This is a genomic window from Amycolatopsis keratiniphila subsp. keratiniphila, from assembly GCF_001620365.2.
GTDB classification, from domain to species: Bacteria; Actinomycetota; Actinomycetes; order Mycobacteriales; family Pseudonocardiaceae; genus Amycolatopsis; species Amycolatopsis keratiniphila.
On the sequence record NZ_LQMT02000042.1, the window covers coordinates 1 to 111,638 of the forward strand.

Annotated in this window: 111 protein-coding genes, 2 tRNA genes and 2 pseudogenes (1 of these 115 running past the window's edge); 49 read left to right on the plus strand and 66 right to left on the minus strand. The window is 68.1% G+C overall.

Annotated elements, in window-relative coordinates; all coding sequences use genetic code 11:
* Positions 1–17: 17 nt before the first annotated feature.
* Positions 18–923: pseudogene (locus AVR91_RS38050) on the minus strand (DUF222 domain-containing protein); the annotation flags it as partial.
* Positions 924–1,137: 214 nt separating this feature from the next.
* Complete coding sequence (locus AVR91_RS38055; RefSeq protein ID WP_063273230.1) at positions 1,138–1,986, minus strand: DUF4394 domain-containing protein; 849 nt, start codon at positions 1,984–1,986, stop codon at positions 1,138–1,140.
* 128 nt (positions 1,987–2,114) lie between these two features.
* Between AVR91_RS38055 and AVR91_RS38060 the strand changes: the two genes are divergently transcribed.
* Complete coding sequence (locus AVR91_RS38060; RefSeq protein ID WP_063273229.1) at positions 2,115–2,528, plus strand: hypothetical protein; 414 nt, start codon at positions 2,115–2,117, stop codon at positions 2,526–2,528.
* Here the strand turns inward: AVR91_RS38060 and AVR91_RS38065 are convergent.
* From AVR91_RS38065 to AVR91_RS38090, 6 genes are all read right to left on the minus strand, one after another.
* On the minus strand, positions 2,525–5,518 hold the full coding sequence (locus tag AVR91_RS38065) for an AfsR/SARP family transcriptional regulator (protein WP_228709452.1): 2,994 nt from the start codon (positions 5,516–5,518) through the stop codon (positions 2,525–2,527). The two genes, AVR91_RS38060 and AVR91_RS38065, sit on opposite strands and share 4 nt — an antisense overlap.
* Before the next feature lie 87 nt (positions 5,519–5,605).
* Positions 5,606–9,589 carry a TIGR02680 family protein gene (locus tag AVR91_RS38070; RefSeq protein WP_063273228.1) on the minus strand — a complete coding sequence of 1,328 codons (3,984 nt, stop codon included), beginning with the start codon at positions 9,587–9,589 and terminating at the stop codon, positions 5,606–5,608.
* A complete protein-coding gene (locus tag AVR91_RS38075; protein ID WP_063273227.1) occupies positions 9,586–10,806 on the minus strand; it encodes a TIGR02678 family protein in 1,221 nt (406 codons plus the stop codon). Before AVR91_RS38075 ends, AVR91_RS38070 begins: the two co-directional genes overlap by 4 nt.
* Positions 10,803–12,296, minus strand: coding sequence for a TIGR02677 family protein (locus tag AVR91_RS38080; protein WP_063273226.1), 1,494 nt, complete (start codon positions 12,294–12,296; stop codon positions 10,803–10,805). The genes AVR91_RS38075 and AVR91_RS38080 overlap by 4 nt, the downstream gene beginning before the upstream one ends.
* Positions 12,297–12,383: 87 nt before the next feature.
* A complete protein-coding gene (locus AVR91_RS38085) occupies positions 12,384–12,710 on the minus strand; it encodes a hypothetical protein (protein ID WP_063273225.1) in 327 nt (108 codons plus the stop codon).
* A complete protein-coding gene (locus AVR91_RS38090; RefSeq protein WP_158077421.1) occupies positions 12,711–13,193 on the minus strand; it encodes a hypothetical protein in 483 nt (160 codons plus the stop codon).
* 275 nt (positions 13,194–13,468) lie between these two features.
* Between AVR91_RS38090 and AVR91_RS38095 the strand changes: the two genes are divergently transcribed.
* The 3 genes from AVR91_RS38095 (at position 13,469) to AVR91_RS38105 (ending at position 15,888) form a co-directional block, all read left to right on the plus strand.
* Entirely contained in the window at positions 13,469–14,863 is a 1,395-nt protein-coding gene (locus AVR91_RS38095) for a helix-turn-helix domain-containing protein (RefSeq protein WP_076857531.1), read from the plus strand.
* Between the two features lie 81 nt (positions 14,864–14,944).
* Positions 14,945–15,439, plus strand: coding sequence for a peptide-methionine (S)-S-oxide reductase MsrA (gene msrA, locus AVR91_RS38100; protein WP_063273222.1), 495 nt, complete (start codon positions 14,945–14,947; stop codon positions 15,437–15,439).
* Positions 15,418–15,888, plus strand: coding sequence for a hypothetical protein (locus AVR91_RS38105; RefSeq protein ID WP_063273221.1), 471 nt, complete (start codon positions 15,418–15,420; stop codon positions 15,886–15,888). The genes msrA and AVR91_RS38105 overlap by 22 nt, the downstream gene beginning before the upstream one ends.
* A 10-nt stretch (positions 15,889–15,898) precedes the next feature.
* On the opposite strand, the gene AVR91_RS44565 is transcribed toward AVR91_RS38105, so the two are convergent.
* Genes AVR91_RS44565 through AVR91_RS38120 form a run of 3 tightly spaced genes read right to left on the minus strand, consistent with a single transcriptional unit; the run spans position 15,899 to position 18,119 of the window.
* The gene (locus tag AVR91_RS44565) at positions 15,899–16,300 is read right to left on the minus strand and encodes a UPF0158 family protein (protein WP_228709461.1); all 402 of its coding nucleotides are present in this window, start codon (positions 16,298–16,300) and stop codon (positions 15,899–15,901) included.
* On the minus strand, positions 16,275–17,516 hold the full coding sequence (locus tag AVR91_RS43585; RefSeq protein WP_143254236.1) for a plasmid pRiA4b ORF-3 family protein: 1,242 nt from the start codon (positions 17,514–17,516) through the stop codon (positions 16,275–16,277). The genes AVR91_RS44565 and AVR91_RS43585 overlap by 26 nt, the downstream gene beginning before the upstream one ends.
* 27 nt (positions 17,517–17,543) lie before the next feature.
* Positions 17,544–18,119 carry a TetR/AcrR family transcriptional regulator gene (locus AVR91_RS38120; RefSeq protein WP_063273220.1) on the minus strand — a complete coding sequence of 192 codons (576 nt, stop codon included), beginning with the start codon at positions 18,117–18,119 and terminating at the stop codon, positions 17,544–17,546.
* 78 nt (positions 18,120–18,197) lie between these two features.
* On the opposite strand from AVR91_RS38120, the gene AVR91_RS38125 reads away from it, so the two are divergent.
* On the plus strand, positions 18,198–18,584 hold the full coding sequence (locus AVR91_RS38125; protein ID WP_063273219.1) for a cupin domain-containing protein: 387 nt from the start codon (positions 18,198–18,200) through the stop codon (positions 18,582–18,584).
* Here AVR91_RS38125 and AVR91_RS38130 read toward each other — a convergent pair.
* From AVR91_RS38130 to AVR91_RS38235, 22 genes are all read right to left on the minus strand, one after another.
* A complete protein-coding gene (locus AVR91_RS38130) occupies positions 18,581–19,798 on the minus strand; it encodes a TIGR02679 family protein (RefSeq protein WP_063273218.1) in 1,218 nt (405 codons plus the stop codon). The two genes, AVR91_RS38125 and AVR91_RS38130, sit on opposite strands and share 4 nt — an antisense overlap.
* A complete protein-coding gene (locus AVR91_RS38135) occupies positions 19,798–23,835 on the minus strand; it encodes a TIGR02680 family protein (protein ID WP_063273217.1) in 4,038 nt (1,345 codons plus the stop codon). The genes AVR91_RS38130 and AVR91_RS38135 overlap by 1 nt, the downstream gene beginning before the upstream one ends.
* The gene (locus AVR91_RS38140; RefSeq protein ID WP_083737912.1) at positions 23,832–25,025 is read right to left on the minus strand and encodes a TIGR02678 family protein; all 1,194 of its coding nucleotides are present in this window, start codon (positions 25,023–25,025) and stop codon (positions 23,832–23,834) included. Before AVR91_RS38140 ends, AVR91_RS38135 begins: the two co-directional genes overlap by 4 nt.
* A complete protein-coding gene (locus AVR91_RS38145; RefSeq protein WP_063273216.1) occupies positions 25,022–26,566 on the minus strand; it encodes a TIGR02677 family protein in 1,545 nt (514 codons plus the stop codon). The genes AVR91_RS38140 and AVR91_RS38145 overlap by 4 nt, the downstream gene beginning before the upstream one ends.
* A 56-nt stretch (positions 26,567–26,622) precedes the next feature.
* Complete coding sequence (locus tag AVR91_RS43020; protein ID WP_063273215.1) at positions 26,623–26,826, minus strand: hypothetical protein; 204 nt, start codon at positions 26,824–26,826, stop codon at positions 26,623–26,625.
* A gap of 405 nt (positions 26,827–27,231) precedes the next feature.
* Complete coding sequence (locus AVR91_RS43025; RefSeq protein WP_158077422.1) at positions 27,232–27,837, minus strand: hypothetical protein; 606 nt, start codon at positions 27,835–27,837, stop codon at positions 27,232–27,234.
* A 1,131-nt stretch (positions 27,838–28,968) separates the two neighbouring features.
* Positions 28,969–30,549, minus strand: coding sequence for a serine/threonine-protein kinase (locus AVR91_RS38160; protein WP_063273212.1), 1,581 nt, complete (start codon positions 30,547–30,549; stop codon positions 28,969–28,971).
* Positions 30,550–30,551: 2 nt separating this feature from the next.
* Complete coding sequence (locus AVR91_RS38165; protein WP_143254238.1) at positions 30,552–31,160, minus strand: hypothetical protein; 609 nt, start codon at positions 31,158–31,160, stop codon at positions 30,552–30,554.
* Positions 31,157–32,854, minus strand: coding sequence for an ATP-binding protein (locus AVR91_RS38170; RefSeq protein ID WP_063273210.1), 1,698 nt, complete (start codon positions 32,852–32,854; stop codon positions 31,157–31,159). The genes AVR91_RS38165 and AVR91_RS38170 overlap by 4 nt, the downstream gene beginning before the upstream one ends.
* A 2-nt stretch (positions 32,855–32,856) precedes the next feature.
* Positions 32,857–33,996, minus strand: a complete 1,140-nt coding sequence (locus AVR91_RS38175) for a hypothetical protein (RefSeq protein WP_063273209.1) — start codon at positions 33,994–33,996, stop codon at positions 32,857–32,859.
* Complete coding sequence (locus tag AVR91_RS38180) at positions 33,993–34,901, minus strand: hypothetical protein (protein ID WP_063273208.1); 909 nt, start codon at positions 34,899–34,901, stop codon at positions 33,993–33,995. Before AVR91_RS38180 ends, AVR91_RS38175 begins: the two co-directional genes overlap by 4 nt.
* Entirely contained in the window at positions 34,898–38,977 is a 4,080-nt protein-coding gene (locus tag AVR91_RS38185) for a hypothetical protein (RefSeq protein WP_063273207.1), read from the minus strand. The genes AVR91_RS38180 and AVR91_RS38185 overlap by 4 nt, the downstream gene beginning before the upstream one ends.
* Positions 38,974–40,149, minus strand: coding sequence for a hypothetical protein (locus AVR91_RS38190; protein ID WP_063273206.1), 1,176 nt, complete (start codon positions 40,147–40,149; stop codon positions 38,974–38,976). Before AVR91_RS38190 ends, AVR91_RS38185 begins: the two co-directional genes overlap by 4 nt.
* Positions 40,146–42,209, minus strand: coding sequence for an EVE domain-containing protein (locus AVR91_RS38195; protein ID WP_063273205.1), 2,064 nt, complete (start codon positions 42,207–42,209; stop codon positions 40,146–40,148). Before AVR91_RS38195 ends, AVR91_RS38190 begins: the two co-directional genes overlap by 4 nt.
* Positions 42,210–42,408: 199 nt before the next feature.
* Positions 42,409–43,635, minus strand: coding sequence for a hypothetical protein (locus AVR91_RS38200; RefSeq protein WP_063273204.1), 1,227 nt, complete (start codon positions 43,633–43,635; stop codon positions 42,409–42,411).
* Positions 43,632–45,224, minus strand: coding sequence for a serine/threonine-protein kinase (locus AVR91_RS38205; RefSeq protein WP_063273203.1), 1,593 nt, complete (start codon positions 45,222–45,224; stop codon positions 43,632–43,634). Before AVR91_RS38205 ends, AVR91_RS38200 begins: the two co-directional genes overlap by 4 nt.
* On the minus strand, positions 45,221–46,681 hold the full coding sequence (locus AVR91_RS38210; protein ID WP_063273202.1) for a restriction endonuclease subunit S domain-containing protein: 1,461 nt from the start codon (positions 46,679–46,681) through the stop codon (positions 45,221–45,223). The genes AVR91_RS38205 and AVR91_RS38210 overlap by 4 nt, the downstream gene beginning before the upstream one ends.
* Complete coding sequence (locus AVR91_RS38215) at positions 46,678–48,669, minus strand: HsdM family class I SAM-dependent methyltransferase (RefSeq protein ID WP_063273201.1); 1,992 nt, start codon at positions 48,667–48,669, stop codon at positions 46,678–46,680. The genes AVR91_RS38210 and AVR91_RS38215 overlap by 4 nt, the downstream gene beginning before the upstream one ends.
* A gap of 11 nt (positions 48,670–48,680) precedes the next feature.
* A complete protein-coding gene (locus AVR91_RS38220) occupies positions 48,681–49,058 on the minus strand; it encodes a hypothetical protein (RefSeq protein ID WP_063273200.1) in 378 nt (125 codons plus the stop codon).
* Positions 49,055–49,672, minus strand: coding sequence for a hypothetical protein (locus tag AVR91_RS38225; RefSeq protein ID WP_143254240.1), 618 nt, complete (start codon positions 49,670–49,672; stop codon positions 49,055–49,057). Before AVR91_RS38225 ends, AVR91_RS38220 begins: the two co-directional genes overlap by 4 nt.
* Positions 49,673–49,788: 116 nt before the next feature.
* On the minus strand, positions 49,789–51,138 hold the full coding sequence (locus tag AVR91_RS38230) for a restriction endonuclease subunit S (RefSeq protein WP_063273198.1): 1,350 nt from the start codon (positions 51,136–51,138) through the stop codon (positions 49,789–49,791).
* The gene (locus AVR91_RS38235) at positions 51,129–52,409 is read right to left on the minus strand and encodes an N-6 DNA methylase (RefSeq protein ID WP_063273197.1); all 1,281 of its coding nucleotides are present in this window, start codon (positions 52,407–52,409) and stop codon (positions 51,129–51,131) included. Before AVR91_RS38235 ends, AVR91_RS38230 begins: the two co-directional genes overlap by 10 nt.
* A gap of 593 nt (positions 52,410–53,002) precedes the next feature.
* On the opposite strand from AVR91_RS38235, the gene AVR91_RS43030 reads away from it, so the two are divergent.
* Positions 53,003–53,308: a hypothetical protein gene (locus AVR91_RS43030; protein ID WP_143254241.1), complete on the plus strand. Its 306-nt coding sequence runs from the start codon at positions 53,003–53,005 to the stop codon at positions 53,306–53,308.
* A gap of 760 nt (positions 53,309–54,068) precedes the next feature.
* Here the strand turns inward: AVR91_RS43030 and AVR91_RS38240 are convergent.
* A tRNA-Arg gene (locus tag AVR91_RS38240) sits at positions 54,069–54,144 on the minus strand.
* A 360-nt stretch (positions 54,145–54,504) separates the two neighbouring features.
* On the opposite strand from AVR91_RS38240, the gene AVR91_RS38245 reads away from it, so the two are divergent.
* The 5 genes from AVR91_RS38245 (at position 54,505) to lspA (ending at position 58,500) form a co-directional block, all read left to right on the plus strand.
* On the plus strand, positions 54,505–55,158 hold the full coding sequence (locus tag AVR91_RS38245) for a response regulator (RefSeq protein ID WP_005155565.1): 654 nt from the start codon (positions 54,505–54,507) through the stop codon (positions 55,156–55,158).
* Complete coding sequence (locus AVR91_RS38250; RefSeq protein ID WP_063273196.1) at positions 55,158–55,772, plus strand: trimeric intracellular cation channel family protein; 615 nt, start codon at positions 55,158–55,160, stop codon at positions 55,770–55,772. Before AVR91_RS38245 ends, AVR91_RS38250 begins: the two co-directional genes overlap by 1 nt.
* A gap of 85 nt (positions 55,773–55,857) precedes the next feature.
* Positions 55,858–56,550 (plus strand): response regulator transcription factor, encoded by a 693-nt coding sequence (locus AVR91_RS38255; protein ID WP_016337389.1) that lies wholly within the window; start codon positions 55,858–55,860, stop codon positions 56,548–56,550.
* Positions 56,547–57,971, plus strand: coding sequence for a HAMP domain-containing sensor histidine kinase (locus AVR91_RS38260; RefSeq protein ID WP_063273195.1), 1,425 nt, complete (start codon positions 56,547–56,549; stop codon positions 57,969–57,971). Before AVR91_RS38255 ends, AVR91_RS38260 begins: the two co-directional genes overlap by 4 nt.
* Positions 57,972–57,993: 22 nt before the next feature.
* Positions 57,994–58,500 (plus strand): signal peptidase II, encoded by a 507-nt coding sequence (gene lspA / locus AVR91_RS38265; protein ID WP_063273194.1) that lies wholly within the window; start codon positions 57,994–57,996, stop codon positions 58,498–58,500.
* Here the strand turns inward: lspA and AVR91_RS38270 are convergent.
* Entirely contained in the window at positions 58,490–58,861 is a 372-nt protein-coding gene (locus tag AVR91_RS38270; RefSeq protein ID WP_063273193.1) for a VOC family protein, read from the minus strand. The two genes, lspA and AVR91_RS38270, sit on opposite strands and share 11 nt — an antisense overlap.
* Positions 58,862–58,943: 82 nt before the next feature.
* Here AVR91_RS38270 and AVR91_RS38275 point away from each other — a divergent pair, with 82 nt between their 5' ends.
* Positions 58,944–59,744: a DeoR/GlpR family DNA-binding transcription regulator gene (locus AVR91_RS38275; protein ID WP_063273192.1), complete on the plus strand. Its 801-nt coding sequence runs from the start codon at positions 58,944–58,946 to the stop codon at positions 59,742–59,744.
* Positions 59,745–59,839: 95 nt separating this feature from the next.
* On the plus strand, positions 59,840–61,273 hold the full coding sequence (locus AVR91_RS38280; protein WP_063273191.1) for a S1C family serine protease: 1,434 nt from the start codon (positions 59,840–59,842) through the stop codon (positions 61,271–61,273).
* A 114-nt stretch (positions 61,274–61,387) separates the two neighbouring features.
* Here AVR91_RS38280 and AVR91_RS38285 read toward each other — a convergent pair whose 3' ends face one another.
* Genes AVR91_RS38285 through AVR91_RS38305 form a run of 5 tightly spaced genes read right to left on the minus strand, consistent with a single transcriptional unit; the run spans position 61,388 to position 64,761 of the window.
* Positions 61,388–61,798: a hypothetical protein gene (locus tag AVR91_RS38285; RefSeq protein ID WP_063273190.1), complete on the minus strand. Its 411-nt coding sequence runs from the start codon at positions 61,796–61,798 to the stop codon at positions 61,388–61,390.
* A complete protein-coding gene (locus tag AVR91_RS38290) occupies positions 61,795–62,862 on the minus strand; it encodes a molybdopterin-dependent oxidoreductase (protein ID WP_063273189.1) in 1,068 nt (355 codons plus the stop codon). The genes AVR91_RS38285 and AVR91_RS38290 overlap by 4 nt, the downstream gene beginning before the upstream one ends.
* Complete coding sequence (locus tag AVR91_RS38295; protein WP_063273188.1) at positions 62,859–63,467, minus strand: methyltransferase domain-containing protein; 609 nt, start codon at positions 63,465–63,467, stop codon at positions 62,859–62,861. The genes AVR91_RS38290 and AVR91_RS38295 overlap by 4 nt, the downstream gene beginning before the upstream one ends.
* Complete coding sequence (locus tag AVR91_RS38300) at positions 63,464–64,108, minus strand: TIGR04282 family arsenosugar biosynthesis glycosyltransferase (RefSeq protein ID WP_063273187.1); 645 nt, start codon at positions 64,106–64,108, stop codon at positions 63,464–63,466. The genes AVR91_RS38295 and AVR91_RS38300 overlap by 4 nt, the downstream gene beginning before the upstream one ends.
* The gene (locus AVR91_RS38305; RefSeq protein WP_063273186.1) at positions 64,105–64,761 is read right to left on the minus strand and encodes a glycosyltransferase family 2 protein; all 657 of its coding nucleotides are present in this window, start codon (positions 64,759–64,761) and stop codon (positions 64,105–64,107) included. The genes AVR91_RS38300 and AVR91_RS38305 overlap by 4 nt, the downstream gene beginning before the upstream one ends.
* A gap of 143 nt (positions 64,762–64,904) precedes the next feature.
* Between AVR91_RS38305 and AVR91_RS38310 the strand changes: the two genes are divergently transcribed.
* From AVR91_RS38310 to AVR91_RS38325, 4 genes are read left to right on the plus strand one after another with little or no spacing between them, the layout of a single operon-like run.
* Positions 64,905–66,245, plus strand: coding sequence for a hypothetical protein (locus AVR91_RS38310; RefSeq protein ID WP_211282818.1), 1,341 nt, complete (start codon positions 64,905–64,907; stop codon positions 66,243–66,245).
* A 10-nt stretch (positions 66,246–66,255) separates the two neighbouring features.
* Entirely contained in the window at positions 66,256–66,954 is a 699-nt protein-coding gene (locus AVR91_RS38315; protein WP_016337376.1) for a response regulator transcription factor, read from the plus strand.
* Positions 66,951–68,000, plus strand: coding sequence for a sensor histidine kinase (locus AVR91_RS38320; RefSeq protein WP_063273184.1), 1,050 nt, complete (start codon positions 66,951–66,953; stop codon positions 67,998–68,000). The genes AVR91_RS38315 and AVR91_RS38320 overlap by 4 nt, the downstream gene beginning before the upstream one ends.
* A gap of 42 nt (positions 68,001–68,042) precedes the next feature.
* Positions 68,043–69,209: a serine hydrolase domain-containing protein gene (locus AVR91_RS38325; RefSeq protein ID WP_063273183.1), complete on the plus strand. Its 1,167-nt coding sequence runs from the start codon at positions 68,043–68,045 to the stop codon at positions 69,207–69,209.
* A gap of 1 nt (position 69,210) precedes the next feature.
* Here AVR91_RS38325 and AVR91_RS38330 read toward each other — a convergent pair whose 3' ends face one another.
* Complete coding sequence (locus AVR91_RS38330; protein WP_063273182.1) at positions 69,211–70,014, minus strand: MBL fold metallo-hydrolase; 804 nt, start codon at positions 70,012–70,014, stop codon at positions 69,211–69,213.
* Between the two features lie 71 nt (positions 70,015–70,085).
* On the minus strand, positions 70,086–71,147 hold the full coding sequence (locus tag AVR91_RS38335; protein WP_063273234.1) for an NAD-dependent epimerase/dehydratase family protein: 1,062 nt from the start codon (positions 71,145–71,147) through the stop codon (positions 70,086–70,088).
* A gap of 122 nt (positions 71,148–71,269) precedes the next feature.
* Here AVR91_RS38335 and AVR91_RS38340 point away from each other — a divergent pair, with 122 nt between their 5' ends.
* Complete coding sequence (locus AVR91_RS38340; protein ID WP_005155592.1) at positions 71,270–71,770, plus strand: MogA/MoaB family molybdenum cofactor biosynthesis protein; 501 nt, start codon at positions 71,270–71,272, stop codon at positions 71,768–71,770.
* Here AVR91_RS38340 and AVR91_RS38345 read toward each other — a convergent pair.
* Positions 71,767–72,045 carry an Rv0909 family putative TA system antitoxin gene (locus AVR91_RS38345; RefSeq protein WP_063273181.1) on the minus strand — a complete coding sequence of 93 codons (279 nt, stop codon included), beginning with the start codon at positions 72,043–72,045 and terminating at the stop codon, positions 71,767–71,769. The genes AVR91_RS38340 and AVR91_RS38345 overlap by 4 nt on opposite strands.
* Before the next feature lie 55 nt (positions 72,046–72,100).
* Here AVR91_RS38345 and AVR91_RS42550 point away from each other — a divergent pair, with 55 nt between their 5' ends.
* The gene (locus AVR91_RS42550; protein ID WP_172843561.1) at positions 72,101–72,274 is read left to right on the plus strand and encodes a hypothetical protein; all 174 of its coding nucleotides are present in this window, start codon (positions 72,101–72,103) and stop codon (positions 72,272–72,274) included.
* A 6-nt stretch (positions 72,275–72,280) separates the two neighbouring features.
* Here the strand turns inward: AVR91_RS42550 and mscL are convergent, their stop codons facing one another.
* The 3 genes from mscL to AVR91_RS38360 all read right to left on the minus strand — a co-directional run bounded on the left by mscL (position 72,281) and on the right by AVR91_RS38360 (position 73,845).
* Positions 72,281–72,685: a large-conductance mechanosensitive channel protein MscL gene (gene mscL, locus AVR91_RS38350; protein ID WP_016337369.1), complete on the minus strand. Its 405-nt coding sequence runs from the start codon at positions 72,683–72,685 to the stop codon at positions 72,281–72,283.
* Positions 72,686–72,776: 91 nt separating this feature from the next.
* A complete protein-coding gene (locus AVR91_RS38355; RefSeq protein WP_063273180.1) occupies positions 72,777–73,418 on the minus strand; it encodes an SAF domain-containing protein in 642 nt (213 codons plus the stop codon).
* A gap of 115 nt (positions 73,419–73,533) precedes the next feature.
* A complete protein-coding gene (locus tag AVR91_RS38360; RefSeq protein WP_016337367.1) occupies positions 73,534–73,845 on the minus strand; it encodes an FmdB family zinc ribbon protein in 312 nt (103 codons plus the stop codon).
* A gap of 177 nt (positions 73,846–74,022) precedes the next feature.
* Between AVR91_RS38360 and AVR91_RS38365 the strand changes: the two genes are divergently transcribed.
* From AVR91_RS38365 to AVR91_RS38375, 3 genes are all read left to right on the plus strand, one after another.
* Positions 74,023–74,328, plus strand: a complete 306-nt coding sequence (locus tag AVR91_RS38365; protein ID WP_228709453.1) for a class I SAM-dependent methyltransferase — start codon at positions 74,023–74,025, stop codon at positions 74,326–74,328.
* 135 nt (positions 74,329–74,463) lie between these two features.
* Positions 74,464–75,861 (plus strand): pyridoxal phosphate-dependent decarboxylase family protein, encoded by a 1,398-nt coding sequence (locus AVR91_RS38370; RefSeq protein ID WP_063273178.1) that lies wholly within the window; start codon positions 74,464–74,466, stop codon positions 75,859–75,861.
* 5 nt (positions 75,862–75,866) lie between these two features.
* Positions 75,867–76,274, plus strand: a complete 408-nt coding sequence (locus AVR91_RS38375) for a VOC family protein (protein WP_063273233.1) — start codon at positions 75,867–75,869, stop codon at positions 76,272–76,274.
* A 2-nt stretch (positions 76,275–76,276) separates the two neighbouring features.
* Here the strand turns inward: AVR91_RS38375 and AVR91_RS38380 are convergent, their stop codons facing one another.
* Positions 76,277–76,834, minus strand: a complete 558-nt coding sequence (locus AVR91_RS38380; RefSeq protein ID WP_016337364.1) for a helix-turn-helix domain-containing protein — start codon at positions 76,832–76,834, stop codon at positions 76,277–76,279.
* 77 nt (positions 76,835–76,911) lie between these two features.
* Between AVR91_RS38380 and AVR91_RS38385 the strand changes: the two genes are divergently transcribed.
* The 4 genes from AVR91_RS38385 to AVR91_RS38400 are packed head-to-tail and all read left to right on the plus strand — an operon-like array spanning position 76,912 to position 79,813.
* Complete coding sequence (locus AVR91_RS38385) at positions 76,912–78,048, plus strand: MFS transporter (protein ID WP_063273177.1); 1,137 nt, start codon at positions 76,912–76,914, stop codon at positions 78,046–78,048.
* A 9-nt stretch (positions 78,049–78,057) separates the two neighbouring features.
* Positions 78,058–78,219 (plus strand): hypothetical protein, encoded by a 162-nt coding sequence (locus AVR91_RS38390; RefSeq protein WP_016337362.1) that lies wholly within the window; start codon positions 78,058–78,060, stop codon positions 78,217–78,219.
* A complete protein-coding gene (locus AVR91_RS38395; protein ID WP_063273176.1) occupies positions 78,216–78,563 on the plus strand; it encodes a VOC family protein in 348 nt (115 codons plus the stop codon). Before AVR91_RS38390 ends, AVR91_RS38395 begins: the two co-directional genes overlap by 4 nt.
* Positions 78,560–79,813 (plus strand): MFS transporter, encoded by a 1,254-nt coding sequence (locus tag AVR91_RS38400; RefSeq protein ID WP_063273175.1) that lies wholly within the window; start codon positions 78,560–78,562, stop codon positions 79,811–79,813. Before AVR91_RS38395 ends, AVR91_RS38400 begins: the two co-directional genes overlap by 4 nt.
* Here the strand turns inward: AVR91_RS38400 and AVR91_RS38405 are convergent.
* From AVR91_RS38405 to glp, 5 genes are all read right to left on the minus strand, one after another.
* On the minus strand, positions 79,789–80,784 hold the full coding sequence (locus AVR91_RS38405) for a phage baseplate protein (protein ID WP_063273174.1): 996 nt from the start codon (positions 80,782–80,784) through the stop codon (positions 79,789–79,791). The two genes, AVR91_RS38400 and AVR91_RS38405, sit on opposite strands and share 25 nt — an antisense overlap.
* A gap of 131 nt (positions 80,785–80,915) precedes the next feature.
* Positions 80,916–80,988, minus strand: a tRNA-Ala gene (locus AVR91_RS38410).
* 72 nt (positions 80,989–81,060) lie between these two features.
* Complete coding sequence (sepX, locus tag AVR91_RS38415; RefSeq protein ID WP_016337358.1) at positions 81,061–81,876, minus strand: divisome protein SepX/GlpR; 816 nt, start codon at positions 81,874–81,876, stop codon at positions 81,061–81,063.
* Between the two features lie 161 nt (positions 81,877–82,037).
* Positions 82,038–82,709: a GNAT family N-acetyltransferase gene (locus AVR91_RS38420; protein ID WP_063273173.1), complete on the minus strand. Its 672-nt coding sequence runs from the start codon at positions 82,707–82,709 to the stop codon at positions 82,038–82,040.
* Positions 82,709–83,980: a molybdotransferase-like divisome protein Glp gene (gene glp, locus AVR91_RS38425; RefSeq protein WP_063273172.1), complete on the minus strand. Its 1,272-nt coding sequence runs from the start codon at positions 83,978–83,980 to the stop codon at positions 82,709–82,711. Before glp ends, AVR91_RS38420 begins: the two co-directional genes overlap by 1 nt.
* Before the next feature lie 218 nt (positions 83,981–84,198).
* On the opposite strand from glp, the gene AVR91_RS38430 reads away from it, so the two are divergent.
* Together AVR91_RS38430 and AVR91_RS38435 are read left to right on the plus strand one after the other, a co-directional pair.
* A complete protein-coding gene (locus AVR91_RS38430) occupies positions 84,199–84,807 on the plus strand; it encodes a 5-formyltetrahydrofolate cyclo-ligase (RefSeq protein ID WP_063273232.1) in 609 nt (202 codons plus the stop codon).
* Entirely contained in the window at positions 84,804–86,177 is a 1,374-nt protein-coding gene (locus AVR91_RS38435) for a UTP--glucose-1-phosphate uridylyltransferase (protein ID WP_063273171.1), read from the plus strand. Before AVR91_RS38430 ends, AVR91_RS38435 begins: the two co-directional genes overlap by 4 nt.
* On the opposite strand, the gene AVR91_RS38440 is transcribed toward AVR91_RS38435, so the two are convergent.
* From AVR91_RS38440 to AVR91_RS38465, 6 genes are all read right to left on the minus strand, one after another.
* Complete coding sequence (locus AVR91_RS38440) at positions 86,174–86,896, minus strand: class I SAM-dependent methyltransferase (protein ID WP_063273170.1); 723 nt, start codon at positions 86,894–86,896, stop codon at positions 86,174–86,176. The genes AVR91_RS38435 and AVR91_RS38440 overlap by 4 nt on opposite strands.
* The gene (locus AVR91_RS38445; RefSeq protein ID WP_063273169.1) at positions 86,889–89,069 is read right to left on the minus strand and encodes an MMPL family transporter; all 2,181 of its coding nucleotides are present in this window, start codon (positions 89,067–89,069) and stop codon (positions 86,889–86,891) included. Before AVR91_RS38445 ends, AVR91_RS38440 begins: the two co-directional genes overlap by 8 nt.
* Positions 89,070–89,179: 110 nt before the next feature.
* Positions 89,180–89,449 (minus strand): hypothetical protein, encoded by a 270-nt coding sequence (locus tag AVR91_RS38450; protein ID WP_016337351.1) that lies wholly within the window; start codon positions 89,447–89,449, stop codon positions 89,180–89,182.
* Positions 89,446–89,787: an ArsR/SmtB family transcription factor gene (locus tag AVR91_RS38455; RefSeq protein ID WP_043849182.1), complete on the minus strand. Its 342-nt coding sequence runs from the start codon at positions 89,785–89,787 to the stop codon at positions 89,446–89,448. Before AVR91_RS38455 ends, AVR91_RS38450 begins: the two co-directional genes overlap by 4 nt.
* Before the next feature lie 28 nt (positions 89,788–89,815).
* Positions 89,816–90,571 carry a GNAT family N-acetyltransferase gene (locus AVR91_RS38460; RefSeq protein ID WP_083737916.1) on the minus strand — a complete coding sequence of 252 codons (756 nt, stop codon included), beginning with the start codon at positions 90,569–90,571 and terminating at the stop codon, positions 89,816–89,818.
* 341 nt (positions 90,572–90,912) lie between these two features.
* Positions 90,913–91,647, minus strand: coding sequence for a DUF2786 domain-containing protein (locus AVR91_RS38465; protein ID WP_063273168.1), 735 nt, complete (start codon positions 91,645–91,647; stop codon positions 90,913–90,915).
* 94 nt (positions 91,648–91,741) lie between these two features.
* Here AVR91_RS38465 and AVR91_RS38470 point away from each other — a divergent pair, with 94 nt between their 5' ends.
* On the plus strand, positions 91,742–93,181 hold the full coding sequence (locus AVR91_RS38470; RefSeq protein WP_063273167.1) for a phytoene desaturase family protein: 1,440 nt from the start codon (positions 91,742–91,744) through the stop codon (positions 93,179–93,181).
* Here the strand turns inward: AVR91_RS38470 and AVR91_RS38475 are convergent.
* The 3 genes from AVR91_RS38475 to AVR91_RS38485 all read right to left on the minus strand — a co-directional run bounded on the left by AVR91_RS38475 (position 93,169) and on the right by AVR91_RS38485 (position 96,055).
* A complete protein-coding gene (locus AVR91_RS38475; RefSeq protein ID WP_016337345.1) occupies positions 93,169–93,726 on the minus strand; it encodes a TetR/AcrR family transcriptional regulator in 558 nt (185 codons plus the stop codon). The genes AVR91_RS38470 and AVR91_RS38475 overlap by 13 nt on opposite strands.
* Entirely contained in the window at positions 93,705–94,505 is an 801-nt protein-coding gene (locus AVR91_RS38480) for an SGNH/GDSL hydrolase family protein (RefSeq protein ID WP_063273166.1), read from the minus strand. Before AVR91_RS38480 ends, AVR91_RS38475 begins: the two co-directional genes overlap by 22 nt.
* Before the next feature lie 68 nt (positions 94,506–94,573).
* Complete coding sequence (locus AVR91_RS38485) at positions 94,574–96,055, minus strand: helix-turn-helix domain-containing protein (RefSeq protein ID WP_063273165.1); 1,482 nt, start codon at positions 96,053–96,055, stop codon at positions 94,574–94,576.
* 105 nt (positions 96,056–96,160) lie between these two features.
* On the opposite strand from AVR91_RS38485, the gene exaC reads away from it, so the two are divergent.
* Together exaC and AVR91_RS38495 are read left to right on the plus strand one after the other, a co-directional pair.
* Positions 96,161–97,684: an acetaldehyde dehydrogenase ExaC gene (gene exaC, locus AVR91_RS38490; protein ID WP_037340578.1), complete on the plus strand. Its 1,524-nt coding sequence runs from the start codon at positions 96,161–96,163 to the stop codon at positions 97,682–97,684.
* Positions 97,684–98,067, plus strand: a complete 384-nt coding sequence (locus AVR91_RS38495; RefSeq protein WP_063273164.1) for a DUF779 domain-containing protein — start codon at positions 97,684–97,686, stop codon at positions 98,065–98,067. Before exaC ends, AVR91_RS38495 begins: the two co-directional genes overlap by 1 nt.
* On the opposite strand, the gene AVR91_RS38500 is transcribed toward AVR91_RS38495, so the two are convergent.
* Positions 98,021–98,593, minus strand: a complete 573-nt coding sequence (locus tag AVR91_RS38500) for a TIGR03086 family metal-binding protein (protein WP_063273163.1) — start codon at positions 98,591–98,593, stop codon at positions 98,021–98,023. The genes AVR91_RS38495 and AVR91_RS38500 overlap by 47 nt on opposite strands.
* A gap of 39 nt (positions 98,594–98,632) precedes the next feature.
* Between AVR91_RS38500 and AVR91_RS38505 the strand changes: the two genes are divergently transcribed.
* Together AVR91_RS38505 and AVR91_RS38510 are read left to right on the plus strand one after the other, a co-directional pair.
* A complete protein-coding gene (locus AVR91_RS38505) occupies positions 98,633–99,328 on the plus strand; it encodes an MOSC domain-containing protein (protein WP_063273162.1) in 696 nt (231 codons plus the stop codon).
* Complete coding sequence (locus tag AVR91_RS38510; RefSeq protein ID WP_063273161.1) at positions 99,318–99,929, plus strand: TetR/AcrR family transcriptional regulator; 612 nt, start codon at positions 99,318–99,320, stop codon at positions 99,927–99,929. Before AVR91_RS38505 ends, AVR91_RS38510 begins: the two co-directional genes overlap by 11 nt.
* A gap of 49 nt (positions 99,930–99,978) precedes the next feature.
* On the opposite strand, the gene AVR91_RS38515 is transcribed toward AVR91_RS38510, so the two are convergent.
* Together AVR91_RS38515 and AVR91_RS38520 are read right to left on the minus strand one after the other, a co-directional pair.
* Positions 99,979–101,559 (minus strand): family 20 glycosylhydrolase, encoded by a 1,581-nt coding sequence (locus AVR91_RS38515; protein WP_063273160.1) that lies wholly within the window; start codon positions 101,557–101,559, stop codon positions 99,979–99,981.
* A 109-nt stretch (positions 101,560–101,668) separates the two neighbouring features.
* A pseudogene (locus AVR91_RS38520) lies at positions 101,669–102,631 on the minus strand (AMP-binding enzyme); the annotation flags it as partial.
* Positions 102,632–102,663: 32 nt separating this feature from the next.
* Between AVR91_RS38520 and AVR91_RS38525 the strand changes: the two are divergent.
* Positions 102,664–104,229, plus strand: a complete 1,566-nt coding sequence (locus AVR91_RS38525) for a recombinase family protein (RefSeq protein WP_063273159.1) — start codon at positions 102,664–102,666, stop codon at positions 104,227–104,229.
* 48 nt (positions 104,230–104,277) lie between these two features.
* Here AVR91_RS38525 and AVR91_RS38530 read toward each other — a convergent pair whose 3' ends face one another.
* The gene (locus tag AVR91_RS38530) at positions 104,278–104,580 is read right to left on the minus strand and encodes a hypothetical protein (protein ID WP_143254242.1); all 303 of its coding nucleotides are present in this window, start codon (positions 104,578–104,580) and stop codon (positions 104,278–104,280) included.
* Positions 104,581–104,763: 183 nt separating this feature from the next.
* Positions 104,764–105,255, minus strand: coding sequence for a hypothetical protein (locus AVR91_RS38535; RefSeq protein ID WP_063275895.1), 492 nt, complete (start codon positions 105,253–105,255; stop codon positions 104,764–104,766).
* Positions 105,256–105,382: 127 nt separating this feature from the next.
* Here AVR91_RS38535 and AVR91_RS38540 point away from each other — a divergent pair, with 127 nt between their 5' ends.
* The 15 genes from AVR91_RS38540 to AVR91_RS43590 all read left to right on the plus strand — a co-directional run.
* Positions 105,383–105,652 carry a helix-turn-helix transcriptional regulator gene (locus tag AVR91_RS38540; protein ID WP_063275894.1) on the plus strand — a complete coding sequence of 90 codons (270 nt, stop codon included), beginning with the start codon at positions 105,383–105,385 and terminating at the stop codon, positions 105,650–105,652.
* A complete protein-coding gene (locus tag AVR91_RS43230; protein WP_158077423.1) occupies positions 105,649–105,804 on the plus strand; it encodes a hypothetical protein in 156 nt (51 codons plus the stop codon). The genes AVR91_RS38540 and AVR91_RS43230 overlap by 4 nt, the downstream gene beginning before the upstream one ends.
* Before the next feature lie 93 nt (positions 105,805–105,897).
* Positions 105,898–106,329, plus strand: a complete 432-nt coding sequence (locus AVR91_RS38545) for a hypothetical protein (RefSeq protein ID WP_063275893.1) — start codon at positions 105,898–105,900, stop codon at positions 106,327–106,329.
* On the plus strand, positions 106,326–106,628 hold the full coding sequence (locus tag AVR91_RS38550; protein WP_063275892.1) for a hypothetical protein: 303 nt from the start codon (positions 106,326–106,328) through the stop codon (positions 106,626–106,628). Before AVR91_RS38545 ends, AVR91_RS38550 begins: the two co-directional genes overlap by 4 nt.
* Complete coding sequence (locus tag AVR91_RS38555) at positions 106,625–106,879, plus strand: hypothetical protein (protein WP_063275891.1); 255 nt, start codon at positions 106,625–106,627, stop codon at positions 106,877–106,879. Before AVR91_RS38550 ends, AVR91_RS38555 begins: the two co-directional genes overlap by 4 nt.
* On the plus strand, positions 106,876–107,322 hold the full coding sequence (locus tag AVR91_RS38560) for an SsgA family sporulation/cell division regulator (RefSeq protein ID WP_063275890.1): 447 nt from the start codon (positions 106,876–106,878) through the stop codon (positions 107,320–107,322). Before AVR91_RS38555 ends, AVR91_RS38560 begins: the two co-directional genes overlap by 4 nt.
* Positions 107,319–107,795 carry a hypothetical protein gene (locus AVR91_RS43235; protein ID WP_063275889.1) on the plus strand — a complete coding sequence of 159 codons (477 nt, stop codon included), beginning with the start codon at positions 107,319–107,321 and terminating at the stop codon, positions 107,793–107,795. The genes AVR91_RS38560 and AVR91_RS43235 overlap by 4 nt, the downstream gene beginning before the upstream one ends.
* Positions 107,792–108,454 (plus strand): DNA translocase FtsK, encoded by a 663-nt coding sequence (locus AVR91_RS38570; RefSeq protein ID WP_083737918.1) that lies wholly within the window; start codon positions 107,792–107,794, stop codon positions 108,452–108,454. The genes AVR91_RS43235 and AVR91_RS38570 overlap by 4 nt, the downstream gene beginning before the upstream one ends.
* A complete protein-coding gene (locus tag AVR91_RS38575; protein ID WP_063275887.1) occupies positions 108,451–108,783 on the plus strand; it encodes a hypothetical protein in 333 nt (110 codons plus the stop codon). The genes AVR91_RS38570 and AVR91_RS38575 overlap by 4 nt, the downstream gene beginning before the upstream one ends.
* Before the next feature lie 261 nt (positions 108,784–109,044).
* Positions 109,045–109,392: a hypothetical protein gene (locus AVR91_RS38585; RefSeq protein WP_063275885.1), complete on the plus strand. Its 348-nt coding sequence runs from the start codon at positions 109,045–109,047 to the stop codon at positions 109,390–109,392.
* On the plus strand, positions 109,392–109,781 hold the full coding sequence (locus AVR91_RS38590; RefSeq protein WP_063275884.1) for a hypothetical protein: 390 nt from the start codon (positions 109,392–109,394) through the stop codon (positions 109,779–109,781). Before AVR91_RS38585 ends, AVR91_RS38590 begins: the two co-directional genes overlap by 1 nt.
* Positions 109,781–110,014 carry a hypothetical protein gene (locus tag AVR91_RS38595; protein WP_063275883.1) on the plus strand — a complete coding sequence of 78 codons (234 nt, stop codon included), beginning with the start codon at positions 109,781–109,783 and terminating at the stop codon, positions 110,012–110,014. Before AVR91_RS38590 ends, AVR91_RS38595 begins: the two co-directional genes overlap by 1 nt.
* Complete coding sequence (locus AVR91_RS38600) at positions 110,011–110,445, plus strand: hypothetical protein (protein WP_063275882.1); 435 nt, start codon at positions 110,011–110,013, stop codon at positions 110,443–110,445. Before AVR91_RS38595 ends, AVR91_RS38600 begins: the two co-directional genes overlap by 4 nt.
* On the plus strand, positions 110,442–110,564 hold the full coding sequence (locus tag AVR91_RS44375) for a hypothetical protein (protein ID WP_267284150.1): 123 nt from the start codon (positions 110,442–110,444) through the stop codon (positions 110,562–110,564). The genes AVR91_RS38600 and AVR91_RS44375 overlap by 4 nt, the downstream gene beginning before the upstream one ends.
* 143 nt (positions 110,565–110,707) lie before the next feature.
* On the plus strand, positions 110,708–111,638 hold the 5' portion of the coding sequence (locus AVR91_RS43590) for an HNH endonuclease (protein WP_063275881.1). It continues 77 nt past the right edge of the window; 931 of the gene's 1,008 nt are visible here — the first part of the coding sequence; its start codon is at positions 110,708–110,710; the stop codon falls past the right edge of the window.

The following is a 111,638-nucleotide window of genomic DNA, read 5'->3' on the forward strand; positions in this document are numbered from 1 at the left end:
GGTTGTCATGACACGGCCCACGGCACCGCATGATCGAGGTCGCATGCTTGAGCCGGGCGATGACAGCCGGGTCTTCGGCATTCACGATCCCGCACCCGCACGAACTCCGCCAAACCCGCCGTCGGCCGATACCGGCCCCGGCCGAGATCGAGCACCTGCCCGGACGATGGATCGGTGACGATCCGCCGCAACAGAGTGTTCTCACCCGTGGCGATGTGCCGGGCCAACGCGGCGGGGATCGTGCCATGTCCGGCCAGCTCCGCGGGGTCGTCGTTCAAGCCGAGGTAGGTGAACAAGTCCATGTAGAGGAACACTTCGCTGCACTCACTCACCCCGCCCTGCCCGCCGAGCAGCAGATCGAGCGCGACGTCGGCTCTCAGCTGCTCCAGAGTGCGGGTCTCACCATCGCCCCTGAGAGCCCGTGCTTCACGGTCGATCCGTTGATACGCGGCAGCGACCTTCTCGACTGGGCCGTCCTCGACCTCGATGGAGGCGACCCCGGTCTCACCATGCCGCAAGGTGAGACGGCGGCCTTTGCGATTCTGCTCGGCTCGTTTACCGGCCCCGTCGGGGTCGATGGTGTTCGCCGCATGATTGGCGGCTTTCCGTACCTGGTCCGGATTCTTCTCCGCGATCCGATCCTCCAACAACGCGTCCACCGCACGAGGGTCCTCATCCGAGAGCCACGTGGTGGCCGTGGCGACTTTCGCCGCACCGAACCCGCTCAATTTCCCGTTGTCCATCAAGGCCAGGGTGCGAGGCAAACGGCTGGTCACCGCGTCCGCGGCGGCTACCAGCGCACCCGCGTGATCGTCCGTGACAGACAACGCCAACGCGACGGAATCCTTGTCTTCCACCATGTTCGCGGCACCGTTCACCGCGGCCAGCACCTCAGGATCGGTGAGGCTTTCCACGAGCGCCACAGGCGCGGAATGAGTATCCACCCCACGAACCTACGACCCACCACCGACAATTCCCGGCCCCACGAACGACCGAAGCATTACCGAGTTCCGGCAACGACCGATGATTGCCGTGCCAGGTCGCCGATTTCCGGCAACCCGACGCAACCCCAAACCCCACACACCACCATCCGGTGCCCGGCCCGAAGACCGGACACCGGACAGCACCGTTCCCCGCTCAGTTCGTATCGAGCGCCACCGCGACATCCGCGATCGGCAACGGAAAATCGCCGACCTTCGCAGCAGCACCAGTAAGCAGATTGACGCTGTAGAAACTCGAAGGCCCGGAGGCCGGGTTGAGCACGGCGAAAGCACTCACCGAAGTCGTCTTGCCGTTGGTCAGGTCGCTGTAGATGTCGAATCCCGCCGCCGGGCCGGTGTCGACGCCGAGTGCGCCGGTCGGGCTGAGGAAGCCGTTGTTGGCGGGCGCTTGGACGAGTACCTGGTCGGTGAGCGTGCCGATGTCGAACAACGTGGTCGCGGTGTCGGGGTTGAGATCGTTGTTCGTGTAGGCGGCGGCCGTGACGCCCCTGGTCGGCCCGCCCGCCGGCGGGGTGGTCAGGATGGTGTCTTCGATCGTGACGTGGTCGGCGAGATTGTGCCGCAGGTTCTGGCCGTAGTCGCTGATCACCCGCAGCCGGTCGGCGGCCGGGTTGAAGTCGACGCCGAAGTCCTTGCCGTACAACGGAACGCTCAGTTGCGAGACCTTCGTGACGACGACATCGGGTGCCGCGGGCGGGAATTTGATCGTGTAGATACAACCTTTCTCGCCCACGCCGTACAGCAAACCGTTCTGGACGCGGAAATCGATCCCGATCAGCCGCGTCTCCCCGCAGGTGAGCCCCTGCACGAGCCGGACCCAGTCGAGGACCTGGGGTGTGTCGATGTAGAAGGTGGCCATCAGCTTGCCGTCCGACGAGATCGCGAACGCCCGCGGACCGGCGGCCTGCGCAGGGTTCGCGGTCCCGACGACGAGCGTCGACGCGAGCGCCACCGCGGTCAAGACCTTCGTGAGTCGTGCCCTCATCCGTACTCCCCTCAGCGGAAACTGTGCGAGCACAAGCTATTCGGCGGCACTGGACGGCCATTGGACGTCGATTGGACCCGGCATCCGGCGGCTTGCGGCCGGGCGAATCCGGCGGAACAGTGGGAGAGATGAACATCCTTGCCTGCTCGATGGTCCTCGGCGCCGGCCTCGCCTTCGCCACACCCGGTGAGGCGGAAGCGGCCCGGGAATGTGGTTCCGGCGTCAAGGTCATCAAGCCGGTCGTGCTCGAAGATCCGGGGAGGTGGACCTACACATTCGACCTCGCGTGGTGCGCGGACGGCGGCAGCATCGTTTGGGCGGAGCCCTCGGTGACGGCGCGGGTGCACAGCCCGGCCTGCCGCTGGGTCGGCCGTGTCGAGGAGTCGATCAGGCAACTCCCGGACAAGGCGTGGAGCGTGTTCGACATGAGCGAGTTCTCCTGCCAGGACACCTCGGGCAAGGAACACGGCGTCAATCCGTGGGTGGTCGTGACCTTCCACCCGGCGGGCGCGTACGACACCAGCGGTGACATCGCGGCTTAAGCCCGGAGGATCGACTCCACCGCGGCCGCCGCCCGTCTTCGCAGCGCGCGATACCCCGCTCGCTCGGCGAGCGCGAGCGCCTGACGGGCCTGCCCGAGGTCGCCGGTGACGGTGGCGAGCCCGATGAGCGCGTCGACCTCGGGGTACCGGTCGCCGGTCTCCCGCAACAGGATCAGCGCTTGCCGGTACCGGCGGACGGCCTCCTGCCGGTGTCCCGCGCGCTGGTGCACACTCGCGAGCGCGACGAGCGCTTCGCCTTCACCGCGCGGTTCGCCGGTCTCCCGCGCGAGCCGTAGTCCTTCGCGCGCGTGGTCGAGCGCGTCGGCGCGACGGCCGAGATCGCAGTACACCGACGCGAGCCTGCCGAGCGTTTCCGCTTCCCCGGCGCGATTCCCGGCCTCGCGATGCAGCGCGAGCGCCTTGGCGAGCAGCCCGGCGGCCTCGGCGACCCGGCCGCGGGCGTGCTGCGTCTGCCCGAGGTTGGCCAGGTTGATCGCCTCCCCGTACCGCGAGCCGATGCCGCGATACCGGCGCAGCGCCTCGACGTAGTTTCCGGCGGCTCCGGGCAGATCGCCCATCTCCCACCGCACCAGCCCCAGATTGCCCAGCGCGACGGCCTCCCCGGCGGGTGTTCCGGCGCGTCTGCTCAGCTCCAGTCCCCGCGAGAACCGTGCCGCGGCCGCCGGGAGCCGTCCGGATTGCCAGTACACGCAACCGAGATTGCCCAGCACCGCGGCCTGCGCCTCCACCCACCCCGCCCGCCGGGCGAGCACGAGCGCGCCGGTGTAGCCCCGGACGGCCTCCCGATACCGCCCCTGCCGGAAACCCAGGTCCGCCAGGCTGAACCGGGCGGACGCGCGGGCGCGGAGATCGCCGTCCTCCTCGGCGGCGGACAGCGCGGCCCCGGCGGTCTCCCGCCATTCCACCTGGCGCGACGACATCCAGAAGTAGCCGCGCAGGGCGTCGGACAGCAGCCAGGCGACCGGAAGCGGTCCGGTCCGTGCCGCTTCCTCGGCGACGGCGGCGAGACTTCCCAGTTCGGTTTCCAGCCACTCCGCCGCCGCAGCGGGAACCGGGCCGTCGGGCACGGACAGCGGGAGACGGAACATGTGCGGATACAACAGTTTCGCCGCGACGTCGACACCACGCAGGTACCACTCGTGCAGGCGGCGGCGGGCGGACGCGCGTTCCGCCGGGGATTCCCGCGCTTCCAGGCGATCGGTCGCATAACGGCGAAGCAGGTCATGGAAGTGATAGCGGCCCGGCGCGTGCTGCTCGACGAGATGCGCGCCCGCGAGCGTGTCCAGCATCCTGCCCGCCCGGTCCGAACCGGTGAGGATCTCGACCGCCTCGACGCCGATGTCGTTGCCCGGCACAAGGCTCAGCAGCCGGAACAGGCGGCGCGTTTCGGCGGGCAAGCCCGCGTACGAAAGGTCGAAGGCGGTCCGGACGGCGATCTGCTCGTCACCCGGCACGGTGAGCGCGGCGAGCAGATTCCCCTTGCGCAGCTCGATGGCGTAGTCCTCGATGCCGTTCCCGGGATCGTCGGCCAGGTTGGCCGCGGCGATCCTCAGCGCCAGCGGCAGATACGCGCACAGCCCGGCCACCTCGGCGGCCGCTTCGTGTTCGGCCCGGATCCGCTCGGTGCCGAGCAGCCGCGCGAGCAGCTCCAGTGCTTCGCCGGGATCGAGCATGCCCAAGGTGAGCCGCCGGGCGCCGTGGAAGGCGGCCAGGCCGGCCATCCGGTCCCGGGCGGTGACCAGCACCAGACAGCCCGGACCGGCGGGCAGCAGCGGCCGGACCTGAGCGACGTCGACGGCATTGTCCAGCACCACCAGCGCCTTCCGGTCGGTCATCAGCGTCCGGTACAGCGCGGACGCGGTCTCCGTGTCCGCGGGAAGTCGTTCGGCGGGCACCTCCAGCGCGGCCAGGAACCGGGTGAGCACTTCGAGTGCCGTCGCGGGCGCGCCGCCGGAATGGCCGCGCAGGTTCGCGTACAACTGCCCGTCCGGGAAGCGGCGCTTCACCCGATGCGCCCAGTGCACGGCCAGCGCGGTCTTCCCAGCACCCGCTGTCCCTGTGACGGCCGCGAGTGCCACCGTCCCGCCAGAGCCGCCGGGCCGCGGTACCAATTCGTCCAAAATGGACAGTTCGATCGCCCGTCCGGTGAAGCCGGGTGGTTCGGCGGGCAACTGCCGGGGGACACAGAGGGCGGAAGGCGGGCCCGGGAGCGGTTCCCCGTCTTCGAGCAGCGCGGCGTGCGCCGCCACTAGTTCCGGCCCGGGTTCGACCCCCAGTTCGTCGAGCAGCCGCTCGCGAACCTCCTGGTAGAGCCGGAAAGCCGACGCCCGCTGGCCCGCGAGATGATACGCGCGGAGCAACCGGGCCTGCGCGGGTTCGTCCAGCGGCTGATCCGCGGCGGCTTCGACCAGTTCGGTCAGCACCTCGTCGGCGGCGCCGATCGCGAGCATCGCGTCGCCGTAACGGGCGAGCAACGCGCGCCGTTCCGCGAGCAAGGCGACGACCTTCGGATGCGTTGCGAGCAAAGGGACATCGGCCAGCGGCCTGCCACGCCACCGGCTCAGGGCCTCGCCGAACAGCGCCGCGGCTCGGCCGGTCTCGCCGTCGCGCTGGGCGCCGGTCGCCTCGGCGACGAGCCCGCGGACGTGCGGCAGGTCGATTTCGACGGCGTCCCAGCGCACCGCGTAACCGCCGCCGACATGCGGCAGGATCTCGCTTCCGGACCGCGACGGGCGGCCGGGTTCCAGCAGCCGCCGCAGATGTTTGACGTGGGTCTGGAGGACGTTCACCGCGCTGCGCGGCGGCCGGTCACCCCACAGCGCGTCCACCAGTTCCTGCTTGGACATCGCCTCACCGCCGGCGAGCACGAGCAAGCCGAGGACGGCGCGGCGGCCCGGTGGGCCCAGGTCGACTTCCGACCCGGCCAGCCATACGCGCAGCGAGCCCAGCACCTGGATCCGCACAGCCACCGGCAGGAACGTAGCGAGCCCTTCCGCGCCGCACAAGGAACAACGACGGAAAGGGCCCCGCTGCGCCCGGCTTTGGGGCCGCTCAGGCTAATGCCCGGCGGGCTGGAGGTCGTGGCCGTTCCAGGTGAACCGGGCCGTGGTGACCGCGTCGTCGCCGTCGCCGCCGGTGATGAGCTGATGGATCCCGACGCCGCCGAGTTCGGCGTAGGTGCACCATTCGTGGTCCGAGGTCAGCATCAGGTCGAGGTCGAGTGCGGACAGCAGGCCGAACACCTGCCCCCGGTTGGTGGTGTCGACGCCGACGAACACCTCGTCGAGCAGGATCACCCTCGGCGCCTCTGGTGCGGCCTGGTAGTGCGCGGCGACGGCGGCGAACAGCGGCAGATGCAGTGCGATCGCCTTCTCCCCACCGGAAAGCGCGCCGTGCAGCTTCTTGGTCAGCAGCTGCCAGCCCGCCCCGTTCGCGCGGTCCACCTTGACCACGAACCGGTGCCACGACGTGTAGTCGAAAACCTGCGCGAGCTGCTGTTCCCAGCTGGTCGCCGTGTCGTCCGCCTTCGCCTGCTCGACGCGCTCACGGAAGAACTTGTGCAGGGACACGCGATCTTCGGCGGTCAGCTGATCCGGATCCTTCAGCAGTAGATCCCGTGCGGTCTTCGTACCCGGCGCCAGATCCGGGGAGACCTGCCAGACCAGCCGAACGGCCACCCGCGACGCGGTCCGCACGCGTTCCAGCCGCGCGTTCATGCCGTCGACGAGGTCGTTGGCCTGCCGGATACGGGCCGCGAGATGACGGCGGGTGTCGCCGGTGAGGGTCTTGTCGAACAGGTCGCTCTCGCGGTCGGTGATCTCGTGCCTGCTCTGTTCCGCTTCCGCGTAAAGGATCTTGAGCAGTTCGGCCGCGCCGACCCGCAGCCCGTCGACGACGGCGGTGAAGATCTGGACGTCCTCGTCGGTCTCCAGATCGAGTTCCGCGCGCGAGCTGAGCGTGTTCCGGCAGGTGTGCACGGCTTCGGAGAGCCGGTGCAATGCCTCTCCGAGGTTGCTCGGCGCGTGCGGCACGGACGGCCACGCCGCGGCCACCAGCCGGGCGGTGTCGAGCGCGGCACGGACACTTTCGGACGCGGACAGGGTGGCCTGGAACTTCGGCAGATCCTCGATCCCGCCGTCGGCGGGGAAGATGCCGGTGGCGAGCTTCCGGAACCGGAGCGCTGCCGCGTCCTGTTTCTTGGCCGCCTCTTCGCGTGCCCGCGCGTCGGTGGTCCGGCGGACGCCGAGCGCGCCCAGCGACACCGCGAGCTCCTTGGCGTCGGCGTTCGCCGCGCGGAGTTCGCCCGAGAGCTCGCGCAGTTTCGTGCGCAGGCCGTCGATTTCGGCGAGCACCTCGCGCTGTCCGGTGCCGACCGCGCCGTCGATCGCGTCGAGCATCGCGGTGAGCTTGGTGCGTTCGGCCTCCGCGTCGGCGGCCTCCTCCTCGCGCCGGGCCGCGTTCCCCTCCGACCGGTCCGCCTGTTCGGCGCACAGCTCGGCCCGCTGGGTCGCGGTGAGCAGGTTCCCGTGCTCGTACAGCCAGTTCTCGCCCTGATCGGAGTACGTGCGCAGGGCCGTGGCGAGCGCGGCAAGCGGCGCGCGTTCGGTCGGCAACCCGGACTCCGAAGCCCGGGCGGTCAGCTCGTGCAGCGCGGTCTTGGCCTCGGTTTCCAGCGTGGAGACGGTGTTCTCCAGATGCCGGACGGCGGCGTCGGCGGCGGTCAGCTCCGCCTCGGCCGTGGTCAGTTCCCCGGTAGCGGCAAGGAGATCGTCGTGACCGGGACGGGCCGCGCGTTCGATCTTGATCAGCTCGCGCCTGCCGCGCAGCGCGGCCAGCTCGCCCTCCAGCTCGGCGATGGTCTTCTCACGGAGGGAGATCGTGTCCCGCAGCGCGGCGATGCGGCGTTCGCGGGCGCACAGCCGGGCGGAACCGCCGATGTACGCCGGGGCGTCCTTCGTCCAGCTGCCCGACAGGCCGCCCATCCGCCAGGCGCCGTCCGCGCCGATCGCGGCGGGACCGGCGGGGAGTGTGTCGTCGAAGGCGATCACTTCCAGGATCCGGCGGATCTTCGTCGGGGAAACCTCCGCGTCGGGCTCCGGCACGAGGACGTCGGCGAGCGAACGACCGGAGGCCACCGGCAGCGTCCCGGACTCCGCGAGCACGTCGTGCCCGTCGACCACACCGTGGGAGTTCACCCAGGCGTCGAGCAGCCCGGCGCCTTCGAGCGCGGCCTCGATCCCTGCGTGGGTGCTTTCCGGGACCGAGCCGGCGAAATCGACCAGCCGCCACAACGGCGCGCCGCTCATCTCGGCCCGGTCCGCCGTGCGGGTGCGCGGCGGCTCGGGCGCGAGGACGTCCTCGGTTTCGAGCACGCCCGCCTCGACGAGGAGTTCGTCGTGTTCGGCGCGCGCGGTGGCCAGCGCGGCACCGGTCGCCGCCTCCCGCCGGATGATGTCTTCGAGCACGGTCTCGGCGACGGCGCCGAGCCTGCCCAGCAGCGAGACCTCCGCCTCGGCGTCCCGGACGACCGCTTCCACGTCGGGGAACCGCAGCTCACGGCAGCCGATCGCCCATTCGGCGAGCCGGGTGCGCAGATCGCTCAGCGCGAGTTCCCGCGTCGCAGTCGTGAGTTCCACCCGCTCCTGCGCGACGGAGAAATCCGCTCGCGCGCGGTCCAGGTCCGCCTCGGCCTGGTGGCGCCGCCCGACGGCGCGTTCGTGTTTGTCCAGCGCCCGGCCGATCGTCTCGACCTGGTCGCGTTTGCCGCGGACGGCGGCCTGCAGCAACGGGCGGAGCCGGGCCGGTTCGTCCAGCCCGGCGACGAGTTCGTCGTGCACCCCGGCCAGGTTCGCGCGGGTCGCGGCGGCGCGGACCTCGGTCTCCAACGAGCGGACGAGGTCCGCCTGCCGTTTCGCGACCTGCTTCGCCGCCCGTGAGCGCTCCTCGTCGGCGTCCGCCTCGGCGCGGAGCCGGTCCGCGTCCGCGCGCAGTGCCTCCGCTTTCTCGCGCGTGGACAAGGTCCGTTGCCGCAGCTTGTCGAGCTCCTGGCCCTTGCGGTACGACTCGGATTCGGTCAGCCCCGACAGACGCGCTTCGGTCTCTTCGACGTCCTTTTCCAGCTTCGCCGCCCGCTCCTCGGCGGCCTCCTTCTTCGCGGCGACCTCGTCGTGCTCCTCGGCCGAACGGCGGGCGGCCGCGGCGAGTTCGTCGAGTTCCGCGGTGGCGTTGATGAGGTTCGCGGCGCCCGCGCGCAGCACACGCTGTGCGTAGGTCTTCTGCCGGGCGGCGAGCGCACGGGTCGCGTCGACCTCGGTCTCCAGTGAGCCCAGCCGTTCGCGTTGCGCGTCGAGCCGCTCGAAACCCTCGGCGAGATCCGCGATCTCCTGCTGCCCCAACGGCGGAAGCGCGCGAGAGAGCAGGTTGGACAGCAGGCTCGGGTCGAGCCGCTGCGAGAGTTTGGGCATCCGCAGCTGGAGCAGCGCGGTGATCAGCGCGTCGTAACGCTGTTCGCTCAGGGTGGGGAACAGTTTCGCGCGGATCTCCGCGCGGTACTCGGCCGCGCCGTCGTGCACTGTCCCGTGCTCGCCGAGCGCCTCCTCCAGCGCGTTCTTGGTCAGCGGCTGGCCGGCCTCGTTGACCAGCGGCAAGCCGTCGCCCACGCGCAGATCGGTGGTGAAGAAGTCGGCGTGCACCGTGCTGGTGTGCGTGCTGGCCTGCAGCCGCGCGCCGCAGGTGAACCACTTCTCGCCGGCCATGCCGAATTCGAGCCAGACGTACCCGACGCGCGTGGCGCCGGAAGCGCCTTCGCCCATCAGGTTCCAGTGCATGCTGCGTTCACTGGTGCCGAAGGTCGACAGCCGGTTCGCGCGCAGGCTCGCGTCGAACAGGAACGGCAGCAGCAGCTCCAGCGCCTTGGACTTCCCGCTCCCGTTGGGGCCGCGCAGCAGCAGGCGCCCGTCGTGGAACTCGAAGATCTCGTCGTAGTAGCGCCAGATGTTGAGAATGCCCGCACGGGAGGGGATCCACCTCGTCACGGTCACGGCGCCTCCTCGGTGCGGTCGGTGTACCTCGCGGCGGCCGGGAGCGGCCGGACGAGTTCGGCTTCGGTGCGGACCAGGCCGAAGCCGGTCAGCACGGCGAGCGCGTCGACGGTCAGCCGCCGCACACCGTCCCGGCCCCGGTACGTCTTGGCCCAGCGCGGGAAGCGTTTCAGCAGTTTGGCGGTGGCCTTCTGCAAGTAGTCGATGGTCCGCGGCTCGTCGAGCGCGTCGAGCAGCAGGAGCGCGGCGACCTTGGCGTTGCTGCCGTCGTCCGGGAACCGCTCGTCGGTGGCCAGCCCGTCGACGTCGACGAGCAGCACACCCTCGGCGCGTTCTTCGAGGACGAAACCGCCCTGCTCCGCGGCACGCCGCAGCAACTGGCGTCCGGTCGGCGTGCCGAGGTACGCGCGTTCCTCCGCGGTCAGCTCGGCGAAGTACAGCACCGGATCGTCGACGAGACGGCGGAACACCGTGTGCCGCAGCCACAGGTTCCGCTGGACGTCCGACGCGCTCGGCGTGTCCTCGTGGCGGCCGGAGGAAAGGCCGTAGCGCTGCTCGTGCGAAACCGCCTCCAGCAGTTCCTCGAACCGCAGCGCGACGTCGTCGGCCGGCACCGCCAGCTGGGAAGGACCGACCGGTGCGGCGAGCAGCCGCAGCAACAGCGTCGCGTCGACCCGGAACAGCACCTTCGCCGCCGGATCGTCCACAAAGGACTCCGGATCGCCGTCGGCGGCTTCGAGCACGCCGAAGGACTCCAGCAGTTTGAGGACGTCCACGAACGCCAGCCGCTCCGCCCTGGTGGCGACGTCGAACGTGGTGACGAGGTCGTCGGCGGCGCTCGCCTGCGCGACGCGGCCGGCGAGCAGACCGATGGTCGTCACCGGCACGGTCAGCAGTTCGGCCGCCACCACGCACAGCAGGACGTAACGGCGGCGGTCGAACGCCGCGCGCCCGGACCGCAGCCGTCGAGCCGGGCGGGTGGAGTCGGCGGCCGCGCGGACCTTGACCAGCCGGGCGTAGCCGAGCCGCGGTTCGACCGTGAGCGTCCAGCCGCAGTAGTAGTCGAACCACTGCCGGATGGGCTCGCGGCGGCGCCGGATGAGGTCGAAGGTCTCGGGGGAGCCGCGTTCGCCGATCAGCGGGGTGGCCAGCAGGGCCCGGATCCCGCGCGCGACCTCTTCGCGCTCCGCGATGACCAGTTGGTTCGTGAGGCTCACGCACCGCCTCCGGCCGTGCTGATCTCGATCTCGTAATCGGGGCCGCGGAAGACGCCGCTCGTGGTGGTCAGGCGGGCGACCGCGCCGTTCCTCGGCGGCCGCAGGACGATCTCGATCTGGCCGTCGGACGTCGTGCTCCTCCTGGTGCCCTCCGCGCCGGGCGGCCTGCCCAACGCCTGTCCCAGCAGGTCCAGCAGCCGCTCGAAAACGGTGTGGTCCAGCTTCTCGAACGCCGAAAGCCGCACGACACCGCCGGTGTCGAGCATGTTCCACGCCGCTTCGAGTTCGGCGCGTTCCTGGAGGGCCTTTTCGGCTCTCGCGGCTCTGATCGCGCTGACGTCGCGGACCCGCCCGGTCCGGGTGAACCGCTCGGTGCGGCCCGCGGAGCGCAACAGCTCCGACACCTCGACCGGCGGCGCGTCGAGCCACGAGGCCGTCGTGCTGACCACTTCCGGGTCGGCGTGGGCGAGATGCGCGTGCCGCGCGGAGCTCAGCCCGAACATCGTGGACCACAGGCGATGCAGGTCCTCCTGCGCCGGGACGACGGTGAACCACCGCGCCAGCTCCCGGAAATCGGCGACCGCGCTGCTCGCGCGCCGCCGCGACTCGGTGATCCGGTCCAGGACCTGGAGGAGCGTGATGATCGCCCGCCGCGCGAGGTTGTGGAGATCCTCGACCCGAGGCGTCGCCCCGTCCTCGGGCAGGAACCACGCGCGGAGCCCGTCCCAGCGCGCCTTGCGGACGTCGAGCCAGCGCTGATCCGGGTTGAGGAGGGCCGCCCCGTTGAGCGCCCGCCGATGCACGCGCTCGATGCCGTGGTCGTCGATCTCCTTGATGCGGGTGGCGATGGTGTGGGTGTGATGCTCGAGGTCGTTCAGGAACTCCTGCAGATACGCGACCGTGGCCGCCTTGACCTCGTGGAACGTCGCCATGTCGGCCTCCGCGTGCAGGAGGCGCTGGAGGTCGCCGTTGAAGCGCTTCGTGTTGTCGCGGAACGCTTCGAGGTGGCCCTCGACTTCGGCGAGCGTGCTGAACACGCGCCTGTCAGTGCCGTCTTCGAGCTGCTTCGCGAGCTCACCGAGCCGCTCGCCGAGCGCTTCGAGCGTCGCGGTCTGAAGCGCGCCCGTCGCGTTGAGCACCTCGTTCGCGCGGACCACCCCCGCGTACGCCGCTTCACCCTGCCTGGTCAGCGCGTACTGGAGATTGCGGCGCTCGTACTCGGACGCGGTCCGGTAGTCACCCGCGTGGCTCTGAACGGTTTCGAGATGGCCCTGGTCCTTGAGCTGGTCCAGCGTTTTGACGAGGTCATCGTCGTCGAGCGTCTCCAGCCAGCCGACTTCGCGCAGCCGAGTGCGGACGTCGTCGATCCCGAGCGCCGTCTCCAGCCGCTCGTTCGCCTCACCGAAGGCGTGCAGGATCGCCAGGGGGAGCCCTGATCTGCTGCCGTCGGTGAAACGGAACAGCTCGGGCGGTACACGGAACGGATCCATGCGTCCTCCGGCGGATGGTGCGTGGAGGTACACGTTAGGGGGTCACCCAAGCGAGTTCGAACGGCCCATCTTTTTCACGCAGAGTGCTCACGTCGTGAACATCTCGAGGCGCACCGTGGTCCCCTCGACAGTGACCTTGCGGTAGACATGACGACCTTCGACGACCCGGTCGTCGTTCATGACCCCGGGCGCGAAGTTCGACGCTTCGAGCAGCTTGGGCACGTCCTCCACCGGCAGGGTCAGGACGACGACGTAGCGCGAGTCGATGCCCCGGTCGTGCTGCGTCTCCAGCACCTTGCCGCTGGACGGCATCGAGATCCCGCCGAACCGGAAGGCGTCCTCGGGCGTCGGGCTCGGCGGGGCCGTCGCACAGCCGGCGAGGAGGAGGGCGAGGACCGCGAGCAGGGTTTTCACCTAGCGTGAGACGCACGGTGGACGTAAGCGTTCCGTCACGTCGGCGATCAGAAGATCCCCGCGGTCGAGCGGTGAGGCCTCCAGTAATTCTGCGAATATCTCGAGCATCGCCCGATGCTCGGCGGCACGCCCGCCGAAGGGCTTCGTACCGGACCAGCGGAGCCACCCACCGTCCGCTGTGACGCCGCTGTCGAGGATCGAGAACGGCGCGTCCGGTGTCCCCGCGCCGTGCAGGTGCTCCGACCTGGCGTCGAAGAATTCGGGAGCCAGATCTTCTACCAAGGCCGCTGCCGCACGCAGGTCCGAGACGATCGAGCACCGGCCGTGGGACGAGGCCGGCCGCAGCATGAACAGGGCGAGACACTCCAGCGGTTCGGTTCTCACCGCGTAGCCGACAAAGCTGACCGGATCCAGTGCGGGGTCCGGCCTGCCTCGCAACCGAAGTCCGTGACCGCCGGAAATCGAGAAGTACGGCACGCCCAAGGCGGACACCATGACCGCGGCCGCGCGTCGCGCCGGCTGATCCGGTACTTCCGGTGGGACGGCCGCGAGACGGACGTAGCGCCGAAGATCGTCCATCGCTTGCCTCCGCCGGTCGTCGCGTTGTCAGAGTTCGAGACCATGGAACGCGCGTTCTCGCCTCGGGACAGGTCTGTGTGCTCGATCGGCAACAAGTTTGCGGAACTGTCAAATTGCGATCCGGGCAACGTCCTACTGATCGGGGGATCCGGTGCGGGACCATCGCCGGGGAGGTCGCCATGGACGCACTCCACCCGTTTTGGTCGTCACCCGAGGTACTGCACGCCGCCGCGACGGCCCGGTACGGCTGGTTGGCCAGAGCCGTCCGACGCGCTCGACGGCTGACGCTGGCGCAGGTGGCGGCCCGCTGTCATCTCTCCCTGAGCACGCTGTCGAGGATGGAGACGGGCCAACGCAAACTCATCGATGTCCATTACTTGCGGACTCTCTCCGAGGTGCTCGAAATCCCGCCCCACCTCTTCGGTCTCGCACCCGCATTCACCGGCGCGGCGCAAATGCGCGAGGATGGCGCGCCGGTTAATGTCGGCACTGCTATCCCCGGTGGACAGGACGGTGACGAGGCGATGCGGCGACGACAGGTGCTCGCGGGGCTGGTCGGTGTCACGATCGCCGGGGTCTTGCCTGGCACAGCGCGCGCGTCCGCAGGCGAGGAATCTTTAGAGGCCTTGTTGCTGGCGAAGTCACAGTGCCCGGCTGTACCAGTGCCACTGGTCTCGCTTTCCCAGGCGCTCGCCGAAGCGCAGAGAAAATTCGAAGCCTGCGAGTATGCGCATCTCAGCCGAGTGCTGCCTCAATTGATAGCCACCGCACACGCGAGCAAGGACGCGTCCATCGGGCTAATGCGGGAACGGATGTCCGCGGCACTCTCCAGGGCGTATCTGCTCGGTTCGGAACTGGCGGTCAAACAGCACCGTGATTGTGTCGCCCGCGTCGCCGCCGATCGGTCACACTCGGCGGCTGAGTCGAGCGGCGACCCGTTGGTGATCGCCGCGAGTTCCCGGGCCATCGCGATCGGAATGCGGCGGCATGCGCTCAGCGCTCCCGAGAAGATCGACAGAGACGCCGGTCTGAACGGTGCCATCACCATGCTCACCAGGACCGCTCTCGACCTGGGAGCCGATCGAGGCAGTCCGCCGGATCGGCAACTCGCGTCCTACGGCTCGCTCTTGTGCACCGCGAGCTATTCGGCGGCGCAGAACGGGAACAACGCCCAGGCCGTCGCACTCATCGAAGAAGCAGAGGACGCCGCGCGGCGGTTGAAGGCCACCGGAAGCGGGATGGGCAACGCGCAATTCAGCGCGACCACGGTCTCCGTCTATCGCATCGGCGTGCACACCACTCTCGGTGACACCGCCCGCGCGCTGACGTACTTCGACTCGGTCGATCCGCGGCGACTGCCGAGCGCAGAGCGACGTGCACGAGCGTTCGTGGACGGCGCCCGAGCCTGGAAGGACCACGGCGACGTCGAGCGCGCCACGGAGGCGTTGAACCGCGCCCACGACTGTGCGCCTCAAGAGCTCAGCAGGCCGTCGGTCCAGCGGCTCATCGCCGCCATGGTCGACTCACCCGGGCGTACCCCGGCGGCCCTCTCCGCGCTGGCCCGTCGGACGTAAGCGTTCCGTCACACTTGGACGGGGATGACAGGGGCGGTCCGACACGTTGTACTGGGTGTCAACGACCGAAGGAGATCTACAGTGACGGAAAAGGCTGTTCTCGCGGGCGGCTGTTTCTGGGGCATGCAGGACCTGTTCCGCCGGCACCCCGGGGTCGTCTCCACCAGGGTCGGCTACACCGGCGGCGACGTGCCGAACGCGACCTACCGCAACCACGGCTCCCACGCCGAAGGCATCGAGATCGTCTTCGACCCGGCGCAGCTGACGTATCGGCAGATCCTGGAGTTCTTCTTCCAGATCCACGACCCGACGACCCGCAACCGCCAGGGCAACGACATCGGCACCAGCTACCGGTCGGCGATCTTCTACACCGACGACAAGCAGAAGCAGGTCGCCGAACAGACGATCGCCGACGTCGACGCCTCCGGGAAGTGGCCGGGCAAGGTGGTCACCGAGGTGACCCAGGCCGGTGACTTCTGGGAAGCCGAGCCGGAGCACCAGGACTACCTGGAGCGCATCCCGAACGGCTACACCTGCCACTACGTGCGGCCGGAATGGCAGCTCGGCGAGCGCTGATCGTCGCGCTGCACGTCTCTTCCGTGCACGCTTACGAGGGCCGTCCCGCTGACGGCCCTCGCCCCGATCCCGCTCCGGTCTCGCGCGACCACGTCGAGGTGCGCGCGGGACTGGGGCTGGTGGGGGACCGGTACTTCAACCACCCCGCGCATCGCTCGGCTGCGGTGACGCTTTTCTCTGCGTCCGTGCCTGGTGATCCGCTGCTGGCCCGGCGGAACATCGTGCTGTCGGGCTTCGAAGTGGACGCTCTGCCGCGTGGCTCGGTGGTGGCTTTGGACTCGGGTGATGGACCGGTGCGCTTCGAGGTCCACCGGCCCGCGAATCCGTGCGCCTGGATGGACGTCGTTTACCCGGTCGGGACCTTCCGTGCTTTGCGGGGCCGCGGTGGGAAGCGCTGCGTGCCGTTGGATGACGGGGTCTTACGCGTTGGCCCGGTAGAGATCTACTAGGCCTGCTCTTTCAGGGCAGGTCGGGATCCGGATGCTCCGCGGCGAACCGGTCAACGCCGCCCTCGTCGATGAGGGCGTTGTCGGCGAGCCACTCAACGGCGCGAAGCTTCGCGCGGTTGTCGCTGTAGGCGTTCCAGACGGGAACAAGGTGCTGGTACCGGTCGTGCAACTCGTTCTTGAAACGGCGAAAAGCTCCCTTACCGCTGAGGGCTCTCGATAGCCGTTCGCCGGCTCGTTCCTCGCTGAGACCCGCCGCGAAGTCCGCCATGTCCTGGTACCAGACGGACGACGGCAAAGGCTCGATGACGGTCAGTAGTCGGTCTGGTCCTGCAGCGCCATCGCGATGCCGCCAAGGTCGAACTTCTCCAAGTCGAGCCGTGTCCGTCCTATCGACGTGCGGTGAGGCGCTGATTCGCCTCTTCGAGGCTGAAGTGTGCGGGGTCGAATCGGCCGGGGTCGTCGAGACCGAGCCAGCCGACGACGTCCTGGTGTTCCGGGTGCCCGGGCTCGCCGAGGATCTGGATCAGCCGGGCGTACCCTCCGGTTCCGCCGACGTCCTCCGGCGGGCACGCCGCTTGGCCGGCGATACACCGCGGATAGCGCCCATCGGACGTGGCGACCGTGGCTTCCTCGATGAGGATCTCGTGGTCCCAGCTGTCGCCGAAGTCGTAGTTGTACTCCAGGCGGTCACCGGGTTTCACCAGGTCGTCCAGCCGCACTTTCCGTTCGTCGCGGTACTGCAGCTCAGGCTCGGCCTCGCCGTAATAGGTCTTTCCATCGAGGAAGTAGTGCAGGTGGTAGTTCTCCCAGCCCATCGCGGCCTGGATGACGACATGCAGCCGGTCGAGCGGGATGGCCGCCGGAACCAGTACCCGTCGCCATACCGGGAGACCCTCGATTTCCAGCAGAGTGATCTTCACCTGGTAGATGGGATCGCCGGCTTCCGGCTCGCCCAAGATCCGCCGCATACCGGATCGGCCGAGTTCGGTCAGCTCGGCCGATCCGTTCTTCAGGGTCACAGCGCCCAAACGCCGCAGCACCTCGAGCGTCTCCTTGGTGTCACGGTCGTTCGTGCTCCGCAACATCTCAGACTGGAATTCGGTAAGGTCGTCCAAGATGTAGGGCGCACTGACGACACTCCGGACGGTCATGCACAAGCTCGCGATCGGGACAGGACCGTCCGCGCCGTACAACGACGCCAACGCGGCGCGGCTGCCGTGGGCGAACTCCCGGCGCAGCAGTGACTCGCTGAATCCGCCGTGCAGGAACGCCTCGCCCAGCTTGTCGAACTCGGTGAACAAAGCGAACCACAGCTTCTGCGGGTCATCGAGAAGTGTCTGATTCTTCTTCACCGGAACCAACCGTTGCCCGGTCTTGCGGACCAGCCGCGCCGCCTTGGCGCACTCCACGACGAGCATCAGGTAGGACAACCGCTCGCTCGACCTGGTCCGGTACACGTGGTCGCCGATGGTCTGCTCGAGCACATCACCGGTGCCCAACAAAGGCACCAGCGTTTTGGCGTCGGCCAAGGTGATACGCCCGGTCTGGGTGAGTTTTCGTCCGGCGCCCACCCATTCGGTGAACGCGCGCACCTGCTCGACCAGTTCGGACTTCACCGCGAGATCCATGCCACCCCTTCCGGACTTCCGGCGAGTCTAGGTGCGTTGGTACAGGTCACGCAGTCCGGCTTTGATCTGTTCCGGTGTCATGCTTTGCCGCTGGTAGACGTACTGCGCCGCTGCCAAGGGAGCGAGCAACGCGTCGGCCCTGAAATGCGCGTCGGTATCAGGGGCGATCTCGGTCAGCAGCGCGACCAGGTGACTGTGGTGCAGCCGGTACGCGCCCGTGACGAACCGCGCCATCGGCGTCTCCGTCTCCGCGACCATGAGCAGCTCGCCATGCGTCTCAAGCCTGTCGACGTAGGCTTCCAGGAACGCCTTCAGCCTTTGGGGCGCTGGTGCCCCCGGCCCGAGTGGCGGCGGCCCGCTGATGAACGCCTCCTGGAATTCGCGCTCGTTCTCGTCGAGCAGCGCCTGCGCCAACGCGCCCTTGTCCGGGAAGCGCCGATAGACGGTCCCGATCCCGACGCCCGCCTCCGCCGCGACCTCGTCCAACGCGAGCCCGCCGATCCCTTTGGCCGCAACGAGCTTGGCCGCCGCGCGGACGATCTTCTGCCGGTTGCGAGCCGCGTCCGCCCGCTCTGGAGTGCCGGCTCCTGCGATGGGAAGCACCTCGTGAGCTTAGTCGGTGGACAAGTGGAACTTTCTCCAGTTAACTAAGTGGAGGAACTTCCACTTAAGGAGACTTGGATGTCCGTCGAACACTTCACGAGCGATGACGCTTCGACCTGGTTCCAGCGGCTCGACCAGCAGATCTTCCTGGCCGACGTCCTCGCGCAAGACAGCGGCGCGGCCATGTCCGTCGGCTTCGCCCGCTACGGCAAAGGTGAGAAGAACCCCTGGAAGATGACCTACGACGAAGCCCTCGTCATCACTTCCGGCGTTTTCACCGTCGAGGGCCCGTCGGGCTCTGTGACGGCTCGGGCCGGCGAGGTGATCTACCTGCGTTCCGGCGCCGAGGTCGTCTATGTGGCCGATGAGGACACTGAACTCGTCTATGTCACCTATCCACATTGGCTGGCCGCCACAGAGTCATCGGCCGAGGCGCATCGCCTCGACGACTTCCACGAGGCCTAGCGGAGATCCTCCAACAAGGCGGGCAGGACGAGTTCCTCTTCGATGCGTACTCCGCGCCGCTCCAGTGTCGGCCGCAGGTCCGGATCCCAGGTAGCGTCCGCCGGCCTTCCCACCAGCGGGCCGCCTTCCGCGGTCGTCGTGGAATACGCCGAGGCGTCGAAACGCCAGGGCATCCACGGAATCCGGTCGCGCAGGGTGTTTCCGATCCGGATACCGCCCCAGTCGAAGTCGCCGTGATACCGGAAAGAGGCACGGTCCTCCGCGAGCAGATCGAGGAGACGCCACACCGCGGCGGACGGCTGGCCGTTCACACAGACGAGAGGAGGGCAATCGGGGCCCAGTTCATCGGCCGCGGAGGCGAGGACGATCGGGTTTTCGCAGACCGACACCACCCCGGCTCCGACGCCGAGCCCCGCGGTGTTCAACTGGCGTAGCGTCAGGACGCACGGTTCGCCGGTTTCCTTCGCCAGAGCCAGCATGCGGCCGGTCGGCGTCTCCGTGTCACCGGGTAGACCGAGGCACAGCACGGACGAGGACAGTTCGTCACGGTGCACGCCCACCGCCGCCCAGGAAGTACGCCGTTCGCCGGCTGTTCCGTCACCGGCTGGTGGGCTGCCACGGAGGGCCCTCGCCGCCGAGAGGACGAGCGTCGCCAAGGGGCGTCCATCGTCCAAGCTGTGCGCGTCGCCGGTGGTCTCCGCCGCGAGCCTGCCCAACGCGATGCCCCGCGAGGGCAACTCGGCGAGAACGTCGACCACCGCGGTGATCAACGCCGAAGCGCGCTCCGGTTCGGAAGCCAACCTCCGGACCATGCCGGTGGAGTCCAACCACGCGCGCCACGTCGCCAGCATCGGACGTCGCGCGACCAGTTCGTCCAGTGGCCCGAAAGCCGCCGCCCAGGCCGCAGCTTCGGTCGCCCGGTCCGGCACGGTTCCGATCAGCAGTCTCGTCGCGTCGGCGAGCCCGTCAGGGGCGGAACCGCTGCGACGAAGCACCGCGTCGACTTCGTCGAGCGAAACGCTCAAGGAGGTACCGGTACCGGCCCGCCTGCCGAGCAAACGTTCGATGGCCCTGCGCTGATCGTGCGTCGCCGAACTGAGCGTGACGACTCCGCTCAACGGCCTGCCGGCGACCATCCGCCGCCGCAAGCGGTCGAGCAGCCACGCCGTTTCTTCGCCGCCCAGGAGCCTGCGGAGCCGGTCCGGATCGGCCATCAGGCGCTCGGTACGTAGGGGAGCGGCCGTTGCCGCTGGACCCGCTCGCGGCCATCCCAGCGCCAAGGAGTCACGAGAACGGCGTCGATTCCATCGCGCCGGGTGAGTTGTGCGATGGCCAGTCCTGGCACCTGCGGGTAGCAGCCCCATTCGCGCTCGCTGGTCATCACGACGTCGAGGTCGAAGGCGGCGAGCAGACCGAGGCACTTGGCTCGTGAGTCGTCGTCGACGCCGGCGAACGCTTCGTCGAGGGCGACCAGGCGGGGTGTGTGGGGATTGGCCGAAGACGAGTAGAAGGAGGAGGCCGCGGCGAAAAGCGGAACCGACGCGGCGAGCACTCGTTCACCGCCGGACGCCGGCCCGGTCGCCGACCGCCACTGGCCGTCCTGGTAGCGCTGAATGGCGAATTCGTGCCACGACCGATAGTCCAGCGCCCTGGTCAGTTGTTCGACCCAGCCGCCGGCCGCGTCCTCGGCGTGCTCGCGGTTGATTTGCTTCTGCAGAAATCCGCCGACGGTGGTCCGGTCGTCAGCACTCCAGGCGTCCGCGGTCTGCCGCAGCAACCGGTCTCGTACTCGATCGAGCCCGTCAGGCGCCGTCCGTGAAGTGCGCCATTGCAGCCGCAGGCGCATTCCGGTCGATGTCGGCCGGGCTTCGAGGTCGGTGTTGATGGACCTGACCTGATCCTCGGCGTTTCCGATCAACTCTTGCAGCGTGCCCGCGACTTCATTGATGAGGTGGTTCTCGAGGATCTCGCGTTCCTTCGCCGAAAGAAGGTTCGCACGTTGCTCGTTCTCCACCGCCAACGCGGTCACCAAGGTCGGAATGTCCTGGGTCCGCCCTTGGAACAGCACGTCGACGACGATGATCCCGTCCCGCACGGTCATGCCGACCGAGTGGCCATGCGTGGAAAGCGCGTCGGTCAGCAGTTTGTGCTCGGCCGACACCTTCTGCTGAACCAGTTCCCACGGCCGGTCCGCGTCGTCCACGTCGTCCAGCGCCGCGTTGATCGCCCGTGCGAGGGAGACCGCTGGATTCGCTGCCCATTCCTTGCCTGGATCGGGGAAGTCCAAATCGGGAAGGGCGGTCGTCAACAGCCCTGTCGTCGCGAAAGCGCGCAGCTCACCGATGGCCTGGTCACGCTCGGCCACGGCGGTCGAGATCGAATCGCCAAGCGTCTCACGCCGTCCGATCGCCGTGCCTCGGTCTTGATGCAAGACCCGTTCTTCTTCTCGCACTCGCTTCTCGTGGGCGTCCCGCTCGTCCGATTCACTCGCGATCGCGGCCAGCTTCCGGTGGAGTTCCGCGACTCCCGCGCCCGCGGTCTCCACCAGTACGCGATGACGTTCGGCCGCGATTTCGGCTTCAGCGCGGGCTTCGGCAGCCAGCTCTCGTGCTTCGTCGTGGCGTTCGGCGGCGTCCCGCTTCTCATTTTCGGCCTTGGCCGAATCCGCTTTCGCCCGAGCCAACGATCGCGCCGCGGGCCAGAGCCCGGCAAGGGCCACCCGGTAGTCGCCGACCGCCTTGTGGATGCGGGCAAGTGCTTCGGGGTCCGTCGGCAGACCGACATCGCCGGCGAATTCGATGGCCTTGCCGCGAGACCGCTCGGCTTCGTCGGCACACTCGGCGGAAACTCCGACAGCTTCGCCGAGACGGCCGTCGATCCGGCGCTTCTCCTTGTGCTCGCCGGCGAGCACGGAGTGGGCCTCGCGGAGATCGGTGTCTTCCGGGCGGGCTCGGTGCTCCGCGGTGAGGGCGGCTCGCTGAGCGGCCAGGCCGTCCGCGGCTTCCGCCAGCTCGGCAAGGCGCAGGGACATCCGTTCGCCCGCATCTCGCAGCTGCTGGATTCGTTCCCTGCGCGCGGCTTCCCGAGCGCCTTCACCCAGGTAAGCCGCGGTGTCCTTGTGCCATGCCCCGGTCAGTACGCCGATCGCGAACCTGCCGTCCACCGCGACCCACGTGTCCGCGCCTGGACCGAGACCGATCGCACCCAAGACCGCGTTCACCACATCGTCGGTCAGGGCCGAGGCCTGAGGGTCCGCCCGATCGACCGCCGGCGCGAGCACAGCGGTGAGGCCGCCTGACGGCGCGGCCTCACCAGGCTCGACGACCACGTCGCCGGTCCGTGTGCTGTGCAGTTCACCTTCCGGGGATACCCAAGCGTCCAGAACGCCAGAGGCCTCCAACGCCGCTTCGAGCCCGGCGCGGTGCCGCTCGTCGACGCCGGGGAGGAAGTCCACGACTTTCCACAGTGGAGCACCAGGACGGCCGGTCCGTGCGTCCTCGTCACGCGTGTGGGGCCTTGGCGGAGCGTCGTGCCCGCCGGCTTCCAGTCGTGCGATCTCATCGGTGATCGCTCGCCGCTCGTTTTCCGCAGCTGTTCGTTCTGAATCGAGGGTGGCTTGCCTTCGGGCAAGTTCGGCGGTCGCCCGCAGCACGGCCTCCTCGACGGCCGATGCCGCAGGGCTGACGCCGACGAGCGTCTCGGTCCACGCGGCGAGTGAGTCGAGCAGCTCGTCCATATCGGACAGTACGAACTGCTCGGCGTTCGCCAGGTAGTACCGGTAACCGTCGACAAGGGCCGCACCGTGCCCGGCGACGCTCTCCTCGGCCGCGGTGATCCGCTCGGCGGCGCTCTGCTGCTCAGCCGTGATCCGGTCGACGCTTGCCCGCGCCGAACGCAATGCCGCCTCGGCCTGCGTCGCGGCATCGAGCAACCGTCGAAGCTGATCGACCGCCTTGGTCCGTCGTTCGATGATCGCCTGCCCGGCTCGCTCGTCTTCGTCGGCGATGAGAGCGGAATGTTCATCGGTCAGGTAGGCGGCATCGGCGGCCGCTTGTGCGATCTCCTTGGCCCGCTCCAAAATCTCCGCATCGTCGTCGGCCGTCCGTCGAGCCGTCTCGGCTTGCTCTTCACGGAGGCGCAGGTTGCCGGCGGCCGACAACAGGTCGCGCTCTCGCAATTCCGAGAACTCCCGGAGCTTCGCAGCTTCCTTCCCCACTTGTTTCAGCGCTTCGGCGTCCCGCATTTCGGGGCTGCTCTCCAGTGCGGCACGCCGCGTCTCCAGCTGGGCTTTCGTGGTCGCCAGTTCATCGAGCAGACTCTGGGTCTCTTTGAGCGCCAGGGTCGCTTTCTCGTACGCGGTCTCGGCTTCACCCAACTCACGTCCGAGCTTTTCGTATGCGCTGTGTGTATGGCGAACCGGTGCCGCGCGGCGTTTGGCCGCGATTCGGGAGTATCGCCGGTAATGTGCGAGGAACTGTTCGGCCGCCGTCTTCGCCTCCGCGAGGGCGCGTAAGGTCTCGCGTTCCTCGTCCAGGCCACGAAATGCCTCCGCGACCGTGGCCACCAAGGCCGGGTCGAGCGGCGGGAGTGCCTCGGTGAGCGCCCGGGACAACAGTTTCTCGTCCGGCTTCTTCGACAGCTGCGGTTGCCGCAGCTGGATCAGCAGATTGACGAGGGCTTCGTAGCGGTGGCTTCCCAAACCGAAGAGCGCTTCGTCCACCGCGCGTCGATAGTCCGACGCGGTGTCGTACACCAGGCCATGCCCGACGACGGCGTCCTTGAGCTTCTCCCTGGTCAAGGCCACCCGGGTCGGGCTCACCAGGGAAAGGTCCTGTCCGACGCGCTGGTCGGTGACGAAGAACCAGTGCTTGGCGATTCCGCGCCCGGCGACGGCCTTGAGACCACAGCCGAGTGTTCGATACTCGGCGCCCCCGTCGGGAAGGGCACGACCGAATTCCAGCCAGGTATAGCCAAGGCGTTCGTTGTGTGGATGTTTCCCGCCGAGCAGCAGGTTCCATTCCATGCGTTTGTTGCGATCCCCGTCGGGCTCCACCCGGTGCGCTGAGAGCTCACCGTCGAGGAGGAACGGCAGGGTCAGCGCGAGGACTTTGGATTTCCCGGTTCCGTTGTTGCCGCGTAACAGCAACCGGCCGTCGTGGAAGTGGAACTCCTCGAGGTCGTAGTAGAACAGGTCGACAAGGCCTGCCCGGAGCGGTTGCCAGCGGGCCTTGTCCGGGACGGGCAAGGTCATTTCCCGGTCTTCCTCTCGCGGACGGTGGGCGCGTCGACCCGGTACCGGCCGATCGCGGGCAGCGCACGCACCATCGGTGGATTCCCGACGGAATCCTCGACGAGCCGCAGCGCACGCAGCTTGTGCAACGCGATGGCGAGGAGTTCCTCGTCAGCGCCTTCGTCGGTGACTCCGCGGCGCCAATATGAGGCATGCTCACGGGCGATCTTCCTGACGTACGCCAGCATCCGCTCGATCGGCACCGGGCCGTTCCGTGCCGCGAGGTACTCGGCGACGAGCAAGGTGGCGTGGCCATCGGTACGCTGCTCCGGCATGCGCACATCGGTCAAGTCGTCGTCGGGGTCGACCATCGCGATGCCCTCCGCGCGGACCTCGGCTACCAGCCCGGTGGCGGCCTCGATCCGCTGCGTTATCGCGTGCCGCTGGCCGGTCAGGTACGCCCGTTCATCGTCGGCCAGCTCGTCGTAATAGACGACAGGATCATCGAGGAGGCGGCGGGTCAGCCGGTGGCGCAGCGCCCGATTGCGCAGGTCGTCGGTGTCGGCGACCGGCTCGTGGGCGAGCTCTTCGAGCCTGGTTTCGAAATCGACGGCATGGATAGTCGAAGGGCCACGAGTGCTGGTCAGGAGCGTGGCCAGTACCCGGCGCTGCACGTCGTACAAGACGTCTCCGTTGTCGCTGAGATAAGCGTCTTCCTCGCCGGCGACCCGTTCGAGGACACCCCAGGAGAGCAGCAATCTGACCGCGGCGACGAGATCCGAACGCTCGTCCCGCCTGCTCATCGTGAAGGACACGCCCGCGTCGACGAGCTCGGGTTCACCGGCGGCGGCGAGTACGCCTTCAGCGAGCCGACCGAGGGTGATCTGCGCGTCGGCTCGCTCCAGGACGGCCAACGCCAAGCAGAGCAAGACGTACCTGCGGCGCCCGAACGGTGGTTTGCCCTTACCGTCTCTCGCCGGATGGGTCTGGTCGGTCAGCGTCGGCGCGGTTTTGAACAGGCGCGCGGATTCCGCACTGACCAGCAGCCGCCAACCCGTCTCCGTGGCCAGCCAGTCGCGCAGCTCTGTCGCGTGGCGCCGGACCAGCCGTAGTGCTTCGTCGTCCGTTCCGGCTGTCAGCAACGGTTTGGCAAGAAGCGCCCGCAGGGCCTTTCGCTTCTGGGCGACGGTTTCCTCGCCAAGCACGGTCACGCGATTGCCTCCGCCCGGCCGTTCCCGATCAAGTCGATGATCTCGATCAGGTGTTCCGGTCCGTGCAGAATCCCGTCCTCGGTATCGATGCTCACCGTTCCCCCGCCGCGCACGAGAGTCAGGCGAACCTCCATCGTGCCGTCGCTCGTGGTGGTCCGGACTTCGTGATCGCCAGGGGCGCGCGCCGACAGCGCGTCGCCGAGAAGACCGAGGAAGAGCCGGAACGCCCGCGCGTCGAGCTCGCCAAGAGCCGACAGACGCGTCGGCCCCGGTGTCGCCAGCCGCTCACGTGCGGCGGCGACCTGCTCGGCTTCGAGTACCGCCTGCTCGGCCAGGATCCGACGCTGCTCCGCGCGGTCCGCGACCCGGTTGGGCTGGCCGCGCCGCTCGTAGGATCCCGTCCTGCGCAACTGCGGGCTGATGTGCACTCCGGGAGCTTCCCGCCACGGCGTACTCGGTGCGGGTTGCTCTTCCTCCCACGCGGCAACGGTTTCGTTGTCGACGGTGAGGTGCCGCGCGGAACCGAGCCCGAACGCCGTCCGCCACAGGCGATGCGCCGCGTTGTCGTCCGGTGCCTCCGCGAACCAGCGAGCCAAAGTCCGGAAGTCGGCCGAGCGGTCGGAGCGTCCGGAACGGCGTTCGTTGAGCGCGGCCACCGTGTCGATCAGCTGCTTGATCGCCGTGACCGCGGCTCCGCGCAGCAGTCGCGCCTGTGACTGATGCCGAGAGTCGGCCGAAACGAACCAGTCGTGCAGTCCACGCCACCGGTTTCGCCAGATTTCGTAGTGGCTTTCGACGGCGGTCGCGTTCTCGCGGTCGTCAGGCGCGACATCGGCGGCTTCGCGTTTCGCCGCCACCATGAGGACGTCCCTGACGCCGGCTTCCTCGATCTTGCCAAGCAGGGTGGCGATCTCCGCGCCCCGGTTGGCGAGGTCCGCGATGAATCGGTTGACGTAGTCGATCAGCCGCTGCTTGTAGGCGACGAACGCCTCCACGTCGCCGTCGGCGAAATCGATGACACGGCGGAGCGATGCCATGAACGCCTGCGCGTTGTCGGCCAGACCGGTGAACCGCTCGGCGAGCGCGAGCAACAGCAAATGCACCTTCGCCGGGTCGAGCTCCCGTGCCCCAGCCAACTCCACAAGCGCTCGCAACTGCGCGGCTATGTCCTCCAACGCCACCGACTGCAGTGATCCGCGGCGGCCCAGCGCCTGGTCGTAAACCGCGAGCGCTTCCTCGGCGGCTTGGCCTGCGGCCGTGAGCTGGTACAGGTACCGGGCGCGATGGAAGTCGGCGACACTGGTCACCCGGCTCGTATCCGGATCGGCCCGCAGGTTGTCCCAGTCGACGAGCTTGTCCAGCGCGTCCGCGACCTGCTCGACATCACCCGGCCTGCCCAGATCCGCCGCGACGTCCTCCGGCCGCATGTGAACGATGAACCGATCCCTCGCTCGCGCGAACGTCAACAGGACGTCGCGATAGAGCACCGAGTTCGGCGCACTGAGGTGCGCGAACGGCTGGGGCTCCTCGTCGACGGTCACGATCCCATTATGGGGAGGGCACCGACAGTTTCGGATGTGCCCCGTCGGGTGCCTGGTCAGCACGCTTTTGCCGCTGTCAGCGGGGCAGCCTGCCGTTCGGTCATGTCGGCGGCGATGGTCAGGGTCGCGGCGAGCTCCCGAGTTTCGACCGGCGTCATGTACCAGTCATGGTTGGTTTCACCCTTCCCGCACCAGATACGTGGCTCGATTTCACGTACACCCTGGAGAAGGTGCACAGTCGCGTACTCGGGTTGGTCCACTCCGACATATGCCGTCGGTCGTCACCACTGTCGTCGTCGCTGTGCCACCCTGAGTTACACCACCACGGGCAGGGCTGCGTCAGCCAGAACACCGAATCCGTACAGATGCGTGCGTGCTCATCCGCGCAAACGACGAGGTCCGCGCCATCGAGACTCTGTGGGCTGAGCGGGCCACGTCCGCAGCGGGTGCAGGTGCTCCCTCGCTTCTGCGCCTCACTCAACGTGGTTATCTCTACGGGTGGGTAATTCGAGTTGGTCATGAAGGCGGCTCCTGCGTAGCTGCTTCCGATGAATACATGGGCTGCACGTCATGCTGCGGAACTACTTGTTTTCAAGTAGCCAGCGAGATGCCGGGTGGCGGAGTCCAGCTGGCACGACACCTGGTAGCGGCTGATGCCAAGCCGCTCAGCTGCCACTGACCGCTCGTCGTGATCCAGAAGCACATCGGAGACCAGGTCGGCTTGCGCCGGTGTCACCGCACCCGCGAGCATCGCTCCGGCCAGGACAAGATCCGGATGTCCAGCGGCCGAACTCGGCGTGACGACGGTGTCGTCGAGTTCGGATCGGGACATCGCGAGCCGAGTCTCGCGATTGCACGCCTCGTGCGCGCGTCGGAACGCGGCCCAGTAGAGCTGGCCCGTACACTTTCTGAGCGCCGTCGTCGGCGAGGTCCAGTGCTTGCAGGAAGCCTTCGAGAATCTCGGAATCCAGGTCATTCCGGTCGCCGGGATAACGTGACCGGAGCTTGCCGCCGATGTGCTTCAGGCCGGGCATCATCATGGCGGCGGCCACGACGATCCATGGTTCAGGCGTTGCGTGCGCCCGCTTGACCAAGTCTCGCCAGACGGCGTTCGTGGTGACCCAGCTCGTCTGCCGCTTGAGCAGCAGCACCCGCACCTCGTCGATGGGTTTCATTTCGGCGGGCAGACCGCAGCCGAGCGCGGCGCAGTCAAGGGTCAGCGCCCGCGGGCCGGATGCCAACGCCAGGAACCGTCGCTCGATCACGTCCAAGTCCGACGGGGAGTACGTCATTGTGGGCCTTTCGATCTCGGCGGAAATCTCACTCCCCAAATCACCTCAGCCGGCGTCGTATGCAAAGGATTCACTTCATCGAGTGACATGTCGGTTCTTGCAAAGTGAGAATCTCCAGGTTTGATCCAGGTAGCTGGCGTAAACTTCGCCACAGCGCACGAGCGGAATCTGGTCAATCAACACGTCCAAGTTGCCATGAACCTGCCCAACAAACGAAGTCGGTTGCGCGATCGCCCGAGCCGACCCGGACGGCGGATCCCGAGGGTCTGGCGAGCCTGGTAGAAAAAGCCGTCAAGGACGGCAAAATGATGGTCATCGACAGAACGACACGTTGGTATCGTCCAACGAATCGCCTCCTGAGGAGACCCGCGAAACCAAGAACAAGCCGTGGCTAACGGACAATCCGGGGCGCAATGGCGACCACGACCTTGGCGAACCGTCAGCGACTCCGGGCCAATACTGACCATGCGCGTGATGCTCGCCCTCGTGGGTGGGCTGCGGCACGAGCACCCCTGGAGTAACAGTGGAATTCGACGAAGGTCTCGATCTATCGTTTGAGCAGCAGTACGCGCACGCGGTCTAGGGGCAGCTACCTCGTCGGGCAGGCCGCAGCCGAGTGCCGCGCAGTCGAGCGTCAGCGGATGCGGGCCGGCGGTCATCGCGAGGAACCGCTGTTCGATCACGTCCAGGTGCGGGGGGGGGGAGCAAGGTCATTGGGGAAGTGCCTTTCGGGGCGGGGACCATCTCATCGCCAAATCCGGCTTATCGCGCGCGCCCGATGTCACCACGAAAGGCTTGCACGGGCGTTGCTCCTGCCCGTACGGAGCTGACTGCGTGTGCAGTAAGCACTGCGTCGCTACTTCGCGGGCCTGGCTGAAACAAGACGGAGAGGCGGGAAAGCCGCGCACGAATCCAAGCGCTTGCGGCTGTTCCTGCGAGGTTGTGTTCACGAGCGGCACGTCGACCAGCTGATGACGGCCGCGAAATCGGATCGGCTCATCTTGCCCGATCTCCGGCCTGGCGTGTCGGACCGAAAACACCGCTCCTGGGACAGTCCCAAGGTCCCAGACCCATGGTTTGGGAAAGCTTAGCAGGCGCTGTGGGCGGAGTTCAGGCTGTTGGGCTCGTGAGCTCGCGGACGCGGTCGCCGTAGAAGCCCTGCTTGTCCGCGTCTATGACTCGCTCAAAGTACTCGCGGGCGCGCCGCCGATCACCGACCATGAAGTAGTACTTCCCGAGCTCGAAGAGGCTGAACAGGTCGAATGCGTCGAGCGTCAAGGCCTGGTTGTAGAAGCTGAGAGCGAGGCGATCGTTCCCGTTCAGGGCGTGCGCCCACCCGAGCTTGGAGTAGACGACGACGGCATCTGGTCGCTCCGCTCGAACGGTCTCGAGCAACTGGATCGCGCGCCCGTAGTCGCCATCAAGTCCCGCCGCGACGGCCAGCCGGAACCGCGAGTAAGGCCGGTCGACGGCGTCCACAAGGCGCTCGTAGATCGCCAACGCGTCGGCGTACCGCTGGAGGCTCGTATACAGCTGACCGAGTCGCTCGAGCACGTCGCGTCGCTGATGCCCCTCGACTGGGTATCCACGATCGAAGGCAACGAGCAGCTGCTCGTACGCTTCGGCCGCTTTGCGGTCATACCCCAGGCGCACGCAAATGCCGCCGAGCATCCGCAGGTACTGAGGATGGCCGTCGCTCCGATCGACAGCGGCCTCTGCCGCCTCCAGAGCACCTTGAGCGTCGCCCTCGGCGAGCCGCTTCTTGGCCAGTTCGAGGTAGTAGAGCGGACTCGACGAGGGAGGCTTGAAGCCGAGCTGGCTGGGCTCCGAGCGAGCTGGCATGGCTGCCGTCGCCGCGTCAGCGCGCAACCGGTCAAGACATGCCTGCACGGCGGCGTGCATCGACCCGCAGCTCTGAAAACGGTTCTCGGGCCGCCACGCCATCGCGCCAAGGATCACGTCTTCGAGATCCGCAGGCACATCGCGGTTGATCTCACGAGGCTTGGCGATCTGCATGCCGGTCAGCAGCTGATGCGGGGTTGAGTAGGGCAACCGCCCCGTGGCCATCTCGTAAAGGAGAACGCCGATCGAGTAGATGTCGCTGACGTGCCGGGCGCGCTTCCCTTCGAGCGCCACCTCCGGGGCCATGTACGCCTCCGTGCCGTGGCGTTTGGTCCAGACCCACACATCCTCGAGCCGGCGGCTCGATCCGAAGTCGGTGATCTTCGCTACCCCGGACTCCTTGTCGACGAGGATGTTCTGCGGCTTCAGATCGTTGTGCGAGATGTTCGCGGCGTGGACTGCAGCAAGACCGTCGAGGATCTGCATCGTCCATTCCAGCATCTGTTCGAGCGTGAGCGGCGCCCGCGTACTGACGCTGTCGAGGACCTTCGCCAGATCGTAGCCATCGACGAACTCCATCTCGATTACGAAGAGCTCGCTGATGTTGTGGAAGCCGTGGACGCAAACGATGTTCGGGTGACGGATTTCCCTGATTATGTCTGACTCCTTGCGAAGCACCTCCTCGCCCTTCTCCTGGTCTTTCGGAATCTTGATCGCGACCGTGGCACCATCCTTCAGCCTCCGCGCCTGCCACACCTCGCCGAAGCTCCCTTTGCCGACCTCGGCTAGCAAGCGAAACCGATCGCCCAGCTCCTCGCTGGGTTTGCCGCGGAACACGATCAACGCCATGACTACGCCCTCCCCAATGCGAGCCGCTCATTGCGCTCGTCGCGCAGGAACTCGCCGAACACGAGACGTTCGGAATCAGGAGCGAGGCGCATCACGCACTTGATGATCATCAACGGTGTCTGTGCCGGATCCACGTCTCTGCCACGACGCCTGAACCCTTCGCGGTAAGTTGCGATGATGGCGTCCATGCTGCGTGGAGCCGAGCCGCTGCGCACCCAGTAGATCAGGACACACAGCTTCAAGCTCGGGGACGCGGTCGACGCGATCGCGAGGTTCTCGACCTTGCCCCGCAGCTTTCCCTCGTCACCACGCTCGAACCTCTCGAACTCGAACGCGAGTGAGGCTTCCCCCGAGTGCTTCTCGAACCACACGGAGTCCGCGCGCACGTCCCCGAGGCCGTTCCCGCGGGCCCACCAGATCGGGCACTCCGCCACGGCGGAGTAGCCCTGCGACTGCCCTGCGGTGGCCAGGACCGTGAGGAAGTGCGAGTGCACCGTGAGCCCGATGTCCGGAATCCCCGAGAGCAGCATCGGGAAGTGCTCGATCATCAGTTCGCGGTTGGTGAGCCCGTCGAACACAAGGTCTGCCGGTGATGTCGAGCGGTCACTCATCGTCCTCCCGGCCTCCCCCAGCGCTCGCACACGCGCGGTGACTCACCGCCGTGGATGAGCGCCTTGGTGCCAACCTTCACTACAAGCGGCGCGATGATCGCCCGTCCGCAGATCAGCGCCTCACCGGTCGACAGCGTCGGGAGCTCCGCCAGATCCGCTGCAGAGAAGTAGTCGGAGGTCTTCTGGATGAACCGCTGGTCGTCCGGGTTTTTGATGCGCATCGCGACAATGGTGTTGCACTGACTCGTCACGTCGGAGTCGAGCTTGCTTGGGCGCTGGCTGACGATGGCAAAGCCCACGCCGAACTTCCGGCCCTCGGCCGCGATGCGCTTGATGATGTTCTTCGAGATCGCAGCCTCGCCGGCGGGCGCGAAGTTGTGCCCCTCCTCGTAGACAATGAAAACCGGTCGGGTCGGGCGCTGCTTGTCGGCCGCCGCCTTCATCAGCTCGCTTGAGATGAGCGCGACGATGACTTGCCGCGCCGTGTTCGAGAGCCCTTGGAGGTCGACGATGCAGAGCCGTCCGGCCTCGGCATTGTCGTCGCCGACCATTGCGTAGACGTCGAACGGCTCACCGGCCGCGCGCGAGTAGAAGCTCTGGGCCTCGTTGATCATGCGCCGGAGGCGGATGGCGGCGATGTTGGCGCTCCCTCCGCGGAGCGCGCTTGCCTCTCCCTGGCTGCCGGACTCCGTCACCCATTCCTTCAGGCGATCGAGATCATCGAGGACCGCGAAGAGCTCCTGGATGTCGCGAGGCTCGTCGATGTTCTCCTTCCAGTAGCGGAGCGCGACGTCAAGCACGCGCTGCTGCGGCTCCGTCAGTCCAGGGAGCACACCGGAGAACTCGTCCACGTCGAAGTGGTCGAGCTGAAGAGCGAGGCGCGTGTTCTTCCCCGCGTACTTCTCGTCGAAGCTCCGCAGCTGCGGCGTGTAGACCTTGATACCGCCCCCGCGGCCCTGCAGCTGCTGGAGGACATCTTGGATCTCCGCGAGCTTCTGACGGTCCCGAGGATCCTCAACCTTGTCGAGCCGGTCGTTGAAGTTGAGCTCGCCGGCGCGGAAGGCCTTGCCGTACTCGCCGTGCGGGTCGAAGACCACGACCGACGCGTTGAGCTGCGAGACCAGCCGCTCGATGACGCGCCCGACGGTGTAGCTCTTCCCCGAGCCGGTCATCGCAAGCACGGCGAGGTGCTCAGTCACCAAGGTGTTCGCGTCGAGGAAGACCGGGACGATGTTCTCGCCCTTCTCGTAGCCGACGAGGTTGCCGAGATGGATGCTGGTGTCCTCGGAAAACTCGTAAAAGCTCGTGAGGAACGCGTAGTCGACTCCGTAGACCTTCGCTCCCGGTGTCAGGGGGCGTCGGGGTATCCGGATCTCGCCGGTGAATGGATCCTTGTAGCCGACCAACTCGAGCTTCGCGTACACGGTCTCGCCCGAGAGCCGCGACTGCGGCAGCAGCTCGACTTCACTGATCCCTTCGCCGAGCGCCGGGCTGAATAGGATGTTCGACCGCGAGAGTCCCACGATGCGGCCCAGCACGTCGAGCTGCGATTCCGACTCGCGCTCCTGGTGCGCGACCCGCACGAACTCCCCTCGCCGCGCCGAGAAGCTCGTACGCAGCGCGATCGTCAACTTGTTGGGCTCCCCAGTGTTGCCGACCAGCTTGCCAATGTAGTTGTCGTCGTCTCGGAACATGCTCACTCCTCATCCATGGTGTCGACGCCCTCGAGCCAGGCTCGATCAACGGCACGGTCCTTGAGCATGCCCAGAGTCGAACGAAGGTAGTTGGACAGGACCTCGCGGGGCATCATTACGAGCTGCTCGGCGTACCAGAGCGGCAGCGGCTTCATCCGCGGGTTGTCGTTCAGCGTCAGGAAGGCGGTGATGCTGGCCAGCCTGTCGAGGGCCTCGGAGTCCCACTGCCCCGGAGCACCGACTGTCTCGATCTTCCATATCGGCGTTCGGAGGCCGACCTGGATGTGGAAGCCGATGAGCCCGTGGTTCGCGACCGTCCGAGGCTCGAAGCGCTTCATTTGGCGCCCCAGCGCTTCGTAGTAGTAGGCGGCCGTCCGATGCCCTGCGCGTAGGGCACCACGGAGGAAGCGGAGAACACCGACCCGCCGAAGCTGCACCCACTCGCCTTGCACGAGGTCCAGCGCTTCGCTGCTGATCGCCTCGGGGGAACCGGCCGGTCCCTTCTCACGGAGCGCGTTCAAGACGGCGGCGTTGAGGTCGCGGCGCGACTGAAGCGAGACGAGGAACGGACCGTTCGGGTCGTTCGGGTAGATGGACGGCAGGAACCGCTGCCAGAACGCCTCCATCACCTCGATCAGCTCGTGCCACTCCTCCTCGACGTCGGGCTCGGCGACGCTGAGACTCTGCTCGGCGCGCGGGACAAGGAGCGGGATGTCGACGAAGATGACATCCGGTTTCGTGTCCGAATCCAGGAGGTCCGTCAGGAGCTGGTAGACAAGGATGTACTCCTTCCAAGCAAGTCGCTCGGACGCGTCCAGGAAGTTCATGTCATTGATGTCGACACGGCTGTCTTGGAAGCCCTCCGTCACCTGGTTGCCGGACACGACGATGTCGTGGCGGAGCGCCGCAGCTCCATAGAGCATGCCGCCCAGGGCGGGCATGCTCCGGCTCTTGGAGGAAACGCCGACGGCGTAGACGCGATCGAACCGGCGCGACTCGATGCTGCGGATTATGCCGCCACGCACGAAGAGCGGGGCCTTCGAGTCGATGTACCGCATCTTGTTGGCGATCTTCCCGACGGTGCCGGGAAGCCGCAGGCTCATTGCCGCGGCGAGTGCGCGAGCCAGCTCGATGCTCTTCATGTCATCGTCTCCTCTGAGGCGAGCATGGCCCCGAGCTCACGCAGGTACGGGTGCATCCCGCGCTGCTCGAGAAACCGGACGAGAGCCCCGCGATCGCTCGTTGTCGGCGCGTCGAAGGCCGCGAGCCCCTGACGCGTGAACTCCTCGAGGGCTTGATCGACGTCGTTGGCGCTCAGGTCCACGCCAAGGAGCGCCCCGGCTCGAGATCGCAGGAGCTCCGCTGTTTGCGGGCCGCCGGCCGCAAGGAGCAGCGCAACGGGGACGAGTACCCCTTCACCGACTGCCTCGGCCTTCGGCGGGCTCGACGGCTGCCGTGCGATCCCCCTGGACTCCGCCGTGACCGACGGAGTCCACGACAGGAGGTGCCCAAGCAGACTCTGGCGATGCGCCTCGTCGGTCAGCGCCGTGTAGGTAAGCAGCTGGAGCGCGGAGAAGAACACCGGACCCGCGGTGTTGGTCGCCTGGTACCGGAGGAGCAAGGGCTTGTTCTGGGCATCCACAGCGAGCACGCCTGCGCCGAGCGTCGTGTCGAAGAAGTGGTCCGACCGTACCTTTACCCCTCCGCCGAGGACCTCCTCGAGCGCGCCGTCGGTGATGCGAGCAGCCGAATCCGCGGCGCGGCGTCGGACTCCCAGCTGGACCGGCGTCTCGAAGTAGCGGCCGAGGTCCAGATCCGTGAACGGCGGCACGACGATGACGGCTACCCGCGCCCGCGCGAGCGCGGACGATAACTTGCGCAAGTCGACGAGGCGCTCGGCATCCAGCAGCCCACCGATGACGACGAGCGGAGGCCCCGACGGGTCAGCCAGGAGCCGATCCGTGGGAACACTCTCGACGCCTGCCGTCTGCGAGAGGACGCCTACCTCGAACAGGTCAGCCTGTGCTTCGACGATGCGCGCTTTCATCGGAGTTCCAGCTTCGAGCGGATGAGCTTCATCTCCTTGAGCTCGCGAATCGCGTCGGCGTGGTCCGGGTGCTGGTCTTCGTTGTAGGAGCCGGCCTCCAGGTCGCCGGAGATATCGACCCACAGACCGAAGTGGACGTCCGTGCCAGCGCCTTCGAAGAAGCCTGCACCCTCCTGGGAGACCTGGCCGTTGAACGCCTCGTAGCGTGCCTTCGTGGTCCCGAAGGTCGCAGCCGGCGTCGGCTCCGCCTTGGCCGGTTTCCCGTTCGCCCTAAGGACCCGGTTGAGCGCGCGCAGTTCCTTCTGCCGAATCACCTGACGGAGTCCCGTCTTGAGCTCGTCGAGCTTCTCTGTGACCTGCTGCGGGAGCCCCTGGACTGCTTGTCCGGTCGCGACGACCTCGGTCTCCAGGCTCTTAAGGAGCTCGGTCTCCGGCACTTGGTCGATCAGCGACTGCACCTGCTGCTTCAGACCTCCCTCCACGAGGCCGCAGAACTTCTGGACCTCGTGTTTGAGCGGATTGAGCGAGGACTGCACCAATTGCGGAGCGTCGGCCATGAAGTCGCCCAGCGACTGCCACGCGGAGGTGGCGGCCTTATAATCCTTAACCGCCTTCGCCCATTGCTCATGGAGCTTCTTGAACTGCGCGAAGAAGCTACCGGGCCGCTCCTTGCTGATAAGGTCCTTTAGCGCGTCCATGCGCTTCCACGCGTGCTCGTACTGCGAGTTGACCAGGTACTGGTCGATCATCAGCGTGTACGACGCGACCGGGATCGTCGCCATTCGCGTCTGCGTGCCTGCCGCAGCGGGTCCTTTCACCGCGTTCTCGAGCTCGGACTTGATGGCCTTGAGCGGCAGCGTGACCGGGGCGACGGGGAATGGGTGGTCCTCAGCCTCATCGAGCGTGGCCGACTCGCCCAGCAGCTGGTCGATCTCCTCGATCATCTCGTCCCGAATCTCCAGGAACGTCTTCTTCAGCCACGTCAGGAAGGCGACGCGCTCCCACAGCGAGAGCTTCGAATACCGGCTCTCGTAGGACAGGATTCGCGCCGGCGAGCAGTCGAAGTGGAGCGTCGTCTCGCCTATCTCAAGCGGGCACACACCGAGGATGCACTCCTCAATGTCGAGGACCTGAGCGACGACCGTCTTGAGCGATCCCTCGGTCAGGCAGTCGATGTCGGCGGTCAGGTGGTCCGAGGTCACCTGCTGGATCTGCTTTTCCGCCGTCACCAGTCGCTGCTTGGCCGTGGGGTAGCTGTTGCTCAGCAGAATGCTGGCCTGCGTGGGGAACAGGTCGGTGAGTGTCTTGATCGCGTCCTTGCACTCCCCCTCGAGCCAGGTCGACGCCGACTGGCGACGGCTCTCGAGCATCGTCCGGTCGACGGCTTTGTAGAGGTCGTTCTTCTTGCGGACGAGCCCGATGCCGATGAGCACCTCGAGGATCTGCTCGAGCTGCTGCAGCGCCTTCATCTCGCTGTCGGGCACCGCGAAAAAGAAGCTGTTGGCGAGCTTGCTCACCGCCGACTGCGTCTTGAGCTCTTGAAGGAGCGCGAAGAAGCACCGAGGCACCTTCGGAAGCAGGCTGCCGTCGGTCGTCAGCACGCCGAGGAGGTCGCCGTACTTCCATGCGGCAGGTGCATCGATGTTCCTTTTCGCCGCCTGTCGGGAGTTTTCGAACTCCACGTTATTAAGGGGTCCGCCGGCTGTGTCGCTGGCAGCATCGAGCGAGCAGTCCTTCGCCAACATGTAGCGGTAGCCCTTCGCGAAATCGGCCGTGTTGTTGCCGGTCTTGCGGCTCCAGATGGGAGCGAGGAGATAGCCGGTCTTACGGAGGCCGTTCGCCCACTCCCGGCTCTTCGCTTGCCACTCGTCGCGGTAGGAACCCTCGAGCCCCTTCGCGACCTTGCTCAGACGTGCCTGGTGGGCGTTGTAGGCGAAGCCTCGGCCCGAGTACTTGAGAAGGAACTCCTCCTCCTGCGACACGAGGCGCCGCGTCAGTACGCAGCGGCGCAGAGCCGGCGACGCATCGAGCTGCTGCTCGAACGAGGCCACGTCCGCGCCTGCCGGGAACAGGACGAGAATCGGGTGGACCCGCTCGAGGCCGACGTAACCGCGTAGCTTGTCGAGGGTCTCCTGCGCGTCCAGGCAGTACACGACCGTGCACCGACCATCCGGCGTGACCCGAAGCCCATCAAGCGACGGCGAGCCGAACGCGGAGGTGAACGCCTTGTGCGGAACGTTCTTGAGTCCCGAGATCTGCCTGGTGTCCTCATCCTTGATGTGGTCGTCGAGGAGCTTCGCGATGCCGAGGCAGATCGCCGTCCCGCGCTTCGCCTTCGTCTGGCTGACGCCGCGGACGTACTCGTCGAGCGGGGCCTCGTACTTGCCGTCCCTGAAGAAGCGAACGCTCTCAGCCGCCGAGATCAGGAGCTTGTTGAACTCGCGCCAGAGCCGGAACGACATCCCGATGAACCGGGTCCCGTCGACTCGGTACTCCGGCTTCGAGAAGATGCGGTGGAGCGACTCGGCCGCGAACTCGATGCCCTCTCGCGGGTAGAGCGCCGCCAGCTGCTCGCCCCATTGTTCGACGTCGGCGTAGACGACGAAGTCACCAGTGGCGCCCGGGGCTCCCCCGACCGCAACGGAGAACGCGCGCAAGGCCTCGAGCAACCCGACGACGGACACCTCGCAGTTCGGGGTGAAGTACGTGTCCGTCTTCCCTTCCTTCGCCTTGAAGCCGAACTCGGGACGGGTCAGCTCGTTCGCAAGCGCGCGCTCGTCGATGTGAACCTGAAAGAGCTTCGCGAAGGCGTGTCCGCGGCCCGCGACCTCGTGGGCGAGCAGCGCATCGGCCATCTCCTCGGTCAACGCCGCCTTCGCCGCCCCTCCGACTGGAGCCGGCAGTTGGCCGTACACGAGCCGCTCCAGCTCCTGCTTGGGGACCCCGGTCACCGTGCCGAGCAGGGGCAGGACGGCGTCGTCGTTGAAAATATGCTTGGCACGGGCATCCGTCTTGGCGAAGTCCTTCAGGAGCTCCCACGCGCTCGAGCCGTTGCTGCGCTCCATGTGCCGGGCGTACGTCTCGTGGATGGACGCCATGATCACGTTCAGCCAGCCGAAATTCCGATTGGCCGAAAGGAATGCGCCCTCGAGCGTCCCCACCGGGTAGTCGACGGCGTCCGGGTCGACCAGGCTGCCCTTGATGTGGTCGACGTAGCTCTGCACGTCGGTCAGTTGGTTCGGCTCGATCGTGACCGAGCTCGCTCGGCGCAGATTCGGACCGATGTGGATCTGGTCGCGCATGCCCACGCTGCACAGCAGCAGAAAGTTCACGTCCGGATGCTGGTTCCGCCAGTTCTCGTGCTTGATGACCTCTGAGACCATCAGGAGGTACTCGTCGTCGACCTTGGTCTGCGTGTCCTCACGAAGGCCCCGCTTCAAGTCACCGGGCGTCTCGACCTCGTCGACGATGATCCAGAGGTGGTTCAGGCCAGCATCACGCAAGACCTTCTTCGCATCGCGAAGCCGGTCCTCGAACGATCGCGTGTCGTCGTCGACGAGCGAGAGCGCCTTGAAGTTCACGCCCTTGGCCTGCATCGCAGCCTTGAGGTCCTCGTAGAGGTCCCGCGGCCCGCCAGCGGCGGGGTTGGCGTGCAACGTGTGCCGCAGGGCTTCGACCGCCAGGCGAGCCACCCACGTCGCAGCGTCGAGCTCGTCGTCGCACACGGTGCTGTAGCGGATGTAGAGCGGCAGGACCCCATCCTGCAGCGCCGGCTCGAGCACACGCGGCTTCTTGTCGGCCTGATGGAAGGGCGGGATGATGTATTCGTTCTTGTTGAGCAGCCACTGGTCAACGCGACCCGTCGCTTCCGCGATGAGCTCGTAGCCAAGCCGCGTCTTGCCCAGACCCCAGTCGCCGAACGCGATGAAGAAGCCGGCGATGTCATTCGCGGCACCGTCCCAGAAGGACCGGCGGAACTGGTGGAGTGCGTTGAACACCTGGTTCTGGCCCACCATGGAAAAGGAAGGCGGATAGAGTGCGACCCCTTTGGCGGCCCACGGCTTGGTGATGGTCATCGGTCTTCTCCCTGCATCTCCCTGGAGGAACCCATGGGGGTCTGCTCCGCAGTCTCGACGTTCATGGTCTTGTGGACGGGCGTGAACTCGATGCGGACGCGACGTGCGCCGGGCTCACCGAACAGCCCTCGTCCCATGCGGGGCTGTCCTGCGTGGCGGTCGAGCAATCGCAGTTGCTCGTGGTACATCGCCGTCCGGATGTAGCTGTCGAGGACGACGGCTCGATCCTCGTCCGGCGCCTGTAGGAGCTCTCCGAAGCGTTCGCCGAGCTGACTCACGATGAGAAACCCCTCGGAGTCAGCGCAATCGCGAAGCGCCCGCGCGAACGCCTCGTCGTCAGTCAACCGCACGGGCGCTGTTCCCTCGAATCCGAGCTCGAGAAGGTTCTCCACCGCCAGCGCACCAGCGAGTCCACCGGCGTCCAGGCCCCAGGTCGAGGGACCACCTTCGAAGGCTCGGATGTGGAAGAACACGGCCAGGGCCTTCTTGAGCGCGGTCGGGAGGTCGTTCGTCGAGGGTGCTCCACCCTGGACGCCCTCCCACACGACCGCCGCGGTTTCGCCCAGAGCCGAAAGGTCAGCGCGCCAACGCGGCCCGAGGGCGAGCTCGGCGTTGTGGCGCAGCAGCGTGTTGAAGCCGTCGCAGTTGCGCTGAGCGATCTCGAGGACATCGCCCTCGGGCGACGTGAGCGACAACGCGCCCGTGGGAACGCCACCCGGCGCCTCGACTCCCAGTCGCCAGCCCGCAAGGCAAAGCCCGATCACCAAGCGCGTGCGAGGATCTCGTCGAAGCAGCTGCTTGGCGAGGGCGCGAGCCCAGTCGACGTCAGCGGCCGCCTCGCGAAACGCCTTCCCCAGTTCCACACCTTCCGCGGTGGCCCGGAGGCCCTTGTCGACCCGCTCGAAGAGGCTGATCCCGTTGATGCGGTAGCGGGCGCCGCTGCGCTCCATCCCGTACGTGTTGATGACGCCGTCGGTCCCCTTGCCGCGCGGCGCCCCGCCCTTGAACTCCATCGTGGAAGCGATGTCGAAGACCACGCGCTCGAGATCGGCCCGTGAATAGACGCGGCCTGGCTCGGCACGGGACGCCGCCTCCGGGTACTCCTGGATGCGAGCCGCCTCGCTCCATAGAAACAGCTTGGGGAGCGCGATGCGCACCAACGGCGTGTTCATGCCTGTCCTCCGTGGAGAGCCGCCAGGAACTGCGACAGGCGAACGCGGTAGGGCTTTTCGCCCCGGTTCTGCAGGTGTCCCGGATGAGCCTTGATCTTGGATTGGTAGTCGTCGGTCAGACGCAGCACGTCGCCGTCGCGCTCGAACACATCGAGCAGTTCGAGGTTCTTCAACATCACGTGGACGGCGCTCGCCCAGAGCGAATCCTGGGTGCTGGCCCCCACCGGCCAGTAGCCGACCTGCTCGAGCATCGAGCGGACGTGCCGCCACAGAGGGCCCCGCCCAGCGCCGTCGAGCTCGAGATGCGCCACACCTCCACCGACGTGGATCAGCGCCGCCACATCGCCCGCCAGGCCGGAGAACAGACGGTGAACCTCTAACTGAAGGAGCGCCGCCGCGACGGGGTGTTGGAAGAGTCGCTCTGCGGCGGCCTCGCGACCGAGCGCGGCGGCAGGCTCCCACTCGCCGTGGCGACAGAGCGGTAGGCCGGCGACGACGTAGCTCCGGGTCATCACGTCGGTGCGCTCCATCTTGCCGATCAGCACCTGGCCGTCGTCGGCCACGAGCAGCTCCACGGTGCTGAGGAGCAACGGGCGCTTCCAGCTTCGACGGAGCTGCGTGCTGAGCGGCCCCTCCGACGACTTCGACGCCGCGTCGGCGCTCCAGGACTGCTGCTCCGAAAGGAACTCGGGCTCTCGAATCAAATCCCCGATCACCTTCGGCGGAAGCTGAGCGAACAGGTCGAGTCGCTCCGAGGCCCCCACGTCGCGCGGCTCGCGGATAGGCACGCTCAGGTAGGCGTGCGTCTTCTGATCGCCGCCGTGGGGCTGCGTCAGGTGCCAATGTCCGAACCGTGCCCAGACGTGCTCCTCGAGCTCCGGAATCGGCTCCGGGGCGTGTCGCCGGAGATGCTCGCCCATGAAGCGCGCCGCGAGTCGGGTGGTGAACGCGGACGGGCCCGCGTCTCCGTCGATGAGGTGAAGGAAGAGCGGGGTGACCACGTATGCCTCGGGACGACGCGCCAGCAGCGAGTCGAGCCAGTCGCTCAGGTGCGCCACATGCAGCCCGAGGTCTTCCAGATCACCCGGCGTGAGCTCGCCGAGGGTGGCGAGATGCGCGAGCAGCTGGCGATTGCGGTCGAGGGGTGAGACCTGCTTCGCCTTCTTCGACGTCTTGGCCTTCGAGCCCTTCGGCGCGTCAGGCTTGTTGTGGATCGGCGGGGGATCGTCGCCCGGTCGGTAGAGGCGAAGGCGCGCCCAGTCGTCGTCGACGCGGAAGAGGAGGTCGTGTTCTGGCGCCGCGTTGTAGTGGACGCGACTGCGGGAGTTAGTCGTGTACTTCTCGACGTGGCACTGAACGGTGATCGGTTTGAAGAGCGGGTAGTTCGCTGCGAACCAGCTTGTGATCTCGTCCCGGGAGTGCTCCTCTCCATCGGCGAACGTCTCGGTAACGAAGCGCTCAAGCAGCTCGTTGCAGCTTTCGTCGTAGATCTTGCCTGCCCTAGCCCGCTTCATCGCCCACGTGAGAACCTCACGCGTCGGCTCGTGGGTCTCCTCGGTAGGCAGGAGCGGTCGCAACAGCTCCCACGCGTCAGCGTCGACGGGAAAGTTGGTGCCGTTCGGCTGCCGGAGGATCATCAGGTTGTCCAGCCCCTCCGTGGCCGCGATGGCGGTCTTGAGGAGCGGGTTGCCGAGGAACCGCTTCTCGATCGCGAGCACGACGCGGGGCTCGGTCGTGGCTCCGCGGCTCGGGTCCGCCCAGAACGCCGCATCGTCGCCATCGGACTTCCGATCCGCGACGCCCTCCACGACACGAGTCTGGGCGTAGATGCCCGCGTGGTCTCCCGACATCCAGAGCAGGACGATGTCGCCGACGTGGATGCGGTCCTTGTACCGGTTGGTCAGGAACTGCATCCGGTCGATGTGCTGGAGGGCCTCGAGGATCCGGTAGAACTTGGGATTGGCCTGGAAGATCCAGACCCTTGGTTCTTTCACATCGGTCACGGCAGCGACCTCGGCCGAGGTGACCTCAGCGATGGCGCCTCCGATGAGCTCGAACATCCCTTGTCACCTCGAACGAAACGGGCGTCCCGCGTCATGTCTCGATGCAGCGAAAACCACGGCGTCTTGCGATCGTCACTCACGGCGAACTCATCCGAATGGAGCTCCGCCAGCGCCGCCCACACCTCGCCCCGGTAGTGGAAGGCCCGCCGCGGCTGGCTGCGCATCCAGTCGAATGCCAGGTCGGCCTTGCAAGGCCTCATGCGGCACCTCCCTCCGACGCCCGCCGTGCGAGCTCCTCGACCGTGCGCTCCTGCAGCTTCTTGCCGGGCCGGAACACGGTGCGCAGACGTGCCGCCATCAGTGACGACTGGTAGTCGTCGTCGAGCACCAGGAGCTCGTCCTGGTGACGCAGGATTCGAAGCTCGAGGAGGTTCCGGAGCAGGTTGCCCATGAGCTCGTCGGAGACTCGGCCGTCGACGAGGCCGAAGGGTGTGTAGCCCTGCGCGTGAACGAGGTCGCCGAGCAGCTCGGCCACGCGGCCGACCCCGCGGGAGCCCACGAGCACCGAGACGTCGTGCAGGCAGCCGGACGCGGGCACGTAGAGTTCCACGGTGGGCATCATCGACGCTGGCGAACGCCAGGCGCAGATGCCCAGGTGGATCATCGCGGCGTAGAACGGGTGCTCCACCACAGCATCACGGAGATGTTCGAGGAGCACTTCGTTGAGCGGCGCGTCCTCGTCGAACATGCGCTGGCCACGCGCATCGACGATCGGGGCGCCGCTCAACACGCCGAAGCGCTGCGTGTTCCACGGCTGCGGAATAGAGGCGCTGCCAAGTCCGAAGCCGTTCTCTCGCTTGAGCGGCAGCGGACGCAGCACCGCAGCGGTCTCGACGGCGATGGGCAGCGTCACGCAGGCGGGTCCGAAGCGCCGCAGCGCGAACTCGAAGAGTTCCTTCGGACGTGCGGAGTGTCCGAGTGCGTAGCTGTCCCAGTCGGCGAACGGCCGCGAACGCTCGGGAAGGTCGGCCAAGCGGGCCTCGAGCTCCGTGGGCGCGAGATCGACTAGGCGCTTGCCGCCCTCCAGAGGTGTGAGGAAGGCGTTGAGTTCGGCCAGCAGCGGCGCGAGGTCGCCTTTCGTCCACTCCTCGAGCTCCACGGTCATGCCCGCGCGGCCGGCATCGACCAGCCCCTCGACGAGGATGCAGAGCAGGTAGGCGCGGTACTCGCGGACCGCGAAGCACAGACGACGCCCGACCTGTTGCACGTCGCACTCGAGGAGGTGCACGAAGGGTGGCGTCAGGTGCCAGGCCACCGGACGACCGTGCTTGTCGTGGACCGCCTCGAGGGCGCCTGCGTTCTCGAACACCGAGACCCACGGCCCAGCGCGGAGGCCCGCGGCCTCATAGGCCGACACCTCGCCCCACTGGGCAAGATGCTTGAAGAGCGCGCCCGCGTCGCTCGGGTGGGCAGGGAGGCTCATGCCGTAGCCTCCATGACGAGTCCACAGGCTGCTCGCGCGCTCTCGGCTGCGGCCCACCGGCGGAAGTTCGTCGTCGCCTCACGGGAGCGCAGGACGATCCACTGCTCCGGCTTCTTCGGATCCTTCCCGATGCTCCAGTCCCAGCCCGACCATCCGTTGGCGGCGTACTGCTCACTGCAGGGAGCCAGCCTCCAGTCGGGCAGCCGGAGCGCCTCGAGATCGCCGATCATCTCGGACGGCGTCTGGTATCGGGCGGCGGGGTCGGGCGCGACCGCCTTGTTGATGATGCGCGCCAGGCTCTTGGGCACGTATGGCTGCATCCGCCCGAAGGAGATCACGCCCTTTCCAGACGCGGCCCGGGCCAGCGCACGGTCGACCACCTTTTGCCTGTCGAAATCGTCGACACCGCCGCCCGATGCCCTCGCCAGGTCGCGAAGCTCCTTCCTCGCCTCGCGGTCCAGGTAGGCGTCGTCGTTGTACGGCAGAGGGCCGTGCACCATCTCGGAGAGCACCAGGCCAACCTGGTAGAGGTCCGACCGCACGTCGTAGCGGCTCGGCGTCGCCCATCCTTCGGCCGGCACGTAAAGCGCGCTGTGGCGCGAGGCGGTCACACTCGCACTCGCATGAGCCAGTCGCGCGACCGACCCGAAGTCGGTGATCTTCGGCCAGATGCGCCCGTGTCGCTGCGAGATCAGCACGTTCGCGGGCTTGATGTCCCGGTGAACGAGGAGCGCCTGGTGAAGCTGCGCGAGCCCGTGGAGTATGCCGATCGCCGCGCAGACGGCCTCCATCATCGGGAGCGGCCCGCCGCTCAGCCGCGAGAGGATGCTGCCGCCAACGACATACTCCATGGCAATGAGGACGAAGTCGTCGCCGAGGCGCTGCGCGTCGTGGACGCGTACGAGGTTGTTTCCGTTGCCCTCTGTCCTGGTCGCCTCCACGAGCAGGCGCGGCTCCGCGAAGAGGCCGCCGCTCGGATCGGGGTACAGGACCTTCAGGAACACCGGCAGGTTGAGGGGTACGTGGTGCGCACGGAAGGCGTACGCATTCGCGCCCTCGGTGTTCTCCGACTCGAGCCTGTATTTCCCGGTCGCAGCGATGAGCTGCTCGATGTCCTGAAGGGTCTTGCTCATTCGCCGAGCCCCCCACCACGCGACGAGCACCGCGTCTCGCCAGGTCTTCGGCTTGAAGTCCGCAGCGCCGTTCAACACGTCCTCGGGAGAAGCAGACGCGATGGAGGCGAATCGCTTCTGCTGTGCGCGGAGAGATTGCGGCGAGACAAGGTCAACGGCCAGCTCGAGCTCAGCGCCCACTAGTCGGACGATCCCCTCTGCTTTGACGCGCGAGGCCGACGGCCCTCGGAACTGCGAGGAGCCGGCCTGCAGGACGCAGATTCGCTCTACTACCTGCTCGGCCAGGAAGGTCGAGAGCAGCCTTCGAAGGCTCACCAGCGCGTGCCCCTCACACGCGTCGGCGGGCAGCTTCTGTGACGTGGACGGGAGCGGCAGAATCCGGGGTAGGGCCTGGGTGCCATGGAGGAGCGCCCACTTGAAGTCGGTCGAGCTGGGAGCGATGCCGAGGACCTTCATGCGTCGTCCTCCGCCAGCTCCGGAATGTCGTCCGCGGTCGGTGGCTTGAGCGTTCCGGCGAGGATCGCCTTCACGTCGAGTGTGCCCTCGATCAGGGCCTCGACGTCGGCCTTGGCCTGGTCGACCAGATCGACCGCGGTCTGCAACAAGGTCGTGCGTCTGAGCTCCCGCGCTCCCAGGCTCTTGCGGGTCTCCAACTTCGCCCCGGGGATCCAGATCTGCGGCAGCACAGATTCCTCGATGGCCGGATACGCCGAGCCGGTGTTGCACCGCATCAGCTGAGCCGTGGAAGCCGGGTGGCGGAGCACCGCCAACAGGAAGAACGCGTCCGTCTTGCTGGCGGGCCGCACAACTGCGAAGCCGGTCGTAGCGACCGCACCATCGAGCCAGTCCGGCACGAGTCCTACCGCACCCCGGTTCGGCCTCACGGTCGAGGCGAGCACGTCGAAGCCACGAAGGAGCTTGCGCGCACGGCTCGGCGCGTTCTTGACCGGTACTTCGGAGTGGGACACGTGGCCCGTCGAGGAGTCGACGTTGGAGATCTCGATGTAGCGGAACGTGCTCTGGCCGTGGGCTCCCGGTGACCACCGATCCGAGGAGAGACTCGCGACCTTGCCGAGTTCAACGAAAGCAGGATTCCGGCGCAGCCAATCCGTGAGCGTGATGAAGTGGCGCTGGTGGTACCAAGCATCCAGCCGCGAGCCGTCGATCTCCGCGGGCGCAATCATTGTAGTGAGCGACGACAGCGCGTCATGAGGACAGCCCTCATAGAGCGTCGCTAGTTCCGTGCCGAGTTTCTCACGCTCCTGAGAGGCGACAGCGCGACAGCGCTCCGCCAAGTCGACCTTCGCGCCGATGTAATCCTGGATGCGACGGTCGGGAAGCGGTACGCGAACTGCACGGGTTGTCGCGAGATCCAGATGAGCCTGGACATTGCCCTTCTCAATGCGCCGAAACTGCAGGGCCCCGTAGTCAGAGTTCAGAAAGGCCACCACGAAGTAGGGGGATACGCGAGAACGCAGAGTGACCCCGATAACGTCCTGGGAGATGACGTAGCGTCGCGGGCCCGGGGGCAACACAGCGGCGAGTCCGGTGCGGCCAGTCTTACTGATCACGAGGTCGCCTGGAGCGAAGTTCGCGGCTTGAAGACGATCCGCCTCACCCTCGGGCAAGCAAACCAAACCGGAGCTATCGAGATAGAAGGCCCGGACGTTCGACATGCGGAGGAACGGAACCCCGGAGTTGACGAAGAGATTGGCCGGAACGGAAGATCCGAAGGGGCCACACGTGAGCCGCTCGGAGAAGCAGCCCAACGTGGACGCATCGTCGCGGGCCTCGAGAATTAGTTCGTTGGCAACGTAGTGGGGGCGGAAGTAGTCCGGCGACCAGCGTTCCCCACCAAGGAGCTCTGCCAGTGCGATCGGCTTCGTCGGGTGCAGAGCTTCGTAGAACCTCATCGCGCTGTCTCCACGTAGGTGGAGGAGATGAGCACGAGGTCGTTCCCCTGGGGGTCAGGGACTTCGGTCTTCCCTTTCTTTAGGTACCCGACGTGCTCGGCAACCGCCATGAAGACCGGGCCCTGCTTCTCGGCCGAATGCCGCTTCTTCTGCAGGTAGATAAAGCTGGTCTTTGCGCCGGTGCCGGCGATGGAGAAGGTCTCGGTGGGCAGGCTCACGACCGCACGCAAGATCGCCTTTCCTCCGAGAAAGCTCCCCGCCTCATCGTCCCTTGTTCCCATCAGGTACTCGCGGACGTATGCGTCTCCCGAGTTGCTGAGGATGCCGTCGGGCACGACGATCAGGAGCCGCCCGCCGGGCTTCAAGAGCTGCAGGTTGCGGTCGATGAACAGCGAGGCCGGATCCGCCTTCTTGAGCTCCTTCCGCCTGGCGCGATTCCCGGGAGTCCACGACCAGCCGAGCTCGAGTCCGCGCGCCTCGTCGCGCATGCGCGCCAGTCCGAGGGGATCGTCATACTTGCCGGAGCCGAACGGTGGGTTGGTCAGGATGACGTCGAACTTCCCGATGAGCCGATCGAGATGCGAGTCGACCAGCGAGTCGTCGACCTTCAGCAGCTGGCTGTGGTCCTCGCCGTACAGCAGCATGTTGATGCGAGCCTTCTGGATCGATCCCGAGGCCTGGTCGGCGCCGAAGAAGCTGTGCCGCTTCATCTGCGAGAGCCAGCGCAGCTTGTCGTCGTCGGAGTGGCCGACGTGGCGGTCGTCGAGCACGCGCCGCTTCACCTCGCGCAGCGCGCCGATGGGGAAGCGCCCGGTACCGCAACAGATGTCGCCGACGAGGAAGGCGGGGAGCGCGGCTTCCTCGTCGGTTTGGGGGTTCCAGCGCTCACGTTGCCCGTCGTCGCCTCGTCGTGCCCAGAGGTCCGCGTCGGGGACGTCGTGGAAGACCATGCGGGCCATGCACTCCACGACCTGGCTGGGTGTCAGGTAGGTGGCGAGTCCTTCGTCGCTCGCGTACTTGCCGCGGAGGAACACGTCGAAGGCCCAGCCCAGCAAGTCTTCGTGGATGAGGTGCGCCCGCATCTCGCGGGCCTTCTCGCCGTTGCCGAGGAGCTCGCGGTCGGGGACGGAGAGCCGGATGGGCTTGCCCTCACGATCACGCAGCTCGATGGCCTCGATGGCGAGGGCGAGGACCTCCGGGTTCTCCAGACGCAGCGGCTCGTCGTACGAGAAGATCGTGTGCACCTCGCCGGTGATGTCTGTCGCCTTGTACTGCGGGAGGTTGTTGATCTCGCGGAAGGCGTCCTTGAGCTGGATGACGGCGTCCTTCTTGTGCTCCCGCACGTGGTCGGCCGAGTAGATGTCGGCGAACCGCTTGCCCTTCGCGGCGCCGCGCGTGAGCACGTAGCCGGGCGCCTTCTCGAGGTGGACCTTGAGGAAGAGCAGCTTGCCGAGCTCGTCGATGGCGGCATTGGTGGGCTTGACGCCGCCGCGCGAGTAGATGGCCTCGTGCAGCTGATCGAACTTGCGCTGGATTGCCCGGAAGTCACCACGGTGGTACTCGGCCGAGAGCTCCTGCACGAGCCGGGTGCGGGACTCGGAGATCGGCCGGGCGACGGTCTTCCACTCGTCCCGGGCCGGCAGCGCCGAGACCTGCGCGTCCTTCTCGACGTCGAAGATGAAGTCGTTCTCGTCGTCCCACACCCAGACGAAGCGAAACGGCTTACCGGCGGCGGCACCGAGGCCGGCCTTGAACTTCGCGTCGTCCTGCACGGCAGGCCGCGAGGCATCGCCGGGCTCGCCGCTGGCGAAGAGGATGACGGGCTCGTCCTCGTCGAGCGCGACGAGCTCGGCGGTCGCCGACATGGATCCGTCGCCGAGCGGATCGAAGAGCGCGAAGTCGTCCTTGATCTGCTGGTAGCCGAGCTGCGAGAGCTTCTCCCGCGCACCATCGCGAAGCGTGTCTGTGGTGTTCTTCCTCTTGGCCATGGGTCCTCTCGCTACCGTCGCCGGTTGAAAATGTTGGTGCCCGCCACGACGAACTGCTCGGTGAGGAGCTCGTGCACCTTGTGCTGTGGCAAGCTGGTTTCGTTCGCTACCGCCTGCACCGCGCTTGCCAGCGGGACGCCGTCGCGGCCTTCAAAGAACTTGTCGACGGCCTTCCGTACGCGGCTGTCGTCGGTGATCGCCGTTCCCCGCGCCGCCCACATCTCGTTACCTGTCCGCTCGAGCGTCGGGTCGAGTCTCATCAGCAAGAGGGCACGCTCGGCACCTCCCACCTCCGTGAGCTCGGGGACGGCCTCCGCAACGCGCTCGGGCGTCGCGGGACCGCAGCCGATCAGGAAGTCGCGGATCTTCGAGGTGATTGGGCCGGTCACGCTTCCTCCTTAAGCGGGAGGCGCAGCAGGGCGTCGGTCGCCTCGCCCCGCGAAGTATTCTTCGAACGCCGGATGTCCTTGATAGGCGTGAGCTGCAGGGCCGGCCAGATCGCGGCGACGCCGTCAATGGCCAGCAGGTCCTGCGGCTCCAACCACGCCGAGTGATCAACGAGCTTGCGTTCCTTCGGGTTTGCGGCCTCGCCGAAGATCGCGCAGAAGTCGCGGGCGCGTCGCGTGACCGTGCACTTGCTGTAACGGAAGCTCCAGCGCAGCAGGACGCCAGCGACGACGTCCGGGGTCGGCACGTCGTCGCCAGTCACGCGCAGGACCTTCTCAAAGATCGCGCGGCCGCGAACCCTTGCGAGGATTACGCGAGGCTCGAAGCGAGAGCTGACGTAGCGGCGCCCGAGGCCGGTCGGACGGATCGCATTCTCCTCGATCAGCCGGGCCCAGCGCGCGGCCGCCATGTAGTAGTGGATGTTGCGGAGGTTCTCGAATCCGATCTTGTGCTGGAGCCACGTCGGGTCGTCCTCGCCGAACACGACCATATCGACTATGCGGTTCAGCGGGGCCAGTTGCGTGGCTTGTCGTACGACCCGATCGAGTGACGACATGTTGTCCCCTAGCACGACGGCAAATCGGGGCGCCGACCCGAGTGCCCGCGTGAGCACATCACGTCGCATAAGGCGACTCCAGTCCCCAGGAAAGCTCATGCTCGTCGCCACGGCGTTCACGCCGTCGCCTTCCGGAGGTAGTCGTCGGCAGCTTCGATAAGCGCGGTCCGCGCCAGCAACGCCTCGCGGCGACGCTGCATCGCTCGGGTGAGCCGGGTCTCGAAGTCTTCTCGCCAAACTTGACCCAGTACCGGGACGAGCAACTCATCGAGGTCGCGCTTGTTGACAAATCGCTGCATGGACCCGGAGGAGAGCAGCCGGAGCTGCATGCGAACGAGGGGATGGGCGAGCGCGACGGCGAAGACGCGGGGCGTCTCGTGGAAGCGGAGTGCGGTGAAGGTGGCGCTCCCGAGGAGCGGCTGCTCCTCGGGTCCGAGCTCCTCGTCGAGGTAAGCGACCTGGTCGCCCGAGCCCGTCGTGCACAGCAGGACATCGCCCACCTCGAGCCGCTGCCGCATGCGAGAGGACAGGTCGGACAGGGGCCGAACCTCGCCGCCCTCAACGAGGAAGGTGTGCTCGTTCACGTCGTCGGCCTGAACGGCGAAGACCTTCTCGTCATCGGCGAGGCCACGAAGGCTCGTGCCGGCGGGCTTCGCAAGCTGGAGCAACGGCCGCACGGCCGATGATGCTGCAGAAGAATGGCGGAACACGCGCCCGCGGTTGAACGGGACGTCCCACCGTTCCGCCAGCTGCGATCGGAGAACCTCGATGGCGCTGCTGGGGGGCTTGACCCCGGAGACGCGGTGGTCTACCTCGGTGTGGATCGCTGTCACCACCGCATTGAACTCGGCGCGGGCGCTCGCGGTCAGGTCGACGGCCTGCTGGTACTGCAGTCCGAGCGACTCCTGCAGGCTGCGCGAGGGCAGCGGGATCGGGAGGCGCGCGATGTCCGAGAGGCGAAGGCGCGGTAGCGCCGACGAGCCACCGCGGTACGCGAGGTCACGCAGGATCCGGTTCAGCGTCGGAGTGCAGAACACTGCGGCCAGGTACTCGGGCAAGACCGCCGGCCGGGGCCGGATGATGGTTAGCTCCGACGACACGGCGAGCTCTGCAGGCATCCCCGACTGGACCGCCGCCGCACGAAACGGCTGGGCTGCCCGCGTGAACAGGACGTCGTTCCTCTGGACATTGATCCACTTGGCGGCGGTGCCGTCGACGTGGGCCATGCTGCTCAAGTCCAGCTCGCAGGGCCGCACGTTGTTCAAGCGGAGCATCGGGATCCCCGATGCAGCCGAAGGCAGGCGAGCCCCGTCGTGGATGGACTCGACGATATCCTCGAGGCTAACGTGTCGACTGCCCTCCGAGCTCATCGTCGACCGCACCAACTCGCGCCCGAGGTAGAAGGCCGGGTCGAGGCGAACGTGCCGCTTGCCGAGGTCGGCGCGGGACAGCGTGACTACGCGCATGCGGCCACCTCCCGTTCGAGGAAGTCGTCGAGCTTCGACCGCGCCGCGGCGATGTCGCCGCGGAGGTTGTGCGCCTCCACGTCGACCATGAGGATCGGGTAGTCGTCGACGGGCGCCGGCTTGCGGAGCATCACGACGGAGCACTTCACCCCCGTGCCGCGGAAGCAGGTTCCAGCAGGCAGGCTGACGACCGCCAGCAGACGTGCGTGTTCGAGCAGCCATTCGCGGAAGTCCGCCTGCCCGGCGCTCGAGAGCAGGCCTTCGGGCAAGACAGTGACGAGGAGAGCGCCATGGGCCATCGCCGCAAGCGCGTGCTCGATGAACAGCAGCTCTGCAGGCACGCGGCTGCGCGCCTTGCCCCCGCGCTTCGACAGCTCGAACCGGCCCAGCTGGGCTCCGCTTAGCTGGAGGCCGAACGGCGGGACGACGATCACGCCGTCGTAGGACCCGTCGAGGTTCGACTGCAGGAAGTCAGCGAACACGCGCTCGACGCCCGGAAGCAGGCGCTCTAGCATCGGCTCGAGCAGGCGAAGCTCGGCCGGAAGAAAGATCGTGCCTTCCGCGCCGAGGAGCGCGGCCATCTCCGCTCCCGCTCCGCCCGAGACCAGGAGACGACTAGCGCCGAGCTGATGTGCGCGCACCAAGGGCGCCACGCTCTCGGTCAGCCCGGGGAACTGGCCCTTGTCGGGAAGCAGTGAGGAAAGCGCGACGACGAGACGGACCAACTCATCGGGCGCGTTCGGGCGGAGTCGAAAGCCGGCCAGGAGCGCAGCCGCCGTGCGGAGCGGTTCTGCTGCGACCGACGCGTCACCACCGAGACGCGAGACGGCCACGCCGCCCGTGGGGCGGACGAGGTCCTGCCCGAACACGTCATCGCCATCCAGGCGAGCGACCATCTGTGCGACTCCCAGCTTTGCCGCATCACCGTGGCGGGCGGCCGCGCGAATCAACTGCCCCCAGGCGCCGAGGACTCCTGTCGACGGGAAGTGACTGCGGTCAGCGATGGGCAGTGCCCGCACGGGGACGAGCCCCTCCTGCTCGCGAGCGTAGAACGCCGGATAGCTACCGCCGTCGACGATCACGAACGCATAGCCCTTGCCCGCGAGGAGCTCGAGATAGCGGTCGGACACATCACCGCGCTTGGGGCGAAGCAGCACGCCGCGCTCGCGGCCGAGCACGAACTCCCCAGCGAGCGTCAGTCGCCCGATGGTCGGCTGCGCGGCTTCGGTTACGTCAATCCCGAGGCTGCCGAGGTAGGTGCTCGCGTCCAAGGCTATCTTTCTGTCACGCGCTCACGCGCCCATTGAGCGTCCTAGTGTAGTCAGGACGGGAATTGTGGTCAAGGGTGTCACGCGCTCACATTCCCAATGGCCGAACTCTTCGTAGGCCATCAAGATAAAAGTCGTTATCACAACACGAGCGGCGTGGCCTGGCGCTCGACGCCATCGCATCGAGTGATTACGAGGCCGCGTGTGCTCGCTTCCTTCAGTACGGTGATCTGGCCATCGAGCTGAACCACCGAGTTGAGGATCTACTCTGGTCGCGAGAGAACTGGCCGCAGATCGCCACCGGACACGCCGCGAAGTCGCTGAAGTCTGGGGTGCATTAGAGGCGATCTAGTGGGAGGCCGAGAGGCTTGTTGGCCTCGTCAAGCGGGGCACTGCGCACTGCTCTGGCCCGAGTTGCGTTTGAGCCCAAGCACCCTTATAGGCCGGTTTGTGGCACATGTTCCGTTCCCGGACGACTGAACGATGGTGGAGTTCTTCAGGGCGATCGGTGCTCTCGACGGTGGAGATCGCCAGTTCGCTCTGTTCCTGGAGAGTAGCTGTCGGGTCCGGTGAACCGAAGGAGGCGTGACAGCGAGATGGCTGCGGAGATCTCGCCGATTTTTGCTCGTGCCGACCTGAAGATCACGGAGTCTGGCTCGACTGATGGCTGCCCAGCCTCCACGATCGTTACCGCGGCAAACCGAGCTCGCCCGGCCCAACTCATCCTCTTTGCCAGCCGACATGGCAAGCCTGCACTGCGGCTGCGCGATGTACTCGATCAAAGGATCGAAGTGCTGCCAGGCGACGACGCCGTGCTTGCTTCGAGTCCCGGTCAGCGAGCGCGGCCTGGCCTGACAGGACGTCGAATCGTGGTGGTCACACCGCAGGGGCATCGCCGCTGACCGGGTCAAGCTTGAGCGCTGGCGGCGTCTGGTGGAAGTTTGCGTTGATGGTCACCGTCTCGGAATGCTCCTCGTCATGTACTACGACTACGGCAAGGCGCATGACCGCTGTTCGCGCTGTTGCCGGAGGTTTGGCTGCATCGGGGCCCAGTCTTGTGGAGGCAGCGAGGAGAGGACGCTTTCTTGATCAACACAGGGACGTCCGATGCTGTTGCCTGGACTCAGACACGGCGTGCTCGAGGCCGATGGAAAATATGATTACGCGACCTCCTCTAGCAGACCAAGCCTTGTGTCTGCAGTGAGACTGCCTGTGGTGATCGGGATCTTCGCTTAACCGGATATGCGCCGCTGAAGCGGTTCTTTTATGAGTGCGCAACTGCCGGAGATTTGCTAATTCGACTTGTGTGGCGATCGCCGATCTTCGTGAGGCTCGACGATGTGGCTCCCGCCTGCCCAGGTCGTACCGCAGACCGGGCACTTGACATACCAGTCGTCACCTCCAGTTTGGTACTCCACGTCGCCTTGTTTGCCAGATCCTAGGCATCGACTCATAGGGACATCCTTGCAGAAGTAGGTCTGGGTCCCCTGGTGGCAGTCGAGTGGCGCAGCTTGCTGGCCACAACGACTACGTCATGATCGGTATCCAGCTACATGTCTGTACAGACCCAAACCGTTAGGGCGTAGGAGGTAGATGGTGAGTTGATAGCTGAGAAGCAGTAATCAACTGGTCAACGTGGACCGGTGCTCGTGTGGATCTTGGTGGTGCCCCCGGCAGGATTCGAACCTGCGACACCCGCTTTAGGAGAGCGGTGCTCTATCCCCTGAGCTACGAGGGCATGTACTGCCAGGCGCAGCCTACCGGGTGACGCGAGCCGCCCGAGCGTGAGGTCGCAAGTCACACCCGGGCGGACCAAGCGGCCGGCCCCGAATGCCCCGAACGGCGGTTGCGCGCCGGGTGCCCCAAGATCGGCGGCCGGACAGCGACACTGGCCGTCCAGTGACACTCGACCTGCGGATCCGACCCGGAGCGGCGACACTCGACCCAGGCAAAACAGGGTCTGAATCGACGCCTAGATCGACACAGATGACCCGCGCGGGTCACTCGTACGTGTCTGGTTTCGAAACCCTGAACAACAGTAGGTAATCTTCGTTAACGGGACGCGAGACGCCGCTCCCCCGGCTGCCGGAGGGCTTCGTTGATCAAGCTCATGTTCGCCGACGACGAGGAACTGGTCCGTTCGGGCCTGCGTGCCATGATGTCGGGCGCTGCCGATATCGAGATCGTGGGCGAGGCGAGCGACGGGAGATCAGCGGTCGAGGTCGCCCGGAGGTACCACCCTGACGTCGCGTTGCTCGACATCAAGATGCGGGCGCCTGACGACGGCATTCGCGCGCTGAGGGCCATCCTCGCCCTGCCGGATCCGCCGACCGTGGCCATGTTGACCACGTTCGACATCGACGACTACGTCAGTCTCGCGCTCAGGCTCGGGGCCAACGGCTTCCTGCTCAAGGACATCGATCCCGCGGCGCTGCTCAGGGCGGTGCGCGACCTCGCGCGCGGTGGCGCGGTGCTCGACCCGGGGGTCGCGGCGCGCATGGTGCAGTCGCATCGGGACGAGCAGCGGGCCGCGCAGCCGGCGCGCAAGCTGCTCGCGTCGCTGTCCGAGCGGGAGCGCGAGGTCGTCGGGCTGATCGGGCAGGGGCTGTCCAACGCGGAGATCGGCGGCCGCCTCCACCTGTCCGAGGCGACGGTCAAGGGCTACGTGTCGGCCGTCCTGTCCAAGATCGGCGCGGCGAACCGGGTGCAGGCCGCGCTGCTGGCCTACCGCGGTGGCCTGCTCGACCAGTAATGATCCTCACCGCCCTCGAGTTCCTCGGCTTGATCGCGTTCGCCGCTTCGGGGGCGCTCGCGGCGGTGCGGTCCAGGTTGGACGTCTTCGGGGTCGTGGTCGTCGGGTTGACGACCGCGCTCGGTGGCGGGGTCATCCGCGACGTCCTGCTCGGGATCACGCCGCCCACGACCCTGCGGACCTGGCCATATCTCGCGGTCTGCGGCGGGACCGCGCTGGTCGTGTTCGTCTTCCATCCGCAGATCGCGAAGCTGCGGCGTGCGGTACTCCTCGCCGACGCGCTCGGGCTCGGGGTGTTCGCGACGGCGGGGACCACCATCGCGTTGAACGCGAGCGCCACTCCCTACGCGGCGTGCCTGATCGGCATGACGACGGGTATCGGTGGCGGCGCGGTGCGTGATCTCCTGCTGCGGGAAATCCCGCTCGTGCTGCGGAAGGAGATCTACGCGGTCGCGGCGCTCGCGGGGGCCGTGCTCGTCGTGATCGGTCACGCTCTGCGACTGCCGCCGGGGCCGGTGACGGTGGTAGCAGCCGCCGCCGTCGTGGGGGTCCGGATGCTCGCTTTGTGGCGGAGATGGAACGCACCCGTTGCAAAAGGGCCTGAGACCGGCTGAAACGTCTTCTGGACTGCCGGATTTCCTTTGTTGGTTCTGTGTGTGTTCTTAGGCGAGTCTCAGCACTCTGCGTAAGACTGTCGCCATGCGCATCCTCGTAGTGGACGACGACAGGGCCGTCCGTGAATCACTCAGGCGATCCCTTGAGTTCAACGGCTACCAGGTGGAACTGGCCGGGGACGGCGCGCAGGCCCTGGAAGCGATCATCGCCAACAGACCCGACGCGATGGTCCTCGACGTGATGATGCCGCGGCTCGACGGCCTGGAGGTCGCCCGGAGGCTGCGAAGCACCGGCGACGACCTGCCGATTCTCGTGCTGACCGCGCGGGACACCGTGTCCGACCGCGTCTCCGGCCTCGACGCCGGCGCGGACGACTACTTGCCGAAGCCCTTCGCGCTCGAAGAGCTGCTCGCGCGCCTTCGCGCGCTTCTGCGCCGCGCGATCCCGGATCCGCAGGCCGCCCAGAACGCCGAGGTCCTCTCGTTCGCCGACCTCACCTTGGACCCGGGGACGCGTGAGGTGCGCCGCGCCGGACGGGAGATCAGTCTCACCAGGACCGAATTCGCCCTGCTGGAGCTGTTCCTCTCGTACCCGAAGCACGTGCTGACCCGCAGCCGGATCCTGGAGGAAGTATGGGGATACGACTTCCCGACGTCGGGCAACGCGCTGGAGGTCTACGTCGGCTACTTGCGCCGAAAGACCGAGGCTGGGAGCGAACCGAGGCTGATCCACACGGTGCGGGGAGTGGGCTACGTCCTGAGGGAAACCCCGCCGTGACGGAGCCGGTGCCGGTCGTCGACGTGTCCGAAAAGGATCCGCGCGGCGACCGCTGGGGCACGCGGCGCTTCTCGCTCCGCGGCCGGGTGACGCTGCTCGCGGCCGCTTCGGTGGCGGGCGCGGTGGCGCTGGTGTCGCTCGGCGCGTACCTCGTCGTGCGCGACAACCTCTACCAGCAGGTGGACGACAACCTGCTCGCCCGCGCGCAGGCCGCGGTCGAATCGCCGCAGGTGCAGACCGAACTGCAGCAGGTCCCCGGTGCCTTCCTGGCCAGCGCGGACCTGCAGATCGGCCAGCTGACGGTGGGGCAGAAGGTGCGGCTGACCTATCCGCAGTCCGGCAGCCGCCCGCCGTACGGCGACGACGAGATCGCCGTCGCCTCCGGGGACAAGGCGTTCTCCCTGCGCACCGACCCGAAGACCGACAGCCGGGTCGTCGCCCTCCCGCAGGGCGCCGGTCAGGCGATGGTGCTCGCCCAGTCGCTCGGCCCGACCAAGCGCACCCTGAACGAGCTTTCCGTGGTCCTGTTCCTGATCGGCGGCGCCGGGATCCTGGTCGCCGCGGCCGCGGGAACGGCCGTCGCGAGAGCGGGGCTGAGGCCGGTCGACCGGCTCACGTCGGCGGCGGAACGCGTCGCCACCACGGGTGACCTGCGGCCGATCCCGGTCAGCGGCGACGACGAACTCGCCCGCCTCACCCAAAGCTTCAACACGATGCTGGGCACGGTCGCCGAATCGCAGGAACGCCAACGACAGCTCGTCGCGGACGCCGGACACGAACTCCGCACCCCGCTGACGTCGCTGCGGACGAACCTGGAGCTCCTCTTGTCCGCGAGCAGGCCGGGCGCTCGGACACTGTCCGACGAGGACCGCAGCGACATCGAGGCCGACATCCGCGGCCAGCTCGACGAGCTGACCCAGCTGATCGGTGACCTCGTCGAGCTCGCGCGCCAGGACGAGCCGCGGATCGAGCACGAGCGGGTCGAGATGGTCGACGTCGTCGAGCGCGCGCTGGATCGGGCACGCCGTCGCGCGGGCGAGATCGAGTTCGACGTCTCGCTCCAGCCGTGGGTGCTGACCGGCGACACCAGCGCATTGGAACGCGCGGTGCTGAACCTGCTGGACAACGCGGTGAAGTTCTCGCCGGAGGGGTCGACGGTCGGGGTCCGGCTGTACCCGGTCGGCGACGGCACGGCGGTGCTCGAAGTCGAGGACTCCGGGCCGGGGATCGCCGACGAGGACCTGCCGAAGGTGTTCGACCGCTTCTACCGCTCGTCCGAGGCGCGGACGCTGCCCGGTTCCGGGCTCGGCCTGGCCATCGTCCAGCACGCGGCGCAGCGGCACGGCGGCGACGTCTACGCGGGCCGCGCGTCCACCGGCGGCGCGTTGATGACCTTGCGGCTCCCGGGAGCCCCGGCCTGACGGGTGATTACTCTGACGGGTGATGAGCACCGAGAACGCGCCTGAGCCGCCGCCCCGCCGTCTGCTGTGGACACTGCTGGTGGCCGCGGTGCTGCTGGCCGCGGACCAGCTGACCAAATGGTGGGCCGTCGACGCCCTCACCGGCCACCCGCCGATCCCGGTGATCGGCGACTTCATCCGGTTCCGGCTGCTCTACAACCCGGGCGCGGCGTTCTCGCTGGGCGCGAACTCCACCTGGATCTTCGCGATCCTGGCCGCGGTCGCGGTGGTCGCGCTGCTGTGGATCTCGCGCAAGGTCCGTTCGGCGGGCTGGGCGATCTCGCTCGGGCTGCTGCTCGGCGGCGCGACGACACATCTGGGCGACCGCCTGTTCCGCGAGCCCGGCTTCGCGCGCGGTCACGTCGTCGACTTCATCGACTACAACGGCTGGTTCGTCGGGAACGTCGCCGACATCGCACTGTTCTTCGGCGCGGTCTCGCTTTTCGTGCTGAGCTTCCGCGGCGTCCCGATCGAGGGCGTCAAGGAGTAACGAGACAGAACTCGTTCCCTTCCGGATCCGCGAGCACGACCAACCCGCCTTCGGGTTGTGCGAGTACGCGCGCGCCCAAGGCGACGAGCCGTTCGACGCTGTCTCCGGTCAGATCCAGATGCACGCGGTTCTTGACGACCTTGGATTCCGGCACCAGGTTGAAGAAGAGCCGTGGGCCCGACGCCGCTTCGACCAACACCGAGGGGTCCTCTTCGGGACCGGAAAACCCCAGCGAACGAAGGCGATCAAGCTCTTCTTCGTCATAGGGTGCGACTTCGTAACCGTCGAGCGCGGCCGCCCAGAAACGGGCGAGCGAAGCGGGATGCCGGCAGTCGAAGACGACGTCGCGAAGCCTGGCCATGGCCTCATGGTGGCAGGTCGCTCGGCTCGTCGCGCCATGTTCGATCGCGTAGGATTTTGTGTAGTTGATCCAGGGAGGATTCGTGCTCGCGCGGCAGCGACAGGCGGTGATCCTCGAGGAGGCGCGCCGGACCGGGGCGGTCCGGGTCAGCGATCTCGTCGTGAAGCTCGGCGTTTCCGATATGACGGTGCGCCGCGACCTCGACGTGCTCGCGAGCCGCGGCCTGGTCGAGAAGGTCTACGGCGGCGCCACCTCCATCGTCGGCAAGAGCACCGACGAACCCGGTTTCGAGGCCAAATCCGTGCGCCAGCGCGCGCAGAAGGAGGCCATCGCCGCCCTCGCGGCCGGGCTGGCCCGGCCGGGCACCGCGATCGGCATCTCCGCCGGCACGACCACTTGGACGCTGGCCAGGGCGCTCGACGAGGTCCCCGGCCTGACGATCGTCACGAACTCCATCCAGGTCGCCGACGTGCTGCGCGGCGCGAACCAGCCGGATCGCACGGTCGTCCTCACCGGCGGTGTCCGCACCCCGTCGGACGCGCTGGTCGGTCCGGTCGCCGTGCAGAGCCTGCGGTCGCTGCACCTGGACGTCGTCTTCCTCGGCGTGCACGGGATGGCCGACGGCCCCGGCTTCACCACGCCGAACCTCACCGAATCCGAGACCGACCGCGCGCTGGTCGAAGCGGGCCGCAAGCTGGTCGTGCTGGCCGACCACACCAAATGGGGCATCGTCGGGATCTCCACCATCGCCGGGCTCGAAGAGGCCGACGTCGTCGTCTCGGACGACGGTTTGTCCGACAACGCAAGGGAAACGCTCACCGAGCAGGCGGGTGAGCTGATGATCGCCGAAACGGCGGAGGCGGCTGAGGCCGAAGAAGCCTGATAAGCAGCGCGCCACCCCCTGACGGGGCCATACTTCATGTGCGATGCACAGCTTTGGCTCAGGAACCTCTCAGGACCATCCCGCAAGGTGAAGACATGACCGAGAACGACGCCGAGAAGGCGCGGCCCGCCGGCGATCGGCCGGACGCGGAGCAGAGCGCGAACTGGGCGGCTCAGCCCGCGCCGCAACAGCCCGACGCGACCGGCCTCGGCGGCCGTGCCACTCCGCACACCGGAGCGCAGCAGGCCTACCCCGCGGAGCAGCAGCAGTACAACCCGTGGTCGCCTCAGGCCCAGACGCAGGCCCAGCAGACCCAGACCCAGCAGACACAGGAGCAGCAGGCGCAGGGCCAGTACACCCAGGGCCACCAGATCCCCGGCCAGCAGACGCCGTTCACCCAGCCGGGTCCGTCGGTGTACGCGGTCCCGCAGCAGCGCCAGGCGCAGAAGTCCACCTCGGGCAAGCTGCTCGCCGGTGTCGCGGCGATCGCGCTCGTCGTCGGCGGTGTCGCGGGCGGCACGGTCGGCTACCTGACCGGCGACGGGTCCGGTGGCTCCGCCGTGAACGCGCTCGACGCGCCGAAGCCCGCCCAGCAGACGGGCAACCTGCCCGCCGGTTCGGTCGAATCCGTGGCGCAGAAGCTGTCGCCGAGCGTGGTCGAGCTGCAGGTTTCCGGCCGGTCGGGTGCGGGCGAGGGTTCCGGCTTCGTGCTCAGCACCGACGGTTACGTGCTGACCAACAACCACGTCGTCGAGGTCGCCGCCGGTGGCGGGCAGATCCAGGCGGTGTTCCAGGACGGCAAGAAGGGCACCGCGACCGTCGTCGGCCGCGACCCCACGACGGATATCGCAGTGGTGAAGGTCAGCGGTGTCAGCGGCCTGACCCCGGTGGAGCTCGGCCGGTCCGACGACCTGCGGGTCGGCCAGCCGGTGGTCGCCATCGGTTCGCCGTTCGAGCTGACGGGCACGGTCACTTCGGGCATCGTCAGCGCGCTGAACCGGCCGGTGAGCGCCGGTGGCAACGGCGACCAGACCACGGTGATGTCGGCGGTGCAGACCGACGCGGCGATCAACCCCGGTAACTCGGGCGGCCCGCTCGCGAACATGGCCGGCCAGGTCATCGGCATCAACTCGGCGATCTACAGCCCGAAGTCCGCGCAGGGCCAGGGCGGTGAGACCGGCGGCAACGTCGGCATCGGCTTCGCGATCCCGATCGACCAGGCGCGCCGCACGGCCGACGACATCATCAACACCGGCCAGGCGACGCAGACCTTCATCGGCGCGCGAGTGCAGACGGCGCCGACCGGCGGAGCGCAGCTCGGTGAGATCTCGCCGGGCAGCCCCGCGGAGAAGGCGGGCCTCAAATCCGGCGACGTCGTGACGAAGCTGGACGACCGGTCGATCCCCAACGCGGACGCGCTCGTCGCCGAGATCCGCACCAGGGCGCCGAACGACAAGGTGAAGTTCACCCTCAGCGGTGACAAGGTCATCGAGGTGACCCTCGGCGGCCAGCCCGTCACGCCGAACTAAGAGACGCTCGGCCGCGGTGCGCGGCCGAGACCAGCTCCGGCTCGAACCCCCAGCGGGCCGGACCCAAGAGGCCACGTGCGACCGGCTGCCAATCCCGGTCGCGCGTGGCCCCTTTTACTGCGTCTTACGCCTGAGGACCACGGCCACGAGCACACCGAGCCAGACGACCGCCACGGTGACGAGCAGTCCGGTGACGGTGTCGGCGTCGTGCAGGCCCGGGTTCCGCGCGCCGCCGAAAGGCCGCCACAGCAACGGGAACGCGAGCAGCGTCAGCACACCGGTGAGCACCGCGCCCGTTTTGACCGGGGTCTTCCACCGGTCCGGAAGGAACCTGCTCAGCGTGAAACCCACGGCACCGACCAGCGGGGCGATCAGCAGGTCGTGGACCAGCGGACCGCCGGCGAGCCAGCCGAGCGTCCCGAGGACGTCCGGGCGCAGCGGGAACGCGTACTCGGCGAACAGCACCGCGCCCCACGCGAGCGCGGCGAGGCCGGGCAGGAACAGCAGTAGCCGCAACGTCTTCACAGCGTCTCCAAACGGGCGACCCATTTCGTCTGCAGGACACCGGGCCGGTTCGGGGCGATGATCCGGCACGGGAAGCCGTGGTCGGCGTCGAGCACCTCACCGTTGAGTTCCAGAGCCAGCAGGGTGAGTTCGTCCGCGGTGTGCTCGCCGGGGAGATCGCTGATCCCGTACGGTCCCGCCTTCTCCAACGAGAACACGCGGACCGGCGTGCCCGGTGTGCTTCCGGCGTGCCGCAGCAGCTCCGGCAGGGAGACGCCGCTCCAGTGCGCGGACTCGCTCCATCCCTCGACGCACGCGATCGGCAGTTCGGCCGAAGTCCTCGGCAGGGCGCGGAGTTCGTCCAGCGAATAGGTTTTGGTGCCGCTCGCGGTGACCACCGAGAGCCGCCAGTTCGGGTCTCTCGCCGTGTCCAGGACACCGGCGGCTTCGGCGGTCCGGTTCACCGGCAACCCCTGCGGTCCCCTTCCGCTCCGCCAGGACAGCCCGGAAACGTTACGCAGCAACGGGACCGTCGCTCCGGCCGTCGCCACGACGGCGACCCCCGCGGCCAGCCAGGTCGTCCGGAGGAAGGCTCGCCGCGACGGTTCGGGCTTCGTCGTGAGCGAACGGCGGACGACGGGGAGTTTTACCGCGATGTGCACCAGGATCGAGCCGATCGCCACCCACGCGACCGCGTAGTGCAGTTGCGGGAAGTAGAAGTTCCACGGATAGTTCTGCGCGACGTTGAACAGGCCGGTGACGAGTTCGAAGAACGCGGCCGCGGAAAGCACGAGGATCGACAGGCGTTCGAGCGCGTGCGGCAGCGACCGGATCACCGGCCGCTCGAAGAGTTTCGGGTAGACACTCCAGAGTTTGGCCAGCAGCAAGGGAATCGACGCGATCCCGGAGAGCACGTGCGTGCCCTGGGTGACCCGGTACAGCCAGACCGGGCGGCTCGGCCAGCCGAACCACGACGGCGGATGCTGGATGAGATGGCTGATCAGGCCGGTGACGAAACACAGGGTGAACGTGACGGCGAGGGCGAGCCCGATCCGGGACGTCACGCGCTCAGAAGGCGTGTTCATGCTTTCTCCAGGCAGGCGAACCAGCGGTGGCCGTGGCTGGTGGACCAGGCGACGCGGAACGCGGTGCGGGCGGCGAGGTCCGCGATCGCCTCGACACCGACCCACGCCCAGGTGAACCAGGCGCCGTCCTCGGGCCGCAGCCGCACCCGGTCCTGGCGGACACCGCGGCCGGGCGGGTCGAGTTCGACGAGCACGGTCCCGCTCTCGGTGAGCAGTTCCGCCATCCGCGTCAGGAGGCGGTGCGGATCGCCGCCGATGCCGATGTTCCCGTCGGCGAGCAGGACATGCCGCCAGCGTCCTTCGCCGGGGAGCCGGTCGAAGACGTCGCGATGGAGCGCGGCGGCGCCCCGGCCGTGGGTGAGTCGCACGGCGGTGGCGGAGATGTCGACGCCGAGCGAGGCGACGCCGCGTTCGGACAGCGCGGCGGTGAGCCTGCCGGGGCCGCAGCCGACGTCGAGAGTCGGGCCGTCGCAGGCGTCGAGGAGGACTTCGTCGCCCTCGCAGGGGATGGCCGTCCAGCGGTCCACCGGTAGGTCGACACGTTCGCCGGTCGCCAGTTCCAGCCAGCAGCGGTGGCCGAGCAGGCCGCGGTCGAAGGCGGTCACCGGACTTCGGCCGCCGCTCGGGCGAACCGGCCGTGTGGTGCCACTTCGGCGACCCGGCGCGCGTCCGCGATCGTGTCCACATCGGACAGTGTGGGTAGGTGTCCTGGAGACAGCCCTGCTTCGGTCAGCGCGCGCAGGGTCTGCCGCCCGGTGTCGTCACGCGACATCGGGACGCCGGCGAGAGCCTTGGCGTGTAAGGGATCCTTGAGTCCCAGAGCCCACCAGCCGCCGTCTTCGGCAGGCCCGAGGACGGAGTCTTCGGTCCGGCTCGCCGCTTGAGCCAGGAGTACCGGGGTGACCTGCGGGGTGTCCATCCCGATCTGCAGCACCGGTTCCCCGGGGCGAGGGGCGTCCGCGTGCGCGTTGACGAGCCGCATGTCGAAACCTTCACCGCGTTGGGGGATCACCTCCGCTTTTCGGAGTACCGCGGTGATTTCCGTGCCGCGGGCGGCTTCGCCGAGTTCGCCGGTCATGGCGACGACCACGCGCGCGTCCGGGGTCGCGAGGGCGGCGTCGAGGGTGTCGAGCAGTGAGGCGGCCGCGATCTCGGCGGCCTGTTCCGGTGTCGCGGGCGGGCACAGCCGCGTCTTCGCGAAACCGGGCACGGGCGCCTTGGCGACGATGAGCAGGCAGAAGGTCATCGGCCCAGCACCCGCCCGAAATCCCGTGCGGCGCGCAGAGTGCCCCGCAGTGAGCCGGAGACCTTCGACTTCGTGCCCTTCGCGCGTTCGCCGTAGGACACGTCGAACTCGGTGACCCGCCAGCCCGCGCGCCTCGCCTTGATCAGCAGTTCGAGCGGGTAGCCGAAGGCGCGATCGGTGACGCCGAGATCGAGGAGCGCACGCCGCCGGACGGCCCGCAGCGGTGCGATGTCCCGGACCGGCAATCCCTTGTACCGCAACAACGAGGAGATCAGCGCGTTCCCGGCTCTCGCGTGCCACGGCCAGACTCCCGGCCCGGTCGGCACCCGCCGCCCGACCGCCAGATCCGCGTCCGCGAGGCCGCGGACGAGCATCGGGAGTTCGGCGAGATCGAGAGAGCCGTCGGCATCGGCGAAACAGACGACGTCCGCCGTCGCCGCTTCCAGCCCGGTGTGCACCGCGGCGCCGTAGCCGCGCCGGGGTTCGTGGACGACCTTCGCCCCGAGCCCGGCCGCGATCCCGGCGGAACCGTCAGTGGAGCCGTTGTCGACCACGATCGCCCGATACCGCTCGGGCAGCGCCGCCAGTACACCGGGCAGGGCTCCGGCCTCGTCGAGACAGGGGAGCACGACGTCAACCTGGTCATCGTTCACGCAACGCACGTTAAATCCGGGATGGACGGACGAAAACCCTTGCCGTGCTTACCGAATCATGACGTCGGCGAAGTCCTTACCGAGTTCTGACGGATCCCGCGTTCAGCTCGATGGGTGCCGGGAACGCGGCTACGGTGCCGGTGATGTCCACTGTCACCGCCCCTTCCCGTACCGGTCGCCGGGCCGATCTGATCGCCGTGGGGCTGGCGATGCTCGTGGTCGCCGCCGCGATCGGCGTCGGCCTCTACTACAACAGGCCCGGCTCCGGCGTGGTGATCTACGCGTTCGCGCCGCCGCTGTTCGGTTTGTGGCTGCCGCATGTGGGGCCGGGTTCGGTCGCCGCCGTCGTGCTCGCGCTCCTGGTCGTCACCAAAGGTCCCTCGCTCGCCGCGCGGCTGCGATGGCGTCCGCTGCTCGCGCTCGGCTACGTGACCGCGCTGGCGTGGACGTTCTCGCTGGCGATGATCGACGGCTGGGCGCGCGGTTTCACCGGCAGGCTCACCACGGAACACGAGTACCTGCACGAGGTCCCTGGCATCACCGACATCCCGAAGATGCTGAACGAATTCTCCTCGCGCATCCTCGACTTCCAGCCGGACTCGTGGACGACGCACGTTTCCGGGCATCCGCCGGGCGCGACGCTGGTCTTCGTCTGGCTCGACAGACTCGGTCTGCAGGGCGGCGCGTGGGCGTCGACGGTCGTCGTGCTCGCCGGTTGCCTGGCCGTGGTCGCGGTGCCGGTGACGCTCGCCGCGCTGGGCCGGGAGGACGCCGCCAGGACGGTCCTGCCGTTCGCGGTCCTCACTCCGGGCGCGATCTGGATCGGGGTGTCCGCGGACGGGCTCTTCGCGGGGGTCACGGCGACCGGGATCGCGCTGCTGGCGCTCGCCAAGCGACGGCGGATCCTCGCGCTCCCCGGTGGTCTGCTGCTCGGGTTCGGGCTCTTCCTCTCCTACGGTCTGGTGCTGCTGGCCGTACTCGTGCTCGCGGTCGTCGTGCTGGCCCGCGAGTGGCGGATCCTGCTCCTCGCCACGGTGGGTGTGGCCGTGGTCGTCGTGGCGTTCGCGCTGGCGGGTTTCTGGTGGCTCGACGGCTATCACCTGGTCGTCGAACGCTATTACCAGGGGATCGCCACGCTGCGCCCGTATTCCTACTGGGTGTGGGCGGATATCGCGGCGGTGCTGATCGCGATCGGCCCCGCCGTGATCGCCGGGACGCGACGGGCGGGCGCGGACTTCCTCGCCGAGCCGAAACGGTCGTTCCGCGAGCCGGTCACGCTGATCGTGCTGGCTGCGGCGCTGACGATCGCTTTCGCCGACCTGTCCGGCCTGTCGAAGGCGGAGGTCGAACGCATCTGGCTACCGTTCGAGGTGTGGCTGCTGCCCGCGGTGGCGCTGCTGCCGTCGAAGGGGCGGCGGTGGTGGCTCGCCGCGTCGGCGGCCACGGCGCTGGTGGTGAACCATCTGGTGCTGACGAGCTGGTGAGGTGGATGGCATGACAGAGCAGGGCCGGGTACTCGTCGTCGACGACGACGAGACCGTGCGGGACGTCGTCCGGCGGTACCTGGAGGTCGCGGGCTTCGAGGTCGACGTCGCCGGGGACGGCACCGAGGGGCTGCGGCTGTTCTCCACGACCGGACCGGACCTCGTGGTCCTCGACGTCATGATGCCCGGGCTCAACGGGCTCGAGGTCTGCCGTCGGCTGCGGCAGGTGAGCCAGGTGCCCGTCGTGATGCTGACGGCGCTCGGCGAGGAGGAGAACCGGATCGCCGGACTCCAGCTCGGCGCCGACGATTACGTCACGAAACCGTTCAGCCCCAAGGAACTCGCGTTGCGGGTGGCGTCGGTGCTGCGGCGGGCGCGGATGCCCCGGCCCGAACCGGCCGCCCGCGTGATCACCGACGGCGACCTCGCGTTGCAGATGTCGGCCCGGCAGGCGGCCCTCGGCGGTGTGGAACTTCCCCTGACGAGCCGGGAATTCGATCTGCTCGCGTTCTTCCTCACCCATCCCGGGGTGGCGTTCTCCCGCGCCGATCTGCTGGAGAAGGTCTGGGGCTGGGACTTCGGCGACCAGTCCACGGTGACCGTCCACGTCAGACGGTTGCGGGAGAAGATCGAGAAGGACCCGGCGAAACCCGTCCGCGTCGCCACCGTATGGGGTGTCGGCTACCGGTACGACCCGGTGCGGCGATGATCGGCTCCGGGGAGTCGCTCGGCGAGATGCTGGCGCACGCCTGGCACATCCTGCCGTTCGCGCTGATGTTCGCGCTGCCGGTGGTGCTGCTCGGCGGGCTGGCCCTGTACCTGCTCCGGCACGGTTCGCTCGCCAGCACGATGACGATCCTCGTGCTGATCCCGGTGTTCGCGACCCTGGTCGCCGTGCTCGGCATCAGCGGGTTCATGTTCACCCCGGCGCTGACCACGATGACCCTGGTCTGCCTGCTGGTCGCGCTCGTGACCGTGCCGGCGGCGCTCGTGCTCGGCCGCGTGATCGCGCGCCGCAGTGTGTGGGAGCGGGAAGCGCGGGAACGGGAGCGCGCGGCCGAGGCGTCGCGGCGCGAACTGGTCGCGTGGATCAGTCACGATCTGCGGAGCCCGCTGGCCGGGATCCAGGCGATGGCCGAGGCCGTCGCGGATGGCGTCGTCGCCGACCCGATCGAGGTCACCGGCTACGCGCGGCGGATCAGCGGGGAGACCACGCGGCTGTCCGGCATGGTCGGCGATCTGTTCGAGCTTTCGCGGATCACCGCGGGCGCGCTGCAGCTGACGATGGCCGCGGTGCCGCTGCGCGACGTCGTGAGCGACGCCGTCGCCGCGCAGGCGCCGCTCGCCGAGCAGAAACGCGTACGCATGCTCGAATACGCCGACGTGTGGCCGGTCGTTTCCGGCAGCGACCCGGAACTGGCGCGGATCGTGCGCAACCTGGTGTCCAACGCGGTGCGGCACACCCCGCCGGACGGGACGGTCGCCGTCCAGATCGGCATCGAGGGCGGCGAGGCGCTGCTCGCGGTTTCCGACGGCTGCGGCGGGATCCCCGACGACGAAATCGGCCGGGTCTTCGACGTCGCCTTCCGCGGGACGAGGGCGCGGACGCCCGAACGAGGTGGGCTGGCGAGCGGCGGCGGACTCGGCCTCGCGATCGCGAAAGGCCTGGTGGAAGCCCATCGCGGCCGGATCGGCGTCCAGAACCACGGACCCGGCTGCCGGTTCGAGGTCCGGCTTCCGCTCGCCATGCCCTGACGTGTCACCGCGGTGTCAGCGCGGACGGCGATCGTTGCCGCCATGACCACTTCAGCGAAGCGATTCTTCCGACGGGCGACGATCACCGCGGTGGCGGCCGCCCTGCTGGCCGGCGTCACCCCCGGCCTGGCCGCCGCGGACAGCGGACGGGACCGGCCGGACCTCCGGGCGATGGCCGAGGAGATCGTCGCCTCCGGTTTCGCCGGCGCGCAGCTGCGGGTGCACGACCCGCGAGGCGACTGGACCGGCAGCGCCGGGGTGCGCGAGCTGGGTTCGGCCGCCAAGCCGCCGACCAACGGACGGTTCCGGATCGGCAGCAACACCAAGACCTTCGTGGCCACCGCCGTGCTGCAGCTGGTGGGGGAGGGCAAGATCGGCCTGGACGCGCCGGTGGCCGGGTACCTGCCCGAGTTCGGCCTCGACCGGCGGATCACCGTGCGGATGTTGTTGCAGCACACCAGCGGCCTGTTCGACTACACCGGCGCGATGCTGCCCGACGGCACGATCGTGCCGGGAATCCCCTTGACGGGCAAGGAATTCCTGGACAACCGGTATCACACCTACCGGCCGGAGGAGCTGGTGCGCTTCGGCCTGTCCAAGCCGCCGCTGTTCGCGCCGGGCACGGACTGGACGTACACGAACATCAACTACGTCCTGGCCGGGCTGGTGATCGAGAAGGTCACCGGCCGTCCGTACGGCGACAAGCTCCAGCGGCGGATCTTCCGGCCGCTCGGGCTCCGGGACACCGTGGTTCCCGGCACCTGGCCGGGCATCCCCGGGCCGCACGCCCACGGCTACTACCGCTACGAGGAGAAGCCCGGCCAGTGGAAGACGGTCGACATCACGAACCAGAACCCGTCGTGGGCGTCCAGCGCCGGTGAGCTGATCTCGACCACGAAGGACCTCCACACGTTCTTCTCCGCACTGCTGGGCGGAAAGCTGCTGCCCGCCCCGCTGCTCGCCGAGATGCGCAAACCGCACCCGAAGGGCGGCTACGGACTCGGGCTGTACGTCCAGGAAGCGAGCTGCGGCACCGTCCTCAAGGGAATGGGCGGCTTCCACGGCTTTGGAACGGTCATGGCCGGCACGGCTGACGGCAGCCGGACCTTCGAGCTGTCCATGACCTACGGGGACTCGGCAGCCGATCTGGGGCAGGCCTACAACAAGGCGGACCAGCTGCTCACCGACAAGGTGCTGTGCGGCAAGTAGGTCAGAGCCGCAGGAACCCCATGTCCGGGAAATGGGCCGGCGCGATGATCGCGCCGGTCTCTTCCGCTTCGGCGAGAAAGCGTTGCCGGGTACGGAGAGCGAGATCGGGGTCGACGTCGCCGAGGAAACCGACCCGCGAGTCCGTCAGCTGCGCGGGAGTGTGCAGGACGTCGCCGAGCAACAGCAGACGCTCGTCGTCCGCGGTGATGTCGAGGACGTAGTGGCCGGGCGTGTGTCCCGGAGCGTGCCGCGCCACGACGCCGGGCGCGATCTCGACGGTGTCGCCGCTGATCGCCTCGGTCAGCCCCGCGCCGCGGGCGGTCTCCATCCCGACGCGGCTCCATTCGCCCGTCCCGGCGGGCGCGATCAGCGCGTCCCAGTCGAGACTGCCGAAGACGACCTGTGCACCGGAGAAGGTCAAGTCGCCTTCGGGGGCGATCCAGCCGATGTGGTCGTTGTGCAGGTGGGTGAGGAAGACGGTGTCGATCTCGTCCACCGGGCATCCGGCCTTGTCCAGCGCGGCGGCGAGGTCGCCACCCGTGCCCATCGGCGGCGTCGGATCGCCCTTGGCAGGCGTCATCCCCGGCGGGAAGGCGAATTCGCGCGGGCCGAGGCCGGTGTCGACGAGGATCGTGCGGCCGTCGCCGCGGATCAGGTACGCGCCGGTCGGGACGTGCACGGTGCCGTCCTCGTCGAAGACGTCCGGGTGGGCTTCGGGGTCGAGACCGGGGAAGAACGCGAGCGGCAGCCGGATCAGGCCGTCCCCGATCGCTTCGATCTCGATGTCTCCGACGGTGATGCCCACCAAAACCCCCAAAAAAGCCGATTCCGTTGCCGGGAACGACAACCGGCCGGGGGCCCGGTCTGTTCCCGGTTTCAGGAACCGACCGGTTCCCGCAGCTCAGCGGTGGCGAAACCGGCGATGCCTTCGGCGAAACCCGTCCGCGCGGTGAAGCCGAGCAGCCGCCGGGCGCGGGCGGGATCCGCGACGACATGCCGGACGTCGGCGGGCCGGGCCCCACCGGCGATCTTCGGGGCAGGTCCGTCACAGGCCTTCGCCAGCTCTTCGGCGAGTTCGCCGACGGAGTGTGGTTGCCCGGAACAGATGTTCAGCGGAGTCAGGTCGCCTTCGGGCCCGTCGGTGCTCAGCGCCAGGACGTTCGCCCTCGCCACGTCGTGGACGTGCACGAAGTCGCGCTGCTGCTTGCCGTCCTCCAGCACGATCGGCGCCTCGCCGCGCAGAAGCGAGGAACGGAACAGCGACGCGACACCCGCGTATGGCGTGTTCTGCGGCATCCGCGGTCCATAGACGTTGTGATAGCGCAGAGCCCAGACCGTTCCGCCGGTCTGCCGGGCCCACGCCGCCGCCAGATGTTCCTGTGCGAGCTTGGTGGCCGCGTAGGTGCTCCGCGGCCGCAGCGGCGCGTCTTCGGGGACCAGCCGCCAGCCGAGCTCGACGCCGCAAGCCGCGCATGTGGGTTCGAAGTGTCCGCCATCCACATCGGACTGTTTCCGCGGCGACGGCGCGACGATGCCGTGGGCAGGGCATTCGTAGCGACCTTCGCCGTAGACGACCATCGACGAGGCGAGCACCAGTTTCCGGACTTTCGCCCGGTGCATGGCCGCGAGCAGCACGGCGGTCCCGTAGTCGTTGTTCAGCGCGTACGACGGCGCGTCGGACGGATCGACCCCGTGCCCGACGACGGCCGCCTGATGGCAGACCGCGTCGACACCGTCCAGCAGTTCCGCGACCAGCTCCGTGTCGGTGACGTCACCCCGGAGGAACCGGTGACGGCCGGTGTAGGCGGGCGGGCGCGGCGAACCGTGTGCGGTGCCGAGGAGGTTGTCGAGGACGACGACCTCGTGACCTTCATCGGACAGCAGATCGGCCACGTGGGAGCCGATGAACCCGGCCCCGCCGGTAATCAGTGTTCGCACCACTCCGACGCTAGGGGCGTTTTCCGGCGGTGGACCCGGATCACCGGCTCACGTCAGGGAATCGTCACAACTACGCGGCACCGCCGGAGCGAAGATCAGCCGAAACCGGATACGGTGTGCCTATGGAACGGAGCGCACAACGGCTGGGCCGCGCACTGGTGGTCATCGTGGACGATCGCGTCGCCCACGGCGAACACGAGGACAACACGGGACCGTTGGTCACGGAGCTGCTCGAAGAGGCCGGGTTCATCGTCGACGGCGTCGTCGTGGTCGAGGCCGAGACGGCCGCGATCCGCAACGCGCTCAACACCGCGGTGATCGGCGGCGCCGACCTGGTGATCACCGTCGGCGGCACCGGGGTCTCCCCGCGCGACCGCACACCCGACGCGACGGCCGGTGTGCTCGACCGCCCGATCCCGGGTATCGGCGAGGCACTGCGCGCGTCCGGTCTCGCCGCCGGCGCGGTGGACGCGGGCATCTCCCGCGGGCTCGTCGGCGTCTCCGGCAGCACGCTGGTGGTCAACCTCGCGGGTTCCCGCGCCGCCGTCCGCGACGGCATGGCGACGCTCTCGTCGCTGGTGCCGTACGTGATCGACGAGCTGTCCGGGCTCGAAGAGGCCTAGTTCTTCGGGGCGGGTCCGGGCTCTGTCCCGGGCTCGCCCTTTTTGTCGGGGTGCAGCACTCCTTCCACCTTTTCGGTGACCTGGCCGATCTTGTCCTCGAACCGGCCACCGGTGACCTTGTTCGCCCCGGCCGACGCCGCCGAGACACCCTTGGCCGCGACGTCGCCCGCCTTCTCGGCCAGCGGCCCGGCCTTCTCGCGGACTTCGCCCGCGACCTCTTCCGCTTTGTGGATGGCCTGCGCGGCCAGTCCCTTCGCTTTGTCGACAATGCTCATGCGCTGATGGTCCCACCGGCCGGGGTACCTCGCGACCGGTGCGAAAATGGACGTCATGCCAGGTGAAGACGAGGACAAGCGCTCCGCCGCGGCGGCGAAACGACGGGTCGACGAGATCTTCGGCGACGTCCTGCCGGACACGACCTCCGACGAGCGAGAGCCGGGGCAGCGCACCCCGGACTCCGACTCGTGGTTCCTGGAGAACCGGCCGCCTCATCACGACCGGTGAACCGGGTCAGCTCTGACGGTTCTGCTGCGCGCGCAGCAGGTCACGGATTTCGGTGAGCAGTTCGACGTCGGTCGGCTCCGCCGGGCCTGCTTCCTCGCCGCGCTTGCGCCGCTCCTGGACGTGCTTGACCGGCAGCACGATCACGAAGTAGACGACGGCCGCGACCAGCACGAAGTTGATCGCCGCGTTGATCACGCCGCCGAAGTCGAGGAACGTGGCGTCGTTCTCGGCCAGGATGTTGAACCCCAGCCCCTTGGCGGCGTCCGACCCGCCGATGGTGTTGATCAACGGTTTGATCAGGCCGTTCGTGAAGGCCGTGACGATCGCGGTGAACGCTGCGCCGATGACCACCGCGACCGCCAGGTCGACGACGTTCCCGCGCATCAGGAAGTCCTTGAAACCCTTGAGCAAGACGCTCTCCTCTTCACCTGGGACGGTTCGCCGACCGTCCCTTTCCATACCGGGGGGACGCAGGCGCCCGCCGCCATAGGGCAGGCGCGAGCTAGCGGAGGGTAACCGTTATGGACCGTTCCAGCGAGGTGGCCGCGACTCGTGTCGCGATCGCGGAAGGCAGGGAAAGCAGCACCAAAGGTCCCTTGCTCCCGGCGCCGGGAGCGGTCGGATCTCGGGCAGCCTGTTCGCCGACGGCGGCCACGACGGCCATGCTGGCCAGCACAGATGCTTCGCGTCCGGCCTCGGCGGCCGCGACGACGTCGACGCGCTGGCCCGGCCTGAGCAGTTCCGAGACGCCGGCGTCGGCGAGCCTCACCGGGACAGTCGAACTCTCGGGATCACCCGATCCGGGGATGTCCGCGTCCAGCAGCCGGACGTCGGTCAGCGGTTCACCCGCCCTCGCGGCACCGACGAGCAGCCGTCCCTCCACCGAAGCGGGCAGGCCGGTGGCGCCCTGTGGACGGACGTCGTCGGGGAGGTCGACGAGCTTGAGGTCGGCGGCGCGCAGCACCGTCCCGGCCGGGAGGTCATGGGCGGAGACCACGGTCGCGGTGCCGGGCGCGCCGCGTGCGGACGGCGGCAGGAAGAGCGCGACCAGGCCGCTGAGCAGCAGGGACACGGCAAGCCAGCGGCGCATCAGCCGCGCGGGCCTGCCGCGGAGTCTTCGCAGGACGGGCAGATCGTGGAACACGGGATTCCCCCTCGTCGATCGGTGATGATCTCGACGCTAGGGGCGGCACGCGGTCCTGGAAAGAACGAAAACCCCCGGCTGTGGATAACCGGGGGCCTGTGGACAACTCGGGACGTCAGGAAGCGGCGGCGGCCGTTTTCGTGGTACCCGTGGAGGAGGAGGCCGGGCTCTTGGTCTCCGACTTGGACTCGGTCTTCGACTCCGACTTCGTCTCGGTCTTGGCCGGGGCCGCGGTCGTGTTGGCCTTCGAGTCGCGCGAATCGTTGCGGTAGAACCCGCTGCCCTTGAAGACCACGCCGACCGAGCTGAAGACCTTGCGAAGCGGGCCCGAGCACTGCGGGCACACGGTCAAGCTCGCGTCGGAGAACGACTGCACGGCCTCGAAAGCGTGGTCGCATTCCTTGCAGGCGTACTGGTAGGTGGGCACTGCTGCTCCTTCGTGCATTGGCACTCAGCCGACAAGAGTGCTAACGCCTAACGGTACCGGGGCATTCCGACGCAGGTCAAACAAGGTTTCCCAAGGTCACATGACGTGCTGGTCACGCACGTCGTGCCTAGGCTCGGTGATGTCGTGCCACGCCGGAGCGCGGGAAGGGTGGTCACCATGCCGGAAGTGGATCCGTTCGGCGGCAGGTGCCCGACCAGTCACGAGCGGATGACCGGCCTCCGGCACGGTGCTCGACGCGGGCTGCGGATCGGGCGAGAACGCGCTCCACCTCGCGTCGCGAGGATTTCCGTGCTGGGCGTCGACGTCGCCGACGCGGCCCTCGACATCGCACGACGGAAGGCGAGCGAACGCGGGCTCGAGGCCGAATTCCAAGCGGCGGACGCGCTCCGACTGGAGCGGCTTGGGCAGCGGTTCGACACGGCACACCTTCGACGCGGACGAGCGCCGGGCCGCACCCGGTGAAACGTGAGGCGCTGACAAAGCCCTTCGGTGCAGGATGGCGCGTGAAGACCATCGTGGAGGAGCGCGTCCGGACGAGGTTCCACGACGAAAACGGCGCTCCCGCGTGGTTCGCGACGATCGAAAGAGAGCCGTCGGATGAGTGAACTGCGAGATCTGCTGGCCGACGTCGCCGCCCGCGTCGCCCACTACCGCGAAAACGTCGCCGACGCCCCGGTCTTCCCGGACGACACGACGGGCGTCCGCGAAAAACTCGGGGATCTGCCCGCGAAACCCGTCCCGCCCGCCGACGTGATCCGGCGGCTGGCCGACGCCGTCGAGCCGGCGCTGGTGGCGAACACCGGGCCGAGGTACTTCGGTTTCGTCACCGGCGGCGCGCTCGACGCCGCGACCGCGGCCGACATGCTGGCGACCGGGTGGGATCAGCCCGCGTTCAACCATGTCACCTCGCCCGCCGCCGCGATCGTCGAGGAAGTGGCGGGCGAATGGCTCAAGGAGGTCCTCGGCATCCCGGCCGGCGCCTCCTTCGGCTTCGTGACCGGCGGACAGGGCGCGAACACGGTCGGCCTCGCCGCCGCCCGGCATCACGTGCTGGCGCGGGCCGGATGGGACGTCGAGCGCCGGGGGCTGCAGGGGGCGCCGCCTCTGCGGGTCGTCGCCGGAGAGGAACGGCACGCGTCGATCGACCGGTCGCTCCGCTTGCTCGGCCTTGGCACCGACGCCGTGCGGCCGGTGCGCGCGAACGGACAGGGCGCCATCGACATCGCCGATCTGGAGCGGACGCTCGACGGGCCCGCAATCGTTTGCCTTCAGGCCGGGAACGTGAACACCGGTGCTTTCGACGATTTCGCCGCCGCGACGGAGATCGCCCGCCGGCACGACGCGTGGGTCCACGTCGACGGCGCGTTCGGGCTCTGGGCGGCCGCCGCTCCCACGCTCAGGCGATGGACCATCGGACTGGCGGCGGCCGATTCCTGGGCGGTCGACGGGCACAAGTGGCTCAACGTCCCGTACGACAGCGGCTACGCCTTCTGCGCCCACCCCGAGTCGCACAGGGCCGCCATGGCGGTCACCGCCGCATACCTGACCGGTCAGGGTGACGGCGGCGTGAGAGCGCCGGGCGACTTCGTGCCGGAGTCCTCCCGCCGGGCACGAGGATTCGCGACGTGGGCCGCGCTCAGCGAGCTCGGCCGCGAGGGGATCGCCGAGATGGTCGAGCGATGCTGCGCGCTGGCGAGGAGGTTCGCCGAGAAACTCGAAGCGTGCGAGGGCGTCACCGTCGTGAACGACGTGGTGCTGAACCAGGTGCTCGTCGCCTTCGATGGCGAGACGGACCGCGTCGTGGAAACCCTCCAGCGGTCCGGCGAGTGCTGGATGGGCGCGACCACTTGGCGCGGACGGCGCCTGATGCGCATCTCCGTGTCCAACTGGAGCACGACCGAAGCGGACGTCGATCGCAGTGTCGAGGCGATCAAGGCGGCCTGGAAGAGCGATCAGGAATCGAGAAGCGCCGGGAACCGGTCTCACCTAGCGTGACCGTCATGGACATCGCCATTCACGGGAGCTTCCTCCCGCAGACCGACCCCGAAGCCGCATTGGCCTTCTACCGCGACCTCCTCGGCTTCGAGGTGCGCAACGACGTCGGCTACGACGGCATGCGCTGGCTCACCGTCGGCCCGCCGGGGCAGCCCGTGTCGATCGTGCTGCACCCGCCCGCCGTCGACCCGGGTATCACCGACGACGAACGCCGGGTGATCAGCGAGATGATGGCCAAGGGCACCTACGCGGGGATGTTGTTCTCCTCCGACGATCTCGACGGCCTCTTCAAGCACCTGCAGGAGGCGGGCGCCGAGATCATCCAGGAGCCGACCGACCAGCCGTACGGCCTGCGTGACGGGGCCGTCCGTGACCCGTCCGGGAACCTGATCCGTATCCAGCAGCGCGTCTGAATTCACCGGGTGCGGGCGCGGACGTGGATCCGCTCGCCCTGTTCACCGAAGAGGCTGAGCACCTCGACCCGCCCGCGGCCGGTGGCACCGAACCAATGCGGCGTCCGGCAGTCGAACTCGGCGGCCTCGCCGGGACCGAGCACGACGTCCTGGTCGCCGAGCACGAGCCGCAACCTGCCTCGCAGCACGTAGAGCCATTCGCGGCCGCCGTGCGTTCGGGTGCGGGGCTCGTCGTCGCTCGCCGGGATCGTCATCTTGTAGGCACGGGGCCCGTCCTCGTGCCGGGTGAGCGGGATGAGCACCCTGCCGTCCGAAGGTGCTTCGAGCACCCTCGGTGAGGCGACGATCTCGTCGACGCGCAGGCCCAGCGCGGCGATCACCGGCAGCAGTAGTTCAAGGCTCGGCTTGCGCTGCCCTGATTCGAGTCGGGACAGGGTGCTGGTGGAGATGCCGGTGGCGCGGCTGAGCTCCACCAGCGTCGTGCCCTTCTTCTCCCTGGCGCGGCGCAGCCGGGGAGCGATCAGTTCGATCGCCGCGGTGACGGCGGGTTGGCTCTCCATGCCGCCAGCAGAGCAGCTCGTCCCGATTCCGGCAAAGTTCTTTGCCGAAACAGCCAGAAGCTCCCGATGCTGGCGCCATGATCGAGACGAAACGCCTTCCCGCCGGGGTCTACCTCCTCGCCTTCAGCCTGTTCGCGATGGGGAGCGCCGAGTTCCTGATGGCCGGGGTCCTGCCCGCGGTCGCGGTCGATCTCGGTGTCTCCCTCTCCTCCGCGGGCGCGCTCATCACCGCGTTCGCCCTCGGTGTCGTCCTCGGCGGTCCGCCGTTCGCCGTGCTGAGCCTGAAATGGCCGCGGCGTACGGCGTTGATGACCACACAGGCCGTCTTCGCCGCCGCCATCGCCGTCGGTCTCCTCGCCGACGACTACTGGCTCCTCTTGGTCACCAGGTTCGTCGCCGGTCTCGCCTACGCGGGATTCTTCGCGGTCGCCGCCGTGACCGCGATCAGCCTGGTGACCCCCGACCGCAACGCTCGCGCCTCCGGCGTCGTCGTCACCGGGCTCAGCGTCGCGATGGTGGCCGGGGGACCGGCGGGCACCTTGCTGAGCAACCTCACCGATTGGACCGGTGGCTTCTGGGGCGTCGTGACGCTGACCGTCGTGGGCGTGATCGCGTGCGCCGTCGGCCTGCCCGCGACCGCGCCTTCGGCGGAACCCAGCCTTTCGGGGGAGTTGCGCGCCATGCGGACGCCACGCCTTTGGGGTGTCTACGCGATCACCATCCTGAGCACCGCCGCGTACATGGTGTCCTTCAACTACCTGGCGGCGATGCTCGTGGACGTCGTTCCCGCGGTCTGGATCCCCGCGGTCCTCGCGTTGTTCGGGATCGGTGCCTTCGCCGGACTGTCGATCGGTGGCCGGATCTCCGACCGTCGCCCGCACCACGCGCTGCTCGGCGGCGGCGCCGGCATCGCGGTCTTCTCGGTGATGCTCGCGCTGTTCGCCACTTCCGTCTGGGTCGTCGTGCCGACGGTGTTCCTGCTGGGCGTCGCGGCCTTCGTGCTCAATCCGGCGCTCTACGGGCGGGTGTTCACGATCGCCGCTTCCGCCCCGACCCTCGCCGGCGCGACCACGGTCTCGGCCTTCCAGCTGGGCATCAGCCTCACTCCGGCCTTCGCCGCCGGGGCGCTGAATCTGGGTGCTTCGCTGGCCGCCATCCCGTGGATCGGTGCTGGTCTGGCGCTGATCACGGTGGCACTTGTGCTCGTTTGCTAGCATGCGAGCATGGCTCAGGTCGAGAAACGGCAATTCAACGTCTATCTGCCGCCCGACCTCATCAAGCGGGTGAAGCACGCCTCCGTCGACGCCGACGAGTCCCTCTCGTCGTTCGTCGAACGGGTGCTGGAGGAGTACCTGCTGCGGACCAGTGAGGAACGCGAGCGATGAAGATCATGCCGATCCGCTACAGCGCGGACGTCGAGGCCATGACGCGGTTCTACGAGGTGCTCGGCCTGCGGACGGGGCCGGTTTCGCGCCCCGGCGGCTGGGTCGAGATGCCCGCCGAGGCCGGGATGCTGGCCATCCACCGGACGTCCGGCGACGACGTGGGCCGCTGCGAGCTGGCCTTCGAGGTCGACGAACCGCTGGAGGACGTGGCGGAACGTCTGCGGGCCGCCGGATTCGACCCCGGGCCGCCGATGGACGAGGGCTTCGGGCACTCGCTGCGCGTCCAGGATCCGGACGGGGTCTGGGTGCAGCTGAACCGGTACGACCGAGATCTCTACACATGACGGGAGTCCGGCTGGCGGTCGGCATCGTCGCGCTCGAATTCGCGGCCGCCGTCACCGGTTTCGTCGCGTCCACCTTGCTGCCCGTCGTCGCGGCCGATCTCGACGCGAGGAACGACCTCGGACTCCTGATCGCCGGCTCGACGCTGGGCCTGTTCGTCGCGCTTCCCCTGGCGAGCAGGGTTCTCGCCCGGCTGGGCCCGCGCGGCACGCTCGCCGCCGGGATGATCGCCTACCTCGGCGGGCTCGGCTTGGCCGCGTCGGCGCGGACGGCGTGGATGTTCGCCCTCGGCCAGTTCTCCGCCGGGCTGGCCAGCGGGTTGCTGGCGATTTTCGGTGTCAGCTCGGCGATCCGGCATCTCGACGACCGGCTGCGGATCCGCGTGATCGCGGCGTCTTCGGCGATGTGGATCGTGCCCGCCCTGGTCGGCCCGGCCGCGACCCTCGGCCTGGAACACCTCGTCGGCTGGCGGTGGACCCTGCTGCTGCCGGTACCGTTCGTCCTTTTCGGACGGTTGCTGGTCGTGCGTGCCGCCCGCGGTGACGCCCCCGATGCCGCTTCGCGGCCCTTGCTGTGGACGCTGTCGGTGCCGCTGGGGGCCGCGATCGTCGTGTTCGGCGCGGGTTTTTGGCCGCTCGCGCTCGCCGGGGCGGCGATCACCGCCGTCGGGACGGTCGCGATCCTGCCGCCGGGCACCGCGCGGCTCCGGCCGGGAACCCCCGCCGCGCTCGGCGCGATGGTGCTGTTCGCGATCGGCTATTTCGGCGCGGACAGCCTGATCACCGTGCTCCTGACGAGCGTTTTCCAAGTGAGCCTCGGGCAGGCGGCGATCGTCCTGAGCGCCGGCCCGCTCGGCTGGGCGGTGACCAGCCTCGTGGCGGCCAAGTTCTCCTCGGCGCGTTTCCCCGTCGTAGGCCTGAGCTTGACCGCCCTCGGCACCGCGGCCGTGGCCTTCGGTGGTTCGTTCGCCATAGCCCTCGTCGCCTGGACGGTCGCCGGAATCGGCGTCGGACTCGCGTACCCGGGCCTGTACCTCAGAGCCACGACGGCGGACGTGAGTGGTTTCACCGCCGCGGAACTGGCGACCGCCGTCATCACCGCGGAATGCGTCGGACAGTTGCTGGGCAGGGCCGTCGGTGGCGCCTTGAGCTCCTCCGGCACCGGTTTGCTGGCCTCGTACGGGCTTTTCGCGGCCGCCCTGGCGGCGGCCGCGTTCGCCGCGAGTCGTCAGTCGATAAGGACGTTCTTGTAGAACAGGTTCGCGTAGCGGTTGATGTTGTCCATGCTGCTCCGCGACCCGAAACCCATGTACAGCCGCGTTTCCCCGGCCAGGCTCCGGTAGATCCCGAGCCCCTCCGGCTCGCGGAACACCAGAGACTGCCCCGCCTTTGTCAGCGCGCGGCTCTTCACCGTGCCCGTGTTCATGTCGATGCAGGTGACATAGGAGTTGATGTCGGCGGGATCCGCGTGGCCCGTGCCGTCCAATGTGTACAGATATTGGCCGTAGATGGTGTAGCCCTGGAAGGTCACCGGCACGGTGGACAGCGCGGGCTGCGCGAAATGCGCCAGCGGCGAGCTGAAGTTCCCGGCGGCGGCGGAGGCGAGCGGGTAGACGCTGTAGAACATCTTGCCGCCTTCCTTGCGGCGTACCGCGATCCGCTTGTTGATCGGATCGGTGGCGCAGGTGATCGTGTCGCTGCCGGTGAGGAACTTCTTCACCGACGGCGTGCCGCCGTTGACGAACTTGAACCGCGCCAGCGCCGTCCCGCGCCCCGAACTCGTCGGGCCGTCCGAGTCGCATTCCATCCAGATGTAGGAGTCGGTGCCCACCGGCTCGACACCGATCGAGACCCCGTGCCCGGCGTTGTTCAGATGCATCGAGCCCTGGATCTCGCCGGAGAAGTTGACCTGGGTGACGCACAGGTCGTCACCGGTCCCGCCGTTGCGGGCGTTCACGATGAAGATGCGCACGTTCTGGTTGTCGAAGGCGAAGCCCTGCATTACATGGTGCGATTCGTGCAGGATCTTGCTGCGGAACTCGTCGTAGGACGGCTTGGTGAGGTCGAACCGCTTGGACGACGGCACCGCGGCCGAAGCCGGCGCGGCGAACACCGCGCCGGTACCGAGCAGCGCCGTCGTCGCGGCGAGACCACCACCGGCGCGCAGCAGCGAACGCCGGGAGAACGGGGATCGGACGGGATCCGGGGGCACCTGCTCGGACATGGGCGCTCGCCTTCGTCGGGTTTCGCGGTCCGATCGAAGGTTGTTCACGCTCGTACAAGATTCGTACAACCCGGCGGTGCGACAACTAAAAAAGGGTCTTCCCAATTCTTTGGGAAGACCCTTTCGGACTGTGGAGCTGAGGGGAATCGAACCCCTGACCTTCTCGATGCGAACGAGACGCGCTACCAACTGCGCTACAGCCCCTGGTGAAGCTTGCCCCTGCGTTTGAGGCTCCATGAGCTTAGCAGTGGCTCTGGAGGCTCAAACGCAGGGGGGTCACTCTCCGGAGGCCCGGCGGAAAGGCCTGGTCCCGGGCTCGTCGAGCTCGTGGAAGGCCGGGTCCTCGTCGTCGAGGTCGACCACGACGGCCTGGCGCCGGAGGCGGGACATCGGGGACGGCTTGCGTTCCACGACGGCCGGGCGTTCGGTGGCGACGACCTCGATGTCCTCACGGGACTCGTGCGCATCGTGGTCTTCGTCGTCGATCGCCGGGCGGCGCGGGGCGCGGGTGCTGTTGAAGCGGGCGAGGCGGCGCTGCCGGATCTCGTTCTCGATGCGGACCTGGCGGCGGAGGTACACGAGGTAGCCGATGAGGACGGCGTCGACGACACCGTTGGCCCACCAGACCGTCGGGGTCAGGAAGCCGGCGACGGCCGCTGTGGTGACCACCAGCACCAGGAGCGCGATGACGACCCGCTGCCGGAACGCGTACTTGGCGCGGGCGGCGATGTCCGCCGCTTCCGGGTCGAATCCGCCCCGGCCGGGCCGGTAGCCCGTGCCTTGGCGTTCTCTTTCCGGGCGGGCCGTGTGCGAGGGCTGGGGAAGCGGCTCGGCTTCCGGTGCCTCGTCTTCGAGGTCGGCGTCGAGCTCCGCCTCGAGTTCGGCCAGGTCGTCTTCTACCGACGGTTCCGTGTTTTCCGCCATCGCGAACTCCTCCGGTCCCTCGTGGCGTGTGCTCCCGCTCCGCACGACTCGCGCCGCCAAGGCCGAGTCCGTCGTCCGTGCGACCTGCTGGCGCTTGCGGGCGACCATGGGCACGAGAACGACGAGCCATGCCGCTGCGAGCGCGACGATGATCACCGAACTGGGCATCTCCCGTCACCTCCCCCGATCCACTGCTGTAGTCACGCTAGCCACAACAGTCACACACGCCGCGCAGACTCGCCGGTTTCGATCACGGAAAATGCATCACCAAATTAGGTGAATCTCACAGCTTGTGGTAACGCGGTCACCGGAACGGCCCCGTAACGGGGTCAAACGCGCTCCGCGAGGCCCTTCGAGACGAGCCGTGAGACCAGTCCGTCACCGGTCTCCTCCTTGGTGACGGCGTAGCAGAAATGGTCCCGCCAGCCACCCGCGACGTCGAGATAACGCTCGAAAAGTCCCTCTTGCCGATAGCCCGCTTTGGCGAGAACCCGCAGGCTGGGGGTGTTTTCGGGGCGGACGGTCGCCTCGAGGCGGTGCAGTCCGCCGAAGTCGAAGACGTGGTCGGTGACGAGGGCGACGGCGCCGGTCGCGACGCCGCCGCGGACGATGTCCGATGACACCCAGTAGCCGATCCAGGCCGAGCGGAGCGATGCCCGGATGACGTTACCCACAGTGATCTGGCCGGCGAAGCGTCCATCCACCGTGATGGTGAACGGGAGACATTGACCGCGCCTGGCCAGGCCGCGCAGTGCCAGCCACTGGGACGGCCATGACCAATACGCGTTGCGATCCGGCCATGGTCCGATGCCGGTCGGTTCCCACATTTCCAGATGCTCGCGGTCGCGCAGCCGGACGCGGCTCCACTCGCCGGCGTCGCGGAGGCGGACCGGCCGGACGGCGAGGATCCCGGCGGGCACCCGGAGCGGGCCCAGCTTCGCGGGCCAGCCCGGATGCCTGCTCTCGATCGGATACGCGACGCCGGAAATCGGTGCGCCCATTACGCCCGCTGGGCCAGGAAGGTCACCTTGACCTGCTCGCCCGCGGCGACCTCGGTGAGGTCTTCGTCGATGTTGATCAGGCAGTTCGCCTCGGCCAGCGACGCGAGCAGATGCGCGCCGGAGGTGCCGAGCGGCTGCACCAGGTATTCGCCGTTGCCCTCGTCACGCAGCAGTTGCCCGCGCAGGAACCCTTTGCGGCCCTTGGTCGAGGTGATCGGGGAGAGCAGCCGCGCGCCGACGATCCGGCGGTGCGGGTTGCGGGTGCCGCGCGCGGCACGGATCAGCGGGCGGACCAGCACCTCGAACACGACCAGCGCGCTCATCGGGTTGCCGGGGATCAGGAACGTCGGGACCGAGTCGGGGCCGAGCCTGCCGAAACCCTGCACGGAGCCGGGGTGCATGGCGACGCGGGTCATGTCGATGTGGCCGAGATCGGAGAGCGCGGCGTGCACTTCGTCGCCCGCGCTCCCGCCGGCGCCGCCCGCGACGACGACGATCTCCGACATCAGCAGACGGCCTTCGACGATCTCTCGAAGACGTTTCGGGTCGCCGGGGACGATGCCGACGCGGCTCACCTCGGCGCCCGCGTCCCGGGCGGCCGCGGACAGCGCGTAGGAGTTGACGTCGTAGACCTGTCCGACCGACGGGGTGCGGTCGATGTCGACCAGTTCGTCGCCGACGGAAACGATCGAAACCCGGGGCCGCGGGTAGACCAGCACCTTCGCGCGGCCGACCGCGGCGAGCAGGCCGACCTGGGCCGAGCCGATGGTGTCGCCCTTGCGCACGGCGACGTCGCCGATCTGCACGTCTTCACCGGTCCGGCGTACGTAGCCGGCCGAGGGCACCGACCGGTGCACGGTGACCTTGGCCTGGTGGCCGTCGGTGTACGCGGTCGGGACGACGGCGTCGGCGAGCGTGGGCAGCGGCGCGCCGGTGTCGACCCGCACGGCCTGCCCCGGCTGCAACCGCCGCGGCTGGCGGGAACCGGCGGCGATCTCGCCGACCACCGGCAACTGCACCGGCTCCTGGCCCGCGGAGCGGACGTCGACGCTTCGCACCGCGTAACCGTCGACGGCGGCCTGATCGAAACCGGGCAGCGCGTGCTCGGCGACGACCTCTTCGGCGCACAGGAGGCCCTGGGCCTCGGAGATGGCGACCCGGACCGGACGCGGGCGTACCGCGGCGTCCAGCGTCAGGGAGATCTGATCCTCGACGGAACGGAACTGTCCCGCGTCTTCGGTCTCGGCCGCTTCGGCGATGGGTTCCGTCATGGCTGGGGGAGCTCGATCCGTTCGTTCGACCAGGCACACGTCGAAGGCCCGTCGGTGAACTGAAGTTCACCACCGTTACCAGGAGTGATGCGGTCCGAAGCCGTGGAAATCGCCCGATCGGGCAAGCTCCTCGTGGTCCGGGCCGCCGGGGTGGTCGCTGCGCCTGTCATAGGCGTGAAGCCTAACCTGACCACGTGGTCGAGCCCGGCAATGAACACCTGAGTAAAACGGAGTGGCGTTCCCGGATAACCGCCGAACGGCGTTCGCAGGTGTCGGAAGAGCGCGCGCGGGAAGCCGCGGCGCTCGCCGCGGCCGCCGCTCGGCTGCCCGGTGAAGTCGTCTGCGCCTATGTTCCGTTCGGTACCGAACCGGGTTCGACGTCACTGCTCGATCAACTTCTCGACCAGGGCAAACGGGTGCTGCTGCCGATCGTCCCCGACGTGCCGGGCCCGCTGGAGTGGGCCGCCTACGAGGACTCGTCGAGCCTCGGGCCGGGACGGCTGCGGGGCTTGCTCGAGCCGACCGGACGCCGCCTCGGTCCCGACACGCTGGGGACGGCCGATCTGGTGCTGATCCCCGCGCTCGCCGTCGACGACGTGGGCGTCCGGCTCGGTCGCGGCGCCGGGTACTACGACCGGTCGCTTTCCTTCGCCGCGCCCGGCGCGGCGCTGATCGCCGTCGTCCGGGACACCGAACTCGTGCGCGAGTTGCCCGCGGAACCGCATGACGTCCGCATGACCGGGGTACTGACCCCGGAGCAGGGCCTGGCGCCGCGCCCGGTAGATAGACTGACGCCCCGACGCAGTGGTTCAGAAAGGGCACAATGAGCTCTGAAGCGCACCTGTCCGATCATTTCGCCGAAACGCTGTCGAAAATGCGTTCCGCGGGCGCCCACCCCATGGAGCTGGCCGCCCTGCGACGGCGTCTCGAGCAGCTGACCGAACCCGGCGCCGGTGAATTGCCGGGAAACGAACTCGAACCTCTCGGTGACATCAGCAGGCTCGTGGATCTGCCGGAGCCGGACGCCGAAGAAGCGCGCCGGGTGCTGGACCGCACCGCCGTCCTGAAGCTCAACGGCGGGCTCGGCACGAGCATGGGGCTCACCGGGCCGAAATCGCTGCTGGAGATCAAACCGGGGAAGACGTTCCTCGACGTCATCGCCATGCAGGTGCTTTCGACCCGGGAGAAGTACAACGCGCGGCTTCCGCTGATCCTGATGAATTCGGCGGGCACGCGCGAACCTTCGCTCGAGTTGTTGAAGAAGTATCCCGATCTCGCCGACGACGTCATCCCGGCCGACTTCCTGCAGGGGCGGGAACCGAAGATCACCGCAGACGGACGGCCCGCCGACTGGCCCGCGAACCCGGAGCTCGAATGGTGCCCGCCGGGGCACGGCGACATCTACGTCGCGCTCGCGGTGAGCGGGATGCTCGAAACCCTGCTGGCGGAGGGAATCCGCTGGTGTTTCGTGTCCAACTCCGACAACCTCGGCGCGCTCCCGGAGGCCCGGATCGCGGCGTGGCTCGCGAAAGAGGACATCCCGTTCGCGATGGAGACGGTGCTCGGCACCGCGGCCGATCGCAAGGGCGGGCATCTCGCGCGGCGCGCCGGCCGGATCGTCCTGCGTGAATCGGCCCAGGTCCCCGACGGGGACGACTCGTTCGGCGATGTCGGCAAATGGCGTTTCTACAACACGAACAACATCTGGGTCGACCTCGAACGGCTGAAGGCGCTCCAGGACGCCGACCCGGCGGCGCCCCATCTGCCGCTGATCGTGAACCGGAAGACCGTCGATCCCGCCGACGCCGCCAGCACGCCGGTGATCCAGCTCGAAACGGCGATGGGCGCGGCGATCGGCTCGGTCGAGGGCGCGCGCGCCATCGAGATCCCGCGGACCCGGTTCGCGCCGGTCAAGACCACCGACGATCTGCTGGTCGTCCGGTCCGACGCGTACGTGCTCGACGACGGCGGGGAGATGGTCCCGGAGTTCACCACCACGCCGCCGGTCGTGTCGCTGAGCAAGGAGTTCTACAAGCTCCTTCCGGACTTCGAGGCGCGTATCCCGGCCGCGCCTTCGCTCAAGGAGTGCACGAGCCTCGCGGTGGACGGCGACGTCACCTTCGGCAAGAACGTCGTCGTCCGCGGCGATGTGAAGATCACCGGGCCGAAAACCATCCCGGACGGCGAAGTCCTCTAGTCCCGCTGGGCGATGAACACGTACTCGCGTCCTGGACGGTCGGGGGCGTCCCGGACGTCCAGGACGCGAAAACCGTGTTCCGTCAGCAAGGACTCCAGGTCTTCGCGTTCGCGGAACCACAACGTCGAGTCCGAGGTGACGACCTCGCCGTCGGAGAACCGGTAGCTGTACCGGAACGACACGAACGGGAGGTTCACCTCGGTGACCTCGCGCCACTGCTCGACCTCGCCGACGCCCGGGACGTCGATGGTGTCGTGTGCCGTGTCGGCCGCCCAGTCCTCCCATGCCCGGCGTCCGGGGCGCCGGATCTCGAAGACCAGATGACCACCCGGCACCAGCGCGGCGTGGATGCCTTCGAGGGTCCGGCTCCATTCGTCGTCGGTCAGGAAGACCTGGGCCACGTTCCCGGTCATCACCGCGAGATCGGCTCCCACGTCACCCGCCGCCTTCGCGTCACCATGGATCCAGGTGATCTTCCCTTCCGGGTCTTTGGCCTTCGCGACGTCGAGTGACGCCTTCGCGGGATCGACACCGACGACCTCGATCCCGCGCGCTGCCAGGAGAACGGCCAGGCAACCGGTGCCACAACCGACGTCGAGCACTCTGTTCGCCCCGAGTTCGCCGATGATGGCGAGGTAGTGCTCCAGGTCGTCGCGAGCACCGTCGAAGGCGTCGTAGATCGGGGCGAGCCGGGCGTGGGCGAAGAGCGCGTCAGGCATTCGGCGACGATAGTTCCGGTACACGTTCGGGAGCCACGGATTTACGGGCGCGCAGCCAGGCCCGTTCTCCCAGCAGTGTCAGGAAAGCGGGCAGCAGCACGCCGCGGACCAGTGTGGCGTCGATCAGGACGGCGACCGCCATCCCGACTCCCATCATCTTGTACTCGATGGCGCTCAACGTGATGAAGACGCTGAACACGCCGACCATGATCACCGCCGCGCCGCTGACCACGCCGGCGCTCGTGCCGGTGCCGCGGACGATCGCGGCGATGGCGCCTTCCGCCCGGCGTTCACGGATCCGGCTGAGGATGAAGATGTGGTAGTCCATGCTCAGCCCGAGCAGCAGGACGAACATGAACATCGGCAGCCAGCCGACGACCCCGCCGTACGGGGTGAATCCCAGCAGGGAAGCGAAATGGCCGTCCTGGAAGATCCAGGTGAGCACGCCGTAGGCCGCGCCGATCGACAGCAGGTTCAGCACGATCGACACGATCGCCACCGGGAGCGACCGGAAAGCCAGCAGCAGCAACACGAACGCCGCCAGCAGGACGAACCCGAAGACCAGCGGCATCCGTTCGATCACCCGGTCGGCGAAGTCGCGGGCGTTCGCTGTCCGGCCCGAAACCGCGTACTCGACGCCGTCCACCTTCCCGATCGTCTCGGGGAGTACTTCGCTGCGCAGCTTCGCGAGCGCCGCATCGGAGGCCGCGTCGCGGCCGGCGCCGGAGAGCGGGACCCGGACGACCACGGCATCGTCGACGCCCGCGACGGCGATGGGTTTGTTCAGCACCCCCGAGGTTTCCCCGATCCGCCGTTCGAGATCGGTGATCGCCGACCGCAGTGCCGGGCTGTCGACCGGGCCACCGTTCTGGGCCGTCAGCACTACGGTGGCGGGGTAGACCACGCCCGGGAAGGCCTCCTGGGTGCGGATGGCGGCGTCGATCGTGGGCATCGACTTCGGCAGGCTCTCCGCCGGTGTCGGGTCCTGCAGGCGCATGCCGAGCGCGGGCAGCGTGAGCAGGATCAGCAACGCGGCCCCCAGCCCGCCCCACAACGCCGGCCGCCGGGTGACCACGCGGGCGGTCGCGGACCAGAACCGCGACTTCTCCGCCGTGGTGCGCCGCTTGCCGAGCCAGGGAATCCGGCCGCGATCGACCTTGTCGCCCAGCAGTGAGAGCAGCGCGGGCAGCACGGTGACCGAGCCGAGGACGGCGAGGCCGACCACGAACGCCGTGCTGATCGCGAGACCGGTGAAGTTGTCGAGCCCGGTGAGCACCAGCCCGCTCACACACAGGACGACCGTGAGCCCGGAGACGACCACGACGTGCCCGGACGTCCGTGCCGCGATGCGGGTCGCGGCGTCGATCGAGTGCCCGTGCGCGCGTTCTTCCCGTTGCCGCCTGAGGAAGAACAGCGAGTAGTCGACGCCGACCGCCATCCCGATGAGCAGGGTGATCACCGTCGTCGCGCTGTTGATCGGAGTGAAGTCGTCGACGACCGACAGGAAGCCGAACGTCGCCGCGACACTCGTGCCCGCCAGCAACAACGGGACCGACGCGGCGACCAGCGCGCCGAAGACGATCAACAGGATCACCAGCGTCAGCGGCAGGGAAAGGAGCTCCGAGCGTTTGACGTCCTCCCGGATGCCCTTGTCGACCACGGACGACAGGCTCAGATCCCCGGACTGGCTCAACCGGACCGAAGGATGCCGGGCGGCGACCTCGGCCACTCGCGCCGTCGCTATCTCGAAGTTCGGGCGGATGTCCTTCTCCCCGCCCGCGATCGAAAACCCGACGAGCCCGGCCGTGCCGTCGGCCGAGATCCGCTCGGCGCCTCCGTCGGCCAGCGGTGAGCGGACGTCGGCGACCGAGCCGCCCGTGGTGAGCGTGGTGACCAGGTCTTCGGTCGCCCGCCGGAGTTCTTCGTTCGCGGCGAACGGCGGCGAGCCGGGTTCCTTCGCCTCGACGAGGACGTTCTCGCGCAACGGGTCGAAGGTGTTCTGGGCGTTCAAAGCGGTCTGGGCACGGCCGGACTCGCCGGGATCGGTGCTCCGGCGGCTTTCACCGTCCAGCAGGATTCCCGACAGCAGGGCGACGGCCACGAGGACGACCCAGCCGACGAGGGTGACCGCGCGATGCCGGATGGACCAGGCGGCGATCTTTTCGGGCAGCATGAACTACAGTCCTTTACGTGAAGGAGTGAGATGCCTCGGGCGAGGTTTTTGCTTCTTCTTTCCTGGGCCGTCGAGTTGCCGCTCGGCGGCCCAGGGTCTTTCACCGGTGGTCAGTCGACCTCCTTGAGGATCCGCTCGACCGTGCCCACGCTCTTCTGGAGATCCGCGAGGCGTCCGTCGAGTTCGGTCAGTTTGCGTTCGGTCTCCTCCTGCGCCTGGACGGCTTTTTCGGCGAGCCTGCGGTATTCCTGCTCGCGCGCGAGCGCGCCCCTGGCCCGGATGGTCGCGCCGAACTGCCACACGACCACCGTGATCACCACGGTGAGGAACACGAAGATGCCGATCAGCCCGGCGACCTCCTGCCATTGATGCCAGTTCACGATCGTTCCCCCTCGTCACCCGGTGCCGGTGTGCTCAGCGTCGGCGCCGCGACGGCGATGGTGTCCGGGCTCAGCTCGACCAGGAACGGTTTCACCTCGTAGAACTTCATCGCCTTCCCGTCCTCCGACAGCTCCAGTTCGGCCGACACGAGCCCGGCCGCCTCCAGTTTGCGCAGGTGGAGCTGCAGCAGCGCCCGGCTGATGCCGAGCTCTCGCGCCAGCTGGCTGACATACGCGCGCTCCGCACGCAGCGCCGCGACGATCCGCAGCCGGTGCGGATTCGCCAGCGCCCCCAGCAGCCGCAGCAGCTCGTCGCCGGACGGTCCGGTGGCGGTCATGCCGAGCTCCTGCACATGCCAAAGAAACCTAGCAGGTGCTGGCTCCGTCTACCAGGTGCTCGAGCCAGGCGTTCGGCTCCGTGTAGACGCCGACGTCCAGCGCCGCGGAGGCGAGCACCGGCGCGATCCCGCCCGGCACGGCCGTGAGACCGTCCTGGAGTTCGACGCCGGTCCACGCCTTCCACTGGGCGAAGGTGCCGGTGACCGTCATCGCGAACGGCGCCACCTTCACGAACCGGGCGCCGAGCCGTTCGTGCGTGCGCAGCCACGGATCCTGCGGCAGCCCGTCCGCGCGACGGCGGGCGACATAGTCCTCAAAGGACAGCTCTGGTTCGTTCTCCTTCCCGGCCGGGCGGACCGGCACGACGAGCTTGCGCATACCTGTCTCCGAAGCGCGCTTCTTCAACGCTTCCAACGCTTTAGTGGCCAGGCCGCCGCCACGGCGGCCTGGCGCGACCATCACTTCGAGTGCGATCAACGTATTCGTCTCACGGGAGCTCAGCAGGTCTTCCGCGGCCCAGATCAGGGCGGCGTCCCAGCCGTGGTCCGGCAGTTCCGGGCGTTCGGTGGTCGGGAAGCCGACCGGGACGGCGGCGGTTCTCGCGACGGGAACACCGTCTTCCAGTAGTACGAGGAAGTATTCCGGCCAGCGGGCGGCCAGGTGGGACGACTTCGCCAGCAGACCCGCCAGGCCGTGCTGGAGGAATTCGCCGCCGACACCGCCGAGGGCGAGCGCGGGCTCGCGCAGTTCGGGACGGGTGGCCAGGTCTTCGATCACGATCATGTCCTCAGTAGACCCGAGGACACGCGATTCTCACGAAGTGGTTTTCCGGCATGACAAGAGAAGGCGGAGCGTACGTCTGTACTTGCTGTGGCTGTCTCACGCTGGGCGAGCGCGGCGTGTTCGAGATCTGCCCGGGCAGGACGATCACGACGCCGACGTCGTCCGAGGTGGCCCGACGGTGCCCTGTCACTTACGGTGGCTCGGCGGAACTTCGATCTTCACGGTGCCTGCGAAGAGGCGCATGTTCACCACGTGCGGGGGACGAGATCCCTGTCGACGGGAGCGCTCGCCCGCTGCCCGAAGACGCGAAGGTCAGGCGGGTGAAGCGGATGCGGTACTGATCAGCGCACCGGCAGCGCGCGGCGCCGTCCGGTGATTCCGGTGGTGTTGAGGTTGGCGCGCTCGCCGGCGGAGTGACCGTCGAGATAGCCGCTGCCGGACAGCCGCCTCGGCGGAGCCGAGCGCAGGTCGCCGTACTGCTCATCGTACGCCTGTTTGACCATCGCCGTCCGATCCTGGATCACCAGTTCGGCCGAGCGGTGACCAGCGGCGGCCGTATGGGTCCTGGCCGCGGTGTCCTCACTGTTGCGGAGCCGTTCGTAGACAGCGCCGGAGAATCCGTGCAGCCACGTCCGACGGTAGGCGGCCAGCGATTCGCCCGCGAACACGCGGTTCTCCGGGCGGACCCTGGTCAGCTGGGTGGTCGCCTGCAGCAACAGGCTCGTGTACAGCAGTTCCGTCCGCTCCAGATCGGAGCGGAAACCGAACACCGTCACCGCGGTGACCGATTGGCCGAGCCGATGCAGCAGGGCCCGGCAGCGCAGCGGATGCGCGATGTTCGTGAGCAGCCCCGCCTTGTCCCGGCTGTACGGGTTGTCGATCGGGATCTTGACCTGGGTGATCTCGTCGGCGGTCGCCCCGGAGGCGGCCAGCAACGCCTGATCGATGCCGTACCTGGCGATCAGTTCGGCGGCCTTGGTGTTGTACGACTCGGCTTCGGCCTCGGTGACCGCCGGGTCCTCCGCCTTCGCGAGGAGTTTCCGGACGCGCGCGAGCAGCGTGTCATGGTCGGGCATGGTCCTCCTTCCTGATTGGGTTGGAGCGGATCAATCTAGGAGAGAGGTCCGACAATATTCGGGCGAGCGGTCCGGATCCCGGTGAGGGGGCGGTATGTCGGTCGACGTGTCGGTGGTCGGTTCCGGCCCGAACGGGCTCGCGGCGGCGGTCCTGCTGGTCAGGGCGGGACTGACGGTCGAAGTGCACGAGGCGGCGGACGAGATCGGCGGCGGGACGCGCACGGCTTCGCTGTTCGACGACGAGGTCCGTCACGACATCTGCGCCACCGGGCATCCGCTGGCGGCGGCGTCTCCGTTCTTCCGCTGGTTCGGCCTCGCCGAGCACGGTGTCGACCTTCTGCGGCCGGAGATCGCGTACGCGCACCCCCTCGGCGGTGACCGGGCCGGTCTCACGTACGAAGACCTCGACCGGACCTGTGACGCACTCGGCGAGGACGGTCCCCGGTGGCGCCGCCTGATGGGCCCACTGGCCGAACACAGCCGCGAAGTGGCCGACCTGATGCTCGGCGACCTTCGTCATCCGCCTCGCGATCCGCGAGCGGCCGCCCTTCTCCCGGCCAGGATCGCGTTGCTCGCGTCCGGTTCGGAGCGCCGCCTGTTCACCGGCCCGGAAGCGCCCGCGCTGCTCGCCGGGGTTTCCGCGCACGTGATGAGCCGCCAGCCCTCACTCGCCGCGGCCGGCGCGACATTGCTGCTCAGCCACCTCGCGCACGCGACGGGCTGGCCGATCGCCCGAGGTGGAAGCCAGGCCATCACCGAGGCGCTGGCCGCCGATCTCCGTGCGCGCGGCGGACGGATCCACACCGGCAGCCGGATCACCGACCTGCGGTGGTTGTCGAAGTCGCGCACGGTGATCCTCGACATCGCCCCGCGCGGTTTCCTCGAAATCGCCGGCGATCTGCTGCCGCCGCGATACCGGAAGGCGCTGGAGGCCTACCGCTACGGACCCGGCGCGGCGAAGGTCGACTTCCTGGTGTCCGAACCGGTTCCGTGGGCGGCACCGGAGGTCGGCAAGGCGGGCACCGTCCATCTCGGAGGCCCGCGAGACGCGGTGTACGCCGCCGAAAACGCCATCGTGCGCGGGGAAGATCCGGACGACCGGTTCGTGCTCGTCTCGGATCCGATGGCGATCGACCCGTCCCGCGGGCTGCCGGGCAAGCGACCGGTGTGGGCGTATTGCCATGTGCCGCACGGGGATCCGCGAGACGTCACCGATCTCGTCCGGCGGCGCATCGAACGGTTCGCGCCCGGATTCTCCGACACGATCCTGGCGAGCCGTTGTGTCACCGCGCCGGAATTGGAGGCCTACAACGCGAACTACCCCGGCGGTGACGTCGCGGCGGGCGCGGTGAATCTGCGGCAGGTGCTCGGGCGGCCGGTCGCCCGGTGGAATCCGCATCGGACTCCGCTCGGCGGTGTCTTCCTGTGCTCGGCCGCGACGGCCCCTGGCCCCGGCGTGCACGGAATGGGCGGCTGGTACGCCGCGAAATCCGTGCTGGGGAAGGATTTCGAACGCGTGCTTCAGTCCAGGTAGGCGTCCAGCGTGACGGCCAGCGCCCGCTCCGGTGACGGCGCGAAGCTCGCGCCCGCCAGCCCGCCCCAGAGCCACAACTGGGCGAGGCCGTGCAGCGACGCCCACAGTGACGACGCGAGCAGCCGCGGATCGGTCGCGGGATGCCAGCCGCCTTCCTGAACGTCCTCGACCAACGCGGCGAAGAAGTCGAACACCGCGCTGCTCACCCGCGTGAGTTCGGGATCGTCCGGATCGATGAGATCCCGGCGGAACATCAGCTCGAACATCGCCGGATTGGCCAGCGCGAAATCGAGATAGCCGTGGCAGGCCGCGATGAGCCGCTCTCGGGGCGTCCCGGCCGGCAGGTCGGCGCCGCGTTCGAGCAGCTCGACGTAGCCGCGGGTGGCGACCGCCGAAAGCAAGGCCGCGCGACCGGTGAAATGCCGCAGCGGCGCGCCGTGCGAGACGCCCGCGGCCTTGGCGATCCCGCGCAGTGTCACGGCGCCGACGCCTTCTTCGGCCAGCAGGGTCGCCGCGGTGTCGATCAGGCGGGTTCGGGCGCCCACGACCGGGTCTCCTCGAGAACGGGCAGGAGGTCGGGACGTTTCGGCAGGAAGCCGTCACCCGGCTGGCGGCCGATGAGCCGGTTGCGGAACCGGCTGACCGCGACCGGGAAGACCTCCCTGGTCAGCCAGCGCAGATCCGCGCGCAGGCCGGGACGTCCGGCCGAACCGGGCAGCGGCGCGAGCCAGGACGGGTCGTGGGGGACGTCGAGCTTGCCGAGCACGTGCCCGGCCAGACGCCGGTGGCCCTGTTCGGACAGGTGCAGCCGATCCGGGCCGAAGTAGCGGGAATCATGCGCCGCGTCGTCCGGCCAGAGGTCGACCAGCGTCGCGCCGTAGCTGACGGACGCCTCGCGGACGGCGTCGTTCAGCGCGACGATGCGCGGGCGCATGCGGTGGCCCATCGGCATGCGGTGGGAGATGTCGCTGAGGGTGAAGGTGACGACCCGCGGCGCGATCTCGGTGCAGGCGCGGATGGCCGTGTCGACGCGGCGGGCGACCGTGCGCGCGTCCCAGCCCCGGCTCATCACGTCGTTGCCGCCGCCGAACAAAGCGATCAGATCGGGCTGGAGCCTGGTCGCCGCCGGGGTCTGCTCGGCGTGGATCTGGTCGAGCCTGCGCCCGCGGACCGCGAGATTGGCGTATCGGAAACCGGGCTCTTCCTCGGCGAGCCGGTGCGCGACGAAGTCGGCCCAGCCGCGGTAGAAACCGCCCGCCGGATGCGGATCGGCCAGCCCTTCGGCGCAGCTGTCGCCGAGCGCGACGAAACGTTGGTAGCCCATCCAGATCTCCGTAACCGCGAGTTCACCTTGTAGACACTGTCTATCAAACCGATGTAGACGCTGTCTACTCAGCGGTCGAGACGGTTCCGATGGGTGAAGGCGACGGCGCGCCGCGGGTCGCCGTCCGGGAGCACCCGGCACAGCGCGTCGACGATCTCCAGGTCGTCGGCGCCGCACGGGGTCTCCCAGTACGACCACAGCGCCGACGCGTCCCCGCTGCCGAGCACGACCCGCCGGACCGACGCGGTGACGGCCTCGCGCTCCTCGCGGACGGCGGGCGACTCCGATTCGGCCAGCAGCGGACCGCGGAACGCCTCCGCCGCGGCCGTGACGTCGCCGCGTTTGAGTGCCGCGCGGACCCGCAGGAAGTCGGCGTCCACGTCGGCGGACAGCCGGTACGGCCGCGTCTGCACGATGTCCGAGCCGAGTTGCGTCCGAAGCCGGTGGATCTCCGCGCGCACGGTCACCGGATTGCCGCTCTCGCCGTAGAGCAGCAAGGCCAGCCGCTCCGCCGAGAGGCCGCCGGTGTTCAACGCGAGTAGCGTGAGAATCTCGGCGTGCCGCAGGGTGAACGGCACCTCGCGACCGTCCACTGTGGTCGATGGTGGCCCGTCGGTGAGGAACTCCAGCGCCAGCCGCGGACGCCGCGAAGCGCCCCGGTTCCGCAGGCGCAGCAGGTAGCCTTCGCTCAACGGTTCCACCGTGCCCAGCCGCCCGTCGGGCAGGGTGACCGCGCCGCCGCCGGGCCGGATGTCCACAGTGGAGGGAAGTTCGCCGCAGGATTCGGCCGCCAGCACGCGGCCCTTCGCCGAAAGCAGGGCGCCCGGCGCGCCGCGCAACGCTTCCAGGTGAGTCATGTTCGCGGCCCGCAGCCGCTCGTCGCGCATCGCGAGCCGGGCCCGCAGCTGGCCTTCGGCGAGCTGGGCGGCCGCCGTGACCAGCGCGAGCATCGCGGGATGGACCGTCCGCAGCGGCCCGCTGACGTCGATCGAGCCGAGCAGCGCGCCTGTCTCCGGATCGCGCACGGGCGCCGCCGCGCAGGTCCAGCCGTGGTAGGTCCGCACCAGGTGCTCGGCCGAGTAGATCTGGACCGGCTCCCCGGTGGCGAGCGTGGTGCCCATCGCGTTCGTCCCGATGACGTCCTCGCTCCAGCGCGTGCCTTCGGCGAGCATCACGTCGTCGGCGCGCCGAAGCACGCCTGCGGCGCCCTCCCGCCACAGGATGTGCCCGGCCGCGTCGGTCACGATCATCATGTGCTCGGCGTCGTCGGCGATGCTCACCAGCGTCTGCCGCAGGATCGGCAGCACCGGTGCCAGCGGATGCTCGTCGCGCAGCCCGTTCACCTCGCCGGAGTCGTAGACCAGCGGGGCGACGCCGGTGTCCGGATCGACGTGCGCGGCGAGCGAGCGATTCCACGAAGCGGACACGATCGACCTGGGGGAACGCGGCGCGGGAACGCCGGAGAGGACGGCGTCGTGGACGTCCTTCAGCAGCCGCGCGTACGCCTGAGGGTCACGCGGCGAGGACTCTCCAGCGGGCCGCTCTGCCACGTTTCCGAGGATAGGTGACCGGGCTCACTTCGTTGCAACGTGCGTGCAACCTCACCCGCCCTAGCTTCGCCGTCATCCGCCACCCCTAGCGATGAGGCAGGAAAGATGGCCAAGTACGCGGCACCGAACACCGAAGGCAGCGTCGTCAGCTACGAGTCGCGCTACGACCACTACATCGGAGGCGAGTACGTACCGCCCGCGAGCGGTCAGTACTTCGAGAACCCGACCCCGGTGACCGGACAGGTGTTCACCGAGGTCGCCCGCGGCACCGCCGCCGACATCGACCGCGCGCTCGACGCGGCCGAAGGCGCGGCCGCGGCCTGGGGCCGGACGTCGGTGGACGAGCGCGCGAACGTGCTGCTCCGGATCGCCGACCGGATGGAACAGAACCTCGAAGCGATCGCCGTCGCCGAATCGTGGGAGAACGGCAAACCGGTCCGCGAGACCCTCGCCGCCGACATCCCGCTGGCCATCGACCACTTCCGCTACTTCGCCGGCGCCCTGCGCGCCCAGGAGGGCGGCATCTCCCAGATCGACGACAACACCGTCGCGTATCACTTCCACGAGCCGCTCGGCGTCGTCGGCCAGATCATCCCGTGGAACTTCCCGCTGCTGATGGCGGTCTGGAAGCTCGCGCCCGCGCTGGCCGCGGGCAACGCGATCGTGCTGAAACCGGCCGAGCAGACCCCGGCGTCGATCCATCTGCTGATGTCGCTCATCGGCGATCTGATCCCGCCGGGCGTGCTGAACATCGTCAACGGTTTCGGCGTCGAGGCGGGCAAGCCGCTCGCGTCGAGCAACCGGGTGCGGAAGGTCGCGTTCACCGGCGAGACCACCACCGGACGGCTGATCCTGCAGTACGCCAGCGAGAACATCATCCCGGTCACCGTCGAGCTCGGCGGGAAGAGCCCGAACATCTTCTTCGACGACGTCGCCGCGGCCAACGACGCCTTCTACGACAAGGCGCAGGAAGGTTTCGCGCTCTTCGCGCTGAACCAGGGCGAGGTCTGCACCTGCCCGTCGCGGGCGCTGATCCAGTCCGGCATCTACGACCGGTTCCTCGGCGACGCCGTCGAGCGGGTCAAGAAGATCAAGCAGGGGCACCCGCTCGACACCGAGACGCAGATCGGCGCGCAGGCCTCGAACGACCAGCTCGAGAAGATCCTTTCCTACATCGACATCGGTCAGAAGGAAGGCGCGAAGATCCTCACCGGCGGTGAGCGCAGCGACCTCGGCGGCGAACTGTCCGGCGGGTACTACGTGCAGCCGACGGTGTTCGAGGGCGACAACAAGATGCGGATCTTCCAGGAGGAGATCTTCGGCCCCGTCGTCTCGGTGGCCAGGTTCGACGACTACGCCGACGCGCTGAAGATCGCCAACGACACGCTGTACGGCCTCGGCGCCGGTGTCTGGTCGCGCGACGGCAACACCGCTTACCGTGCCGGCCGCGACATCCAGGCGGGCCGGGTGTGGGTCAACAACTACCACGCGTACCCGGCGCACGCGGCCTTCGGCGGCTACAAGGCGTCCGGGATCGGGCGCGAGAACCACAAGATGATGCTGGACCACTACCAGCAGACCAAGAACATGCTGGTGTCCTATTCGGACAGTGCGCTCGGGTTCTTCTGATGGCCGAGCGGGTCGGCTTGACACCGGCCGCCGCGGATCTGCTGCGGCGGCTGGTGTCACTCCACGGATCGGTGATGTTCCACCAGTCCGGCGGATGCTGCGACGGGAGCGCCCCGATGTGTTACCCGGCGGGCGAATTCCGCACCGGGGCGTCCGATGTCCACCTTGGTGACCTGAGCGTCGAAGGAATCGACGACGTTCCGGTGTGGATGTCGGGACCCCAGTTCGAGTACTGGAAGCACACGCATCTGACCATCGACGTCGTTCCCGGCCGGGGGAGCGGATTCTCCTTGGAGGCGCCCGAAGGGGTCCGCTTCCTGGTCCGGTCGCGGTTGTTCAGCGACGAGGAGTCGGCTGAGCTGAACGACCCAGCAACGCGATGAGCCGTGCGCCCGGTCCGGCGTCCGGCGGTGCCTCGACAGCGTGGTCGAAGGCGCCGCCGGGCCCGCGCACCGGCGTGACGTCGGGATAGCGGCTCGCCACCTTCAACGCGGCGGTCGCGAGTTCGTCGTCCCAGCGGTGTTCGCGGCCCAGGGCGGTGTTGAGGTCCCAGTCGTGGGTGAGCGTGTCGACGAACAGCACGGCCATCGCGTTCTTCCCTGGCAGCGGGCCGAAGTTGCCGAAATCGAAGGTCTTCTCCAGCGCTTTGGCGTCGAAGGCCGCGAGGAACTCGGCGGAGCTCTCTTCGTAGGACTTGGCGAGGTCGTCGTCGGCCGACGGCCGGCTCCTCATCGGGTGGCCGGTCGCCTCCGCGGTGCGGGAATCGTGCCCCTCGATCAGGTGTTTCACGATGTCACGGACGGTCCACTCGGCGCAGGGGGTCGAGCGGTCCCAGTCGTCCGCGCCGATTCCGGCGATCGTGTCCTTGGTGGCTTGATGGGCCCGGGTGGTGAGTGCGATGAGATCCATGGCGGCAATGTATACGAACGGTCGTGCTATCTTCTAGGTGTGAACACTCTCGAAGTGAACGAGGTCTTCGTCGGGCGTCCGTCGGTACTGGGGACGAAGCGTGACGTGCCGGTGTACAGCGCCATCGCGAAATCGCGGGTGGAGACGCCTTTCCTGGAATTGGACGAGATCAATCTGGCCGGTGACGACCAGGCCGACCGCACCGTCCACGGCGGCGTCGACAAGGCGGTCTACGTCTATCCGGCGACGCACTACGCGGCCTGGGCTGAGCAGGGGTTCCTGGTGTCGGCGGGGGATTTCGGGGAGAACGCCTCAGTGACGGGCGCCGACGAGTACGACGTCCGGGTCGGTGACGTCTGGACCTGGGGAGACGCGCTGGTCCAGGTCTCGCAGCCGCGGACACCGTGCTTCAAGCTCGCGATGAAGACCGGGCGCAAGGACGTCATCCCGGCGATGATCGATTCCGGTCGCAGCGGCTGGTACCTGCGGGTGCTGCGGACGGGCGTGGTGCCCACGTCGGGACGTATGACGCTCGAAGAACGCGATCCGGTGAACCCGACGATCGCCGAGGTGTACGTCGCGTCTTTCACCAATGTCGCCCAGCTCGACGACGAGCGCAGGGACGCGTACTGGGCACTGCTGGACCGGGTGCTCGCGACGCCGTCGCTTTCCCGGCAGTACCGTGACGGCCTGGCATCGGCGAAGAGGCGGCGAGAGGAACGGAATGCCGGTTGACGGCCGGGTGGCCCGCGGTGACGCGACGAGGCGGATCGTGCTCCGGCGCGCCGTCGACATCGCGTCCGTCGAGGGGCTCGACGGGTTGTCCCTCGGCAGGCTCGCCACCGAACTCGAATTGAGCAAATCCGGGGTGTTCGCCCTGTTCGGTTCCAAGGAGGAACTGCAGCTCGCGGCGGTCGAGACGGCGAGTGCGATCTTCGCGGAGAACGTCGTCGAGCCGACGCTGGAGGTCGAGCAGGGGATCGCGCGGCTGCGCGCGTTGTGCGCGAACTGGCTCGACTACTCGGAACGCCGCGTGTTCCCGGGCGGTTGTTTCTTCTTCAACACCGGCGCCGAATTCGACGCGCGGACCGGCCGGGTGCACGACGCGGTCGCGAACGCGAGCCGGGCCTTCGCCCAGTTCATCCGGTCCACCGCGATCGAGGCGCGGAAGGCCGGGCACCTGCGTGAGTCCGTCGATGTGAACCAGCTGGCTTTCGAACTGAACGCGCTGGGGCGGGCCGCGAACGCCGATTCGGTGATGTTCGGCGGTACCGAGCCGTACGCGCTCGCTCGGGCCGCCATCACCGCCCGCCTCGACGCCGCGGCCGTGCAATGAACGGTCCGTTCCTTGCAAATTTCGCAAGGAACGGACCGTTCATGGCGCGCTACTTCCAGTCGACCTGCGTGGACCGGTAGAAGTCGATGCCCTGCTGAACCCACCGCGGGCTCTGCTTCGCCAGCCGGAGCCGATAGGCGTCCCAGGTCCGGGAATCCTTCGGCGACCATCCGATCTCGGCGTAACCCGGCAGTCTCGGGAACGCCATGAACTCGATGTGGTCACTGGTGATCAGCGTTTCCGACCACAACGGCGCCTCGACGCCGATGACGTTCTTCTCCGTCACACCCTGCAGATGAGTCGCCGGATCCCAGTCGTACCCGGTCTTGACCTCGATCAGGCCGGCCCAGCTCAGCCCGAGCGGCGTCTGCGCGTGGTACTTCATGTCCAGGTACGCCTTGTTCGCGGGCGACATCAGGATCTTGTTGCCCCGGGCCGCGGCCGCGGCGACGTTCGCGTCGGTACCCGTCGTGCCCCAGAACTGCGGGACGGCCGAAACCGGCGGGTTCGTCTTGGCGATGTCGTGCCAGCCGGTGATCGTCTTGCCGTACTTCGCGACGATCGGGTGCACCTTCGTGGCGAAGGTCTGGTAGTCCTCCGGGGAGGTCGAGTGCGCCTCGTCGCCACCGATGTTGATGTACTTCCCAGGGGTGATCGCCGACAGTTCGCGGATGACGTCGTCCACGAACTTGTAGGTGATGTCCTTGCCGATGCACAGCGAGCTGTAGCCGACCTCGATGTCCGTGCGCGGGGGCACGGCCTTGCCGTCGCAGTTCAGCTCGGCGTAGGAGTGCTGCGCCGCATTGGTGTGCCCCGGCATGTCGATCTCGGGAACGATCGTGATGTGCCGCGAAGCCGCGTAGCGCACCAGGTCCTTGTATTGCTCCTGCGTGTAGTAGCCACCGGGAGCGCCGCCGACGGCCGTCTGGCCGCCCACGGTCGCGAGCTTCGGCCAGCTCTTGATCTCGATCCGCCAGCCCTGGTCGTCGGTCAGGTGGAGGTGGAGATTGTTGATCTTGTACTGCGCGATCTGGTCGATGTACAGCTTGACCTGGTCCGGCGTGAAGAAGTGCCGGGCGACGTCGAGCATCGCGCTGCGGTAGCCGAAGCGCGGGTAGTCGAGCACCGAGCCGCCCGAGACCACCCACGAACGCTTCTTGACGGTCTTCGACTCGATTTCGGACGGGAACAGCTGGCGTAGCGTCTGTACGCCGAGGAACAGGCCCTCGTCGGTGTTCGCCTTCAAGGTCACGCCGGAGGGCGACACCTTGAGCTGGTAGCCCTCGCTGCCGACTCGGCCGCTCGCGTGACCGGTTTCGAGCGAGATGGCGGGGCCGCCGCCGCGGTGGCCGCTGACGACGGGCAGCCGGTAGCCGGTGGCAGGCCGGAGCAGGCCTGCCAGGTACTCGGCGACCTGCTTGCCTTCACGGTCGGTGCGGATGACGGTCGCGGGGCTGAGGCGGAAGCTCGCGCGGGGGTCGGGTTTCGCGTCGACCGGAGCGGGGACGACGTCGGTGACGGTCCGTTCGGCCTTCGCGTGCTGTCCCGCGCTCGCCGTGGCGGGCAGTCCGAGCGTCACGAGGCTCAGGACGGCCACGCCGAGCACGGTTCTGGACAGGCGTTTACTCATGGAGCACCTCCGGTCGGGGTACCTGGAGACTCTCTGCTTCTAGAGGTATAGACCAATAGGTCAAAGCCGACAACACCCGATCGGACCAGTACGCCGTACCGATCACCGGTCACTCGCCGCGCAGAACCGCTTTCAGGGCATCGAGAACGCTCGCGTCCTCGATCGTCGAGGGTACCTGTTCGTCGCGGCCGTCGGCGATGCCGCGCATCGTCTTGCGCAGGATCTTCCCGGACCGCGTCTTCGGCAGCGCGTCCACAATGGACACGTCGCGGAAGGCGGCGACCGGGCCGATGTCGCGCCGCATCAGTGCGACCAATTCGGCCTTGAGGGTCTCGGCGTCGACGTCGGTTCCCGACTTCAGCACCACGAAACCGCGCGGAAGCTGCCCCTTGAGCTGATCCCGGACCCCGATCACGGCGCATTCGGCGACGGCGGGGTGCGACGCCAGCACGGCCTCCATCGAACCGGTCGAAAGCCGGTGCCCCGCGACGTTGATGACGTCGTCGGTGCGGCCCATGACGAACAGATAGCCGTCTTCGTCGACGTATCCGGAGTCACCCGTCAGGTAGTGGCCTTCATACCGCGAAAGGTACGCCTCGTGATACCGCTCGTCGTCCTGCCACAACGTCGGCAGCGATCCCGGCGGGAGCGGCAGTTTGATGGCGATGGCGCCCTCGCGCCCGGCGGGCAGCGGGTCGCCCGCCTGATCCAGGATCCGCACGTCCCAGCCCGGCACCGGTTTCGTCGCGGAACCGGGTTTGACCGGCATCGGTTCCAAACCGCGCGGATTCGCCGCGATCGGCCAGCCGGTCTCCGTCTGCCACCAGTGGTCGATCACCGGCACGCCGAGTTTGTCGTGCGCCCAGTGATAGGTCTCCGGATCGAGTCGTTCACCGGCCATGAACAACGTCTTGAATCCGCTGAGCTGGTATTTTCCGATTTCGCCGCCGTCCGGATCGACCTTTTTGATCGCCCGCAGCGCGGTCGGCGCGGTGAACAACGCCTTCACCCCGTGATCGGAAATGACCCGCCAGAACGCGCCCGCGTCCGGGGTTCCGACCGGTTTTCCCTCAGAGAAACCCTCTTAGTGGTACCGTACGGCGCATGGCGACAAAACTGCAAGTCGCCTCGCTCGAATTGCGCGCCTACCTGCGGGTTTCCAAGGACGCGAGCGGCGAGGAACGATCCCCCAACGAACAGTGGAGCGATCTCGAGGACGACGGCGCGGCCGAGGGATTCACGCTCCATGCGTCCCCGTATCGCGACATCGGCAGTGCCTCGAGGCACGCGAGGAAGGCGCGCACCAACTTCGATCGCATGGTGCGCGATCTCGTGTCGGGCGAGTTTGGGGCCGACGGCCTTGCGCTGTGGGAGCCAAGCCGCGGTAGTCGGAAGGTATCCGAGTGGGCGCGGCTCATCGAGATGCTCGCCGAGCGAAAGCTTGGGGTATGGGTCCACACGGACGGTCGGCTCTACGACCTGTCGCGGGCGCGTGACCGCAAGGACCTGCAAGACGCTGCGGTGGATGCCGAGTACGAATCCGGTAAGACGTCGGAACGGCAGATACGGAGTCAGGCCGCGCGCGCGGCCCGTGGCGGCGCCGCCGGCCGCCTGTCGTTCGCGCAGGTGAGTGAGTACGACCCGCGTACCGGGAAGCTCATCCGTCGATCTTGGGATGACGAAAAGGCTGCGCTCGTCATTGAGGCGTTCAACTGGGTTGACCGCGGGAAATCCCTCAATACGCTCGAGAAAAAATGGTACAAGGACGGTGTGCGCAACGGCGTCGGCAACGCATTTACCAGTGTGCAGATCCGGGAGATGCTGCGTAACCGCTCGTATATCGGTGAACGGGTGCACGTCGCTGGTCAGATCATCCGATGGTGGAAAGCTGACCCCGATGACGTGACGATCATCAAAGGCGATTGGGAGCCGCTCCTTAAACTCGAGGACGGTTCGGCGGACCGTGCGCTGTTCGACCGCGTGCAGGACATACTCACGGACGTCTCGAGGGTGACGACGAGAGGTGGAGGCGCCCGTCACTTCATCTCGATGATCGCCAAGTGCGATGTATGCGACGGGGTTATCTGCGCGAACAAGCGTCACGGGAAACCGGTCTACGTCTGTCGTGCGAAAGGCTGCGTGACCATCGGTCAAGAGATCACCGACAAGTTCGCTGAGGAACTCATTATTGAGTACTTCTCTCGTGATGACGAGTACGCGTCCTTGAATCACAACGTTGACGACACGGCCGAATTGGCTGCGGCGAAAAGGGAACTTCTCGAAATCGACGCGCATTACCAGTCCATGAAATCGCTGATGGGAAAGCGTAAAATGAGCCCCGAAGCGTTCGCCGAGCTTGAGCCGGGCGTGCTCGCTGATCTTGCCGAGGCGCAGCGCAAGGTCGACATGTTGCGTACCCCCGCCGAGGTTCGAGAGTTCCTTCGTCCGGGCGAGGACATCGAGGCGCGGCTCGAGGAAGCCGACATTTACGAACTGCGGAAGATTGCCGCCTACGTGTTTAGCCCGGCGCGGCTCGGCGAGTTTCGGATCATGAAGTCGCCGATCCGTGGGCATCGCGTCCCGGTGGAACATCGCGTGCGGTTCGGCAGGCTGGACACTGAACGGGTTGAGCGGCCGGGGGAAGCGGCCAACCCGGTAGGGGTGGTTTAGCACTGAGCCCGCCGGACGGGGACCACCCCGAACCCGTCCGGCGGGCCGCTAGTCGGTCTGGTCCCGGTAGTTCAACCAGAGTTCCAACCTGTCGATTTCACTCAGCGCCGCGACCCTTGCACGGCGCTTGTAGGTGACCTCAGCCCTGTACGACAGGACGGCAAGCACGAAAGCCGTTCCAATGTGGATCGTCGTCAGCTGCGGGGGCCATTCGTGGATCGCGCCGACGATGCCGAGCGTGATCCCAACGACCAGCACAACGCCGGTGGCGATGTACAGCGCCGGGTACACGGCGACGCGGGGCGCCGGCAGCGTGGTGTCGCTAGCCGACGTCATGTCCTGGGTGGTCAACGTGTGCACTCCCTCCCTCGGTGTAACGGGATTACCCCTTTGCACCTTGCCTATCGCGGGGACATCGGATGATGTGACACATCGTTAGGAGAAATCTCAACATTCGCCCGACCGGCAGACATCCGGTAACGCGAAGGTTGCACATCGGGCGAGGGTCGATAAAGGACGTTGGTCCGCCGCTGGTCAGCTCCCTAGGCTGCGCGACTTCTTAGTGTTCCGTGTGGACTCGGGCGCCCTGTGTAGTTTGATCACCGCGGCATCGTGGAGGTAGCGGGCCCGCGCGTCGTCGCCGCTGAATCGTCCGATCGTTCGGCCCTCGGCCTCGATCTCGTCAAACGACATCGTCTCTACGCGCGCGATCTCGGCCGGTGTCCACTCGGCGATCAACGCGCGGGGATTCCCGCCGGCCGCGGGGACCGGTGGCGTTTCGGGTTTTGGTGTCGGCTCGCCGCCGTCGAGGATCGCGTCGATACTGCCGCGCTCCCACTCGAGTGCGTCCTCTATCGCGTACTTCGTATCGGTCGTCAGCTCACCCTTGCCACTGCGTACGCGTCCGAGTGTGGCTATGGACAGGACGGCGCGTTTCGCGACGTCCTGCCACTTGATGCGCAGATACGCCCGTCTGTCGTCCATCTTCTCAGCGAGCGCAGCCCGCCCCCGTGCGTTCTCAGTCATGAGCCCGTTCCCCTCCGTAAGTGCTCATGAGTGCACATTACTGCACGCGGGACGTTGTGACCAGACAGTGACCTAGATCCACTGCTCATGACTTGTCATGACTGCTCATGAGACGTAGCTTCTGCTCATGCCTCGCAAGCCATCCATCCTCCCGTTCGACCGGGAAAAGTCGCGGGAGCTGCGCGAAAAGAGCGGGCTCTACCTGCAGCAATTCGCGACCAAGATTGAAGAAGTCACCGGCCACACCGTGTCCCGGCACACCCTCGGCCGCATCGAACGGGGTGACTTCCGTCCCAACGCCCCGCTTCTCAAGGCGATGGCGGACACGTTCAACGCCCTCGCGGGCGACGGCGACCGCGTCACCGTTGACGACCTCTTACTCAAGGTCGCGGCGTGATCGTCCAGGCCGCGCCGGGGGAGACCCGCGAACAGTTCATCCGGCGCGTGGTCGCCACGGCGAACCCCTTGAGCCCGACCGAACGGCAGCGAGTCCGGCAGATGTTGCCCCCGGTCCGCCGTAGTCCTCAGGCCGTCAGCAAGGCCGCCTGAACCCCAGCCCCTGCAAGAAAAGAGCCCGCCTCGCGCATGCAGGCACGAGACGGGCAAGGCCCCGCGGGGCCCCGACCAAGAGGAAGTGCCCTCATGATCGCAGCGAAGGATACCGCCACCGGCGGCCGCCATCGTTCGTGTCGCCCGACGTCGTTCCGGGCGTGGTTCCGCCGGGTGACCGGCCGCGCGTTCGTCGCGCCGGTCGAGGCGACCCGGATCCTTCCGGCCGTCGGCGACCTGATCGACCACCCCGACGTGCGGGCGATGCAGCTGCGCACGCTCGGCGACGTCGAGGTCGTGTTCGCGCCGGAGTTCCTGCCGGGTGACTGCGGGTGGTGTCCCGGATCGCGCCGGATCACCACCGTGCGGGTGCACGGCGCCCCGGACCCGCACGACCCGCACAACCCGCTGCAGGTGGCCGAGGTGTGCCACGTCTGCGCGATGCGCCCCTACGGCCCGGTGCGGCAGGCCCTTGTCGAGCGCATCGACTTCACGCGCCCGATCCGTCTCGAGGTGTGCCCGTGACCGCGGATCGGCTGACCGAGGCGCAGCTGCGCGAGGCGCTCAACGTCTTCACGTCCACGCTGCGGCAGGAACGCGACCAGGCCGAGACGCTCGCGAAGGGCGGCGCGTGGCGCGAGGGCGCCCGCGTCGGTGGTCTGTCGTCCGCGCTGTCGCTGCTGTGGCAGCTGACGGGCGGCGAGTTCGGCGAGGACCCCGAGGAACGCACGCGGCAGGTGTTCGGCGACCTCGACCGCACGGTCGCCGAGGTCCGCGCCGACCGCGCCGCCGAGGTCGACGGCGAGCGGGGCGGGCAGCGATGACGGTCCGCCTCGACATCCCGCCGCCCCCGCCGTCGCAGCCGCGGCCCGTCCCGGTCCCGCCGCGGCTCGAGGTGCGCGAGTCGTTCGACGGCGTGGTCGCGATCCGGAGCGACCGCGGCGGGTGCCTGCGCCGCCCGTGGTCGGTCGTCTACGTACCGCCGGGTTTCCGCCTCGCCCATGTCCTGCAGGCCCTCCGCGACGACCAGGTCGCCGGATGGGTGCCCCTTGTCCAGGAAGGAACGTCCTCATGATCGAGGCCCGCGAGATCTCCTACTTCTCCCGCGCACGGCTGATCGTGCGCAAGCTCGGCGCGGACGCGTCCGCACAAGCTCGGCTTGTCGGGATCGAATGGCGCTACGACCGCGCCGACCCGTGGGCGATCACGATGCTGATCACCGGCACCCCCTACGTGTTCCGGTTCGCCCGCGAGCTACTCGACCGCGGCCGGATCGAACCTGTCGGAGCCGACGGTTTCGTGTTCGTGCAGCCGTTGTTGTCGCAGTGGGTCGAGGTCACGGTGCGCTGTGGCTGCGAGCGCAACTGTTCGTCGTCGCTGTTCTCGTTCGATCACAGCGAGATCGACAACGTGCTCGACGTCACCGAACAGCTTGTGCCGCTCGGCGCCGAGGCCGACCAGGTCGACGAGGCCGCGATCGACGCCGAACTCGCCCGCATGACATCGGGCGCGGCGTGAGCACGCGTTCGCACCTGTCGGTGGTGGGCGGCGACGGCGACCGCCGTCCCGCCCGCCGCCGCAAGACCGACACGACGATCGTGTCGGGTTACGACTACCCGCGTAACCCGCTGCTGCAGTACAAGCCCGGCCCGGATCCCACCGGCTGCCCCGCGTGCGCGTGGCGCAAGGTCGAACTCTGCCCGGTTCACCTGACGTGGCAGGCCGCGGCGGACTACTACGGCCACGCCGCCGTGGCTGCGCCGGACCCGACGGACTACCCGACCACCCCGCCCGCGTTCGAGGTCGACCAGCCGCTGTTGCTGCGCGGCAACCTGCGCTGCGCCGTGACCCGTCGCGAGTGGACGGCCGTCGGGTGGGTGTACCTGGTCGCGCTCCACCCGCGCGGCGCCCCCGCCTCGGCCCGTGAAGCCGAGTTCACCGCGCTGCCGCCCGGTGAGCACCACGACACCACGAAGGGAACGCACACATGAGTGTGAGCCTGTCCGGGCGGCTGCCCAAGGACGACAAGAACGGTCTCGGCAAGATCTCGGCGACGCTGGTCGAGGACTCGGCGAGCACGCACCTGATCGTCGCCGTCGTCGACTGCGCGACGGTCACGACCAACATGGACACCGGCGAGGTGATCCCGACCGCGCGCATTGTCGCCGTCGAGGCGTTCCCCGGTTCGACCGCGGACGCTAAGCAGCTGCGCCGGATATGGCTCGAGGCGTACGAGAAGCGGACCGGGCAGCAGCAGGCGTTGCCGTTCGAGAAGACCAGGACCGCCCCGGCCAACGACGCCGGCGACTTGCTGCGCGACGGCGCCGGGGTGGTCGTGTCGTTCCCCGGCCCGAACTCGAGCAAGACCCCGGAAGAGGTCGACCTGATTTGCCAGGCCGCCGATTTGGTGATTACGGCGAACCTCGCGTCGGTGTCCATGCTCGCCCGCAAGCTGCGCATCGGGCGCGAGACCGCCGACCGGCTCATGCAGGAGCTACGGCGCCGGGGTGTGGTCGGCGACGCCGAGGACAGCAAGGAACCCCCGGTACTTGTGGAGGTCGCCGACCTGCCCGCGATCGTCGAGGCGATCCGCGGACCGCGCGCCGACGAGGACCAGGCCGACGACGTCACCGATCCGGAGCAGTCGTGACGTGCGCGCCCCGCCCGCGCGAGGACCTCACGACCGTGATCCGGCAGGCCACCGCGCAGTGGGCCCGCCGCCACAACGCCGAGGCCCCGCTGCCCGACTTCGCGGCCTACCTCGCGGACAACGTCCAACACCGGGTGATCGACCCGCTGTTCGCCGACAGCCGCGCCTACCTCGCCGCGCTCGAGGTCGACAACGCCGTGTTGGCCGACGAAACCGCCCGCCTCGGCGAGGCGCTCAAGGCGCAGACCCTCGCCGCCGAGACCGCCGTCGCCGAACTCGCGCAGTACCGCTCGACCACCCCCGAACTCGACGAGAGGACACCAGCATGACCGAACAGACGATGTCGGTCCGGGTGATCGACCGGTCGGGTTGGGGGACTTCGGCGCCGTATCCCGCCATCCGACGTGTCGAGATCTCCCGTTGTTGCCCCACGTGTGGCGGGCAGCGCGGCGAGCCCCGGAACCACAACTTTTACGAGGACGGACAGCACTTGTCGTGCGACGTCTGGGACAACCCGTGCGGCCACGTGGACATGCACGAAGCCGTTCTCGCAGAGGCAAAAGCCGACCAAACCAAAGGAGAGTGCCAGCATGGCCGCCACTGACCAGGCGCCGTCCATGACGGACGCCGATCGCGATCTGTGGCGCGAGCGGTTCGCCCGCGCCGCGCGCGAACCCGTCCGCGCCGCCGATATGGCCCCGGTTCTCGCCGTCCTGGTCGAGGCGCTCGAGACCGTCAACACCGCGCACGCGCAGCTGCTCGCCGCCGACGGTCTGCTCGAGACGCTGTTCGGCTACCTCGCCAACGGCGAGCGCGGCAACCCCGGCGAACCTGCCCGCCGCACCGGCTGGATCCGGCAGCGCCGGATCGACGAACTCGGCGAGCGGCTGCGCGCGTGGCGCGCGTCGTGGGCGCCGACGGAATCGGAGGTGTTCTGATGGGACTCAACGTCACTGAGGCGAACTCGGCCAACGTCGTGCTCCGGTACGTGATCGCGCTGCAGACCGCCTACCGGCCGCCGACCGCCCGCGAACTCGAGGGAATGCAGGACCTCGCCCGCGGCGCCACCAAGCGGCTGCTCGCCGGGCTCAACGAGACGCACGTCGCCGAGGCGTTCGCTCGCCCCGCCGAACGATACGACCTCGACGACTCCCGGCATCCCGTGTGGGGCGCCGTGTGCGACAAGGCCGGAACGCTCGAGGCGGTCATTGCCGCGGCCGACGCGCCCGACCCGGTCGACGCGTTCACCCGGCTGCTGGCCGAGGTCGTGCGCGACGTCGTCGCCCTGTACGACCCGTGGACGCCCGTCACGGCGGGGGGCGCGTGATGGCTACCCGGAAACGCGTCCGCATCGTCGCGCTTGACCGCGCCGCCCGCGTGCTGGTCGACGGCGTCGACATCTCCGGAGTCATCTCCGGGGTCGAGATCTCCCTGTCGCCGGGGCAGCCCGCCGAGGTCACGCTGCGCGTGCCGCGCGCCAACGTGGTGCTCGACGGCCTTGCCGACCTCGCCGTCGTCGCCGACGACACCGCCCCGCACAGCGAGGGGCCGACGGCATGAGCGACCAGAACGACACCCGCGAGCACATCGTCGACACGGCCGCCGTGTTCCTGCGCGCGGCCGGCGCCGACTCGCCGGAGACGGCCGACGCCGTGGTCGCCGAGTACCTCGGCGACGGCGACCCGATCGAGCGCTACGGCCGGTTGTGGTCGCTGATCTCGGTCGGGCTGGTCGTGGTCGGCGAGACGCTGCGCGCGCTGATGAACCCGCCCGGGCCGGTCGCGCTCGAGGCCGAGGAAACCCCCGACCCGACCGAACTCACGGCAATGAAGGCGATCACGGCGCAGGTGAACCTCGACGGCGAGGCCGCGCAGGACGTCGTCACCGGGCACGTGGCCGCCGAGGGGCTCGAGGGGCTTGTCGACCTGCTGCGCGCGTTCCTCGACGTCTACCGGCTCAACGCGATTTGGGGATCGGAGACGACGACGTGACCGACCCCGAGGAACTGCTGCGCAAGTGGCGCGAGGACATCGACAGCGTGCCCTACCCCGACCCCGACCCCGACGACGCCGATCCCGGCGATCGCCCTGCAGACACGGGCGGTCGCTGACCGGGCGGGGCCGGAGTCGCTACGGCGACCCGGCCCCGCTTTCCAACTGGGACAAGGAGAAACCCCGTGATCCACCGGCACGACCCCGCCAACCCGGCGCCCGCGCGGCGCCGGGTTTCCGCGCGTATTCCGGGCGGTGCCTCATGCCGTGGCTGAGGCTCAACGACGTCGGCTACGACGACCCTCTCGTGCACGCCGTCGGCAACAGCGCGTACGGGGCCCTGACGCGCCTCAAGCAGTACGCGAGCGCCCAGCGCACCGACGGGTGGCTGCCCGCCCTCAAAACTCGCCAGATCGCCACACGGCGCGAACTCAAGGCGTTGACCAACGTCCGTCTCGGCGACGGCCCGCCGATGCTCCACCAGCCCGGCGACGAGTGCCGATGCCTCGAGGGAAAGAAGTGGCCCGAGGCGCTCGGCGGGTACTGGGTGCACGCCTTCCTCGACGAGAACCCCTCACGGGCCGAGAACGACGTGCACCGCGCCAAGACGCGCGAACTCAAGGACAAGGAACTCAGGGCCGCGGTCAAGGGCCGCGACGGCATGTTCTGCAGGTACTGCGGCATCACCGTGAAGTGGGCCGACCGCAAGACCCCGGCTGGTGGCGTGCTCGACCATGTCGACCCGAAGATCGCCGCCGGTGCCGACAACCTTGTCGTGGCCTGCCGCGGCTGCAACGGCCGCAAGAAGGACTGCACCCCCGAGGCCGCCGGGCTCATCCTGCTGCCCCCGCCGAACCTCGCCGCGATCAACGCGGAATCAACGCCGGATCAACCGCCGATCACCGACCGATCACCGGATCGACCAGAAACCGACCCGGATCCCGCGCAGAACACCACTCAGACCGAAAACCAGGCCCCACCAGCGGAATCCGACACCAACACCAGGCCCGACCCTGCCCAAAACCAGCCACAGAACCCCATGATCACCGACGGAATCACCGACGCGATGACTACCGGGACGGGTAGGGGACGGGACGGGGTAGCTCCCCAGACAGGCCCCACCACCTACCGGGACCGCGTAGGCGATGCAGGACCCAACGGCCACCGCCCCACCGTGGGCCCCGCCGACACAC

Bases quoted from the DNA above. Each gene is read 5' to 3' on its own strand.
- AVR91_RS38055 (WP_063273230.1), bottom strand. From the start codon at position 1,986: ATGAGGGCACGACTCACGAAGGTCTTGACCGCGGTGGCGCTCGCGTCG.
- AVR91_RS38060 (WP_063273229.1), top strand. From the start codon at position 2,115: ATGAACATCCTTGCCTGCTCGATGGTCCTCGGCGCCGGCCTCGCCTTC.
- AVR91_RS38080 (WP_063273226.1), bottom strand. From the start codon at position 12,296: ATGGATCCGTTCCGTGTACCGCCCGAGCTGTTCCGTTTCACCGACGGC.
- AVR91_RS38095 (WP_076857531.1), top strand. From the start codon at position 13,469: ATGGACGCACTCCACCCGTTTTGGTCGTCACCCGAGGTACTGCACGCC.
- AVR91_RS38105 (WP_063273221.1), top strand. From the start codon at position 15,418: ATGGCAGCTCGGCGAGCGCTGATCGTCGCGCTGCACGTCTCTTCCGTG.
- AVR91_RS43585 (WP_143254236.1), bottom strand. From the start codon at position 17,516: ATGGATCTCGCGGTGAAGTCCGAACTGGTCGAGCAGGTGCGCGCGTTC.
- AVR91_RS38125 (WP_063273219.1), top strand. From the start codon at position 18,198: ATGTCCGTCGAACACTTCACGAGCGATGACGCTTCGACCTGGTTCCAG.
- AVR91_RS38130 (WP_063273218.1), bottom strand. From the start codon at position 19,798: ATGGCCGATCCGGACCGGCTCCGCAGGCTCCTGGGCGGCGAAGAAACG.
- AVR91_RS38135 (WP_063273217.1), bottom strand. From the start codon at position 23,835: ATGACCTTGCCCGTCCCGGACAAGGCCCGCTGGCAACCGCTCCGGGCA.
- AVR91_RS38160 (WP_063273212.1), bottom strand. From the start codon at position 30,549: ATGGCGTTGATCGTGTTCCGCGGCAAACCCAGCGAGGAGCTGGGCGAT.
- AVR91_RS38165 (WP_143254238.1), bottom strand. From the start codon at position 31,160: ATGAGTGACCGCTCGACATCACCGGCAGACCTTGTGTTCGACGGGCTC.
- AVR91_RS38170 (WP_063273210.1), bottom strand. From the start codon at position 32,854: ATGTTCCGAGACGACGACAACTACATTGGCAAGCTGGTCGGCAACACT.
- AVR91_RS38175 (WP_063273209.1), bottom strand. From the start codon at position 33,996: ATGAAGAGCATCGAGCTGGCTCGCGCACTCGCCGCGGCAATGAGCCTG.
- AVR91_RS38180 (WP_063273208.1), bottom strand. From the start codon at position 34,901: ATGAAAGCGCGCATCGTCGAAGCACAGGCTGACCTGTTCGAGGTAGGC.
- AVR91_RS38185 (WP_063273207.1), bottom strand. From the start codon at position 38,977: ATGACCATCACCAAGCCGTGGGCCGCCAAAGGGGTCGCACTCTATCCG.
- AVR91_RS38190 (WP_063273206.1), bottom strand. From the start codon at position 40,149: ATGAACACGCCGTTGGTGCGCATCGCGCTCCCCAAGCTGTTTCTATGG.
- AVR91_RS38195 (WP_063273205.1), bottom strand. From the start codon at position 42,209: ATGTTCGAGCTCATCGGAGGCGCCATCGCTGAGGTCACCTCGGCCGAG.
- AVR91_RS38200 (WP_063273204.1), bottom strand. From the start codon at position 43,635: ATGAGCCTCCCTGCCCACCCGAGCGACGCGGGCGCGCTCTTCAAGCAT.
- AVR91_RS38205 (WP_063273203.1), bottom strand. From the start codon at position 45,224: ATGAAGGTCCTCGGCATCGCTCCCAGCTCGACCGACTTCAAGTGGGCG.
- AVR91_RS38210 (WP_063273202.1), bottom strand. From the start codon at position 46,681: ATGAGGTTCTACGAAGCTCTGCACCCGACGAAGCCGATCGCACTGGCA.
- AVR91_RS38215 (WP_063273201.1), bottom strand. From the start codon at position 48,669: ATGGCCAAGAGGAAGAACACCACAGACACGCTTCGCGATGGTGCGCGG.
- AVR91_RS38225 (WP_143254240.1), bottom strand. From the start codon at position 49,672: ATGTCGTCACTCGATCGGGTCGTACGACAAGCCACGCAACTGGCCCCG.
- AVR91_RS38230 (WP_063273198.1), bottom strand. From the start codon at position 51,138: ATGCGCGTAGTCACGCTGTCCCGCGCCGACCTCGGCAAGCGGCACGTT.
- AVR91_RS43030 (WP_143254241.1), top strand. From the start codon at position 53,003: ATGGCTGCGGAGATCTCGCCGATTTTTGCTCGTGCCGACCTGAAGATC.
- AVR91_RS38250 (WP_063273196.1), top strand. From the start codon at position 55,158: ATGATCCTCACCGCCCTCGAGTTCCTCGGCTTGATCGCGTTCGCCGCT.
- AVR91_RS38255 (WP_016337389.1), top strand. From the start codon at position 55,858: ATGCGCATCCTCGTAGTGGACGACGACAGGGCCGTCCGTGAATCACTC.
- lspA (WP_063273194.1), top strand. From the start codon at position 57,994: ATGAGCACCGAGAACGCGCCTGAGCCGCCGCCCCGCCGTCTGCTGTGG.
- AVR91_RS38270 (WP_063273193.1), bottom strand. From the start codon at position 58,861: ATGGCCAGGCTTCGCGACGTCGTCTTCGACTGCCGGCATCCCGCTTCG.
- AVR91_RS38280 (WP_063273191.1), top strand. From the start codon at position 59,840: ATGACCGAGAACGACGCCGAGAAGGCGCGGCCCGCCGGCGATCGGCCG.
- AVR91_RS38290 (WP_063273189.1), bottom strand. From the start codon at position 62,862: ATGAACACGCCTTCTGAGCGCGTGACGTCCCGGATCGGGCTCGCCCTC.
- AVR91_RS38300 (WP_063273187.1), bottom strand. From the start codon at position 64,108: ATGACCTTCTGCCTGCTCATCGTCGCCAAGGCGCCCGTGCCCGGTTTC.
- AVR91_RS38310 (WP_211282818.1), top strand. From the start codon at position 64,905: ATGTCCACTGTCACCGCCCCTTCCCGTACCGGTCGCCGGGCCGATCTG.
- AVR91_RS38315 (WP_016337376.1), top strand. From the start codon at position 66,256: ATGACAGAGCAGGGCCGGGTACTCGTCGTCGACGACGACGAGACCGTG.
- AVR91_RS38320 (WP_063273184.1), top strand. From the start codon at position 66,951: ATGATCGGCTCCGGGGAGTCGCTCGGCGAGATGCTGGCGCACGCCTGG.
- AVR91_RS38325 (WP_063273183.1), top strand. From the start codon at position 68,043: ATGACCACTTCAGCGAAGCGATTCTTCCGACGGGCGACGATCACCGCG.
- AVR91_RS38340 (WP_005155592.1), top strand. From the start codon at position 71,270: ATGGAACGGAGCGCACAACGGCTGGGCCGCGCACTGGTGGTCATCGTG.
- AVR91_RS38345 (WP_063273181.1), bottom strand. From the start codon at position 72,045: ATGAGCATTGTCGACAAAGCGAAGGGACTGGCCGCGCAGGCCATCCAC.
- AVR91_RS42550 (WP_172843561.1), top strand. From the start codon at position 72,101: ATGCCAGGTGAAGACGAGGACAAGCGCTCCGCCGCGGCGGCGAAACGA.
- AVR91_RS38365 (WP_228709453.1), top strand. From the start codon at position 74,023: ATGCCGGAAGTGGATCCGTTCGGCGGCAGGTGCCCGACCAGTCACGAG.
- AVR91_RS38370 (WP_063273178.1), top strand. From the start codon at position 74,464: ATGAGTGAACTGCGAGATCTGCTGGCCGACGTCGCCGCCCGCGTCGCC.
- AVR91_RS38375 (WP_063273233.1), top strand. From the start codon at position 75,867: ATGGACATCGCCATTCACGGGAGCTTCCTCCCGCAGACCGACCCCGAA.
- AVR91_RS38380 (WP_016337364.1), bottom strand. From the start codon at position 76,834: ATGGAGAGCCAACCCGCCGTCACCGCGGCGATCGAACTGATCGCTCCC.
- AVR91_RS38385 (WP_063273177.1), top strand. From the start codon at position 76,912: ATGATCGAGACGAAACGCCTTCCCGCCGGGGTCTACCTCCTCGCCTTC.
- AVR91_RS38390 (WP_016337362.1), top strand. From the start codon at position 78,058: ATGGCTCAGGTCGAGAAACGGCAATTCAACGTCTATCTGCCGCCCGAC.
- AVR91_RS38395 (WP_063273176.1), top strand. From the start codon at position 78,216: ATGAAGATCATGCCGATCCGCTACAGCGCGGACGTCGAGGCCATGACG.
- AVR91_RS38400 (WP_063273175.1), top strand. From the start codon at position 78,560: ATGACGGGAGTCCGGCTGGCGGTCGGCATCGTCGCGCTCGAATTCGCG.
- AVR91_RS38405 (WP_063273174.1), bottom strand. From the start codon at position 80,784: ATGTCCGAGCAGGTGCCCCCGGATCCCGTCCGATCCCCGTTCTCCCGG.
- sepX (WP_016337358.1), bottom strand. From the start codon at position 81,876: ATGCCCAGTTCGGTGATCATCGTCGCGCTCGCAGCGGCATGGCTCGTC.
- AVR91_RS38420 (WP_063273173.1), bottom strand. From the start codon at position 82,709: ATGGGCGCACCGATTTCCGGCGTCGCGTATCCGATCGAGAGCAGGCAT.
- glp (WP_063273172.1), bottom strand. From the start codon at position 83,980: ATGACGGAACCCATCGCCGAAGCGGCCGAGACCGAAGACGCGGGACAG.
- AVR91_RS38435 (WP_063273171.1), top strand. From the start codon at position 84,804: ATGAGCTCTGAAGCGCACCTGTCCGATCATTTCGCCGAAACGCTGTCG.
- AVR91_RS38440 (WP_063273170.1), bottom strand. From the start codon at position 86,896: ATGCCTGACGCGCTCTTCGCCCACGCCCGGCTCGCCCCGATCTACGAC.
- AVR91_RS38445 (WP_063273169.1), bottom strand. From the start codon at position 89,069: ATGCTGCCCGAAAAGATCGCCGCCTGGTCCATCCGGCATCGCGCGGTC.
- AVR91_RS38455 (WP_043849182.1), bottom strand. From the start codon at position 89,787: ATGACCGCCACCGGACCGTCCGGCGACGAGCTGCTGCGGCTGCTGGGG.
- AVR91_RS38460 (WP_083737916.1), bottom strand. From the start codon at position 90,571: ATGATCGTGATCGAAGACCTGGCCACCCGTCCCGAACTGCGCGAGCCC.
- AVR91_RS38465 (WP_063273168.1), bottom strand. From the start codon at position 91,647: ATGCCCGACCATGACACGCTGCTCGCGCGCGTCCGGAAACTCCTCGCG.
- AVR91_RS38470 (WP_063273167.1), top strand. From the start codon at position 91,742: ATGTCGGTCGACGTGTCGGTGGTCGGTTCCGGCCCGAACGGGCTCGCG.
- AVR91_RS38480 (WP_063273166.1), bottom strand. From the start codon at position 94,505: ATGGGCTACCAACGTTTCGTCGCGCTCGGCGACAGCTGCGCCGAAGGG.
- exaC (WP_037340578.1), top strand. From the start codon at position 96,161: ATGGCCAAGTACGCGGCACCGAACACCGAAGGCAGCGTCGTCAGCTAC.
- AVR91_RS38495 (WP_063273164.1), top strand. From the start codon at position 97,684: ATGGCCGAGCGGGTCGGCTTGACACCGGCCGCCGCGGATCTGCTGCGG.
- AVR91_RS38500 (WP_063273163.1), bottom strand. From the start codon at position 98,593: ATGGATCTCATCGCACTCACCACCCGGGCCCATCAAGCCACCAAGGAC.
- AVR91_RS38510 (WP_063273161.1), top strand. From the start codon at position 99,318: ATGCCGGTTGACGGCCGGGTGGCCCGCGGTGACGCGACGAGGCGGATC.
- AVR91_RS38515 (WP_063273160.1), bottom strand. From the start codon at position 101,559: ATGAGTAAACGCCTGTCCAGAACCGTGCTCGGCGTGGCCGTCCTGAGC.
- AVR91_RS38525 (WP_063273159.1), top strand. From the start codon at position 102,664: ATGGCGACAAAACTGCAAGTCGCCTCGCTCGAATTGCGCGCCTACCTG.
- AVR91_RS38535 (WP_063275895.1), bottom strand. From the start codon at position 105,255: ATGACTGAGAACGCACGGGGGCGGGCTGCGCTCGCTGAGAAGATGGAC.
- AVR91_RS38540 (WP_063275894.1), top strand. From the start codon at position 105,383: ATGCCTCGCAAGCCATCCATCCTCCCGTTCGACCGGGAAAAGTCGCGG.
- AVR91_RS38545 (WP_063275893.1), top strand. From the start codon at position 105,898: ATGATCGCAGCGAAGGATACCGCCACCGGCGGCCGCCATCGTTCGTGT.
- AVR91_RS38555 (WP_063275891.1), top strand. From the start codon at position 106,625: ATGACGGTCCGCCTCGACATCCCGCCGCCCCCGCCGTCGCAGCCGCGG.
- AVR91_RS38560 (WP_063275890.1), top strand. From the start codon at position 106,876: ATGATCGAGGCCCGCGAGATCTCCTACTTCTCCCGCGCACGGCTGATC.
- AVR91_RS38570 (WP_083737918.1), top strand. From the start codon at position 107,792: ATGAGTGTGAGCCTGTCCGGGCGGCTGCCCAAGGACGACAAGAACGGT.
- AVR91_RS38585 (WP_063275885.1), top strand. From the start codon at position 109,045: ATGGCCGCCACTGACCAGGCGCCGTCCATGACGGACGCCGATCGCGAT.
- AVR91_RS38590 (WP_063275884.1), top strand. From the start codon at position 109,392: ATGGGACTCAACGTCACTGAGGCGAACTCGGCCAACGTCGTGCTCCGG.
- AVR91_RS38595 (WP_063275883.1), top strand. From the start codon at position 109,781: ATGGCTACCCGGAAACGCGTCCGCATCGTCGCGCTTGACCGCGCCGCC.
- AVR91_RS38600 (WP_063275882.1), top strand. From the start codon at position 110,011: ATGAGCGACCAGAACGACACCCGCGAGCACATCGTCGACACGGCCGCC.